General features: G+C 68.7%; 65 protein-coding genes (1 of these 65 running past the window's edge). 36 read left to right on the top strand and 29 right to left on the bottom strand.

Annotated features, from left to right (window positions below; translation table 11 throughout):
* Positions 1 to 266: 266 nt before the first annotated feature.
* Both E6C72_RS32505 and mtnA read left to right on the top strand, forming a co-directional pair.
* Positions 267 to 623, top strand: a complete 357-nt coding sequence (locus E6C72_RS32505; RefSeq protein WP_247882192.1) for a hypothetical protein — start codon at positions 267 to 269, stop codon at positions 621 to 623.
* A gap of 144 nt (positions 624 to 767) precedes the next feature.
* A complete protein-coding gene (gene mtnA, locus E6C72_RS31310) occupies positions 768 to 1,859 on the top strand; it encodes an S-methyl-5-thioribose-1-phosphate isomerase (RefSeq protein WP_109086689.1) in 1,092 nt (363 codons plus the stop codon).
* 26 nt (positions 1,860 to 1,885) lie between these two features.
* Here mtnA and E6C72_RS31305 read toward each other — a convergent pair whose 3' ends face one another.
* Genes E6C72_RS31305 through E6C72_RS31290 form a run of 4 tightly spaced genes read right to left on the bottom strand, consistent with a single transcriptional unit; the run spans position 1,886 to position 5,175 of the window.
* On the bottom strand, positions 1,886 to 2,137 hold the full coding sequence (locus E6C72_RS31305; protein WP_199228785.1) for a type II toxin-antitoxin system RelE/ParE family toxin: 252 nt from the start codon (positions 2,135 to 2,137) through the stop codon (positions 1,886 to 1,888).
* Between the two features lie 41 nt (positions 2,138 to 2,178).
* Positions 2,179 to 2,463 carry a ribbon-helix-helix protein, CopG family gene (locus E6C72_RS31300; RefSeq protein WP_109086688.1) on the bottom strand — a complete coding sequence of 95 codons (285 nt, stop codon included), beginning with the start codon at positions 2,461 to 2,463 and terminating at the stop codon, positions 2,179 to 2,181.
* A gap of 52 nt (positions 2,464 to 2,515) precedes the next feature.
* Complete coding sequence (locus E6C72_RS31295) at positions 2,516 to 3,934, bottom strand: UdgX family uracil-DNA binding protein (protein WP_109086687.1); 1,419 nt, start codon at positions 3,932 to 3,934, stop codon at positions 2,516 to 2,518.
* An 11-nt stretch (positions 3,935 to 3,945) separates the two neighbouring features.
* Positions 3,946 to 5,175, bottom strand: a complete 1,230-nt coding sequence (locus E6C72_RS31290; RefSeq protein ID WP_199228781.1) for a putative DNA modification/repair radical SAM protein — start codon at positions 5,173 to 5,175, stop codon at positions 3,946 to 3,948.
* Between the two features lie 278 nt (positions 5,176 to 5,453).
* Between E6C72_RS31290 and metK the strand changes: the two genes are divergently transcribed.
* Together metK and E6C72_RS31280 are read left to right on the top strand one after the other, a co-directional pair.
* The gene (gene metK, locus E6C72_RS31285) at positions 5,454 to 6,620 is read left to right on the top strand and encodes a methionine adenosyltransferase (protein WP_109865438.1); all 1,167 of its coding nucleotides are present in this window, start codon (positions 5,454 to 5,456) and stop codon (positions 6,618 to 6,620) included.
* Positions 6,621 to 7,064: 444 nt separating this feature from the next.
* Positions 7,065 to 7,751, top strand: a complete 687-nt coding sequence (locus tag E6C72_RS31280; protein WP_247876087.1) for a DUF2076 domain-containing protein — start codon at positions 7,065 to 7,067, stop codon at positions 7,749 to 7,751.
* A 230-nt stretch (positions 7,752 to 7,981) separates the two neighbouring features.
* On the opposite strand, the gene E6C72_RS31275 is transcribed toward E6C72_RS31280, so the two are convergent.
* Positions 7,982 to 9,331, bottom strand: a complete 1,350-nt coding sequence (locus E6C72_RS31275; protein ID WP_109444192.1) for a nucleotide sugar dehydrogenase — start codon at positions 9,329 to 9,331, stop codon at positions 7,982 to 7,984.
* 167 nt (positions 9,332 to 9,498) lie between these two features.
* Positions 9,499 to 10,407 carry a neutral zinc metallopeptidase gene (locus E6C72_RS31270; protein ID WP_109444193.1) on the bottom strand — a complete coding sequence of 303 codons (909 nt, stop codon included), beginning with the start codon at positions 10,405 to 10,407 and terminating at the stop codon, positions 9,499 to 9,501.
* Positions 10,408 to 10,825: 418 nt separating this feature from the next.
* Between E6C72_RS31270 and E6C72_RS31265 the strand changes: the two genes are divergently transcribed.
* From E6C72_RS31265 to E6C72_RS31245, 5 genes are all read left to right on the top strand, one after another.
* Positions 10,826 to 11,038: a hypothetical protein gene (locus tag E6C72_RS31265; protein WP_109444194.1), complete on the top strand. Its 213-nt coding sequence runs from the start codon at positions 10,826 to 10,828 to the stop codon at positions 11,036 to 11,038.
* Between the two features lie 124 nt (positions 11,039 to 11,162).
* Positions 11,163 to 11,627 carry a translation initiation factor IF-3 gene (gene infC, locus E6C72_RS31260; protein WP_211099110.1) on the top strand — a complete coding sequence of 155 codons (465 nt, stop codon included), beginning with the start codon at positions 11,163 to 11,165 and terminating at the stop codon, positions 11,625 to 11,627.
* A gap of 83 nt (positions 11,628 to 11,710) precedes the next feature.
* Positions 11,711 to 11,923: a hypothetical protein gene (locus tag E6C72_RS31255; RefSeq protein ID WP_109444195.1), complete on the top strand. Its 213-nt coding sequence runs from the start codon at positions 11,711 to 11,713 to the stop codon at positions 11,921 to 11,923.
* A gap of 40 nt (positions 11,924 to 11,963) precedes the next feature.
* Positions 11,964 to 13,205 carry a D-alanyl-D-alanine carboxypeptidase family protein gene (locus tag E6C72_RS31250; RefSeq protein ID WP_109444196.1) on the top strand — a complete coding sequence of 414 codons (1,242 nt, stop codon included), beginning with the start codon at positions 11,964 to 11,966 and terminating at the stop codon, positions 13,203 to 13,205.
* Positions 13,206 to 13,257: 52 nt separating this feature from the next.
* Positions 13,258 to 14,703, top strand: a complete 1,446-nt coding sequence (locus E6C72_RS31245; RefSeq protein ID WP_109444197.1) for a tetratricopeptide repeat protein — start codon at positions 13,258 to 13,260, stop codon at positions 14,701 to 14,703.
* A 34-nt stretch (positions 14,704 to 14,737) separates the two neighbouring features.
* Here E6C72_RS31245 and E6C72_RS31240 read toward each other — a convergent pair whose 3' ends face one another.
* Together E6C72_RS31240 and E6C72_RS31235 are read right to left on the bottom strand one after the other, a co-directional pair.
* Positions 14,738 to 17,002 carry a hybrid sensor histidine kinase/response regulator gene (locus tag E6C72_RS31240; protein ID WP_109444198.1) on the bottom strand — a complete coding sequence of 755 codons (2,265 nt, stop codon included), beginning with the start codon at positions 17,000 to 17,002 and terminating at the stop codon, positions 14,738 to 14,740.
* 227 nt (positions 17,003 to 17,229) lie between these two features.
* The gene (locus E6C72_RS31235) at positions 17,230 to 17,664 is read right to left on the bottom strand and encodes a helix-turn-helix domain-containing protein (RefSeq protein ID WP_247876088.1); all 435 of its coding nucleotides are present in this window, start codon (positions 17,662 to 17,664) and stop codon (positions 17,230 to 17,232) included.
* A 195-nt stretch (positions 17,665 to 17,859) separates the two neighbouring features.
* On the opposite strand from E6C72_RS31235, the gene E6C72_RS31230 reads away from it, so the two are divergent.
* The 6 genes from E6C72_RS31230 to E6C72_RS31205 all read left to right on the top strand — a co-directional run bounded on the left by E6C72_RS31230 (position 17,860) and on the right by E6C72_RS31205 (position 23,376).
* Positions 17,860 to 18,843, top strand: coding sequence for a hypothetical protein (locus E6C72_RS31230; protein WP_136700900.1), 984 nt, complete (start codon positions 17,860 to 17,862; stop codon positions 18,841 to 18,843).
* Positions 18,844 to 18,986: 143 nt separating this feature from the next.
* Positions 18,987 to 21,200 (top strand): heavy metal translocating P-type ATPase, encoded by a 2,214-nt coding sequence (locus tag E6C72_RS31225; protein ID WP_136700899.1) that lies wholly within the window; start codon positions 18,987 to 18,989, stop codon positions 21,198 to 21,200.
* A 53-nt stretch (positions 21,201 to 21,253) separates the two neighbouring features.
* Positions 21,254 to 21,733, top strand: coding sequence for a DUF411 domain-containing protein (locus E6C72_RS31220; protein WP_136700898.1), 480 nt, complete (start codon positions 21,254 to 21,256; stop codon positions 21,731 to 21,733).
* 80 nt (positions 21,734 to 21,813) lie between these two features.
* The gene (locus tag E6C72_RS31215) at positions 21,814 to 22,083 is read left to right on the top strand and encodes a metal-sensing transcriptional repressor (protein WP_109085463.1); all 270 of its coding nucleotides are present in this window, start codon (positions 21,814 to 21,816) and stop codon (positions 22,081 to 22,083) included.
* Positions 22,084 to 22,093: 10 nt separating this feature from the next.
* Entirely contained in the window at positions 22,094 to 22,990 is an 897-nt protein-coding gene (locus tag E6C72_RS31210; protein WP_109085462.1) for a nickel/cobalt efflux transporter, read from the top strand.
* A gap of 8 nt (positions 22,991 to 22,998) precedes the next feature.
* Entirely contained in the window at positions 22,999 to 23,376 is a 378-nt protein-coding gene (locus E6C72_RS31205; RefSeq protein ID WP_109085461.1) for a YkvA family protein, read from the top strand.
* Between the two features lie 3 nt (positions 23,377 to 23,379).
* On the opposite strand, the gene E6C72_RS31200 is transcribed toward E6C72_RS31205, so the two are convergent.
* The 3 genes from E6C72_RS31200 to E6C72_RS31190 form a co-directional block, all read right to left on the bottom strand.
* Positions 23,380 to 23,934: an HAD-IIIA family hydrolase gene (locus E6C72_RS31200; RefSeq protein WP_169055340.1), complete on the bottom strand. Its 555-nt coding sequence runs from the start codon at positions 23,932 to 23,934 to the stop codon at positions 23,380 to 23,382.
* Positions 23,935 to 24,454: 520 nt separating this feature from the next.
* Positions 24,455 to 25,189, bottom strand: coding sequence for an aquaporin Z (gene aqpZ, locus E6C72_RS31195; protein WP_305764662.1), 735 nt, complete (start codon positions 25,187 to 25,189; stop codon positions 24,455 to 24,457).
* A 165-nt stretch (positions 25,190 to 25,354) separates the two neighbouring features.
* Complete coding sequence (locus E6C72_RS31190; protein ID WP_109085459.1) at positions 25,355 to 26,614, bottom strand: hypothetical protein; 1,260 nt, start codon at positions 26,612 to 26,614, stop codon at positions 25,355 to 25,357.
* Between the two features lie 169 nt (positions 26,615 to 26,783).
* On the opposite strand from E6C72_RS31190, the gene E6C72_RS31185 reads away from it, so the two are divergent.
* Entirely contained in the window at positions 26,784 to 27,899 is a 1,116-nt protein-coding gene (locus E6C72_RS31185) for a hypothetical protein (protein WP_136700897.1), read from the top strand.
* Positions 27,900 to 27,911: 12 nt separating this feature from the next.
* On the opposite strand, the gene E6C72_RS31180 is transcribed toward E6C72_RS31185, so the two are convergent.
* From E6C72_RS31180 to E6C72_RS31170, 3 genes are all read right to left on the bottom strand, one after another.
* A complete protein-coding gene (locus tag E6C72_RS31180) occupies positions 27,912 to 29,372 on the bottom strand; it encodes a tetratricopeptide repeat protein (RefSeq protein ID WP_109085457.1) in 1,461 nt (486 codons plus the stop codon).
* A gap of 127 nt (positions 29,373 to 29,499) precedes the next feature.
* A complete protein-coding gene (locus E6C72_RS31175; protein WP_109085456.1) occupies positions 29,500 to 29,916 on the bottom strand; it encodes a hypothetical protein in 417 nt (138 codons plus the stop codon).
* A gap of 788 nt (positions 29,917 to 30,704) precedes the next feature.
* On the bottom strand, positions 30,705 to 31,382 hold the full coding sequence (locus E6C72_RS31170; protein WP_109046996.1) for a ParA family protein: 678 nt from the start codon (positions 31,380 to 31,382) through the stop codon (positions 30,705 to 30,707).
* A gap of 101 nt (positions 31,383 to 31,483) precedes the next feature.
* Between E6C72_RS31170 and E6C72_RS32585 the strand changes: the two genes are divergently transcribed.
* The gene (locus E6C72_RS32585; RefSeq protein ID WP_256379138.1) at positions 31,484 to 31,609 is read left to right on the top strand and encodes a hypothetical protein; all 126 of its coding nucleotides are present in this window, start codon (positions 31,484 to 31,486) and stop codon (positions 31,607 to 31,609) included.
* Between the two features lie 153 nt (positions 31,610 to 31,762).
* A complete protein-coding gene (locus E6C72_RS31165; protein ID WP_109085455.1) occupies positions 31,763 to 33,682 on the top strand; it encodes a hypothetical protein in 1,920 nt (639 codons plus the stop codon).
* Positions 33,683 to 33,707: 25 nt separating this feature from the next.
* Here the strand turns inward: E6C72_RS31165 and E6C72_RS31160 are convergent, their stop codons facing one another.
* The gene (locus E6C72_RS31160; RefSeq protein WP_109085454.1) at positions 33,708 to 35,099 is read right to left on the bottom strand and encodes a lipopolysaccharide assembly protein LapB; all 1,392 of its coding nucleotides are present in this window, start codon (positions 35,097 to 35,099) and stop codon (positions 33,708 to 33,710) included.
* Between the two features lie 407 nt (positions 35,100 to 35,506).
* Here E6C72_RS31160 and E6C72_RS31155 point away from each other — a divergent pair, with 407 nt between their 5' ends.
* Positions 35,507 to 36,307, top strand: a complete 801-nt coding sequence (locus tag E6C72_RS31155; protein ID WP_109085453.1) for an FkbM family methyltransferase — start codon at positions 35,507 to 35,509, stop codon at positions 36,305 to 36,307.
* Positions 36,308 to 36,310: 3 nt separating this feature from the next.
* Here the strand turns inward: E6C72_RS31155 and E6C72_RS31150 are convergent, their stop codons facing one another.
* On the bottom strand, positions 36,311 to 37,894 hold the full coding sequence (locus tag E6C72_RS31150) for a tetratricopeptide repeat protein (RefSeq protein WP_136700896.1): 1,584 nt from the start codon (positions 37,892 to 37,894) through the stop codon (positions 36,311 to 36,313).
* Between the two features lie 218 nt (positions 37,895 to 38,112).
* Between E6C72_RS31150 and E6C72_RS31145 the strand changes: the two genes are divergently transcribed.
* Complete coding sequence (locus tag E6C72_RS31145) at positions 38,113 to 39,297, top strand: glycosyltransferase family 4 protein (RefSeq protein ID WP_109865094.1); 1,185 nt, start codon at positions 38,113 to 38,115, stop codon at positions 39,295 to 39,297.
* Between the two features lie 85 nt (positions 39,298 to 39,382).
* Here the strand turns inward: E6C72_RS31145 and E6C72_RS31140 are convergent, their stop codons facing one another.
* Entirely contained in the window at positions 39,383 to 41,554 is a 2,172-nt protein-coding gene (locus E6C72_RS31140; protein WP_109865093.1) for a tetratricopeptide repeat protein, read from the bottom strand.
* Positions 41,555 to 41,645: 91 nt separating this feature from the next.
* Positions 41,646 to 43,076, bottom strand: coding sequence for a tetratricopeptide repeat protein (locus E6C72_RS31135; RefSeq protein WP_169055339.1), 1,431 nt, complete (start codon positions 43,074 to 43,076; stop codon positions 41,646 to 41,648).
* Between the two features lie 308 nt (positions 43,077 to 43,384).
* On the opposite strand from E6C72_RS31135, the gene E6C72_RS31130 reads away from it, so the two are divergent.
* The 5 genes from E6C72_RS31130 (at position 43,385) to E6C72_RS31110 (ending at position 67,144) form a co-directional block, all read left to right on the top strand.
* Complete coding sequence (locus E6C72_RS31130; RefSeq protein WP_109865091.1) at positions 43,385 to 44,650, top strand: glycosyltransferase family 2 protein; 1,266 nt, start codon at positions 43,385 to 43,387, stop codon at positions 44,648 to 44,650.
* A 125-nt stretch (positions 44,651 to 44,775) separates the two neighbouring features.
* A complete protein-coding gene (locus E6C72_RS31125; RefSeq protein ID WP_136700894.1) occupies positions 44,776 to 45,078 on the top strand; it encodes a hypothetical protein in 303 nt (100 codons plus the stop codon).
* Positions 45,079 to 45,508: 430 nt separating this feature from the next.
* Positions 45,509 to 65,377: an Ig-like domain-containing protein gene (locus E6C72_RS31120; RefSeq protein ID WP_136700893.1), complete on the top strand. Its 19,869-nt coding sequence runs from the start codon at positions 45,509 to 45,511 to the stop codon at positions 65,375 to 65,377.
* A gap of 115 nt (positions 65,378 to 65,492) precedes the next feature.
* Positions 65,493 to 66,377, top strand: coding sequence for a bifunctional 2-polyprenyl-6-hydroxyphenol methylase/3-demethylubiquinol 3-O-methyltransferase UbiG (locus E6C72_RS31115; protein WP_109864961.1), 885 nt, complete (start codon positions 65,493 to 65,495; stop codon positions 66,375 to 66,377).
* On the top strand, positions 66,374 to 67,144 hold the full coding sequence (locus E6C72_RS31110; RefSeq protein ID WP_109864960.1) for a trans-aconitate 2-methyltransferase: 771 nt from the start codon (positions 66,374 to 66,376) through the stop codon (positions 67,142 to 67,144). The genes E6C72_RS31115 and E6C72_RS31110 overlap by 4 nt, the downstream gene beginning before the upstream one ends.
* Positions 67,145 to 67,235: 91 nt before the next feature.
* On the opposite strand, the gene E6C72_RS31105 is transcribed toward E6C72_RS31110, so the two are convergent.
* Genes E6C72_RS31105 through E6C72_RS31085 form a run of 5 tightly spaced genes read right to left on the bottom strand, consistent with a single transcriptional unit; the run spans position 67,236 to position 72,239 of the window.
* Positions 67,236 to 68,444 carry a hypothetical protein gene (locus E6C72_RS31105; RefSeq protein WP_109864959.1) on the bottom strand — a complete coding sequence of 403 codons (1,209 nt, stop codon included), beginning with the start codon at positions 68,442 to 68,444 and terminating at the stop codon, positions 67,236 to 67,238.
* Positions 68,445 to 68,490: 46 nt separating this feature from the next.
* Positions 68,491 to 69,837, bottom strand: a complete 1,347-nt coding sequence (locus E6C72_RS31100) for a DUF6844 domain-containing protein (RefSeq protein ID WP_109864958.1) — start codon at positions 69,835 to 69,837, stop codon at positions 68,491 to 68,493.
* Entirely contained in the window at positions 69,837 to 70,469 is a 633-nt protein-coding gene (lpoB, locus tag E6C72_RS31095; protein ID WP_199228961.1) for a penicillin-binding protein activator LpoB, read from the bottom strand. Before lpoB ends, E6C72_RS31100 begins: the two co-directional genes overlap by 1 nt.
* 40 nt (positions 70,470 to 70,509) lie before the next feature.
* Positions 70,510 to 70,917, bottom strand: coding sequence for a YcfL family protein (locus E6C72_RS31090; protein WP_109864957.1), 408 nt, complete (start codon positions 70,915 to 70,917; stop codon positions 70,510 to 70,512).
* Positions 70,914 to 72,239 carry a hypothetical protein gene (locus tag E6C72_RS31085; RefSeq protein WP_109864956.1) on the bottom strand — a complete coding sequence of 442 codons (1,326 nt, stop codon included), beginning with the start codon at positions 72,237 to 72,239 and terminating at the stop codon, positions 70,914 to 70,916. The genes E6C72_RS31090 and E6C72_RS31085 overlap by 4 nt, the downstream gene beginning before the upstream one ends.
* Positions 72,240 to 72,694: 455 nt before the next feature.
* On the opposite strand from E6C72_RS31085, the gene E6C72_RS31080 reads away from it, so the two are divergent.
* Together E6C72_RS31080 and E6C72_RS31075 are read left to right on the top strand one after the other, a co-directional pair.
* Positions 72,695 to 73,642 carry a lysylphosphatidylglycerol synthase transmembrane domain-containing protein gene (locus E6C72_RS31080; RefSeq protein ID WP_109864955.1) on the top strand — a complete coding sequence of 316 codons (948 nt, stop codon included), beginning with the start codon at positions 72,695 to 72,697 and terminating at the stop codon, positions 73,640 to 73,642.
* Positions 73,643 to 73,740: 98 nt separating this feature from the next.
* Entirely contained in the window at positions 73,741 to 74,763 is a 1,023-nt protein-coding gene (locus E6C72_RS31075; RefSeq protein WP_247876108.1) for a glycosyltransferase family 2 protein, read from the top strand.
* A 68-nt stretch (positions 74,764 to 74,831) separates the two neighbouring features.
* Here E6C72_RS31075 and E6C72_RS31070 read toward each other — a convergent pair whose 3' ends face one another.
* A complete protein-coding gene (locus tag E6C72_RS31070; protein WP_109864953.1) occupies positions 74,832 to 76,739 on the bottom strand; it encodes a hypothetical protein in 1,908 nt (635 codons plus the stop codon).
* Complete coding sequence (gene asnB / locus E6C72_RS31065) at positions 76,736 to 78,673, bottom strand: asparagine synthase (glutamine-hydrolyzing) (protein WP_109864952.1); 1,938 nt, start codon at positions 78,671 to 78,673, stop codon at positions 76,736 to 76,738. The genes E6C72_RS31070 and asnB overlap by 4 nt, the downstream gene beginning before the upstream one ends.
* A gap of 220 nt (positions 78,674 to 78,893) precedes the next feature.
* Between asnB and E6C72_RS31060 the strand changes: the two genes are divergently transcribed.
* The 9 genes from E6C72_RS31060 to E6C72_RS31020 all read left to right on the top strand — a co-directional run bounded on the left by E6C72_RS31060 (position 78,894) and on the right by E6C72_RS31020 (position 89,028).
* Entirely contained in the window at positions 78,894 to 79,703 is an 810-nt protein-coding gene (locus E6C72_RS31060) for an FkbM family methyltransferase (RefSeq protein ID WP_109864951.1), read from the top strand.
* A gap of 124 nt (positions 79,704 to 79,827) precedes the next feature.
* Complete coding sequence (gene rfbF, locus E6C72_RS31055) at positions 79,828 to 80,598, top strand: glucose-1-phosphate cytidylyltransferase (protein ID WP_109864950.1); 771 nt, start codon at positions 79,828 to 79,830, stop codon at positions 80,596 to 80,598.
* 18 nt (positions 80,599 to 80,616) lie between these two features.
* On the top strand, positions 80,617 to 81,714 hold the full coding sequence (gene rfbG / locus E6C72_RS31050; protein WP_109864949.1) for a CDP-glucose 4,6-dehydratase: 1,098 nt from the start codon (positions 80,617 to 80,619) through the stop codon (positions 81,712 to 81,714).
* Positions 81,715 to 81,763: 49 nt separating this feature from the next.
* Complete coding sequence (gene rfbH, locus E6C72_RS31045; protein WP_109864948.1) at positions 81,764 to 83,134, top strand: lipopolysaccharide biosynthesis protein RfbH; 1,371 nt, start codon at positions 81,764 to 81,766, stop codon at positions 83,132 to 83,134.
* Between the two features lie 13 nt (positions 83,135 to 83,147).
* Complete coding sequence (locus tag E6C72_RS31040) at positions 83,148 to 84,116, top strand: NAD(P)-dependent oxidoreductase (protein ID WP_109864947.1); 969 nt, start codon at positions 83,148 to 83,150, stop codon at positions 84,114 to 84,116.
* Complete coding sequence (locus tag E6C72_RS31035; RefSeq protein ID WP_109864946.1) at positions 84,104 to 85,123, top strand: GDP-mannose 4,6-dehydratase; 1,020 nt, start codon at positions 84,104 to 84,106, stop codon at positions 85,121 to 85,123. The genes E6C72_RS31040 and E6C72_RS31035 overlap by 13 nt, the downstream gene beginning before the upstream one ends.
* A 32-nt stretch (positions 85,124 to 85,155) precedes the next feature.
* Positions 85,156 to 86,202 (top strand): hypothetical protein, encoded by a 1,047-nt coding sequence (locus E6C72_RS31030; RefSeq protein ID WP_109864945.1) that lies wholly within the window; start codon positions 85,156 to 85,158, stop codon positions 86,200 to 86,202.
* Positions 86,203 to 86,225: 23 nt separating this feature from the next.
* Positions 86,226 to 88,079: a glycosyltransferase gene (locus E6C72_RS31025; protein ID WP_109864944.1), complete on the top strand. Its 1,854-nt coding sequence runs from the start codon at positions 86,226 to 86,228 to the stop codon at positions 88,077 to 88,079.
* A 46-nt stretch (positions 88,080 to 88,125) separates the two neighbouring features.
* Positions 88,126 to 89,028: an NAD(P)-dependent oxidoreductase gene (locus E6C72_RS31020; protein ID WP_109864943.1), complete on the top strand. Its 903-nt coding sequence runs from the start codon at positions 88,126 to 88,128 to the stop codon at positions 89,026 to 89,028.
* Between the two features lie 13 nt (positions 89,029 to 89,041).
* Here E6C72_RS31020 and E6C72_RS31015 read toward each other — a convergent pair whose 3' ends face one another.
* The 4 genes from E6C72_RS31015 to E6C72_RS31000 form a co-directional block, all read right to left on the bottom strand.
* Complete coding sequence (locus E6C72_RS31015; protein WP_109864942.1) at positions 89,042 to 89,938, bottom strand: glycosyltransferase family 2 protein; 897 nt, start codon at positions 89,936 to 89,938, stop codon at positions 89,042 to 89,044.
* Complete coding sequence (locus tag E6C72_RS31010; RefSeq protein WP_158280240.1) at positions 89,935 to 90,903, bottom strand: glycosyltransferase family 2 protein; 969 nt, start codon at positions 90,901 to 90,903, stop codon at positions 89,935 to 89,937. Before E6C72_RS31010 ends, E6C72_RS31015 begins: the two co-directional genes overlap by 4 nt.
* Before the next feature lie 122 nt (positions 90,904 to 91,025).
* Complete coding sequence (locus E6C72_RS31005; protein WP_109864940.1) at positions 91,026 to 94,016, bottom strand: class I SAM-dependent methyltransferase; 2,991 nt, start codon at positions 94,014 to 94,016, stop codon at positions 91,026 to 91,028.
* 41 nt (positions 94,017 to 94,057) lie between these two features.
* Positions 94,058 to 95,238, bottom strand: partial view of a DUF6165 family protein gene (locus E6C72_RS31000; protein ID WP_247882191.1) — the 3' portion only. The gene runs 1,018 nt beyond the window's last position; 1,181 of the gene's 2,199 nt are visible here — the last part of the coding sequence; its start codon lies beyond the right edge, outside the window; it ends in the stop codon at positions 94,058 to 94,060.

The raw sequence follows: 95,238 nt of genomic DNA, 5'->3' as shown, positions 1-95,238 counted from the left end.
CCTCGCGGGCGAGCTTGGCCTCCGGCATGTTGGTCATGCCGATGACGTCGCAGCCCCAGCTGCGGTACAGATTGGACTCGGCGACGGTGGAGAATTGCGGCCCTTCCATCACCATGTAGGTGCCGCGCCGCTGGTGCGGGACGTCCAGTTCGACCAGCGCCTCCTCGATCAGGTCGCCCAGCCGGCCGCAGACCGGATGGCCCAGCCCGACATGGGCGACCAGCCCGCTGCCGAAGAAGGTCTTGTCGCGGGCGAAGGTGCGGTCGATGAACTGGTCGATTACCACGAAGGTGCCGGGCGGCAGATGCTCCTTCAGCGAGCCGACCGCCGACACCGACAGGATCTCGGTCACGCCCAGCTGCTTCAGCGCATGGATGTTGGCGCGGAAATTCAGCTCCGACGGCGGGATGCGGTGGCCGCGGCCGTGGCGCGGCAGGAAAACCAGCTTCTGGCTTGCCAGCTCGCCGGTCAGCAGCTCGTCCGACGGGTCGCCGAAGGGCGTGGTCACCGTGACCCAGCGGGTGTTCTCCAGCCCGTCGATGTCGTACAGGCCGCTGCCGCCGATCACGCCCAGAACCGTTTCGCCAACTGCGCCGTTGCTCATGTCCCGCTCTCTCCGCTGAAGCTGGTGCGACTATTCCGGGCAGACCGGGAGAAGGCAACAGCGGACTTCCTCCACAAGCGGCCAGAAGCGGCCAGAAGCGGATTGATGCCGGGCCATCCGCCCCCTACCCTCGCCAGTCCTGTTCTCGACGGAGTGTCATGTCATGCGGATCGACGGGACGGCCTATCGCACCATCTGGCCGGACGGCGACGGCGTCGTCGCCATCATCGACCAGACCCGGCTGCCCCACGACTTCGCCGTCGTCCGCCTGACCAGCCTGGAGGAGGCCGCCCACGCCATCCGCGCCATGCTGGTGCGCGGCGCCCCGCTGATCGGTGCGGCGGCGGCCTATGGCGTGGCGCTCGCCCTGCGCGCCGATGCCAGCGACCACGGGCTGGAGCGGGCCTGCGCCACCCTGCTGGCGACCCGCCCGACCGCGGTCAACCTGCGCTGGGCGCTGGAGCGCATGCGCGGCCTGCTGGCCCCGCTGCCGGAGGACCGGCGCGTCGGGGCCGCCGAGGCGGAGGCCGCCGCCATCGCCGACGAGGATGTCGGGATCAACCGCTCCATCGGCCTGCACGGCGCCGCCTTGATCCGCGCCGCGGCGGCGTGCAAAGCGCCGGGCGAGCCAGTGAATGTGCTGACCCACTGCAACGCCGGCTGGCTCGCCACCGTCGACTGGGGCACGGCGCTCGCCCCCGTCTATGCCGCCTTCGAGCAGGGCATCCCGCTGCATGTCTGGGTGGACGAGACGCGGCCGCGCAACCAGGGCGCCAGCCTGACCGCCTGGGAGCTGAAGCACCACGGCGTCCCCCATACCGTCATCGCCGACAATGTCGGCGGCCACCTGATGCAGCATGGCAAGGTCGACCTGTGCATCGTCGGCACCGACCGCACCACCGCGACCGGCGACGTCTGCAACAAGATCGGCACCTATCTGAAGGCATTGGCCGCGCACGACAACGGCGTGCCCTTCTATGTCGGGCTACCCTCGCCGACCATCGACTGGATCATCGCCGACGGCGTGCGCGACATCCCCATCGAGGAGCGCGACGGCCGCGAGGTGAGCGAGCTGACCGGCCGCACCGCCGACGGCCGGATCGAGACGGTGCGCGTCACCCCGGACGGCAGCCCGGTCGCCAATTACGCCTTCGACGTCACGCCGGCGCGGCTGGTGACCGGCCTGATCACCGAGCGCGGCGTCTGCGCCGCCACGCGCGACGGGCTGCTGGGGCTGTTTCCCGAGCGGGGGTGAGGGGGGTGCCGGCAGGATCTCCCACGCTATTCCTCGAACTCGCCACGGGCGGCGAGTGCGGCGGCGTCACGCGCGCCATGAAGGACGCGGACAATCGCCACCGCATCCGGCAATGGCCGATAGTAGATCGCATAGGCGCGGTGGAAGGTCACCCGCAGGCCGGCGGACAGCGCGTCGCGCTCTGCTCCCGACAAAGGAAAGTGGCGCAAAGGTTGAAGCGCGGCTTCGAGGGCCCGGATAAAGCCGGTCGCCACCGCTTCCGAGGACTCCGCCGCCAAGTGAGCCCAGAGTTCCGCAAGGTCGGCTTCCGCCGCCTCGGTCAGGCGGAGCGGAAGCGGGCGGATAATGCCTTCCCCCGTTCGGCAATCCGGTCGGCATCGAAGTCCGTCAGTCGCCCTTCGGCCAGATCGGTCATGCCCCGGTCGATGTCCGCCTTCAGAGATGCGAACTCCTGGCGCTGCAAGGCGCGTTTCGCGGCCCAGTCCCGCAGAGCCTCGCGGATGACCTCGCTGCTCGACGCATAGTCGCCACCGGCAACGGCGCCCTTCACAGCCGCCGCCATGGCCGCCGGCAAGGTGATGGTCAGACGCTCGATCTCGGCCATGATGGCTCTCCCCGGAATACTTGATCATACTTGATCATACTGGCGGAGGTGGTCAACCCGTCCTCTTCGCCATCCCCCGCGCCTGCCGCAGGTCGGCGACGAAGTCGCGATAGGCCTGCTCCGCCCCTTTTCCCGCCGGCAGGCGCAGCAGGTGGGATGGGTGGACGGTGACAAAGCCGTTCCAATCGCCGAAATCCATCGGCCCGCGCTCCCGCAGGACCGGGACGCTGCGCCCGGTCAGCGCCAGGGCCGCCGTGGCGCCCAGAGTCACCACCAGACGCGGCCGGACGAAGGACAGCTCCTTCATCAGCCACCAGCGGTAATGCTTCACTTCGCCGGCGGTCGGCGACTGGTGCAGGCGGCGCTTGCCGCGGGCGACGAACTTGAAATGCTTGACCGCGTTGGTCAGGTAGACGGCGTCGCGCTCGATCCCGGCCTCCTCCAGCGCGCGGGTCAGCAGCTGCCCGGCGGGACCGACGAAGGGGCGGCCCTCCATGTCCTCCTGGTCGCCCGGCTGCTCGCCGACGATGGCGATGGCGGCGCCCGCCGGCCCCTCGCCCAGCACCGCCTGGGTGGCGCCCGGCACCAGCGGATCCGCCGCCAGGATGATGCGGTTCAGCTCGGCCAGCGTCGCCGGCTCCTGCCGCGCCATGGCGGCGACGGCCTTGTCGGGGGTGCGGTGGCGGGGGGCGGCGGCCTCCGCCTCGATCATCGCCTGCACCCGCGCAGGCGCGGAGCGGATCATGGCTGGGATCGCCGCCGCTTCCGGCAAATTGGCCCAGTATTTCCGCGGCATCTCCGCCCGCATCGCGGTGGGGTTCACCCGCGCCGGGTTGAAGGTGCTTTCGTAATAGCGCTGCCAGCCCTCGGCGAAGCGGTCGTCGCGGTCGAGCCCCTCCGGTCTCAAGGCCGCCGGCCCGACGGTCAGCGACCGCCGGTCCCACTGCAGCGATCCGACCGGTGTCAGAATGGTCCAGACCAGGCTTTCGAACCGCTCGACGAAGAAGGGAGCGGTGGCCTCGACGATGAAATGGTCGGGCTCGAACCAGGCCAGATAGTGTTCGGCTCCATCGGGGTCGCGCACCTCATGGAAGCGCAGGAAGGCGTGCATCTTGTGCAGGTCGCGCCGCACCGCCTTGTCCAGCAGCGCCAGCCGGTGGACCAGCGGATCGGCATGGTGGTCGAGCATGTCGCGCTCTCCCCGCAGCACCCGCCGGACCAGCCGGTGCAGCAGGGCGTAGCGTTCCGGGTCGCGGTGGCAGACCACGCTTTCGATCAGCGCCCCCACCGGCCGCGGCAGCGAGACCGGCGGCGCGTCCGCCGGCAGCGGAGCCGCATCCCCGAATAGCGACGGTGCCGCCCCGACGCTCCACACCACCTCGTCCGGCCCGACGCCGAGCGCGACCAGCCCGCGCAGCGCGCGGCGGAAGCCGTCGAGATCGGCGCCGTCCTTCAACTCCACCCGCCGCATGACCGGGCCCCTCAGAACAGGCTGAGCTGCTTGGGCGGCGCCACCAGCCGCTGCCGCAGGTCGGCGCGGTCGGTCAGCCCGCCCGGATGGTGGTCGGCGGCGATCAGGAAGGCGCGCGCCCGCTTCAGCCCCGACGACAGCCGGGCGACATCCTCCAGCCGCAGGGTGGTGTGGCGCCGCGCCTCGACGATCCTGTCGACCGCCCGCGCCCCCAGCCCAGGCACGCGCAGCAGCATCTCGCGATCGGCGCTGTTCACGTCCACCGGGAAGCGCTCGCGGTTCTTCAGGGCCCAGGCCAGCTTGGGATCGATGCCGAGGTCCAGCATCCCGCCCTCGCCCCCGGCGGCGATCTCCTTCACCGTGAAGCCGTAATAGCGCAGCAGCCAGTCGGCCTGATACAGCCGGTTCTCGCGCTGGAGCGGCGGCGGCTTGGCCGGCAGGGCGGAGCTGGCCTCCGGGATCGGGCTGAAGGCCGAATAATAGACCCGGCGCAGCCCATAGCGGCGATAGAGCGTGTCGCTGGTCTCCAGCACCGACAGGTCGGTGGAGGCGTCGGCGCCGACGATCATCTGGGTGCTCTGCCCGGCGGGGGAGAAGCGGCGTTTTTCCTCCTTGGCCTCGATGATGCGTTCGCCGACCTGCCCCATCACCGCCTTGATCGCGGTGCCGTCCTTCTCCGGCGCGAACTCCTTCAAACTGCGGTCGGAGGCGAGTTCGAGATTGATCGACAGCCGGTCGGCCCACAGCCCGGCCTGCTCGATCAGCCAGGGGCTGGCTTCCGGGATCGTCTTCAGGTGGATGTAGCCGGCGAAGCCATGGTCGCGCCGCAGCGTGCGCGCCACCAGCATCAGCTGCTCCATCGTGTAGTCGGGCGAGCGGATGATGCCGGAGGACAGGAACAGCCCCTCGATGCAATTGCGCTTGTAGAAGCCCAGCGTCAGCCGCACCACCTCGTCGACGCTGAACCGCGCCCGCCGCACGTTGGAGGAGCGGCGGTTGATGCAGTAGGCGCAGTCGAACAGGCAGTAATTGGTCAGCAGGATCTTGAGCAGCGAGACGCAGCGCCCGTCCGGCGTATAGGCGTGGCAGATCCCGGCCCCGGTGGTCGAACCGATGCCGTCCGGCCCGCCGGTCCGGCGCTTTGCGCCCGACGACGCGCAGGAGGCGTCGTATTTCGCCGCATCGGCCAGAATTTCGAGCTTGTCGAGCAGCGCGTCATCCACCGCGGAGGTCCTCCCCATCCTGATGTTCCTAATATGTTCCTATTCTGGAAAAGGCAAGTGCCGGACCCATCCGTCCAATGCGCCCCGCGTCACGGTCGAAATCCGGAAAGATGAAGTCATTAAACGGTTTCTCGCCCTGCCGATGATTTTGCTGCTCTTTGCGGTATCAACGGCAGTGTTCTTGACGGCGCATGAGTTCCTTGCGAGAAACGCCCCCGGACCGGTGTCTGCGGCCGCTGTACCGGTCTGCCGTTTCGGCTCATGAAATAGCGTGCCGCCGAATGCCGAGGTTTCCCGTGGCAAAGCTGAACTACGTGTTCACCAGCGAGTCCGTGTCGGAGGGTCATCCCGACAAGGTCTGCGACCGCATCTCCGACGCCATCGTCGATCTTTATCTTTCGCACGACCCGCAGGCCCGCGTGGCCGTGGAGACGCTGGCGACCACCAACCAGGTTGTTCTGGCCGGCGAGGTTCGCGGCCCCGAGAGCATCAAGGCCGACCAGCTGGTCGAGGTCGCCCGTGCCGCGGTGAAGGACATCGGCTACGAGCAGGACGGCTTCCATTGGGAGAAGATGGACGTCAAGTGCTTCGTCCATTCCCAGTCGGCCGACATCGCGGTCGGCGTCGACGCCGCGGGCAACAAGGACGAGGGTGCCGGCGACCAGGGCATCATGTTCGGCTATGCCTGCCGCGAGACCCCGGCGCTGATGCCGGCGCCGATCTACTACAGCCACGCCATCCTGAAGTCGCTGGCCGAGGCGCGCCATTCCGGCGCCGCCCCGCAGCTGGGCCCGGACGCCAAGAGCCAGGTCACCCTTCAGTACATCGACGGCCGCCCGGTCCGTGCCACCGCCATCGTGCTGTCGACGCAGCATGCCGAGGGACTGGACCAGGAGGCCGTTCGCGAGATCGTCCTGCCGCACATCGTCAACTGCCTGCCGGACGGCTGGATGTGCGATCCGAAGAACCTGTACGTCAACCCGACCGGCCGCTTCGTCATCGGCGGCCCGGACGGTGACGCCGGCCTGACCGGCCGCAAGATCATCGTCGACACCTATGGCGGTGCGGCCCCGCACGGCGGTGGCGCCTTCTCGGGCAAGGACCCGACGAAGGTCGACCGCTCGGCCGCCTACGCCGCCCGCTATCTGGCCAAGAACGTCGTCGCGGCGGAGCTGGCGGAGAAGTGCACGATCCAGGTGTCCTACGCGATCGGCGTGTCGAAGCCGCTGTCGGTCTATGTCGACACCCACGGCACCGGCACTGTCGACGAGGACCGTCTGTCGGACATCCTCCAGCAGCTGGTGGACCTCAGCCCGCGCGGCATCCGCACGCATCTGGGCCTGAACAAGCCGATCTACGCCCGCACCGCCGCCTACGGCCATTTCGGTCGCGAGCCGGAGGTGGACGGCGGCTTCTCGTGGGAGAGGACCGATCTGGTCGACGCCCTGCGCGGCGCCTTCTGATCGCCCGGACCGGCCGATCACCAACATAAAAAGGGCGGCGGAGGCTGGAAACGGCCTCCGCCGTCTTTTTTTGTGCCGCCCTTTTTTGTGGATCGGGCATTGCCAGCCCGGCACCGTCCGGTGCGCAAATTGTGCGGGCGCCGTCTTGACAGGATAGTGGGGCGGGACCACGTGCTCATCACCTGGATCCGGGCCCCTCTGGCGACTTAGACGTGGTCGCGATGTCGGATCTCTTCACCTGCTTTTGCGCCGACGGGCGTGACCGCACTTGGAGGGACCGATGTCCTTTTCCCAGACCCTCTCGCCAAAAAGCCCGCCCCGGATCCCGCATCTTCCCGCTTCCGACGCCTCCCCGACGCGCCCCGCCCTTCCGGCGCGCGGCCGCAGCCTTGCGCCTTTTCGCAGTGGTGGCGCCGGAAGCAGGGCTTTTCCCGCAACCTCTTCATGAGAACGAGCATCGCCATGGACCAGACCGAACGCCAGATCATCGACGACCTGTTCGCCAAGCTGCATCAGGCAGAGGCGCAATCCGGCCCGCGCGATCCCGAGGCCGAGGCGCTGATCCGCGAGCGGATCGCCCGCCAGCCCGCCTCTCCCTATCTGATGGCCCAGGCCATCGTGATGATGGAGCAGGCGCTCGCCGCCTCCCAGGGCCGCAACGAGGAGCTGGAGCGCCAGCTGCGCGAGCGTCCCGCCGCCCCCGCCCCGGCCCAGTCCGGTGGCGGCGGTCTGTTCGGCAGCCTGTTCGGCGGCAACAGCCGGCCGGCCCCGCAGCCGTCCTATGCTGCTGCCGCTCCCGCCCCCTCGGCCGCCATGCCGGCCGGCTCGCCCTGGGGCCGTCCGCCGGCTGCTGCTGGCACGCCCGCTTATGGCGACCCGCGCGTCGCCGCCTATGCCCAGCAGCCGCGCGCCGGCGGCGGCTTCATGGCCGGCGCCATGCAGACGGCGGCCGGCGTGGCCGGCGGCATGCTGATCGGCAGCGCGCTCTCCAGTATGTTCTCCGGCGGCGAGGCCATGGCCAGCGAAGCCGCCGGTGCCGCCACCGAGGCGGCCACCGCCGCCACCGACCATGTCGAGCAGACGGTCGAGGACAGCGGTTGGGGCGATTTCGGTGGCGAAGAGGAGCTGTGACCCTGCTTCCGGGCGGCGGCGCTCCGTTGAATTGAGCGCCGCCCTTGGGGAGGAAATTCCTATAGACTGGCTTCGGACTCACCGTTGCGGAGCCGACGCCATGCCTCCCCCCTTCCACCTGTTCAGGATCGCCTGCGCCAGGGCATGGAAGGGGGATGCCCGCGGCCGATGGAACGTCACCGCCCGGTGTGTTTCACGCTGTTCCAGCCGTCGGCCGCTCCGTCCCGCCCTCAGGCCTTGACGATGCGGTCTGCGAAGCCCTCGACATCCCGCATCGCGTTGCGGGTGTCGACCACCAGCGGGCACTGGGTGGCGAGGCTCTGCCAGTCGATGCCGTCATGGTCGGTGACGATCACCGCGGCGTCGAACTCCGAAAGCCGCTCCGCCGTCCAGTCGATCGAACGCCGGCCGGCGAGGGCGGCATGCTCGCGGGTGACCGGCAGCACCGGGATGAAGGGGTCGTGGTAGTCGACCGCCGCCCCGCGCTCCAGCAACATCTCCATCAGCCGCAGCCCCGGCGATTCCCGGCTGTCGTCGACATTCTTCTTATAGGCCATGCCGACCAGCAGGATGCGCGACCGGCTGAGCCCGATCCCGGACCGGCGGTCGAGCGCCAGGGCGAGGCGATCGACGACATGGCGCGGCATCATCGTGTTGACCTCGCCCGCCAGCTCGATGAAGCGGGTGGAGATCTGGTGCTCGCGCGCCTTCCAGGTCAGATAGAAGGGGTCGATCGGGATGCAGTGGCCGCCCAGCCCGGGGCCGGGATAGAAGGGCATGAAGCCGAAGGGCTTGGTCTTCGCCGCTTCGATCACCTCCCAGATGTCGATCCCCATCGGCTCGAAGACGATCTTCAGCTCGTTCACCAAGGCGATGTTGACGGAGCGGAAGATGTTCTCGGTCAGCTTGGTCGCCTCCGCCGTCCGCGTGCCGGACACCGGCACCACCTGCGGCACCACCTGCTCGTAGAGCGCCACCGCCAGCCGCCGCGCTCCCTCGTCGTCGCCTCCGACCACCTTGGGGATGGTGCTGGTGGTGAAGGTGATGTTGCCGGGATCCTCGCGTTCGGGCGAATAGGCCAGGAAGAAGTCGCGGCCGCTGACCAGCCCGGTCTCCTCCAGGATCGGTCGCATCACCTCGTCGGTGGTGCCGGGCCAGGTGGTCGATTCCAGAACCACCAGCTGGCCGCGGCGCAGCCGGTCGCGGATCAGGCGGGTGGAGGCCTCGACGAAGCTCAGGTCCGGCTCGCGCTGCGGCGACAGCGGGGTGGGGACGCAGACGATCACGGCATCGCAGGCGGCGAATTCATCGGCGTCGGTCGTCGCCCGGAACCGCCCGGTCGCCACCGCCTCGGCGACACGCCCGCCGGCGATCTGCCGGATGTAGGAGCGTCCCTCGTTCAGCGCCGTCGCCTTGGCCGGGTCGATGTCGAAGCCGGTGACCGTGAAGCCGGCCCCGGTCAGCGCCAGGGCCAGCGGCAGCCCGACATAGCCGAGCCCGATCACCGCCACCCGCGCGCTGCGGCCGCGATAGGCGTTTTCCAGGGACTGGATGTCGGGTGAAGTGTCCGCTGTGCTCATCATGCCGTTCCGTATCGACGCCTTGCAGGACTGGGCCGCCTGAACGGGCAACCCGCCTGCGGTCATCGAATGTGTGACGGCCGGCACGGCTTTGCGCAACCCCCGTTCCGTATGCCTCCGTGCCTTGCGACTGTCGGGGGCCGGTCCCGCGGCCCTCCGAGCCTCCCTTACAGCCGGTCCGTGCCGAAGGTGTCGCAGGCCTCCAGGCGGCCGCTTTCCAGTCCGGTGCGGAACCAGCGGACGCGCTGGGCGGAGCTGCCGTGGGTGAAGCTGTCGGGGCTGACGGTGCCGTGCGCCTGACGTTGCAGGCGGTCGTCGCCAATGGCACTGGCGGCGGTCAGCGCCTCCTCCACGTCGCCGGGCTCCAGCATGCGGCGGTCGCGGCTGGCGTGGTTGCCCCAGATGCCGGCGAAGCAGTCGGCCTGCAATTCCAGCCGCACCGACAGGGCGTTGGCCTCGGCCTGGCCGCGCGCCCGCTGCTGGGCCGCCTGCACCTTGTCGGAGATGCCCAGCAGGGTCTGCACGTGGTGGCCGACCTCATGGGCGATGACATAGGCCTGGGCGAAGTCGCCGGGCGCCCGGAAGCGGTCGCGCAGCTCGCGGTAGAAGCCGAGGTCGATGTAGAGCTTGTGGTCCGTCGGGCAGTAGAAGGGCCCCATCGCCGCCTGCGCCCGGCCGCAGCCCGACGACACCGTGCCGGTGAACAGCACCAGCGTCGGATCCTGATACTGGCGCCCCATCTGCTGGAACAGGCCCTGCCAGGTGTCCTCGGTGTCGGCCAGCACGACGGAGACGAAGCGCTTCAGTTCGTCGTCGGCCTGACTGCGCGGGGCGGCATCGCCGACCTGCGTGCGGCCCGCCGCGCTTCCATCCGTCTGCTCGCCGCCGCCCAGCAGCACCGTCGGGTCGATCCCCAGCACCATCGACACCAGCAGCACCACGATGGCGCCGCCGACGCCCAGCCCGCCCGGGCCGATGCGGATGCCGCCGCCCCCGCTGCCGAATCCTCCGCTCAAGCCGCCTTGCCCGCGGCGGTCCTCGACATTCTCGCTTTCCCGTCCGCCCTGCCACCGCATCGCCACCCTCCTTCGTCAAGGGGCCGGTCCCATCGGCCAGTGGAGACGAAACCGCCAGGGGCTTCCCGCGTTCCCCGCGAGGACGGCGGTGGGACGGCGATGGGACGGGGGCAGACCGGCGGTCTGGTGCGGAGCGCTTGAAAATCCCAACCTGGTCCCCATCTGGGGAAAGGCCGAAGACCGCCGCCGAAAACCGTTTGGGCGGTGCCGTCCCCCACCTTTCCCGCCCGGGCGGGAGGGAGCCTTCACCGGGGACGCCGGCCTTTTGGAACATGCCCCTACCCGGGCCTGTTTCGCTTTGCCGGAGCCTCAAGCGGCGGTGTGCGCCGCGCCGGCTCCCGTTTCACGATTCCACACACAAGCAAGAGCCGGCCGGCACCGATCCCTTCGGTCCGCCCAGCCGGCCTGGAGGATTTTCATGACGACCCCGATCGTTTCCGCCCTTTCGCAGACCGCCGGCCATTTTGCCGCCCAGCCCACGCTTGCGCCGGCCCAGCGGGCCTCCACCCGCTCCCCCGCCGGCCAATTCGCCGCAGTTGAGGGCAAAAAGCCCGATTTTCGTGCCGATCTGCAGCCGTCCGGCTTGACCCGGGGCGAACTGCGGCAGATTGTGCTCGACATCCTGGGCTGAGCCTCTTGTCCCGGGCTCGCTCCTTTCTACCCATCCACGACCACAGGAGATCACCATAGCCAAGCTCTACGACGCGGACCCCGTCCGCGAAGGCCCGCGCCTCAACCGTGAAATCACCGCCCGTATGGTCCGCCTCGTCGGCGCCGACGGCGAGATGGTCGGCGTGGTGCCGCTCCGCCAAGCGCTGGAAGCCGCCGCGGATGCCGACCTCGACCTCGTCGAAGTGGCGCCCCAGGCGGATCCGCCTGTCTGCAAGATCCTCGATTACGGCAAGTTCCGCTTCGAGGAGCAGAAGAAGGCCAACGAGGCGCGGAAGAAGCAGAAGATCATCGAGCTGAAGGAAATCAAACTTCGGCCGAACATCGACGATCACGACTACGACGTGAAGATGCGTTCCGCCGTCCGCTTCATCGAGGAAGGCGACAAGGTCAAGATGACCATGCGCTTCCGCGGCCGCGAGATGGCGCACCAGGATCTCGGTCTGAACGTGCTCGTCCGTGTGCGCGACCAGCTCCAGGACATCGCCAAGGTCGAGCAGATGCCCCGGGTCGAAGGCCGCATGATGGTCATGGTTCTGGCCCCGCGCTGAGCCTGGACCAAAGGGATCCTGCGGGGCGGTCCGCCGCCCCGCCCCTTTTCCCGAATGGTTCTACGGCTTCGCCCGCCAGTCCGGTGGTTTCGTTCGCATCGACAGCGCAGGCGCGGTATCCCGGCCTGGAGGTGCTGTTCCTGACCGGCTATGCCTTTCAGGCCCTGGACGACCGGCCCGGCGACGGCGAGGATGGGCTTGGCTGCAATATGCGCATGCGGGCCAGGCCGGTGGCTGTCGATGGCTTCCGCACCATGTTGCGGAAGATCCTGTCTGGCCGCCTGTCCGACGGATGACGCCCTGTCCATCCTCCGGCCTCCAGGGAGACCTGAGACGATGCACCCGCTCGCCCGCGGCTCGACGCTGCCGTTCTCCCGGACCACTCTCGTGGCTTTTCTCGTCGCTTTGGCCGCTGTCCTGCTGCCGCCCCTGCCGGCCCTGGCCAAAAGCTCCGCCAAGAAGGCCTCGGCACCGGTCGCCGCTGAGATCCTGATGGATGCCGCCAGCGGCAAGGTTCTCCAGGCGCGCAATGCCGACACCCTGACCTATCCGGCGTCGCTGACCAAGATGATGACGCTGATGCTGACCTTCGAGGCGCTGGACCGCGGCACGCTGCGGCTGGACCAGAGCCTCGTGGTGTCGCAGCATGCCGCGTCGATGCCGCCGTCGCGGCTGTGGCTGGCGTCCGGCAGCACCATCACGGTGGAGCAGGCGATCCTGGCGCTGGTCACCCGCTCGGCCAACGATGTGGCGGTGGTGCTGGGCGAGGCGCTGGGCGGCAGCGAGACGGCTTTCGCCGCGAAGATGACCGCCCGCGCCCGGGCGATCGGCATGCGCCGCACCATCTTCCGCAACGCATCGGGCCTGCCCGACCGGTCGCAGCGGACGACGGCGCGCGACATGGCGATCCTGTCCCGCGCACTGATCCGCGGCCATGCCGGGTATTACGCCTATTTCCAGCGCCGCAGCTTCGACTGGCAGGGCGATACGGTCTATGGGCACAACCGTCTGATGGCGCGTTATCCCGGCATGGACGGCATCAAGACCGGCTACATCGCCGCCTCCGGCTTCAACCTCGCCGCCTCGGCGGTGCGGGACGGCCGCCGCCTGATCGCCGTGGTGCTGGGCGGCCACAGCGCCAACAGCCGCGACGACCGCGTCGCCGACCTGCTGGATGCCGGCTTCAGGCACCCGACCAGCCCGGCCAAGCCGGCACCGGTCCAACCGGATCTGCTGATCACCAAGAACAGCGCCTCGATCACCCAGCGCAACACGGCGGTGAGCGTGGGCGTACCCACGGCCAAGCCGTCTGCGGCCGTGAAGTCCACTGACGACCCCATTGGTGGCCCCTGGTCCATCCAGGTCGGCGCCTTCGCCAGCCATGCCGCGGCACAGCGCAGCGCCCGCGCCATGGCCAAGCACCTGGGCGCCCTCGCCGATGGCGCCAGCCCGTCGGTCGTCCGTTCCGGCGGTCTCTACAAGGCCCGCCTGACCGGCTTCGCCGCCGCGAAGGCCGATGCCGCCTGCGCCACCCTGAAGACGGCCGGAAAGGGCTGCTTCGCGCTTCAGGACCGGTGACGGCTTTTGGGATTTCTGGATCGGGGTCCTGTTCTCGGTTATGTAGGGGAGGATGGCTACCCTTTCCGAAGCGACTCTTCTGGCGTTTGATCTGCACGCCGCAGGACGGTTTGCCGAGGCGGAAACCCTCTATGCCCGTGTGCTGGAGGCCGAGCCGGGATATCCGGACGCGCTTCATCTGTCCGGCATCCTGCTGGGCCAGACCGGCCGCCTGGAGGAGGGGCTGGCCCGGATCGCCGAAGCCGTGACTCTGCGACCGGACTCCGCGGAATATCCGCTGAATTACGGCAATCTGCTGCGTGCCGCCGGCAGGACCGCGGAGGCGATGGAGGCCTACCGGCGGGCGCATGCCCTGGGCGCGCCGCAGGCCGGCGACGGGCTGGCCGACCTGCTGCTGGATCACGGCACCCGTTGCCTGGACGCCCGGGATCCGGCAGCCGCCGAGGCGGCCTTCGCGGAGGCGTCGCGTCTGCGTCCCGGCGACCTCCGCATCCGCACCGGTCTGGCCGATGCCCGGTTCGACCGGCAGGACTGGGAGGCCGCCGTTGCGGCGTATCGCGCCGTGCTGGCGCTGTCCCCATCCTCGCACCTCGTCTGGTACAATGCCGGGGTGGCCGCCTGCAATGCCGGGCGGATGGTGGAGGCCGCCGCCGCCTTCCGGTGCGCCGGCACCCTCGCCCCGGATCATCTGGATACGCGGGAATATCTGGTCGCGACGCTTTTCCATTGCGGCAAGCGGGCGGAGGCGGCAAGCGAAGCCGCTGCGATCCTGGCGCGAAAGGCGGAAGCGGCGCGTCAGGGGCGGCCGGATGGCGGACCGGCGCCCGTCCCCGCATCCCTGCCGACATCTTCCCAGGACGGCCGGACGCGGCGGATCATCAGCTTCAGCCTGTGGGGCTCCGCATCCCTGTACACCCAGGGCCTGCTGGAGAATGTCCGGCTTGCGGCGGAGTTCTATCCGGGCTGGATCTGCCGCATCTATCACGACGACTCCGTGCCGGCGCCCGCTCTCGGCGAACTGGTCGGGGCGGGGGCGGAACTGGTCGCCATGGAACCCGGCAGCGGGCCGGTGCATGGCCTGTTCTGGCGTTTCCTCGTCTCGGACGATCCGACCGTCAGCCATTTCCTGTGCCGCGACGCCGACTCCCGCCTGAACAGCCGGGAGCGGGCCGCGGTGGAGGCCTGGCTGGCCTCCGGTCTCCCCTTCCATGTCATGCGCGACCACATCATGCACACCGACCTGATGCTGGCCGGCATGTGGGGCGGGCGGGCGGGCCTCCTGCCGCCGATGGCTCCGCTGGTGGCCGCCACCGCCCGCGCCGATGGCGGGCGTCTGCAGGACCAGCGCTTCCTTGGGCGCGTGGTCTGGCCGCTGATCGAGGATTGCTGCCTCGTCCATGACAGCGCCCATGCGGGCCACGGGCAGCCGTTTCCCGACGTGCCGATCGATGCGCGGTTCCGCTTCACCCATGTCGGGGCCTGCGTGAAGGACGCCTGATGCCGGCGTCCGATGACGGCCTGCCGGCGCGTCGCTACAACGCCGCCATGATATGCCCGATCAGGGCTGATGGCGGGATGGGTTTGGACAGGATGCGGATGCCGGGCTCGCGCCCCAGATCCTGCAACACCGCCTTCTCGGCATAACCGGTGACGATCAGGACCGGCAGGCCGGGCCGGTGGTGGCGGACGATGCGGGTCAGGTCGGCGCCGGTCATGCCGGGCATGGCGAAATCGGTGATCAGCATGCGGATGCCGACCTGACCCGCATCGTCCGCCGCCAGCAGGGCCAGGGCCTCCTCGCCGCTGGCGGCCTCCGACACCATGATGCCGGCCTCGTCCAGCACCGCGGCGTTCGCCATGCGGACCAGGACGTCGTCTTCGACCAGCAGGACGCGCACGGCGCCGGCTGATGGGGTGCCTGACGGGACGGATGACGGGGGGGCGGATGGCACCGGCGGTGGTTCGCTGCCGGGCCCTCCCGCCCCGTCTCCGGCCAAGCTTTCCGCCCGGCTCTCCCCCCGGCTCTCCCCTTGGTTCCGCATTGGGGCATGGGGCAGATACAGCGTCACCGCGGTGCCGAGGCCGGGATGGCTTTCCAGGCGCATGCCGCCGCCGGACTGGGCGGTCAGGCCATGCACCATGCTCAGCCCCAGCCCGCTGCCCTGCCCGACCGGCTTGGTGGTGAAGAATGGCTCGCAGGCCCGCGCCAGCACGTCGGGCGCCATGCCGGCTCCGCTGTCGCGCACGGTCACGGCGACATAGCCGCCAGGCGCCAGGGTGGGGAAAACCCCTTCCGCCGCCGGCCCTGTCGGCAGGCCGGTGACGGTGATGGTCAGGGTGCCGCCCTCCGGCATGGCGTCGCGGGCGTTGATGGCGAGGTTCAGCAGGGCGATGTCGAACTGGTGGGGATCGACCAGTGCCGGCGGCACATCGGCGTCGCTGTCGATGCGGATGCGGATGGCGCCGCCCAGCGTGCGTTCCAGCAGTGCCGCCATCCCCACCACCTGGGCGCCGAGATCGACCGGCGCCGGAGCCAATCGCTGGCGGCGGGCGAAGGCCAGCAGATGCTGGGTCAGGGTGGCACCGCGGTCGACTGCCTGGCCCGCCACCTCCAGTGCCCGGCGGCTTTCCGCCCCGCGCAGTTCGCCGCCGGCCTCCAGCATGTGCAGGCTGGAGCGTATCGCCTGAAGCAGGTTGTTGAAGTCGTGGGCGACGCCGCCGGTCAGCTGGCCGAGCGCCTCCATCTTCTGCAACTGGCGGACATGCTCCTCCGCCTCGTCGCGGGCCTCCACCGCCTGACGGCGCTCGCTGAGCGCGCGGTTGGCGGTCTCGTAGGCCAGGAACTGGCGGGCCATCGCCCACAGCATCAGGGCGAGCGCCACCGCGCTGACCAGCCCGGCGGCGGCGATGACGATCGCCTGACTTTCCCAGCGGGCCAGGATCTCCCCTCGCGTCCGGCTGACCGCGACGGCCAGCGGATAGTTCCGCAGGAGCTGGACGGACAGGATGCGCTCCTCCCCGTCGACCGAGCGTTGCAGGGTCGAGGTGCCGGTCCCGCTTTGGGCGAGCTGCCTGTCGATGACGGGGTGGGGGGCGATGGTGCCGATCTTGTCCGGCACCGGCGGGAAGCGGGCCAGCAGCATGCCGTCGCGCCACCACAGGCTGAAGCCGCTGCCCGGAGCCACATGGAGGCTGCGGTAGAACTCCTCGAAATAGGACAGGCGGATTGCCCCGATGACCAATCCGACCAGTCCGCCTTCCGCATCGTTCACGCGCCGCGCGATGTAGAGGGTCCATTCCCCGGTGACCAGGCTCCTGGTCGGCCGGCTGAGATAGGCGTGCCCGGGATCGGCGTCCTTGAGGGCGCGGTAATAGTCGCGCAGGGACAGGTCGAGCGCCGGGGCCGGGAACTGGCGGGTGAAGTTCACCAGGGTGCCGTCGGCACCGATCAGGCTCAGCGCCTCCAACTGCGGCAGGCCGGAGGCCTTGGCCTTCAGGATCTCGTGGACCTGCCGGTCCGTCCGCAGCCGGCTGAAGGCCTCCGGGCTGCGCCGGCTCTCAGGCGGGATCTGCTCGGCGACCCCGCTGACGGCCAGATCGATCCCTTCGATGGTGCGCGTCGTCTGTTCGGTCAGCGAGGCGTTGAGCGTGCGCAAGCCCAGCAGAGCTTCGGCCACCGTCTCGTCATGCAACCGGTTCAGGATCATCGCGGTGCCGCCGCACAGCACCGCCAGCAGGCCGATGCCGAGCGCCCCGATGCGCTGGAGCGGACGGTTCTCCCTCAGAAGCCGCCGCATGACGCCCGCGTCCGGTCCGCCTTCGCCGCCGCTTCCCCACCCCCACCCATCTCCGCCTCTATTCCCTTTAGCGTCGCCATGGCGATCCGCCGCTGCTTCGCAGGCCCCGTGTGGCGCCCACCGGAGGTGCGGAAGATTTCGACACTGCATTATCGACTATAAGCAGCTTCGTCCGCGGGGCAAACCGGTTCCAGGTCATAGGGTGGCGCCTCGGCTCGGCCGAACCCTCAATGACTGTCGTGCAGGCAGTGGGCATGGTCGGCCAGCACCTCGATCACGTGGCAGCTGCGCACCTGATCCTGGGCGCAGCCCTCCACCATCCGCCGGACCTCGTCGCGCAGGGCCTCCAGCCGGGCGATCCTGGACTCGATCCCGGCCAGATGGGTGCGTGCCAGCAGGTCGGCCTCCCGGCAGGGCCGGCCCGGATCGTCGGCCATCGCCAGCAACTGGCGGATCGCCTCCACCTCGAAGCCAAGTTCGCGGGCATGGCGGATGAAGCGCAGGCGGCGGACCGACCCGTTGTCGTAGGTGCGCCGGTTGCTGCCGGTCCGCGGCGCCTCCGGCAGCAGGCCGATTGTCTCGTAATAGCGGATGGTCGGGATCTTCACCCCGGTCCGCTTGGCGAGCGCGCCGATCGTCAGTGTCGCGTCTGGCATGGTCATCGCCTTTTCCTGAATCCTCCAGTCTTTGGAGAATCTGAGTTCTGAGGCGGCCGCCGGCAATATGTCATTTCCGGGAATGGCTGCCCCTGCAACGCTTCGGGCGGGAGATGCCGATGCGACACAACCATAAGGTTTTGTTTCTCCCCTTTCCGCTTGTTCGTTCCGTCGGCACCGGCTATCACCCGGCATCAGGGCTTGGACCAGTTCAGCAAGGGCGCCGTTGTGAAGATCCTGTGCGTGATCCCGCATTTCTACCGCCCCAAGGCCGACCATGCCGCTGGCGGAAACAATTCCAGCGACATCAATCGGAAAGCGGAACGCATCGCGGTCCTCGGCGAAACCATCTCTGCCTTCCACCAGCTTTATGGAAGCCGGGTGGCCGGGCTCGACCATTGGCGCAAGGTCGCGTGGCAGACCGCTTCGCCCCACCGTGCCGAGATCGACGTGATGGTCTGCACCATCGGCGACGACCATCTGCTCGACGAATTGCGGATCAGCCCGGTCCTCTACCGCCGGGCCAAGATCAATGCAGACGTCCTGCCGACACGGCTGGGCTTCGGCGCCCATATGGTGATGCGGGAACTGGCGGGGCAGTATGACTGGTACTGCTATGTCGAAGACGACATCATCATGACCGACCCGCTGTTCTTCCGCAAACGGGCGCTGTTTGACGCCCGGTTCGGGCCGGAGGCGCTGTTGCAGCCCAACCGGTTCGAAAACGCCTCGGCCTTCGGTTACAAGGTCTATCCGGATTACATCCTCGGCCGGCCCTGGACGGCCGAGCATCAGGATCTGTCCGACCACCCGGAATTGGCCATGGAGTTCATGGGGGAGGCCGTCCGTTTCGAACGGAGCTCCTATCCGGCGGCCGGCAGCTTCTTTCTCAATGCGGCACAGCTGGAACGCTGGATTTCGCATCCGTCCTTCCTCGATTTGGACGAATCCTTTCTGGGGCCGCTCGATTCCGCGGGCATCCTGTCGATCATGAAGGCCTTCCGGGTCTACAAGCCGGCCCTGGACCATGCCTCCTTCCTGGAGGTGAAACACGGCTCACCCCGCTGGTCGCCCATCGTCGGGCAGGAACAGCATCCCATCATTCCCAGGACCGAGCCCTTCGCTGGGCTTCCGGAGCATTCGCCCGGGAATGACGAAACGGACGCCGGCGACGCGGGCCGCTGAAACCGGAGACCCAAGCCGGAAATCTTCCAAGCATCCCGCCGGGCTGTGCATGGACGGCGCTTTTCCCCCTTGATCCTCCAGCCGCTGGAGAATTTAGGCTCCCTGGGAACTGCCGAAGATGCGCGCCCGGAAGGAGCTTTCCCATGCACGACACGCAGGATGAGATCGGGAGCGGCGGAACCGCCTTGCGCACCAGCCGCTACCGGGTTTCCGGCATGGATTGCGGATCCTGTGCTGCCAAGATCGAGACGGCGCTGCGCCGGGTGCCGGGGATCCGCGAGGTGCGGGTGTCCGTGCCCGCCGGCACGGTGACTGTCTCGCACGACGATACACTGGGCACCGAAACGGTGGTCCGTCCGCTTGCCGCACTCGGCTATGGCGCCGTCCCCGCCGATCCGGTGGCGGAGGCTGGGCCGTCGGCTTGCGGCGGGGGCTGCTGCGGAACTGCCGCCCATTCGCACCCGCATCCCCACGGGCACTCCCAGTCTCACGACGATGCGTCCGAAGCACCCTGGTGGCGGGGGCGCAAGGCTCTGCTGACCATGACGGCCGGTGCCGCCCTGGCCGCCGCGACTGCGCTCGGCCTGCTGGTGCCGGCGGCGGAGCCCTGGGCCTTTCCGCTGGCGCTGATGGTCGGGCTGGTCCCGGTGGCGCGCCGTGCCTTGGCGGCAGCGCGGGCCGGAACGCCCTTCTCCATCGAGATGCTGATGACGGTCGCCGCCATCGGCGCGCTGCTGATCGGCGCGGTGGAGGAGGCGGCGACGGTTCTGGTCCTCTTCCTGGTCGGCGAACTGCTGGAAGGGGTGGCGGCCGGCCGGGCGCGGGCCGGCATCCGCGGTCTGACCGCGTTGGTCCCCGACACGGCATTGCTGGAGCGGGACGGCGGCGCCCCGCAACCCGTTCCCGCCGCCGGGCTGGCCGTCGGCTCCATCATCCTGGTGCGGCCGGGCGACCGGGTGGCGGCCGATGGCATCGTGCTGTCCGGCCGCAGCGCCGTCGACGACTCCCCCGTCACCGGCGAGAGCCTGCCGAAGCCCAAGGCCGAGGGCGATGCGGTCTTCGCCGGCACCATCAATGCCGACGGGGCGCTGCGCGTCCGCGTCACCGCCACGGCGCGCGACAACACCATCGCCCGCATCGTCCGGCTGGTGGAGGAGGCGCAGGCCGGCAAGGCGCCGACCGAACGGCTGATCGATCGCTTCGCCCGCTTCTACACGCCGGGCATCGTCGGCGTGGCGGCCCTGGTCGCCGTGGTGCCGCCGCTGGCCTTCGGCGGCGGCTGGACGGAGTGGATCTACCGCGCCCTGGCGGTGCTGCTGATCGGCTGCCCCTGTGCGCTGGTGATCTCCACCCCGGCGGCCATCGCCGCCGGCCTGTCGAACGGCGCCCGGCGCGGGCTGCTGCTGAAGGGCGGTGCCGTGCTGGAGGCGCTGGGCCGCATCACCAGCGTCGCCTTCGACAAGACCGGCACCCTGACGGAAGGCAAGCCCCGCGTCACCGATCTGATCCCCTTTGGCGGAAGCGAGGCGGATCTGCTGGCCGATGCGGCAGCGCTGGAGGCCGGGTCGAGCCACCCGCTGGCCCGCGCCATCCTGGCCGCGGCGGCGGAGCGCGGCATCGCCCCGCCGGTCGCCGATGATGTGACGGCACTCCCAGGCGCCGGCCTGACCGGCAAGGTGGGCGCCCGTACGGTGGCGCTGCTGTCGCCCCAGGCCGCCACCCTGACCACGGCGCAGGCCGGTCAGGCTGCGGTCTTTGCCGAGGCGGGGAAGACGGTCTCGGTCCTGCTGGTGGACGGCAGCCCGGCCGGGCTGATCGCCATGCGCGACGAGCCGCGCCCCGATGCCCGCAGCGGGATCGCCGCGCTGGAGCGTGCCGGCATCCGCTCGCTGATGGTGACGGGCGACAACGCCCGGACTGCCGGGGCGGTCGCCGGGATGCTGGGCATGGCGGCGCATGCCGAACTGCTGCCGGACGACAAGCTGCGCATCGTCCGCGACCTCCAGGCCAAGGGACAGCGGGTGGCGAAGGTCGGCGACGGCATCAACGACGCCCCGGCGCTCGCCGCCGCCGATGTCGGCATCGCGATGGGCGGCGGCACCGATGTGGCGCTGGAGACCGCCGACGCCGCCATCCTGCACGGCCGGGTCGGCGACGTGGCGGCGATGGTGGCGTTGTCACGCCGCACCATGGCCACCATACGGCAAAACATCGCATTGGCTTTGGGCTTGAAGGCGGTCTTCCTGCTCACCACCGTGCTGGGGGTCACCGGGCTGTGGCCGGCGATCCTGGCGGACACCGGCGCCACCGTGCTGGTCACCGCCAATGCCCTGCGCCTCCTGTCCGCCCGACCGTGATCGGCGCCGGTGAGCGTCCTGGGCAAGGCACTGATTTCTTTAGGAGAGCTTCTATGAGCATGACGCGGCGGACGATGATGCGGGGGGCCGCAATGGCTGTTCTGGCCCTCGGCCTCGGGTCGATGGGGCTGCCGGGTATGGTCCGTGCCGCCGTTCCCGCCACTGGTGCGGCGGTGGAGGTCTGGAAGGCCGCGAGCTGTGAATGCTGCGAGGGCTGGGTGCGGCACATGCGCGCGGCCGGCTTCGACGTCACCGTCCATGTCGTCGACGACGTGACGCCGATGAAGCGGATGGCCGGCGTGCCGGACGATCTCGCTTCCTGCCACACGGCGCGGGTCGGCGGCTATGTGCTGGAAGGCCATGTGCCGGCAGACGACGTGAAGCGGCTGCTGGCCGAGCGGCCGCAGGCCCGCGGACTGGCGGTTCCCGGCATGCCGCAGGACGCCCCCGGCATGGACATGGCCAGCGGCCAGCCCTATCAGGTCGTGCTGTTCGGCGCAGCCGGCGGTCCGCAGGTCTACGCCCGGCACTGATTTCCCTTCCCGGCCGGGCTTCCCCGGCCGGGAAACCCTTGTCTTTGACTCTATCCCCTCCCGGAGGATAGGATCAGGACATGAGCACGCACCATTCCCATCCCGAGATCGTCAAGCGGCTGAAGCGCGCCGACGGCCATCTGCGCGGCATCATCGAGATGATCGAGGCCGAACGCCCCTGTCTGGACATCGCGCAGCAACTCCACGCGGTGGAGAGCGCCGTGCGCGAGGCCAAGAAGCTGCTGATCCACGACCATCTCGACCATTGCCTGGACGCGGCGGTCGATGCCGGGCCGGAGGAGTCCCGCCGCTCCGTCGCCGAATTCAAGGCGATCACCAAATACCTGTAAGGGGGCAGAGATGCCGGATTTCGCCGCCCTGTTGCAGCAGGGAGCCGGGCAGGCCTGGCTGTTCGTCCCCAGCGCCATCCTGCTGGGCGCCCTGCATGGGCTGGAGCCCGGCCATTCCAAGACCATGATGGCCGCCTTCATCGTCGCCATCCGTGGCACGGTGATGCAGGCGGTCCTGCTGGGGCTGGCGGCGACGGTGTCGCACACGCTGGTGGTGTGGGTGGTGGCCCTGGCCGGCCTGCGGCTGGGCCAGGGCTGGGACGCCGCGACGACCGAGCCCTATTTCCAGGTCGCCTCGGCGGTGCTGATCGTCGGCGTGGCGCTGTGGATGATGGCGCGGACCTGGCGGGAGCAGCACCCGCATTCTCATCGCCATCACAATCACCACGACCATGGTCATGACCATGACCACCACCATGACCACAGTCATCATCATGATCATCGTCATGACCACCACCATGACGATGAGCCGGAGGATGCGCACGCCCGGGCGCATGCCGATGAGATCCGGCGCCGTTTCGACGGCCGGCCGGTCACCACCGGCCAGATCCTGCTGTTCGGTCTGACCGGCGGCCTGATCCCCTGCCCCGCCGCCATCACCGTCCTGCTGCTGTGCCTGCAATTGAAGGAGGTCGCCCTGGGTGGCGTGCTGGTGCTGTGCTTCAGCATCGGGCTGGCCCTGACCCTGATGTCGGCCGGGGTGGTCGCGGCACTGGGGATGCGCCATGCCGAACGTCGCTGGTCCGGAGCCTTCGGCCGCATCGCCCGGCGGGCACCCTATGTTTCCGGCGCCCTGATCCTGGCGGTCGGGCTGTATGTCGGGTTCCACGGGCTGTCGGGGCTGGGCTACCACCTCGCCGGTTTGGCCTCTCCGTCCCCTGCCGCCCTCTTCCAGCAGATCGGCTGACCCGGTCCGTGCTGCAAACCGCGAAGACATGGGCACGCGCGGTCAAGCGCGACGTGCTCGCCGTCTATCTGGCGGCACGCGACCCGCGCACCCCCTTGCCCATCCGCCTGCTGGCGATGGCGGTCGCCGCCTATGCGCTGAGCCCGATCGATCTGATTCCCGACTTCATCCCGGTGCTGGGCTATCTGGACGATCTGCTGATCGTGCCGCTCGGCATCCTGCTGGTCGTCCGCCTGATCCCGCCGGAGCTTCTGGCCGAACACCGCGCCGCCGCGGCGCGCCGGTCCGCCCGGCCGGTCAGCGTCGCCGCCGCCGTGCTGATGATCGTGCTGTGGCTGGCGGCGGCCGTCCTGCTGTGGCGATGGCTTGAGGGTTGGCTGTCCTAGCCGTCAGGCCATCCGCGCCAGGATGCCGGCGACGACGGCGTCGAGGTCGCCGCCGCGGTAGAGCGTTCCCTCGATGCCTGCCCGCTGCGCCGCCTGCAGGTCGGTGTCGCGGTCGCCGATCAGGAAGCTGCCCTTCGGCTCCACCGGCCATTCGGTCATCGCCTGCAACAGCATTCCCGGCTCCGGCTTGCGGCAGGCGCAGTCGGTGCGGTAGGGCGGCTCGCCATGCTCGGGATGGTGCGGGCAGTGATAGAAAGCGTCGACATGGGCGCCGACGGCGTTCAGCTCCTGCTGCATCCAGCGATGCAGGGTGCGGACATGGTCCTCGCTGTAGAGTCCGCGGGCGACGCCGGCCTGGTTGGTCACGACGAAGACCAGGAAGCCGGCATCGTTCAGCCGCTTCACCGCCTCCCTGGCCCCTGGCATCCAGGTGATCTGGTCCGGGCGATGGGCGAAGCCGATGTCCTCGTTCAGCACGCCGTCGCGGTCGAAGAAGGCGGCCCTGCGGCGGCCGGCGTTCCGGGGAGAGGATATGTCGTCGGAGATGATGGCGGGCATGATGGCAGCGGCAGCCTTTTCGAGGGGGGCCCCTTGCGGGTCCGTCCTGTTGAAAAGCCGCCCGGGCGGCACTCTTGTCAACCCGGCTGCCGGTTTCCCCAAATCAGGTCACTTGAAGACGATATAACATGTTTTCATGAAAACATATGGTGGAACCATATCGCTGCCTCATCCCCGTTCTATGTGGATGGCTTCGAGGACGCGGTTCCACGCCCGGACCATCAGGTCATGGTTGGCCACAGCGATGGTCGGGCAACGGGATCAGGGGAGTGCAGACACCACCAGCAGGCCGAAATAGATCCCGATGAATAGGCCGAGCACGATGCCGTAGTCGGCTTCGGTCATCGGGTTGGAGTCAGGGTCGAACTGCCGCATGGATACGCCTTCTGCGCCGTTTGTCCTGCCTGAATAACAGTGGACGGTGGCGAGGCGTTGCGACATCGGCGGGCTATTCGGGGGCAAGTCATCCGGGACCGGCCCTTTGCGGACCGATCCCGTCGATGAGGAAACCGGGCCTGCTTCAGGTGGAGCTTTCCGCCTGCCCGGTGATGGCGGGCTTCGCCGGCATCTCCTCGGCAAGCGCGCGATAGGCCAGCCCGCCCGCCAATCCCCCGGCCAGCGGGGCGAGCCAGAACAGCCAGAGCTGCTGCAACGCCCATCCGCCGACAACCAGTGCCGGACCGGTGCTGCGTGCCGGGTTCACCGACGTGTTGGTGACCGGGATGCTGATCAGGTGGATGAGGACGAGCGCCATGCCGATGGCCAGCGGGGCAAAGCCGGCCGGCGCCCGCCGGTCGGTGGAACCCAGGATGATCAACACGAAGAAGAAGGTCAGCACCAGTTCGATCACCAGGGCGGAGGCGATGCCATACTGGCCGGGTGAATGGGTCTCGTACCCGTTGGCGGCAAGACCGTTGACGGCCAGGCTGTAGTCGGCCTTTCCGGTGGCGATGACAGAGAGGACCAGGGCCGCCGCGAAGGCCCCCACCAGCTGGGCCAGCACATAGGGCAGGATGTCCTTGGCCGGGAACCGTCCGCCGGCCCACAGCCCGACGGTGACCGCCGGGTTCAGGTGGCAGCCGGAGATGTGGCCGATGGAATAGGCCATGGTCAGGACGGTGAGGCCGAAGGCGAGGGAGACGCCAAGCAATCCGATTCCGACCTGCGGAAAGGCGGCGGCGAGCACGGCACTGCCGCAGCCGCCGAAGACCAGCCAGAATGTCCCGAGAAACTCAGCGGAGCTGCGCCTTATCATACTCATGCCAACCTCCCACTGCTGTCAGGGTTGCCGAAGGCCGGCGGACGCCGGTACGGCAACGAGCATAAATCCACCCCTATAGGGCGGAGTTCGCGCGTTCGGACAGGGGGATGGGCCAGAAGAACAGGGCAGGTGGAGGAACGGGATCGTGCCGGTGCCGGGTCAGGCTTTGCCCCCGCTCCGGCCCTGCTTCTCGGCGAGTTGCGCCATGGCCCCGGTTCCGGCGGCGATGCGTTCGCCGTAGCGGGCGGGCATGGCGGGAGAGGTCCAGTCACCGGCCTGTTGGATGGCGGGCAGCCCGAAGCCGGCGGCCAGCAGGTCCTGGGCGCCGCCGACCCGCAGGCTGTGGCCCGATACCGCTCCCTCGCCCGGTACGCCGCTGCCCTCCAGTCCGACGGCTTTGGCGCGTGCCTTGAAGATCTCGCCCACCCGCTTGCCAGGGTCCGGCCCCGCCACCGCCAGCGGGCCCAGCACCGCACCTGTCCTGCGGGCCAGCCGGTCGGTGCCGATCTGCAGCCACAGCACCTCGCGACAAGCCTCCAGCCGCGCCTGCCGCCGCAGCAACCGGTCGTGCCGGGCCGTATTTTCGAAGCGATTGCTTGAACCTTGGCTTGGAGCACAGCGGCGCATCAGCCGCTCCCCCTCAGCCAGGGCTTCATCGAGCAGGAGGGCGCGCAGCCGCAGCCACCGTTGCAGCCGGACCATGCTGTCTGGCCCCAGCCAGCACCAGCGGCCCTGCCCGGCCTGATCGGTCTTGGAGCGGGCGACGAACAGCCGGCCGCTGCCGTCCCGCTCCGTCTGTATGTCGGCGATGGTCAGCCGTACCAGTTCTGCCCGGCGGCGCAGGGTGTCGTAGCCGACGGCGATCAGCGCCGCATCGCGCACCGCCGCCGGTTCGTCCGCTCTGTCCCCAGAGCCGTCGGCGATGCGATCGAGGGCGGTCAGCATCTCCTGCACGTCGTCGCGGCGCAGCCCGACCGCCTGCGCCGGCCGGCGGCCGAGACGGACGGCCAACCCCTTCATCTCCAGACGCACCAGACGATCCCGGCACGGGTCGGGCTGGCCTGCGGCCTCATGCAGGGCGGCGATGGTCGATTTGCGCCGCGCCACGGTCCCATAGGCGGCCGGCTGGCCATCCCGCCCGCCATCGTTGGCGAGTACAGTCAGATAGGCGATCACCGTCTCCGGTCCTGCCGGCACCGCCACCCGGCCTTGGTTGGCGCACCAGCGGATGTAGTGGCGGGCATCGGCCCACAGAGCACGTGTGGTGTTGGCCGGTGCATTGCGCTGAAGCGCCCGCCACCAGGGCACCAGCCGCCGTGCCACCGCAAGAGCAATCGGGGGATGGGGCAAGAAGGTGGCGTCGAGCGCGTCGGCATCCCTGGTGGCGGGAAGGATGGGCAGATGTGGTGGAGCGGTCATCCGATAAGCCGTAGGGGCTGGGGAGAAGGGCGCCGCGCCAGGATATGATGGCCTGCCTTTCTGGCGATAGCGGAAATTATCACCAGAAATGCAACGGTGAGATCGAGTAAACTGGACAGGTTCATGAAATATGGATAGGTATATAAACTAACTAGTTGATATATAATAGATGATTAGATCCCTTTCCGATCCACACTCCCTCCTCCCCCCTCTGGAGCGGGCCTCCATCGCGGTCGGCCGATTGGCGCAGGCGATGGCTGGAACGCCGGTGCTCGCGGCTTGGCTGCACCGGTCGCGGGCCGAGGCTGCGGCATCGATCGCCGACGCCCAGGGACGCCGTGTCGATCCCAACCGTCTGCGCACCCTGCTGGCCCGCGTGCCGGCACGGGCGTCGCGTGATTGGGGAGCGACCATGCTGGCGCTCGACCTGATGCGGCAGATGCTTGCCGATGACGCCGATGACGGTGGCGCGGCTGGCGACGCCCCTCCCCTTGTTCCGACCGGGGCTGACGATGCAATGGCGCGGATGGAAGCGGCGCTGGAGCCGACGAAGGGAGCGGTGCTGATCGCCTGCGGGCTTGGTTTCCTTGCGCATCTGGAAGCCGGCGGCGACCGTGGCGGCGCCTGTCTGGCGGTGTCCCGTTTTCTTGCCGTTCGGGGGATGACGCCGCTGCCGGTGCCCTGCCTGAACGGGGTCGAGGCGATCCGCCGTGCCGACCCGAGTGGAACCCGGCCGGGCGGGGGCTGGCCAAGCGGGAACTGGCCAAGTGGGAACTGGCTGGTGACTTTTCTCGACGGTATGGCGCGGCAGGCGGAGGAAGGGGAGGAAAGCCTGATCGCCCTGTTGCACCGCTGGCGCGGCTGGCGCCGGCGGGTTGGCGACCGGCGCAGCGATGCGCGCATCCGCCGTGCCGTCGATGCGGTGGCGGCGGAAGGCGTGATGAGCCCGGCCCGGCTGGCCGCCCGGCTGCGCTGCGCCACCAGTGCGGCCACCGACCTGCTGGAGGAATTGCAGCGGCTGGAGATCGCCGTGGAGATCACGCGCAGGCGCACCCACCGCGTCTTCGTAGCCGAGGATCTGGCATCGATGCTGGGGGAGGTGGCGCCACGATCTGCGGCCGCGGAGACCGTCGGAGCCATTCCCGCGGCCCCGCTCGCCATGCTGCCGGAACCCGACCGCTGGGTGGAGCCGGCCGAGGGGGTGGATGATGCGCTCGCCAACCTGGAGCGTATCCTGAAACGGCAGGACCCGCTGCTGGCCCGTTATGGCCGAACCGGTGGCTGAGAAAGCCTGCCCTCAGGTCCTGAGCGCCACCACCTGACGCAGGGCCTTCTCTGCGGCGGCGAACACGCCGTCCCAGTCCCCGGGCGTGGTCTGGCGGAACAGACGCATCGACGGGTACCAGGGGGTGGTGTCGCCCTTGTCGCAATAGACCCAGTAGGGCATGAACTGCAGCAGGTTCCACACCGGGCGGCCCAGCGAGCCGGCCAGATGCGCCACCGAACTGTCGGTCATGATCACCAGATCGAGCCGTTCCAGCACCGCCGCGGTATCGGCGAAGTCGTTGAAATGCGGTCCCAGCGGCGTGATCAGGGTGGAGGTGCCGAGCGTCTCCAGTTCCGCCTCCGGCGGCCCCTTCTGGATGCTGTAGAGCCGTACCTTCGGCACGTCGAGGAAGCGCAGGAAGCGGCTGAGCGTGGTGGCGCGCCGCGCGTTGTCCTTGAAGGTGACGCGACCGGACCAGATGATGCCGACCTTGATCGTGCCGTCCGGGCCGGGAATCAGCCGGGCGGCCTTCTCGCGCGCTTCGGCCGGAACGCTCGGGCGGAATGGCGGCGGCACCGTCTCGATGGTCGTGCCCAGCCGGTGTGGCAGGCTCATCAGCGGGCAATGGACGTCGTAGGCCGGATAGGCGGTGCCGGCGCGCACGAAACCGTCGAGGCCCTCCAGCCCGGACAGCAGGCGCTGAAGCTCCGGATGGCATTCCAGCAGGACCCGTCCGCCGCGCGCCTTGACCAGCGGCACATAGCGCGCGGTCAGCAGCACATCGCCGAAGCCCTGTTCGGTGGTCAGCAGGATGGTCTTGCCGTTCAGCGGCCCGCCGTCCCACATCGGCCCTTCGGCGATGCGATTCTGATAGCTGGGCAGTGACAGGCGGGAGTCGTAGTCGCGGAAGCCCTCGGCATAGCGCCCGACCTGGAGCAGGGTCAGGGCGCGGTCCCACAGCAGGCCCGCGTCGCCGGGCCGGGCACGCAGGGCGACGTCCAGGATCTCCAGCGCGCGGTCGAACCGGCAGCCGTGCCGCAGAGCCACCACCAGGTTGGACAGCAGGTTGGCGTTGCCGCCCGACAGCACCACCGCATGCTCCTGCGCGGCGATGGCCTCGTCATAGCGCTCCACGTCGCCCAGGACGTTGCCGAGATTGGTCCAGGCGCCGACATGACGCAGGTCGATCTCCAGTGCGCGCCGCTGGCAGGCGATCGCCGCCTCCGGCTTGCCGGCCTGCCGCAGCAGGGCGCCGAGCGCGCTCCATACATTGGGGTCGTTGGGCTGCTGTTTCAGCATCCCTTCCAGCATGTCGATGCTGAGGCCGTGCGAGCCGGACTGGGCGGGTGCCGGAGCGGGGGGTGAAACCGAGGGCGGGATTGGGGCCGGAAGCGGGATTGGGGCGGGCGACACCGGACGGGGCGAGGCCTGAAGGGGCGAGGCTGCCTGGGAGGACGGCGCCGGGGCGGCCTGTGTGATGTTTGCCTTCATCTCTCGTCGTCGCTGGTGGTCTGCAGTCGGTTTGGAGCAGGAGCAGAGCGCGGGTAGGGCATAGACGGCTCCTTAAGGAGAGTCAAACCGTCCCTTTGGCCGTCCTTGTGTGCTTCTTGGGGCTGGCTCAGCGCCGCCGCAGGTCCTGTAGGTCGATCTCGTCGATCCGGAAGCCGGCCTGCCGGAGGGCCTTCAGCACGATCACCTTCTGGGCGGTGCCTTCGCGTGCGGCGGCCTGCCGCAGTTCCTCCACCAGATAGTCCGGCAGCATCGCCTGCCATGGCCGGGTCGGTGCCGGACGGACGATGGTTGGCGCCGGTGTCGGTATCGGCTGGGGCTGGGGAGTGGGGGCCTGCGGATGGGAGTGGGCGAGCGCCGCGGAGTGCTCCGTCTCGGTCGGCAGGAAGCCCTTGCTCAACCCATATTGGCGGATCGGGTCGACGTCGTCCGCCCCCAGCCCGCCGATCCCGATCCCGCCCAGCGGAGGGCGGGCCGGCTTGGCGGCAGGCTTCAAGGGGGGCTTGGCGGGGCTGTCGGTCGACATGGGCACTCCGGTCAGGGCGATGCCGGCATGGGCCGGCTGGATAAGCCATGAAGCATTATCATGACTTGCTGTCCTGTCTTCACGGCATGTGTCGGGTGCGAGGGGCATCTTGGCGGAAAGCCTGCCGGCGTGGCACCGGAAGCACAGGGGGCGGCGGAAGGGGGCCTCACCATGAAAAGACATGAAGACAGATCATGAAATCATATGCTGATGCTGCCGGCGGCGTAGGGTGTCCTGGCTTCCGGTTGGACTGTGTGTTCTGGCAGCGGGGAAGGAGTTTACCGCTCCCTCATCGGGGCCTCCGTTGTGAGGGGGGCTGCGCTGCTTCAGGTCTCGCCAATGGGATCGGCGGACCGGATCGAGGCCCCTGCCGGCTTGGTGGGGGGAGAGTAAAATCATGATATCGTGGCATGATAAATTGTCGGGAAGCATCGGCTGATGGTGCGGTCTTGCGCTTCCGGTTCTCCTCTCAGCTGCTTTCCGAGGATTCCCGGTCCATGAAAACATAATGCCAATAAATCATGACATGAAATATTGAATTGTCACCCACGCTTCGGTGCGGCCGGTGTCTGCTCACGGCACCCCTTGCCGGGATCGGTTCTGATGCTCCGCCCCCAGATGCGCAGCCTGCCGCACTCCGTAGGCTGCGCATTCGCAGGGCTATAAAATCATTTCATGAAGACATGCCACCATGCCATGTGCCCGTCTCATGGCATGGCATGGCATGGCATGGCATGGCATGGCGCAGTCGCAAAGCCTTCCGGGTGTCCTACGGAAGGCTCCTCTCCTCATCCCCGCGGGATCAGCGGGTTGGCCGGGGAGCTTTCCAGAAAGGCGACGAACTCGTCGGTCAGGGCGCGGACGTTCAGGTCGGCGTTGCTGTCGGGATTGACCTCGCCCGGGCCGTGGCCGGTGTAGGTCATCTCCTTCAGCAGGGATCGCTCGATCAGTTCGGTGCGGAAGGCCGGGACGCCATGTTCGTCCAGCAGGCCGCGGGCATGGCGGTCCACGCGGGATTCGATGGCGGCCTGGGTGCGGACGATCACCACGCTGGAGGCCGGGGTGTGCTTCAGCACGCCGACGGAATCCGCCACCACCTTGAAGGTGCGCACCGTCTCCTTCACGTCCATGAAGGACTGCTGGGTCGGGATCAGCACCCCGTCGCTGACCGAGAAGGCGTAGAGCATGGTCAAATTGCCGAAGCCGGCAAGGTCGATCAGCGTGTAGTCGAAGCTCGGCGCATTCTCCTGAACCGTCTGGCGGACGTTCGATTCCGTGATCTCGTCCAGCACCCGCACGCCGGCATCGTTGCGCCGCCGCGCCCACTCGGCCAGATGCCGGTTGGGATCGCAGTCGAGCAGAAGCACGCTCGCCTCGCGCCGGCGCAGTTCGGAGGTGAGCGCCATGACCAGACTGGTCTTGCCGACGCCGCCCTTGGTGGAGGCGAAACTGATGATCCGAGCCATGCGGTGGTTCCCGGTAGCAAAGGATGGAGAGCGGGCTGACCCGAGCGGGAGCTTCGCGGATTTACACGCAAGATCAGGAAAGATGGAAGTGGTTTCACGTCATGAAGAAGAAGCATGAAATCATGATATATAAATGCGCCGAGGTCGCCGGAGCTGAAGCCCGGCCCGAAACCTGGGGCAAAGCCCAGGCCGAAGCCGGAGTTGAGGAGTGGGGCGGATGGCGGTGATCGACGGCTCCGGCGCTTGTCAGCCCCTGCATCGCCATGGCATAGGCACCGGACCGGGCTGCTCTCCGACCTGATTGCTGCAAGCGCCACGGTGGCCGAAGCCGGCCGGATTCCTGATCGCCCGTCCCAGCCATTCCGTTCAGGACCCGCCGCATGACAGTTCCCAGCCTCCTTCAGGCCCGTGCTGATGCCGAAGCGGGACGTCCCTGGCATGCCATGGAAGGAGCGCTGCGTATCCTGCGGCGGGACCCGGCGAATGCCGATGCGCGCGCCTTGTCGGCGGCGGTGCTGACCGGCATCTTCGTGACGGGAAGCAAAGCCTACGGGGCCGGCCGGTTCCTGGAAGCGCTCTGGTGCTTTGTTCTTCTGGCGGAATACGGCGCGCCGCGCGAAGTGTTCCGCACCAACTGCCACATCCTGGTTTCCATGATCCTCCAGCGCGCGGTGGAGGATGCGAATGGCGGCCGCACCGGCGACGCCAGACAAGCCTGCCGCATGATGCTGGTCCTCGATCCGGCACTTCCCCAGGTGCTTCTTCTCGCCGGACAGATCGAATGCAGTGCCGGTGGCGACGGGGCGGCGGCGGCCATGTTGATTGCCCGCGGCCTGCTGCTCGCTCCGGGAACGGCAAGGGCCGACCTGTTGCGCGGCACCGCTTTGCAGGCGGGCATCCGCGCGCTTGCCGAGCGGCTCGCTCGGGACCAGCCGGCCGGTCTTCTTCTCGGCGTGCTCGACTGGCTGTGCCCGTCCGGTCGGGCGGAGGCTCTGGCCCATTGCCGCAGGCTGGCGCTTCGGGCGGAAAATTCGCAGGGCGACCGCCGGTCGGACGCGCGTCGGCAGGCGGCCTCGGCCGCGATGCATTGGCTGGGAACGCTGCTGCAGGAGGAGCATCTCTACCGCGAGGCCCTGGAGGCCCACAGCCGGGGGTTCGAGCTGTGGAACAGCCTTGCCGGTCTGGAGCACAAGGCGCAGGCACAGCAGCATCTCGCGATCGAGCCGCTTCTGGAGAGCCTGAGGGGCTTCGGCTACGCTTATGTCTACGACATGAACGCCCATGCCGGGGCGCATGCCGCGTTCGACAGCCTGTCGGCGACGATGGAGCGCCTGCTGGAGGCGCCCGGCATCGACCATTGGACGCGCACCCAGCGGTGGACCACCCTGCTCGGCCTGCGCGCCCTCGTCCGCTATACGGAGGTCCTCGGCCGCAGCCCCCTGTCGCCCCCTCCCGACAACCCCTTCGCCGAAACGGCGCCGGTCGTTCCGGCAATACCGGCGGCGCGGCGGATCTTCGACTGCTGCACCTACTTCAAAGAGGCCGAGATCCTGGAGATCCGCCTTGCCGAATTGCATGACGTGGTTGATGGCTTCGTGGTGGTGGAGGCGACCCGCACCCATTCCGGCGAGCCGAAGGCGCTGACCTTCGGCGAGCATCGCGAGCGGTTCCGGCCCTATATGGACAAGATCCGCTACGTCGTGGTGGATGAACTCGTCGGCACCTTCTCCTGGCAGCGGGAGGCCTACCAGCGCGACGCCATCCTGCGCGGGCTGGATGGCTGCCGCGACGATGACATGGTCATCGTCTCCGACGTCGACGAGATCCTGCGGCGCGAGGTCGTGGAGCGGTTGCGCGGCGGCGGCCCGGCTTTCGACACCGTCTTCACCGCCGAACTCGACCTGTTCTTCTATCGCCTGAACTGCCGTTTCGCCCGCGACTGGCGTGCGGCCGGGGCCGCTCCCTTCCGCGTCATCCGCCAGACCGGGCCCAATGCCGTGCGCTATCTCGCCAAGCAGGGCATCGGCCACGTCATCCGCGACGCCGGCTGGCATTTCAGCTGGATGGGCGGCCTGGAGCGTTTCTCGGCCAAGCTCAACGCCTACGCCCACCAGGAACAAGTCCGGTCTTTCGACGAGCGGAAGATGGCCGATGTCGCCGGTTTCCTGAGCAGCGGCAGCGCCATCCCCGAAGGCGCGCCCGGCGCCGGCGAGGATTACGAGATCGTCCCGGTCGACCGCCATCCCCGCCTGGTGCGCGACAGGCTCGACCAGTTCCGGACCATGGGCTGGATCCGGTGAAGGAATTCGGAGGCGGCGGCGGACCTCACCCCTGCTTCACGTCCGCCGTGGTCCCGGCCCGGCGCTTCAGCCGGTGCACCGCGTGCTGGCCGCCGCCGGTGGCGCGGACCGAATAGAAATAGGCGCTCTCGTCGGTCCAGTAACGGCCCTCGGCGTCGACCATCACCGTGCTGCTGTGGATGTCCGCCGGATAGATCGTCAGGCGTGGTGCCGTCTCCGCCGTGAAGCCGGCCAGATGCACGGCGGCAAGCGCCGCCTGGTCGAGGAACCAGACGGGCAGGCCGCGGTCCAGGAAATGACGGATATAGCGCCGGGTCAGGTCGAGGAAGCGCAGCGCCCCCGTGGTCGGCCGGATGTGCAGCACGTCGGCGTAGAGCAGGCTCCAGATGTCCAGGCGCTTCAGAGCATGGCTCATCATGCCGAGGTCGGACCGGGCGGAGGTCGCCAGCAGCGGGTTCAGGTCGCGGATCGCCAGCAAGTCGACGTCCAGCATCAGCACCGGCCGCTGCCAGCGGATCAGCAGGTCGGGCAGCACCAGGAAGCGGCTGCACGCATAATAGGTCTTGGCATTGTCGCCCAGCGGCGACAGGTCGATGGTCTCGCGCAGGATGATGAAGCGGTCGGCGCCATGGGCTGCGGCCAGGGCCGCCACCATCGCTTCCGCCTCCGCGTCGGGATTGACCAGATGCAGGGCGATGGCGCAGTCCAGCCCGCTGTCCTCGGCGATGGAGCGCACCATGGTCGGCAGGAACTTCCGCGCATAGACCGCGTCGCAGCAGGCATAGACCACCAGCGGCCGTGCGGCGGCTCCGGCGCCCTCCTGGATGGTGGCGCGGATGCCGGCAGGATGCTGCGCTTCGCGCAGGGACTGCAAAAAGGCAGGGTCGGTGCGGGTGACGGCGTCGCGTCCGCCATGGCGTTCCGCCGCTTGGGCGAACAGGGCGTCGGCCTCCTCCAACCGGTGTTGCTCGGCGCACAGGCAGGCCAGCCGGCTCAGCGTGAAGGACACCTCCGGATAGAGATCCAGCGCCCTGCGATAGGCCCGCTCCGCCCGCAACGCCTGCCCGTCGCGGCGTAGCGCGTTGCCCAGCGCCACCAGCCCGACGCAGTCCTCGCGCCCCTTGAAACGGGCGACGTCGCCGGCCTCGCCCAGATGGGTCAGCAACTGCCACAGGTTGGACCGGCGGGTCGGATCAGAGGGCGTCAGTCTCCAGGCGGCGAGCGCATGGTCGGCCGCCTTCGCCATGTCCTGACCGACCATGATCCTGGCGAGCGCGTCATGCGCTGCCGGCGCCTGCCGGCCGGTGGGGGCCAGCTCCAGCAACTGGAGGCAGAGTGTCCTGGTGGTCTCGCGATTCCCCGCCCGTTCGGCGTCGAGTGCGGCCTGAAGGGTGGCGTCGGGTGTGGGGCGTGGCATGGCGCGGACCGGTCGGCGGAAGGGGGCGGCGCTTCATCCCATGGCATCCCCGCCGCTGGCAAGCGGAGCCTTCCGCCCCTCCTGCCGGCCTTCCCGAGTCGGGATCATTGCCTGCGCGCATCCCCGCTTTTGGACGGGGGCGGCGTCCGGAAAAAGCGTGCAGGCACCGGCTTGCGGAAAATGCATGGCCGGCGAAGCGGAAACCTGGCCGTTTTGCAAGAACGCGCTTGAACAAACGGGTAAATATCATCAACTGTTGCTATGGACCCGGGAAAGGGTTCCAGCCGAAACTGTGCCGCGCCGGTCCGTCCGGCGCGGCACTTTTATAATCAGCCATCCAGTCGCATCGTACGCAAATCACCGTACGCCAATCCTGGACGGTCGCCAGTTCGGGAGCCCAATACGCCGTGAGCATCGTCGACGGCCTCAAGATCGCGTTCGATGTCCATCTCTCCGGCGACCTGGAACGGGCGGAGGAGTTCTACCGCGCCATCCTGCGCGTCAGTCCTACGGATCCGATGGCAGTGACCCTGCTGGCGCTGATCCGGTCGCAACGGACGGCGATCCGCCAGAGCAAGCACAAGACGCTGTTGCTGTTGCGCGGTCGGGGCTTTCGGCCCGCCACGGTGATCGATGTCGGCGCCCAGACCGGCACCCCGCCGCTTTACGAGGCTTTTCCTGAAGCCCACCATGTGCTGATCGAGCCGGTGGCCGAGAATGAACCGGCCTTGCAGGCCCTGTGCGGGCAACTGCGCAGTGCCGAATACCGCATCGCCGCCGTCGCCCGCCGGGATGGCACGGTTCCGCTGGCGGTGTCCGAGGACCGGCTCTATTCCTCCGTCATTCTGGAGGGGGCGGAGCCGGACAGCACCCTGCCCGCCCTGCGCACGGTCCCCGCCATCTCGCTGGACGGCCTGTGTGCCGAGCGCGGCTACGCCCGGCCGATGCTGGTGAAGATCGACGTCGACGGTCTGGAACTGGAGGTTCTGGCTGGGGCCACCACCCTGATGCAGCCGGACGCCGTCTTCGTGATCGAGGCGACCGTCGCCGGCGCGGATGCCCGCCTGCCCCGCATCATCGCCGCCATGGCACCCTACGGCTTCCAGGTCTGGGACATCGTCGATCCGCTTTACCGTCCCGATGACGAGCGGATGTGGCAGGTCGATCTGGTGATGGTCCACCGTGACGGCCCCTACGCGGCTCTTTGACCCTTATCCGGATGCGCGCTCGCGCAGGGCGCGCTCCAGCCGGTCCATGGCATTGTCCCAGGATCCTGGCCGGTCCTGTCGGAACAGGCGCATTGTCGGATACCAGGGGCTGTCGTCGCGGTCGAGCATCCAGCGCCAGTCCGGTGCGAAGGGGACCAGCACCCAGACGGGGACGCCCAGCGCGCCTGCGAGATGGGCGACGGAGGTGTCGACGCAGACGACGAGGTCGAGGCCGGCCATGATGGCGGCGGTGTCGGCGAAGTCCCTGATGTCGGGCGACAGGTTCAGCAGGGGGAAGCCGCCGGGCGGGTTTGCCGCCTGTTCCTCGGTCGGTCCCTTCTGGATGGAGACGAGGCTGACGCCGGGGATGGCGGCCAGCCGGGCGAAGGGGGCAAGGCCGATGGAGCGGTTCCTGTCGTTGCCGTGGGTCGGCGACCCGGCCCAGACGATACCGACCTTCAGGCCGACCTTCAGGCCGCCCCCATCCCTTGCCAGCCCCGCCAGCCGCTCGCCCCAGCGCGCCGCCAGATCGGGTTCCGCCGACAGGTAGGGAACGCGGGACGGTACGGTTTCCAGCCGGGTGCCGAACAGGGCCGGCAGGCTCAGCACCGGGATCTGCACGTCGAAGTCGGGCAGCGGCCCGCCGGTTTCCACCGCGATGGTGCCGGGCAGGCGGCGCAGCACCGGCAGCAATGCCGTCTGGCATTCCAGATAGACCGGCTGTCCGCCGGTTGCCTGGGCGAGCAGCGGCAGGTAGCGCACGAATTGCAGCACGTCGCCGAAGCCCTGCTCCCAATAGACCAGCAGCCGACGGCCGTTCAGCGGCGACCCGTCCCAGCGCGGCTGGACGAAGCTGCGCTGTGGCGAGGGCAGGCGGCCGTGCTTCCAGCGCCATTCATAGCCGCGCCAGCCCCGGACGAAATCGCCCAGCAGCAGCCTGACCAGGCTTTCGTTCCAATGGGCGCCGGCGAAGTCCGGGTCCAGCCGGGTGGCCCGCCGGAAGGCCAGCAGCGCCTCCCAGAAGGCGCCCTTGTCCTTCACCGTGGAGCCCAGGTTGCTGTAGGCCCCGGCATAGTGAGGGTTCAGCGCGATGGCGCGGCGGAAGCGCACCGCCGCCTCGTCCAGCCGGTGGGCCATGCGCAGCATGGCGCCGTGGTTGTTGGCGATCTCGGCATCGCCGGGCGCCAGGGCCGCCGCGCGGGCGAAGGCGTCGCACGCCTCCTCGGGCCGTTTCAGCCGTTCCAGCTGGATCCCCATCTCATTGAGGGCGGCAGGCTGGTCGGGCTTCAGCCGGACCGAAGCGCGGTAGGCCCGCACCGCCTCCTCCATCCGGCCAAGCCGGGTCAGCAGCGCACCCATGTTGTTCCAGCCATTCAGCGAGTCCGGCGACAGGCTCAGGGCACGGCGGAACAGCGCCACCGCTTCCGCGTCGTGGCCGGCATCGGCGCGCAGCAGACCCAGATTGTTGGCGGCGGGGGCGAACTGTGGATCGGCGGCGATGATCTCGCCATACAGCCGGGCGGCCTCCCCGGCCTTGCCGCTCTGCTGGAACCCGAGAGCCGTGGCGAAGGCTTGCTGGATGTTCATGAAGGACCGCATCGCGCCGGTTGAGGAACTGGTTTCGGACAGCATCGGGAAACGGTGCGATCAGTAGCAGAGATGGCCGGTGCTGCATAGAACCGGCGCCGGCCGGACGGCGGTGTGGCGGCAGGTGGAGCCACCCAATGGAGCTGCTTCACCGCTTGCATCACCGCCGTTCACCGCCCATCAATGGCGCTCGTCGAACGGGGAATGTGGCGCGCGGCATGGCACGGCTTCTGCTGATCAATTACGAATTTCCGCCGTTGGGCGGCGGGGCGGCCAACGCCACCGACAACACCGCCCGCGAACTGGCGGCATTGGGCGAGGACGTGCTGGTGCTGACCTCCGCCTTCGGCGATCTGCCGCGATCGGAGCGCCGGGCCGACGGGGTTGAGATCCGCCGCATCCCGACCCTGCGCCGTCGCCGCGACCGCAGTTCCGTGGCGGAGATGCTGGCCTTCCTCGCCAGTTCGCTGGTGATGGCACCCTGGATTGCCGCCCGCTGGCGTCCGGATGCCACCATCGCCTATTTCGGCCTGCCCTGCGGCCCTGCGGCCTGGATGGTGAAGGCGCTGTCCGGCGTACCCTATGCGGTCAGCCTGCGCGGCGGCGACGTGCCGGGTTTCCAGTATGACGGCATCTCGCTCTACCACCGGCTGGCCGGGCCGGTGATCGGCTGGCTGTGGCGCCGGTCCTCGGCCGTCGTCGCCAACAGTGAAGGGTTGGCCGACCTCGCCCGCCGCTTCGCCCCGGACCAGGCGATCGCCATCATCCCCAACGGCGTCGATGCCGCCCGCTTCTCGCCCGCCGACACCAGGAATGACGGCGACCGCCTGTCGCTTCTGTTCGTCGGCCGGGTGGTGCGGCAGAAGGGGCTGGACGTGCTGTTCGAGGCGCTCGCCTCCCTGCCCTCCGCGACGCGCGACCGCATCAGCCTGACCATCGTCGGCGACGGCCCCGCCCGGCCGGAGCTGGAGGCGCAGGCCGTCCGGCTCGGGCTGTCAAGGCAGGTGATGTTCCGCGGCTGGCTCGGTCGGGATGAACTCCCGGCCGCCTACCGCGCTGCCGACGCTTTCGTCTTCCCCTCGCGCGACGAGGGCATGCCCAACGTGGTGCTGGAGGCTATGGCAGCCGGCCTGCCCGTGGTGGCGACGCGCATCGCCGGCAACCGCGATCTGGTGGTGGAGGAGGAGACCGGCTTGATGCTGGATGCCGACGACACTCCGGCGCTTGCCGCCGCACTCGCCCGTCTGGCCGAAGATGCGCCCCTGCGCCGCCGTTTGGGCGAGGGCGGTCGCCGGCGGGTGGTCGAGCATTTCTCCTGGCGTGCCGTCGCAGCCGCCTATCGCGACCTGACGCTTGCCGGCCGCGCCTCGGCAGGGCGGGTCCCGTCGGCGCAGGCGGACTGACGGGCGTCGCCTGGCCCGGAGGATGCAGCAGGGCGGCCGGTGGTCAGGCCGAGCCAAGGCTTCAGCCGGGCCATCTGCGGGAACCTCAGCGAGTGCTCGCTCCAAGCCGTTCGTCGACGAACCCCCGCAGGGCGCCGGCGACGGCCTCGACCACCGGCGCCCAGTCGCCCGGTGTGGTCTGGTGGAACAGGCGCATGGTCGGATACCAGGGGGTGGTCTGGCGCCCGGTCAACCAGCGCCAGCATCCGTCGAAACGCGACAGGACCCACACCGGTTTGCCCAGCGCTCCCGCCAGATGGGCGACCGACGTGTCGACGCAGATGACGAGGTCCAGGGTGGAGATCAGGGCCGCCGTATCGGCGAAATCAGTCACCTCATCCATCAGGTCGACCATCGCCATCCCCCGGGGCGGTGTGCGCGACTGCGTTCCGGCCGCTCCCTTCTGCAGGCTGAAGAAGACCGCGCCGGGTACGGTGGCCAGAGGAGCCAACTGGGACAGGGGCATGCTGCGCCGCTGGTCCGTCGCATTGGCGTGAAGCATATGCGGACGCGGATCGCCGGCCCACACCAGCCCGATCCGCACCCCGCCATGGACCGGAATCCGCCGTCTCCACGTCTCCACGTCCGCCGGATCGGGAGAAAGATAGGGAATCCGCGCCGGGATGCTGTCCAGCGTCGTGCCGAAGAAACCGGGCAGGCTCAGCAGCGGAGTGTGGACGTCGAACTCCGGAACCGGGTCGTTGACGGCGTGCACCGAAGCGATTCCCGGCATGCCTTTCAGCAGCCGCACCAGCCCCGGCTGGGCGACCAGCATCACCCGCCCGGCGCGCTCCGCCCCTGTCCGCTCCGCAAGAAGCGGGACATAGCGTGCGAAATGCAGCGTGTCGCCATGCCCCTGCTCGGCATAGACGAGGATGTTGCGGCCATCCAACGGCTCTCCCTGCCAGCGTGGCTGGGACAGCTTCGGCAACGGAAGCTGTCCGGTCCGCCACCGCCACTCGTAATGCCTCCACCCTTCCTCGAGAGCGCCGGCCTTCAGCAGGGTCAGCGAGAGGTTGAAATGGGCGTCCGCATTCTCCGCGCTGCGGGCCAGAACCTGACGGAAGCACTGCTCCGCCGCCTTCAGCTCGTTGAGGGACAGATGCACGATGCCGAGATTGTTGCCGGCCGCAAGGTTGCCCGGATCGAGACGCAGGGCGCGCCGGCACTCCTTTTCGGCTTCGTGGTAGTCGGCGAACCGCTTGGCCCGGGTGCGGAGCGCATGGCCGAGATTGGCGTAGGCGTCGGGGTGGTCCGGCTTCAGCGCAATGGCCTGACGATAGCGGGTGCGGGCGGCGCCGGCTTCGCCCAGTTCCCACAGCGCATTGGCCATGTTGTTGTGGGGGCTCGGATAATCGGGCCGCAGCAGCATGGCCCGGCGGTAATGCGGCTTGGCCGCCGCATAGCGCTTCTGCATCAGGCAGGCGCTGCCCAGCCCGTTCAGCGCCTCCGGATGATCGGGCTTGAGTGCGATGACGCGCCGGTAGGCATGCTCCGCCGCGCCAAGCTCCTGGCGCTGGATGAACAGGTCGCCCAGTGCCTGGGGGTGGTCGATGGCGAGCGGCTCCACCCGCATGGCGCGGCGCAGGGCCGTTTCCATCCTGCAGGGATCGCCGGACCCGCGGGCGACGCGGCTGAGATGACCGATGGCTTCCGCATGGTCGGGCTGAAGCGACAGCACCCGATGATAGAAGGCCTGCGCCTCGCTGAAGCGCCCGAGGTCGAGCAGGGCATGGGCCAGATTGATCGCGCCTTCGGTCCGTTCCGGTGCCAGGGAAATGGCCCGGCGACCGCTGGCACGGGCCCGATCCGGCCGGCCGAGGAGCTGGAGGGCGCGGGTGAGGTTGATGACGGGTTCGGCGTAGTCCGGGCGCAGCGCGACGGCCCTGCGATACGCGGCGGCGGCGGCGGCCATGCCGCCTTGCGTCCGAAGCCCTTCGCCGACGCTGTTGTGGTACTCGGCACGGTCGCGGGTGATGAGCAAGGCACGGTCGAACAGCGTCAGGGCCCCGGCTTCCCGCCGGGATTGCAGCTCGGTCAGCCCCAGCAGGTGCCAGGCATCGCCATGGGCCGGTTCCAATGCGAGCAGGGCATGATAGATCCCGGCCGCCTCGCTCAGGCGGCCGGCACGGTGGGCGGCGATCGCTCTGTTCAGAAGGATGCCGGCCGGCTCCCTCCGAGTGTGGCCGGTTCCTCTGATCTCGCTGCTCGCGTCCAAGGCGGTGTGTCCCCAATCAACCCGAATGACGCCGATGACGGCGGCCGGCCGTGGCGCGAAGGCTAGCCGGACAGGCTTAACCGTTGGCTAATCAAGACCGGCGGCTGTTCCGATCATGCCAGTCCCTCCAGGAGGCGGCGACCGGCGACCACCGCCTGCAGTTCGGCGGAGATCGCCGCGACGACGCTGGTCCAGTCCCCGGGCGTCGGCTGGCGGAACAGCCTTGCGGTCGGATACCAGGGGCTGTCGGCCCTCCCCTCCATCCAGCGCCAGTCGGGGGCGAATGGCAGCATGATCCAGACCGGCCGGCCCAGGGCGCCTGCAAGATGCGCCGGCGCCGTGCAGGAGGTGATGACGAGGTCGAGTCCGGCCATGATCGCCGCCGTGTCCGCGAAGTCGCGGATCCTGCCGCCCAGATCGGTGACGGTCGGGGCAGGGCATGTCCGGCCAGGTCGCGCCGTCCATCCCCCACCTGCAGCAGGACCATGTGCAGGCCGGGCAGCGCCAGCAGGGGGGCAACGGCCGCGAAGCGCGGAGAGCGGTGGCGATCGCCGCCGAACGCCGGGTTTCCCGCCCACACCAGCCCGACCTTCAGCCCGGCGACGCCCGACAGCTGCGTGCGCCACGCCGCCGCATCCTCCGGCGCCGGATGCAGATAGGGCACCCCACCGGGAATGCTGCCGTGGTCGGTGCCCAGCAGGTGCGGCAGGCTCAGCAGGGGAGCCCATGCGTCGACCCGCGGCATCGGATCTCCGGTCGCCACCATGTGGCGCACCCCGTCGGCGCGTGCCATCAGGCGCTTCAGCGCATGCGAGCAGGTGATGGTCAGCGTCCCGCCGCCGCGCTCCACCAGCTTGGCGTAGCGCACGAACTGGATGGTGTCGCCTTCGCCCTGCTCCGCCACCGCCAGCAGGGAGAGCCCCTTCAGCGTCCCGCCGCGCCAGCGGGGAACCGGCGGGTCGAACACGGGCGCAGGCAGTGGTGCCGCGGCGTAGCGATGCTCGTACCAACTGAAGCCGATCCGCAGGTCGCCGCGGCGCAACAATGCGAAGCCCAGATTCTTCGCCGCCTCATGATGGTTGGGGGCCAGTGCAAGCGCCTGTCGGAAACAGGCTTCCGCCCTGGCGGTCTGGCCGGCATCGAACAGGATCGCACCGAGGTTGCACAGGGCGTTCGCATGCTTGGGCTCCAGGCTCAACGCGCGCTTGAGGGCCATGACGGCGGCGTCTTCGCGATCGGTTCGGCGCAGCTGGCTGGAGAAGTTGGACCAGACCTCCGCATGGCCGGGGTCGACCGCGATCGCCCGTTGGAAGCAGCGCATGGCCAGGGCGCTGTGGCCGAGCTGGCCGGCCAGGGTGCCGATGTTGGCATGAACGGGGCCGTACATCGGGAACCTGCCGGCCGCCCAGGTGAAGGCTGCGATCGCCGCTTCCCGGTCGTTCTGCTGCAATGCGAGCAAACCGGCCTGGAACTCCGGGCTGTGCAGGGGATCGGTCGCGGAGCTGTCGGGGAGGGCGGGCATGGGGGTCCATCGTGGCGCCGCGGCCGGCTGGTGGCTGACCGCCATCCTATCCGCGATCGGCACGTCTGCAAGGCCGTCCCATCCGGAACCGCCCTGCTGTAGAGTGGAGGTTCTCCACCCTGTGCCGCCTTTCCGAACCGCCGAGTTCCCGCGTGACCCCATACGCTCAAGGTCCGGATATTCAGGGCCTGAATGTTCAAGGCCAAAATGTTCAGGCAAGAGCCCAGGCTGCCCTTCGCCATGCGATCGATGCCCATCGCGACGGGCGCCTTGCCGATGCGAAGCGGTGCTACGCCGAATTGCTGTGCATGGCCCCAGCCGATTCCGGACTGGTCCTGCTGATGGCGCTGGTCGAGGTGAAGGAGGGGGGAGCCGCTGGCTGGCTGTCCAGGGTTGCGTCGCTGTCCGCCAGCGATCCCGCCTTCGAACGGCTGCGCGAGGTCATGCTTTCGATCACCGCGCATCGCCTGTCCGTCCAGCTTGAGGAGGGGGCGGTCGATCGGGCCGGCGTCGCACTGGTGCGGCTGGTGGAGGCGCTGCCGCCGCATCGTGCCCTGCTGCGCCTCCTGTCTATGGTCCGTTTCATCCAGGGGGCCGCCGGCGAGGCCGGCGGGCTGCTCGCCCGGGTGTCGCGCCTTGCCGCCGATGAAGCCTCCGGGCGGGGTGCCGCCGCCATGCCGGTGACGGTGCCCGAGGCCGGGCTGGAACGGGCGCTGCACGCGCTTGAACGGCGGCGCAGGGACCATCAAGCGGTGGGCAGCGTGGTGATTCCGGCTCACCGGGTGGAGGGGTGCATCGGGCGTGCCCTGGACAGCGTGGACCGGGCCGTTCGCTATTACCGGCAGGCGGCCGGCGATCCGGACGCGCGCGTCCATATCTGCGTGGTGGACGATGCGTCGCCCGACGGCACCGTGGAGGCGGTCCGTGGGTGGTCACGGGCGCATCCCGAACACAGCCTGTCGCTGATCGCCAACAGCCGCAACGGTGGGGCGGGGCGTTCGCGCAACCTTGGGGCGGCCATGGCGATGGGGCCTTACCTGTGGTTTCTCGATGCCGACGATTGGTTTCTCGACCGCCATCTCTGGGTGACGGCCACGGCGCTCGACCGCCATCCGGAGATCGGCTTCGTGCGCACCGGCATCCGGTTCGACAGGATCGACCGTGACATCACCCCGGTCTGGCGCTCGGCTTCCGAAGCGACCTATCCCTGCAATCTGGCTGTGCGTCGCGTCTGCCACGACCTGGTCGGTGGCTTTCCCGACGAGGAGCCGTTCAATCCGGCCGGTCCTGAGGATGTCTGCTACAGCAGATCGTTGCGGTCGCTGTTCGCCGGTGCGAAGACCGCGGAACCGACGGTCTGCTATACGCTCAGCGATGGGAATGTGTTCGACAGGTTGAGGGCGGACATGCTGAGCGGCAGGCCGCCGGGGCAGGGGGCGCCGCCGGAACCGGTCCATCTGGCGGCGGAGCTTCTGATCCGCCGCCGGCTCTACGCCTTGGAGGCCAAGCGTGGAATGGACTGGGACGGGCCACCCATTCTTCCCGACGGGAGCGGGCGGATGATCGTCCTGTGATGGATTCCTGACGGCTCTGCGCCAATCTGTGCGTCCGTGACGGTCGGCCGGACCGTGCCGCCATCGCGGTGCGCGCGGCGTTGGCGCTTGATCCCCGCAGCGTCGAGGGGTGGAGCGCGCTTGCCATGGCGATCCATGCGGCGCAGGGGCCGGCGGCTTCGGCGGCAGCCTTCCGCCGGGTGGCGCGTCTGCTGCCGGCGGCGGCGTCCGCCCGGACCATCATCGGCGCATGCTGGTGCCATACGATCCCTGAAACGCCGAAGTCCTGCTTTGAACCGACGCTGAACCGGCTGGCGCGGCCACTATCCCGGATAAGTTGTCCGTTTGGGTGGCCCGAGCAATCGGTCGCCACAGCCCGCCTATTGGAATGCGGCATAAGGGAACTCCCGAAAAGCCGTTTGCTCGCTTTCGTGATAATTTTCTATTAACTTCGGCAGTAATACTTCTGTTGTATCATCTTTCTTAAGATGGTCAGAAATCAAAGCGATGAAATTATCATGGAATAATCGCGCAATTCGGAGAGTTTTTATGATTGTAGCGCAATTTTATTTGCAACTTTGGAAATTTATTTCTAATAACGGCGGAGGTTTTTGCCGGATTTCATCGATATATTCTGGCGTCATTTCATTCAATATTATTTACAAGCTTGAAAATTGTTCATCTTTTGTTCAATTTATACATACAACAATATGTCACTCAGAAAAATTGATTAGCTCTCTAAGTTTAATACTGACGTATGCGCGCGGTTCGGCTCCTGCACCCGTCGACTAATGCCGGCTCCGGGAGCGGGCATCGTCTGCCAGACCCCTCCGACCTCGTCCTTCCCGACTCCTTCAAGCTGCCGCGTGTGAGGAAATTATGGCCGGAACCGCCACCGTCACAGGAACCACCACCACGACCTCGTCGCCGAGCACCATCATCGGCAGCACGGGGTCGGACATCGTTACCCTGGGCAACACCGGCAACACCACCACGGTGAGGGCGCTCGAGACGCTCATCGGCAACGGCGGCCTCGACCTCATTACTTTCGGCAGCAGCGGCAACACCACCACGGTAAGTTTTCTGGACACGCTGATCGGTGGTGCCGGCACCGATGTGATCTACGGTTCGACCAACGGGACGACGATGTCGGTCTCGCTGATCGAGACGCTGACCGGAACCACGAAGTCGGCGGTCGAAGACATCATTCTGGTGGGGACCAGCGGCAACACGGTCCGGGTGGACTGGATCGACACGCTTGTCGGCAGCACGGCGAAGGACGTGGTCTATTTCGGCAGCGGCTACATCAGCAGCGCCCCCTACAACGCTTCGACCAACACCACCACCGGCAGCACCATGCTGGTGTCGCTGGTGGAGACGCTCGTCGGCGGTGCCGGAACGGAGGCGGTCTTCCTCGGCTCCCCCAGCAACACGATCTCCGTCCAGGATCTCTCCACGCTGATTGGCAACACAGGCGTGGATGTCGCCCAAATCTCATCGACCGTTGGCACGACGATGCTCGTGTCCCAGATCGAGACGGTGATCGGCAACGTCGGCTTCGACCTGATCTCCGGACAGAGTGCGCCAAGTCCGCTCAACCTGGCCGTCCTGGGGGTGAATGCCATCCTTGGCGGCACCACCAGCAATCAGGATTACGTCAAGCTGCTGGAGACGAACGGCGCCACCGTCATCGTCGGTGCGATCGATACGCTTGTCGGCACGGCCGGTAACGATGTTCTCGATATGAGCAAAGATATCGGAAACATAAAATTCGGCACCACCATATCCAGCACCATGCACGTCACCGGGGTGGAAACCCTGATAGGTGGATCTTCAGCCAACACAATCTACATCGATGATACGGGAGGCACGACTATTACAGTGTCCTTGCTTGACACTGTGTTCGGCACCACCGGTAGCGATGTTATGATCTTTACCGGTACTGTCGGAAACTCTATTCGCATTGATCTCTACGAAACGATCATTGGCAGCACTGCTTCCGATATGATCGTCCAGGTCAAAGGCTACGGCTCGACGGTCATGGTTTCGGGCGTGGAGCGGTTGGCCGGCGGCATCGGCAAGGACGTCTACATCCTCGCCGACGTCGGTGGCGCCACGGTCAGCGCCATGGGCGTGGATACCCTGATCGGGACGTCCGGAAACGACGTCATGGCGGGGGAAAACTTCGGCCACTATGAGCAGGCCGTGGGCAGCCCGGAAAAGCCCGGGGGCTCCAATCTGTTCGGTTTGCCCCTGACGCTGGCGGTCTCGCACGTCGAGACCATTTACGGCGCCCAATATTTACCGTCGCCGGGCTCCACAGCCGATTTTCTTGTGCTGCTCGATCCGGAAGGCTCGACCGTGCAGATCAGCGGCATCGAGACGCTCGTCGGTTCCGCTGGGCAAGACATCGTTACGATGTTTACCAGTTCCCACAGCTACACCACCGGACAAAATATGCTGGTGGCGGCGGTTGAGACGCTGACCGGCTCTGTCGACCGGGATATCATCTACACGGCGGCCGATGGCAGCACCATCCAGGTGAGCGCTATCGAATCCGTCGTCGGCGGCGCCGGTCTGGACCTGATTGTGCTGGGCAGCGCCGGCGCCACGATGCAGGTCAGCGGCCTGGAGACGATCGTCGGCGGCGCCGGAAGGGAGCTGCTGACGGTCAACGGCGGGATCACCGCAGCCATCGGTGCCGTCGAGACGCTGACGGGCAGCGCGGGCGTCGATGTGGTCAGCCTGCTGGGTGGCGGGAACACGACGACGCTGTCGCTGATCGAGACGATCCAGGGACTGGGCAGCGGCACCGACGTCATCATCCTGACGGAAGCCTACAACACGGTGTTCGCCTCGTGGCTGGAGACGCTGTTCGGCGGCACCGGCACGGATGTCGTCACGCTGGGCAGCGGCGGCAACACCATGCTGGCAGCCGGTCTCGAGACGCTGTTCGGCGGCACCGGCACCGATGCGCTCCTTCTCCAGGGGGGGGCGGGCAACACCGTATCGGTTTCCAATCTCGAAACCGTCGTCGGCGGCGGCAGCTCCGACCTGCTGGTGCTCGGCCCCACGGGTGGAACGCTGTCGGTCAGCGCCATCGAGACGGTGGCGGGCTCCGCCGCCATCGATGTGCTGACGCTTGGCGGGACGGCGGGCAACAGCATCGCTGTCAGCGGTGCCGAAACCCTGATCGGCAGCACGGGCCGCGACGTGGTGGTGCTGTCGTTGGGCGGGAACACGGTCCGGGCCGCCGGGCTGGAGACGCTGACGGGTGGTGCCGGCATCGACGTCGTGACGCTGGGCAGTGCCGGCAACACCATGCTGGTCGGTGGTCTGGAAACGCTGGTCGGCGACATCGGCGTCGACCTCGTCACATTGGCCAGCGGCGGCAACACCATCGCCGCGTCCGGGCTGGAAACCCTGGTCGGCGGAGCGGGCGTGGACGTCGTGATGCTGGGCACCACCGGCAACACGATTCTCGCCACGGGCATTGAAACGCTGGCCGGCGCCGCCGGGCGGGATGTGTTCGCCTTCGATTCCACTGTCGTCGGCACCAGCGCGGTCAACGGCTTCAGCAAGGACGACGTCCTCCGCGTCATCGGCGCCACGCTGACCGGTCCGGTCACCACCGGCAACGGAACCTCCGTTGCCGCCGGGTCGATTCAGCTCTCCTCCTCCGGAGGGGCGACGACGCTCTACATCAACACCGGGGGCACCACCGGTGCGGCCACCCGCATCATCACGCTGGACGGACTTTACACGCCGGGCAATTTCTCGATTTCCGGCGACAGCATCACGCTGACCCAAAGCTCCCTGACCGGCCCGTTCCTCGATGCCGCGTCCGATGGAGGCACCGTCGGCGACGGGATCACCAACGTCACGGCGCCGACCTTCACGGGCGCGGCCGAGGCCGACAGCGTCGTTACGCTGTATGAAGGGGGGACGGCGCTTGCCACCGGCACGGCGGCGTCGAACGGCAGCTGGGCGATCTCCAGCACGCTGAGCGAGGGGACGCACACCCTGACCGCGGTCGCCGTGACCACCGCAAGCAACACGGCCACCTCGTCCACGGCATTGACCGTCACCATCGACAGCACGATCGTCGCCCCGACCGGTCTGGCGCTGGCCTCCGGGTCGGACAGCGGATCGAGCAGCAGCGACCGCATCACCAGCATCGTCGCGCCGACGGTGACCGGGACGGCGGAGGCGAACAGCGTCGTCACGCTGTATGACGGGACGGCGGTTGCCGGCATCGGCACGGCGAACGGCAGCGGCGTCTGGTCGATCACCAGTTCCACACTGAGCAGCGGCGCCCACACGCTCACCGCCCGGGCGGTGGATGTGGCCGGCAACAGCTCCACGGCGTCCAGCGGACTGACGGTCACCATCGACAGCACGACCGCGGCGCCGACCGCTCTTGCACTGGCCGCGGGGTCGGACAGCGGGTCGAGCGGCAGCGACCGCATCACCAACGTGGTTGCCCCGACCATCAGCGGGACAGCGGAGGCCAGCAGCGTCATCACGCTCTATGACGGGACTGCCGTTGCGGGCACCGGCACGGCCGACGGCAGCGGCGTGTGGTCGATCACCAGCGCCACGCTCGGCAGCGGCGGGCATACGCTGACCGCGACCGCGGTGGATCTGGCGGGGAACACATCCACGGCGTCCACCGGCCTGACCGTCACCATCGACACAATCGTACCGGGTATTCCGACCGGTCTTGCGCTGGCGGCCGGTTCGGACAGCGGGTCGAGCAACAGCGACCGCCTGACCAACGTGGTGGCGCCTACGGTGACCGGGACGGCGGAGGCCAGCAGCGTCGTCACGCTGTATGACGGGACTGCCGTCGCCGGCACCGGCACGGCCGACGGCAGCGGCGTGTGGTCGATCACCAGTTCTACGCTGAGCAGCGGCGCCCACACGTTGACCGCCCGGGCGGTGGATGCGGCAGGGAACACCTCCACCGCCTCCAGCGGCCTGACGGTCACCATCGACAGCACAACCGCGGTCCCGACCGGTCTTGCGCTGGCCTCCGGTTCGGACAGCGGATCGAGCGGCACGGACCGCATCACCAACGTCGCCGCGCCGACGGTGACCGGGACGGCGGAGGCGAACAGCGTCGTCACGCTGTATGACGGGACTGCGGTCGCCGGCACCGGCACTGCCGACGGCAGCGGCGTGTGGTCGATCACCAGCGCCACGCTCGGCAGCGGCGGGCATACGCTGACCGCGATCGCGGTGGATGTGGCGGGGAACACCTCCACCGCCTCCAGCGGCCTGACGGTCACCATCGACAGCACGACCGCCGCGCCGACCGGTCTTGCGCTGGCGGCCGGCTCGGACAGCGGGTCGAGCAGCAGCGACGGCGTCACCAACGCCATCACTCCGACCATCACCGGCACGGCGGAGGCGAACAGCGTCGTCACGCTCTATGACGGGACTGCGGTCGCCGGCACCGGCACTGCCGACGGCAGCGGCGTGTGGTCGATCACCAGCGCCACGCTCGGCAGCGGCGGGCATACGCTGACCGCGACCGCGGTGGATCTGGCGGGGAACACATCCACGGCGTCCACCGGCCTGACCGTCACCATCGACACAATCGTACCGGGTATTCCGACCGGTCTTGCGCTGGCGGCCGGTTCGGACAGCGGGTCGAGCAACAGCGACCGCCTGACCAACGTGGTGGCGCCTACGGTGACCGGGACGGCGGAGGCCAGCAGCGTCGTCACGCTGTATGACGGGACTGCCGTCGCCGGCACCGGCACGGCGAACGGCAGCGGTGTCTGGTCGATCACCAGTTCTACGCTGAGCAGCGGCGCCCACACGTTGACCGCCCGGGCGGTGGATGCGGCAGGGAACACCTCCACCGCCTCCAGCGGCCTGACGGTCACCATCGACAGCACAACCGCGGTCCCGACCGGTCTTGCGCTGGCCTCCGGTTCGGACAGCGGATCGAGCGGCACGGACCGCATCACCAACGTCGCCGCGCCGACGGTGACCGGGACGGCGGAGGCGAACAGCGTCGTCACGCTGTATGACGGGACTGCGGTCGCCGGCACCGGCACTGCCGACGGCAGCGGCGTGTGGTCGATCACCAGCGCCACGCTCGGCAGCGGCGGGCATACGCTGACCGCGATCGCGGTGGATGTGGCGGGGAACACCTCCACCGCCTCCAGCGGCCTGACGGTCACCATCGACAGCACGACCGCCGCGCCGACCGGTCTTGCGCTGGCGGCCGGCTCGGACAGCGGGTCGAGCAGCAGCGACGGCGTCACCAACGCCATCACTCCGACCATCACCGGCACGGCGGAGGCGAACAGTGTCGTCACCCTCTATGACGGGACGGCGGTCGCCGGCACCGGCACGGCGAACGGCAGCGGCGTCTGGTCGATCACCAGCGCATCCCTGAGCAACGGCACCCACACGCTGAGCGCCCGGGCGGTTGACGTTGCAGGGAACACCTCCACCGCTTCCAGCGGGCTGACGGTCACCATCGACAGCACGACTGCCGCGCCGACCGGTCTTGCGTTGGCCTCCGGGTCGGACAGCGGGTCGAGCGGCAACGACCGCATCACCAACGTCGTTGCCCCAACGGTGACCGGCACGGCGGAGGCCGGCAGCGTCGTCACGCTGTATGACGGGACTGCCGTTGCCGGCACCGGCACGGCGAACGGCAGCGGTGTCTGGTCGATCACCAGTTCCACGCTGGGCAGCGGCGCCCACACGCTCACCGCCCGGGCGGTGGATGTGGCCGGCAACAGCTCCACGGCGTCCAGCGGACTGACGGTCACTATCGACAGCACGATTGCGGCTCCGACGGACTTGGCGCTGGCCGCCGGATCGGACAGCGGATCGAGCAGCAGCGACGGCATCACCAACATCGTCGCTCCCACCGTCACCGGCGCCGCCGAAGCGAATTCGGTCGTCACCCTCTACGACAACGGCACGGCTGTCGGCACCGGCACGGCCAACGCCAGCGGAAGCTGGAGCATCACCAGCGCCACGCTTGCCAGTGGCGGGCATACGCTGACCGCGACCGCGGTGGATCTGGCGGGGAACAGCTCCACCGCCTCCAGCGGGCTGACCGTCACCATCGACAGCACGACCACCGCGCCGACCGGCCTTGCGTTGGCCTCCGGGTCGGACAGTGGGTCGAGCAGCACGGACCGCATCACCAACGCCATCGCGCCGACCGTCACCGGCACGGCGGAGGCGAACAGCGTCGTCACGCTCTATGACGGCACGCTCGTCGTCGGCTCCGGCACGGCGAACGGCAGCGGCGTGTGGTCGATCACCAGCGCCGCACTCGGCAGCGGCGGGCACACGCTGACCGCGACCGCGGTGGATGTGGCGGGGAACAGTTCCACGGCGTCGGCCGGGCTGACCATCACCATCGACACCACCGCATCCGGCGCCCCGACCGGCCTGGCGCTGGCCTCCGGGTCGGACAGCGGGTCGAGCGGCAGCGACGGCATCACCAACGTCGCCGCGCCGACGGTGACCGGGACGGCGGAGGCGAACAGCGTCGTCACGCTCTATGACGGCACGGCGGTCGCCGGCACCGGCACGGCGAACGGCAGCGGCATCTGGTCGATCACCAGTTCCACCTTCGGCAACGGCTCCCACACGCTGAGCGCTGTCGCGGTGGATGTGGCGGGGAACACCTCGACGGCGTCCACAGGTCTGGCGATCACCATCGACACGACGTCGGCCACGCCCGGCGGGCTGGCGCTGGCGCTTGGCTCTGACAGCGGCTCGAGCGCCAGCGACCGGAACACGAAGGTCACCATCCCCACGGTCAACGGCACGGCCGAGGCGAACAGTGTGGTGATGCTGTATGACGGCGCCACCGCCGTCGGCACGGTGACGGCGGATGCCGCGGGGCTGTGGTCGCTCTCCACTCCCTCCCTGGCCGACGGTGTCCATACCCTGACCGCGCAGGCGGTCGACGTGGCCGGCAACACCTCGACGGCGTCCTCGGCGCTGACGGTGACGGTGGATGCGACGGCTCCGGTCGCGCCCACTGGCCTGACATTGGATCCGGCGTCCGACAGCGACACGCAGGGGGACAACACCACCACGGTGCGGACGCCGGCGATCACCGGTACGGCCGAGGCGAACTCGGTGCTGTCGCTGTATGACGGAAGCAATCTGCTCGGCACCACGACCGTCGACAATGCGGGCAACTGGTCGATCACCTCGTCGGAGTTGGGTGTGGGGGCCCATACCCTCACCGCGCTGAGCGTCGATCTGGCCGGCAACACCAGCACCGTATCCGGCAATCTGGTGATCACCATCGGCAATCCGCTGCAAGGCGCCCCCTCCACGCCGCAGCTGGACGCCGGATCCGACAGCGGTACCGTGGGCGACCGCCTCACCAACGTGGTGACGCCGACGCTCACCGGGACGGCCGAAGCGGGCAGCACGGTCTCGATCTACGAAAGCGGCACGCTGGTCGGATCCGCCACTGCGGATTCCGCGGGAGCGTGGTCGGTGACCACGACGACGCTGACCAACGGCGCGCATAATCTCTACGCGAGCGCCGTTTCGGGCGGCACGCTCCTCGGTTCCTCCTCGGCGCTGACGGTCACCATCGATGCGTCGGTGCCCACCACCCCCTCGATCCCGGAGCTGGCGGTGGCGGCCGACAGCGGCGTGGTGGGTGACGGGATCACACGCGTCACCACGCCGACGCTGTCGGGCACCGCGCAAGCCAACGGCGTCGTCACGCTCTTCGACGGAAGCACCGCCATCGGCACGGTGACGGCGGATGCGTCCGGCTTGTGGTCGGTCACCACCGGCACGCTGTCGGAAGGCGCGCACACCCTGACCGCGCGCACGATCAATGCGGCCGGCAGCACCAGCCAGGCGTCCTCCGCACTGGTTCTGACCATCGACACCACCTCCGCCACTCCCTCCGGGGTTGCCCTGGCGGCGGCCTCCGACAGCGGCACGTCGGGAGACGGCATCACCAACGTGGTGGCGCCGACCGTGACCGGCACGGCGGAGGCCGGAAGCACGGTCCTGCTCTATGAAGGAACCAACCTGATCGGTCAGGCCACGGCCGATTCGGGTGGTGCGTGGACCGTCACGGCTTCCGCCCGTGGCGACGGCTCCCACAGCCTGTCGGCTCTGGCGATCGATGTGGCCGGCAACACGTCGCAGGCATTCACCGGGCTGACGATCACCATCGATGTCACCGCACCGGGCGCACCGGACACCCCGGCGCTGGCGACCGGGTCGGACAGCGGGTCGAGCAACAGCGACCGCCTGACCAACGTCGCCGCGCCGACCGTGACCGGTACGGCGGAGGCGAACAGCGTCGTCACGCTGTATGACGGCACGGCGGTCGCCGGCACCGGTACTGCCGACGGCAGCGGCGTGTGGTCGATCACCAGCGCCACGCTCGGCAGCGGCGGGCATACGCTGACCGCTGTCGCGGTGGATGTTGCGGGCAACAGCTCCACCGCCTCCACCGGGCTGGCGATCACCATCGACACCACCGCACCGGGGGCCCCGACCGGCTTGGCGCTGGCCTCCGGGTCGGACAGCGGGTCGAGCAGCAGCGACGGCATCACCAACGTCGTCGCTCCGACCGTCAACGGCACGGCGGAGGCGAACAGCGTCGTCACCCTCTATGATGGGACTGCCGTTGCGGGCACCGGCACGGCGAGCGCCCGCGGCATCTGGTCGATCACCAGTACCACTCTGACCAGCGGCGATCACACGCTGACCGCTGTCGCGGTGGATGTTGCGGGCAACAGCTCCACCGCCTCCAGTGGCCTGACCGTGACCGTCGACAGCACTAGTGCCACCCCGACCGGCCTGGCGCTGGCCTCCGGGTCGGACAGCGGGTCGAGCGGCAGCGACGGCATTACCAAAATCGTCACTCCGACCGTCAGCGGGACGGCGGAGGCCAGCAGCGTCGTCACCCTCTATGACGGCACGGTCGTCGTCGGCACCGGCACTGCCGACGGCAGTGGCGTGTGGTCGATCACCAGCGCCACGCTCGGCAGCGGCGATCACACGCTGACCGCGACCGCGGTGGACGTGGCGGGCAACAGCTCCACAGCCTCCAGCGGCCTGATGGTCACCATCGACAGCACAACCGCGGCGCCGACCGGTCTTGCGCTGACCTCCGGGTCGGACAGCGGGTCGAGCAACAGCGACCGCATCACCAACGTCGTCGCCCCAACGGTGACCGGCACGGCGGAGGCCAGCAGCGTCGTCACCCTCTATGACGGCACGGCCGTTGCCGGCACCGCCACCGCCGACGGCAGCGGTGTCTGGTCGATCACCAGTTCCACGCTGAGCAGCGGCGATCACACGTTGACCGCCGTCGCGGTGGATGTTGCGGGCAACAGCTCCACCGCCTCCACCGCCCTGACCGTGACCGTCGACACCACGAGTGCCGCGCCGACCGGCTTGGCGCTGGCTTCCGGGTCGGACAGCGGGTCGAGCGGCAGCGACCGCATCACCAACGTGGTTGCCCCGACCGTCAGCGGGACGGCGGAGGCCAGCAGCGTCGTCACGCTGTATGACGGAACTGCCGTTGCGGGCACCGGCACGGCCGACGGCAGCGGCGTGTGGTCGATCACCAGCGCCACCCTCGGCAGCGGCGATCACACGCTGACTGCGATCGCGGTGGATGTTGCGGGCAACAGCTCCACCGCCTCCAGCGGGCTGACCGTCACCATCGACAGCACGAGTGCCGCTCCGACCGGCTTGGCGCTGGCTTCCGGGTCGGACAGCGGGTCGAGCAGCAGCGATCGCATCACCAACATCGTCGCCCCAACGGTGACTGGCACGGCGGAGGTCAGCAGCGTCGTCACGCTGTATGACGGAACTGCCGTTGCCGGCACCGCCACCGCCGACGGCAGCGGCATCTGGTCGATCACCAGCGCCACCTTGAGCACCGGCGATCACACGCTGACCGCGACCGCGGTGGACGTGGCGGGCAACAGCTCCACGGCGTCCACCGGCCTGACCGTCACCATCGACAGCACAACCGCGGCACCGACCGGTCTGGCGCTGGCCTCCGGGTCGGACAGCGGGTCGAGCAGCAGCGACCGCATCACCAACATCGTCGCCCCAACGGTGACTGGCACGGCGGAGGTCAGCAGCGTCGTCACGCTGTATGACGGAACTGCCGTTGCCGGCACCGCCACCGCCGACGGCAGCGGCATCTGGTCGATCACCAGCGCGACGCTGAGCAGCGGCGCCCATACGTTGACCGCCCGGGCTGTGGATGCGGCAGGCAACACCTCCACCGCCTCCACCGGTCTGACGGTCACCATCGACAGCACGAGTGCCGCGCCGACCGGTCTTGCGCTGGCATCCGGGTCGGACAGCGGATCGAGCGGCAGCGACCGTATCACCAACATCGTCGCCCCGACCGTCAGCGGCACGGCTGGAGCCAGCAGCATCGTCACGCTCTATGACGGCGCCACCGCTGTCGGCACCGCCACTGCCGACGGCAGCGGCATCTGGTCGATCACCAGTTCTACGCTGAGCAGCGGCGATCACACGCTGACCGCGACCGCGGTGGATCTGGCGGGCAACAGCTCCACGGCCTCCAGCGGTCTGACGGTCACCATCGACAGCACGAATGCCGCGCCGACCGGTCTTGCGCTGGCCTCCGGGTCGGACAGCGGATCGAGCAGCAGCGACCGCATCACCAGCATCGTCGCGCCGACGGTGACCGGGACGGCGGAGGCCAGCAGTGTCGTCACGCTCTATGACGGGACTGCTCTTGCCGGCACCGGCACGGCGAACGGCAGCGGCGTCTGGTCGATCACCAGCGCCACGCTGAGCAGCGGCGTCCATACGCTCACCGCCCGGGCGGTGGATGTGGCCGGCAACACCTCCACGGCGTCCAGCGGCCTGACGGTCACCATCGACAGCACGACCGCAGCGCCGACCGGTCTTGCACTGGCCGCCGGATCGGACAGTGGGCCGAGCAGTAGCGACGGCATCACCAACATCGTCACTCCGACCATCAGCGGGACAGCGGAGGCCAGCGGCGTCATCACGCTCTATGACGGGACTGCCGTTGCGGGCACCGGCACGGCCGACGGCAGCGGCGTCTGGTCGATCACCAGTGCCACGCTCGGCAGCGGCGGGCATACGCTGAGCGCTGTCGCGGTGGATGTGGCGGGCAACAGCTCCACGGCGTCCACCGGCCTGACCGTCACCATCGACACAACCGCACCGAATGCTCCGACCGGTCTTGCGCTGGCCTCCGGGTCGGACAGCGGATCGAGCAACAGCGACCGCATCACCAGCATCGTCGCCCCGACGGTGACCGGGACGGCGGAGGCGAACAGCGTCGTCACGCTGTATGACGGGACTACCGTTGCCGGCACCGGCACGGCGAACGGCAGCGGTGTCTGGTCGATCACCAGTTCTACGCTGAGCAGCGGCGGGCATACGCTGAGCGCTGTCGCGGTGGATGCGGCAGGGAACACCTCCACCGCCTCCAGCGGCCTGACGGTCACCATCGACACCACGACCGCGGTGCCGACCGGTCTTGCGCTGGCGGCCGGGTCGGACAGCGGGTCGAGCAACAGCGACCGCATCACCAACGTCGTCGCCCCAACGGTGACCGGGACGGCGGAGGCCAGCAGTGTCGTCACGCTCTACGACGGGACTGCCGTTGCGGGCACCGGCACGGCGAACGGCAGCGGCGTCTGGTCGATCACCAGTGCCACCTTGAGCAATGGCGATCACACGTTGACCGCTGTCGCAGTGGATGTTGCAGGCAACACCTCCACCACCTCCACCGGCCTGACTGTCACCATCGACACCACCGCACCCGGCGCACCGACCGGTCTTGCGCTCACCCCGGACTCCGACAGCGGGCTGAGCAACACCGACCGGATCACCGGCGTGAGGCAGCCGGCGCTGGTCGGTACGGCCGGTGCCGGTGCCACCGTGGTGCTGTATGACGCCACGACCGCGCTGGGCACCGCCACCGCCGACAGCAACGGGTTGTGGACCATAACCGCGGGAGCGTCGCTGTCCGACGGCGACCACACCTTGGTCGCCACGCAGATCAACAGCGTCGGCAACACCTCCGTCGCCTCCTCGGGGTTGGTGGTCACCATCAGCGCGACGCCGCCGACGGTGACCGGCGTTGTCATCAGCGACGGGCCATACGCGCTGGGGGCCGAGATCTCGATCGAGGTCACCTTCAGCGACGTCGTCGTCTACACCGGGACCGATTCCACTCTGGCCCTGACCGTTGGGTCCACCACGCGTCAGGCCACCTTCGCGGAGAATTTCGGGTCCTACACGATCTACCGCTATACGGTGCAGCCGGGCGACGTGGATGCCGACGGCGTGACGGCCGTCGCCAACGGCCTGACGCTGAACACCAGCACGATTCGCGACACCAACGCCAACAACGCGGTGTTGACCTATGCCGCGGTGACCAACGCGAATGCGCCGTCGCTGGTTTATCCGGTCGCCAGCACCGGCGGCACGACGATCACGCTGGCCCAGTACAGCACCATCCTCGGCAATGCCGGTACCGACGTCATCACGTTGGGCACACCCGGCAACACTGTCGAGCTCTCCGCGCTGGAGACCCTGGTCGCCTCGGACGGCACGGACGTCATCAGCATCGGCGCGACCGTGGGCACGACGCTGTTGCTGTCCAATGTCGAAACGCTTCTGGGCGGCACCGGCAAAGAGTGGATCACGCTCGGCACGGCCGGCGGAACGCTGATGGTGAGCGGCGTGGAGACGCTTCTGGGCGGCGTCGGCACCGATGTGGTGACGCTCCTGGATGCCGGCAGCACCGTCTACACCGCCGGAATCGAGACGCTGACCGGCGGGACCGGCACCGATGTGGTGATGTTCGCCAACACCCGGGGCAACACCCTGATGCAGCGGTCGGTCGAAACGCTGATCGGCGATGCCGGGAGCGACGTCCTGCTCCTGGAATCCACCGGCGGCACCGTCGCGGTCGGCCTGTTCGAAACCATCACCGGCGACATGGCGGTCGATCTGGTTTCACTGGTTGGCGGCTTCGGCAGCACCCTGCTCGTGAACGGGCTGGAAACGCTGCTGGGCGGGGCCGGCACCGATATCATCACCGTCGGGACCGCCGGCGGCACCATGCTGGTTTCGGCGCTGGAGTCTCTGACCGGCAGCAGCCTCAGCGACCTTGTGTCGCTCGGCACCGCCGGCAACACCCTGACCGTCACCCTGGTCGAAACCCTGCTCGGCGGAGGCGGCACCGACGCGATCATGCTGGGTGGGGCTGCCGGCTCGACGCTGCTCCTCTCTTCGATCGAGAGCATCGTCGGAACCGTGGGCATCGACCTGCTGACGCTGGGCACTGTCGGAAGCACGCTGTTCGTCTCCGCCATCGAAACCGTTGTCGGCGGGCAGGGGTCGGACGTTCTGGTGCTGGCGGGTGCCGGTTCCACGATGTTCGTCTCGGCCATCGACACCCTCACCGGCACCGCCGGTACGGATGTGGTGACGCTGGCCGGCAACGGCACCACCATGAAGGTCGAGTTGCTGGAGACGCTGACCGGCAGGGCCGGCACCGATGTCATCAGCTTCGGGACAGCGGGCATCACGCTGCTGGTCAATGCCGTCGAGACATTGACCGGCGGTGCCGGCACCGATGTCGTCACGGTGGCGCAGACCGGCAGCACGATGGCTGTTTCGAGCCTGGAAACCCTTCTGGGCGGCCAGGGCACCGATGTCGCCGCGTTGGGGAGCGTCGGCAACACGCTGTTCGTGTCCTCCATCGAGACGCTGACGGGCGGTGCCGGGACTGACTCCCTCTTCTTCGCCTCCGGTGGCAACACGCTGGCTCTCCGCAACATCGAGACGCTGACCGGCAACAGCGGCACCGATGTGGCGACGCTGCTGAATGACGGCGGCCCGATGCAGATCGGCCTGTTCGAAACCATCATCGGCAGCGCAGACAACGATCTCGTCACCCTGGGCAACTCCGGCAACACGCTGGTGGTGTCGCAGCTCGAGACGCTGGTCGGCGGCTCCGGCCTGGACGTGGTGACGCTGCTGGGGTCCGGCGGCGGCACGCTGCTGGCGACCGGCATCGAGACGCTGATCGGCGGTTCCGGCCTGGACGTGGTGACGCTGGGGACCGGCGGGACGACGGTGCGGATCATCGGCATCGAATCCGTCACCGGCAACAGCGGGCGTGACGTCGTCCACCTGTCGGAGGGTGGCGGCACCTTCGTCGTCAACCTGCTGGAGACGCTGGTCGGCAGTTCCGGCTCCGACGTGGCGGTGGTCGGCGAGCTTGGCGGCGGCTCGACCCTGCTGATCGCCGGGCTGGAGATCCTGGTCGGCAGTTCCGGCTCGGACGTGGTGACGCTCAGCGACGACGGCAACACCACGCTGCTGCGCATGCTGGAGACGCTGACCGGCGGGACCGGTCTGGATGCCATCACCATCGGCAACCGCGGCTCGACCATGGTGGCGTCGAAGCTGGAGACGCTGGTCGGCGGCTTCGCGCTCGACATCATCACGCTGGGCACCGGGGGCAACACGCTGCTGGTGTCGCAGCTGGAGACGCTGACCGGCGGGGCGGGGCTGGACATCGTGACGCTCGCCACCGCCGGCTTCGACAATGCTGCGGACATGAACCGGCTGTCGGGCACCAGCGGCAACACGCTGCTGGTCTCCGGGCTGGAGACGCTGATCGGGTCGAGCGGGACGGACGTGGTCTATCTCGGCTCTGCCGGCACCACGCTGCTGGTGTCCGGGCTGGAGATCCTGGTCGGCGGGGCCGGCAACGACGCGGTGACGCTGGGCGACGGCGGCAACACCGTCCTGCTGCGCGGCATCGAGACGCTGACCGGCAGTGCCGGCACCGACCTGCTGCTGCTGGGCGACACCGGCAACACGGCGATGGTGTCGCTGTTCGAGACGATCGTCGGCGGCACCGGCATCGACGCCATCCTGTTCGGCAACGCCGGGAACACGCTCGCGACGTCGGGCCTGGAGACGCTGGTCGGCGGCTCCGGTCTGGACGTGGTGACGCTGCTGGGGTCCGGTGGCGGCACGCTGCTGGCGAGCGGCATCGAGACGCTGATCGGCGGTTCCGGCCTGGACGTGGTGACGCTGGGGACCGGCGGGACGACGGTGCGGATCATCGGCATCGAGTCCGTCACCGGCAACAGCGGGCGTGACGTCGTCCACCTCTCGGAAGGCGGCGGCACCTTCGTCGTCAACCTGCTGGAGACGCTGGTCGGCAGTTCCGGCTCCGACGTGGCGGTGGTCGGCGAGCTTGGCGGCGGCTCGACCCTGCTGATCGCCGGGTTGGAGATCCTGGTCGGCAGTTCCGGCTCGGATGTGGTGACGCTCAGCGACGACGGCAACACCACGCTGCTGCGCATGCTGGAGACGCTGACCGGAGGGACCGGTCTGGATGCCATCACCATCGGCAACCGCGGCTCGACCATGGTGGCGTCGAAGCTGGAGACGCTGGTCGGCGGCTTCGCGCTCGACATCATCACGCTGGGCACCGGGGGCAACACGCTGCTGGTGTCGCAGCTGGAGACGCTGACCGGCGGGGCGGGGCTGGACATCGTGACGCTCGCCACCGCCGGCTTCGACAATGCTGCGGACATGAACCGGCTGTCGGGCACCAGCGGCAACACGCTGCTGGTCTCCGGGCTGGAGACGCTGATCGGGTCGAGCGGGACGGACGTGGTCTATCTCGGCTCTGCCGGCACCACGCTGCTGGTGTCCGGGCTGGAGATCCTGGTCGGCGGGGCCGGCAACGACGCGGTGACGCTGGGCGACGGCGGCAACACCGTCCTGCTGCGCGGCATCGAGACGCTGACCGGCAACAGCGGCATCGATGTTCTGACGCTGGGCGACACCGGCAACACGGCGATGGTGTCGCTGTTCGAGACGATCGTCGGCGGCACCGGCATCGACGCCATCCTGCTCGGCAACGCCGGGAACACGCTCGCGACGTCGGGCCTGGAGACGCTGGTCGGCGGCTCCGGTCTGGATGTGGTGACGCTGCTGGGGTCCGGTGGCGGCACGCTGCTGGCGAGCGGCATCGAGACGCTGATCGGCGGTTCCGGCCTGGACGTGGTGACGCTGGGGACCGGCGGGACGACGGTGCGGATCATCGGCATCGAATCCGTCACCGGCAACAGCGGGCGTGACGTCGTCCACCTCTCGGAAGGCGGCGGCACCTTCGTCGTCAACCTGCTGGAGACGCTGGTCGGCAGTTCCGGCTCCGACGTGGCGGTGGTCGGCGAGCTTGGCGGCGGCTCGACCCTGCTGATCGCCGGGTTGGAGATCCTGGTCGGCAGTTCCGGCTCGGACGTGGTGACGCTCAGCGACGACGGCAACACCACGCTGCTGCGCATGCTGGAGACGCTGACCGGAGGGACCGGTCTGGATGCCATCACCATCGGCAACCGCGGCTCGACCATGGTGGCGTCGAAGCTGGAGACGCTGGTCGGCGGCTTCGCGCTCGACATCATCACGCTGGGCACCGGGGGCAACACGCTGCTGGTGTCGCAGCTGGAGACGCTGACCGGCGGGGCGGGGCTGGACATCGTGACGCTCGCCACCGCCGGCTTCGACAATGCTGCGGACATGAACCGGCTGTCGGGCACCAGCGGCAACACGCTGCTGGTCTCCGGGCTGGAGACGCTGATCGGGTCGAGCGGGACGGACGTGGTCTATCTCGGCTCTGCCGGCACCACGCTGCTGGTGTCCGGGCTGGAGATCCTGGTCGGCGGGGCCGGCAACGACGCGGTGACGCTGGGCGACGGCGGCAACACCGTCCTGCTGCGCGGCATCGAGACGCTGACCGGCAACAGCGGCATCGATGTTCTGACGCTGGGCGACACCGGCAACACGGCGATGGTGTCGCTGTTCGAGACGATCGTCGGCGGCACCGGCATCGACGCCATCCTGCTCGGCAACGCCGGGAACACGCTCGCGACGTCGGGCCTGGAGACGCTGGTCGGCGGCTCCGGTCTGGACGTGGTGACGCTGCTGGGGTCCGGTGGCGGCACGCTGCTGACGAGCGGCATCGAGACGCTGATCGGCGGTTCCGGCCTGGACGTGGTGACGCTGGGGACCGGCGGCACGACGGTGCGGATCATCGGCATCGAAACCATCATTGGCGGTACTGCAAGCGATGTCATCACCGTGGGGTCTGGAGGCATCACGGTACAGGCCAATGCCCTTGAAACCATTGCCGGCGGCGAAGGCTTCGATCTGGTCTTCCTGGGTAGCGCCGGCAGCACGCTGCTGGCCTCGGCTCTCGATATTCTGGTCGGCGGCGCCGGTCGGGATGTCGTCGCGCTGGGGTCGGACGGCAACACGCTGCTGCTGCGCAGCATCGAAACACTGACCGGCGGAGCGGGCAGCGATACCGTCACCATCGGCGATACAGGCACCACCATGCTGGTGAGCGCGATGGAGACGCTGACCGGCGGGGCCGGTCTGGATGTCATCACATTGGGCTCGGGCGGGAGCACGCTGGTTGCGTCGCTTCTCGAAACGCTGACCGGCGGAGCGGGCAGTGACGTGATCACGGTCGGTACCCTGGGTGCAACCCTGGTGGCGAACGCGCTTGAAACCCTGCTGGGCGGCACTGCATCCGAGCTCGTATTCCTTGGTTCTGGCGGCTCGACGATCACGGTGGCGGGCATCGATACGCTGATCGGCGGCACCGGCACGGATGTCGTGACGTTGGGTTCGTCGGGTAACACGGTGCTGTTGCGCGGCATTGAAACGCTGACCGGCAACAGCGGTGTCGATGTTCTGACGCTGGGCAATACGGGCAACACGGCGACGGTATCGCTGTTCGAGACGTTGATCGGTGGGCTGGGCAGCGATCTGGTCACCCTCGGTTCGGTGGGCAACACGCTGGTGGTGTCGGGCATCGAGACGCTGATCGGCGGCACGGGCACCGACATCGTGACCATCGGCACCGCCGGCGGCACGCTGCTGGCTCTCGGCATCGAGACGCTGATCGGCGGCACGGGCCTTGAGGTGATCTTCACCGGTTCGGCGGGTGCGACCCTGACCGTCTCGGGCGCGGACTTCGTGGTCGGCAACACCGGCACCGACGTCCTGACCCTGGGGGCGACCGGCAACACCACCACGATCCGCGGCATCGAGACGCTGATCGGCGGTGCGGGCACCGACGTCGTGTTCCTGGGCGACACCGGCAACACGATGACGCTCGGCACCGACATCGAGGTCCTGGTCGGGGGCGCCGCGACCGATGTGCTGAGCATCGGCGTGGCGGGCGCCACCCTGCTGACCCGCGGTGTCGAGACCCTGATCGGCGCGGCCGGTACCGACGTGGTCACGCTGGGCGACACGGCGAACACGATCACCGTGTCGGGCATCGACACCCTGACCGGCGGTGCGAGCACCGACATCGTCTTCACCGGCTCGGCCGGCGTGACGATGACGGCTTCGGGCGTCGAGTTCCTGGTCGGCGGCACCGGCACCGACGTCGTCACCCTGGGCTCCTCGGGCAACACCGTCATCACCCGCGGCATCGAGACGCTGTCGGGCGGTGCGGGCGGCGACGTGGTGATCCTGGGGGACACCGGGGACACGATGACGCTGGGCACCGGCGTCGAGATCCTGGTCGGCGGCACCGGCATCGACGTGCTGACCATCAGCGCGTCGGGCGCCACCCTGCTGACCCGCGCGGTCGAGACGCTGGTCGGCGCGGCCGGCACCGACGTGGTCACGCTGGGCGACACGGCGAACACGATCACCGTGTCGGGCATCGACACCCTGACCGGCGGTGCCGGCACCGACATCGTCTTCACCGGCTCTGCCGGCGTGACGATGCTGGCGTCTGGCGTCGAGTTCCTGGTCGGCGGCACCGGTTCGGACGTCGTGACCCTGGGTGCGTCGGGCAACACCGTCATCACCCGCGGCATCGACACCATGATCGGTGGTGCGGGCAGCGATCTGGTCCTGCTGGGTGACACCGGCGTGACCATGCGTGCGGAGAGCGGCATCGAGATCATCGTCGGCGGCGCGGCCACGGATGTGGTCAGCCTCGGCGACGGCGGCTCGACGGTCCTGCTGCGCGGCATCGAGACGCTGGTCGGCGGCACGGGCAACGACGTGATCACCACCGGCAACACCGGCGTGACCATGTCGGTCTCGGGCGTCGAGACGCTGATCGGCGGCCTGGGCACCGATGCGATCACGGTGACCGGCGGGTCGATCCGCTTCCAGGGTGGTACTGGCGACAGCATCAGCCTGGCGTCGGGCAATGGGGGTTCCGGTGGCGGCACCGATACGGTGGTGTACTCGTCCTTCAGCGACATCGCTGCACTGGGCGCGAACACCGGCTTCCTCTCGGTGTCGAACTTCCAGTCGGGCACCGACAAGGTGCAGCTGACGGATGCCGCCCGGACGACGGCGGACAAGAATGGCGACGCTTCGCTGACCACGGCGACCGCGGCGACCAACGGGGTGAGCATGACCGACGAACTGGTCAGCCTGTCCTCGGCGGTCAGCGGCAGCCTGACGGATGCGAACCTGGCCAACTTCCGTACGGCTCTGGGTACGCTGACGAACGCGTCGGCTGGTGCGGGCACGCTGGTTCTGGCCAACAACGGCACCAGCTCCGCTCTCTACCAGGTGGTCGACACCAACGGCGACGGCCAGGTGGCCGCGTCCGAGGTGCGTCTGCTCGGCGTCTACAACAGCACGGTGCTCTCGCTCTCCGACATCAACCTCGGTTGATGCCGGGTCGAGGACAGGGCCGGCGCGAGGGCGCCGGCCCATCTCCCCTGAACCTCCCGGCTTTAGCCGTGTGGCAGTTCAGGTTCTGTTGACATCCGGTGGCTTTCGGGAGCGTATGGCGGCGCGGCAGAGCGGATCGGACAGCAAGGGATCGGACAGCGTGGCGGAACCGGTGAAGACGGCGGAAGGCGGGGGCGGAGCTCCTGCCGGGACACCCGCCCTGGCCTTCGATTTCGGCGAGAACTGGGACCATTACTCGCGCACCGTGCTGGACGAGCCGCGGCTGGTGGCGGCCATCGACAGCCTGAAGGGGCTGGTCGGGACCGACCGGCTCAAGGACGCCAGCTTCTGCGACGTCGGCTCCGGCTCCGGCCTGTTCACCATCGCCGCCGGCAAGCTGGGCGTCTCCCGCGCGCTGGGCTTCGACGTCAACCCGACCGGAGTCGAGGTCGCCCGCCGCAACCTGGGCCGCTTCGCGCCCGAGTTGGCCGAGCGCATCGAGTTCCGCCGCGGCTCCGCGCTCGACAGCGGCTTCGTCGGCTCGCTCGGCCGCTTCGACGTGGTCTATGCCTGGGGCTCGCTGCACCACACCGGTTCGATGTGGCCGGCGATCGAGACGGTGGCGCCGCTGGTGGCGCCGGGCGGCACCTTCGTGCTGGCGCTCTACAACCGCCACTGGACCTCGCCGATCTGGACCCTGATCAAGATCGTCTACAATCTGTCGCCGGGCTTCCTTCGGAAGGTCTGGGACTGGACCCTGGGCTCGCTGATGTTCCTGGCGACCTGGGCGATCACCGGGTCCAACCCGCTGCGCAAGGAGCGCGGCATGGAGTTCTGGGTGGACGTGACCGACTGGCTCGGCGGCTACCCCTACGAATATGCCAGTGCCGATGAGGTGCGGGCGCGGATGGACGCGCTCGGCTTCGACATGCTGGAGGTCCGTCCGCCGCGCGTGCCGACGGGCTGCAACGAATTCATCCTGCGCCGGAGGCCTGCATGAGCGACGACGCATTCAAGTCCGCCACCCCTCCCCTCGCTGCCGCTGCGGCCGATCACCCGGGTGGCGTCGATTACGACGACAGCTGGGAGCGGCGCTGGAACGACATGCGCAAATACGGCCCGACCGGCCGGCATCTGCGCCGCATCGTCACCGAGATGGTGCGCCCGCTGAACTACGACAGCTTGGCTGACGTCGGCTGCGGCCAGGGCTCGCTGCTCGCCACGCTGATGCCGCTGAAGCCGCAGGCCAGCTACACCGGCCTCGACTTCGCCGCCAAGGCGATTGACGTCGCCCGCCGCCGCGCGCCGAACGCCGAGTTCGGCCTGCTCGACGTCGCCGCCGGCCATCTCGACCGCCGTTTCGATCTGGTGGTCTGCACCGACGTGGTCGAGCATATCGAGGACGATGTCGCCGCCCTGCGCAACCTCGCCGCCATGACCGGCCGCTATCTGCTGGTTTCCACCCTGCAGGGGCGGATGCGCGATTTCGAGCGCACGGTCGGCCACCACCGCAACTATGCCCGCGGTGAGCTGCAGGCCAAGATCAAGTCGGTCGGGCTGGAGATCGAGCGGGTGGTGGAATGGGGCTTCCCCTTCTTCTCGCCGCTCTACCGCAACGTCCTCGGCGCCGCCAGCGGCCAGGGCACGGAAGGCGATTACGGCCCCGGCCGGCGCTTCCTTGCCGAGGCGCTGTACCACCTGTTCCGCCTGAACTCCTGGTCGCACGGCGACTACATCTACGTGCTGGCGCGCCGTCCGGGGTCGTAACGCCTGGATATCCGCCAATGAAAAAGCCGTGGCCCCGACCATCCGGTCGAGGCCACGGCTGCTAGAGGGTCGCCGTTCGGCGATTGCCGGCTCAGGGGTCGCCCGGCAGCTTCACCACCGGCGGCGGTCCTTTCTTGACGGAGGCCTTCTGCTTCTGTGGCTGATCGCCGGGCGCGGACCGCAGGACGACCTCCGCATCGGCACCGGGAAGCTGGCCGGACACCACCCGCGCGTAGGACACCTTGCTGTCGACCCGGTCGATCTCGACGACCGCCACCTCGCGTTCCGTCTGCCCCAACGGTTCCTTGGTGTAGGGATCGAACAGCTGCTTGCCGAGCAGCATCGCGCGGAAACGCTCGCCGCGATGCAGCGTATTGCCGCCCTGGTTGATGATCAGGGCGTTGGGATCGCTCAGGTCGATCAGGCGCATCGGGTAAATGGCCTGGGTGATTTCGTCGCCGATGCGGGCCGCCGCACGGTCGACGAGCGAGCCCAACGCGTCGCCGCCGGCATTGAGACGGACGGTGCCGGTCCATTTCACTTGGCGTGTGGCGATTTCCAGGACCTGCCAGTCAATGGAGATCAGGGACGAGGCGGAAATGATGCGTTCGCCGGTCAGTTCGACCTCACGGTCGCTGCGCGCGACGCCCGCCTGGTTGACGGTGCCGACCACGACATAGTCGGCACCGATCACCTGCCCCGCGCGCACACGTTCGGTAACCGGCGACTGGGTCTCGATCGTCGCCATTTCCTGCGCGTAGACGGTCGTGTTGGCCCGGTCGAGCACGGCGAACCGCCTGGCCTGGGTGAGGTAGGAGATCACGCGGTCGCGCAGCATCTCGCGCAGCCGGCCCTGGCTGACGGCGCCGCCGAAGGTCGCCACGGCGATCCGCCGCCGGCTGTCGTTGCCAAGCCCCTTCGCCTCGAATTTTTCGACCGCGACGGCAAGAGTCAGCACGACGTGGCCGGGCTCGTTCGCCTCCGTCTCGATCACGCGATAGGAGCGGACGATGCCGTTCGCCGTACGGCGGATCGCCGATTGCGACGCCTCGGCGATGGCGACGCTCTGGCTGTCCGTCCCGTTCACCGTGACGGCGGCGGAGGCCATGGCGCTGTTCATCACCTCGTCGATCGCGACGGCGACGCCGGTGGCCTGCTGGATCGCTTCGGACAGCCCGCGGGCGATCGCCTCGCTCCGGCTGCCGCCGATGCCGACCACGGTCACCTCCACCGGTTCGGCGAAAGCGGGCGGCGCGACGAGGAGGAAGCCGAGCGCCGCCAGCAGATGCAGAACCGGCATCCTTCGGAAAGACACTCCTTTCGGTCTTGCGGACATGGGGGCCTCCTCAGAAGTCGTCGGCGTTCATGAGCTTGCGGCCCTGGGTTTCACCCGACGCCCCGCCGGGAACGGAGGAGGAGGCCGCCGCCGGCTTCGGGGCCACGCGGTTGCGCATCGCCTGCTCCCCGGCAGCCGACCACATCCTCACCACCCCGACGATGGTCTGGTCGGGTGCGGCGGGATGCTGCCCGGTCCAGACCTTCAGCGTGCGCAGCCCGGTCAGGTTGACGTTGGCCGTACGCTTGATCGCTTTGTGCATCTCGTCGATCAGACGCTTGGTGTCCTCGACGGAGGAACTGTCGGGCAGGCTCACGGCGATGCGGTCGATCTCCTGACCGGTCGTCGAGTTGCGGTCATAGCTGATGCTGCCCTTCAGGAAGTCGGCGAGCTGACCGTCGGCGATCGCTTCCGCCTGATGGGCGGCGGCATCGCGGTAGTTGGCGGCCATTGCCGGGTCGGTTCCGCGGTAAGCCGACGCCCACTGCGCGAAGGACACGACGACCGGCAGTCCCTGGCTGTCGAACATGCGGCGGACGCCGAAATCGCTGATCAGCTTGGTCTTGTCGCCCGTCAGCTTCGACAGGTCCTGGGCACGCGCCGGATTGGCGGGAAACTCGCCACGCAGCCGCAGCACCTGCTGGGCGAAGTCGCGCATCATCGCGGAGGAGACGGCGACCACCCCGATGCGGCCGGCGCCGTTGTTCCACTCCTCGAAGGTCATCACCGGACACAGTCCGACGGTATCGCCGAAGGAATGCTCGATGGTGGAGGTCTTCAGATGGTTCGTGAGCATGGCCGAGCGCTGGGCTTCCGGCATGCTCTCGAACTGCCTGGGGTCGATGCCGAGATTCTGCAGTTCCTTGTCGAGCGTCCCGTTGGCGACGGCCAGCAGCTTGCGCAGCACGTCGGCCACCTGTCCCGGCGTCTTCATGTCGACATAGGGTGGTGGCGTCTCGTTCGCCGACTTGAAGAAGTCGAGCGTGGTCTTCGTCAGGATCTGGGTGTTCTGCTCGGCGACGAACTTGGCCTGGGCGTCCAGCAACGCGCTGGTGTAGGCGTTCTGGCGGAAGCGTATCCAGTCGGGATTCGTCGAAGGCACCTGAACCGGCGCGGTTCCCTGGAGGATGAACAGCTCGTTGCGCGCGGCGCGGGCACCGAAACCGCTTTCCTCGATGAAGGCCTCCATCCGCTCCTCGAGCGTGCCGTCGGGTGGCGGTGCGATGACGGATGCCCGGGCCGCAACCGTGATCTGGTCGCCGGCCTCCGTGGGAATGTCTGCCGGGCCGGCGGCAAAGGCGGTCCGCCAGGCCGCGAACGCGGCCGGCAGAGCCAGGACCATACGGCGGCCGATCATCACCAGGACACCGTGCGGGAGGAGGACAGCTTGGAGATCGGCGTTTCGCCTTCCCAGATGGCGAGGCCGGTGTTGATGTCGGTGAGCGACAGCTGGAAGGCGTAATCGATGCGCTGAGTCCCGTCGCCCAGCCGGTTGTCGTGCTGGATGATCTTTCCGGACAGGCTGAGGTCGGGGGCGATCATCTGTCCTTTGCGGGCGACGTGGGACTGGTTGAACTCGCCCGAGCCGCGGAGCTGGCGCGTCTTCATCGCCATGGGATCTTCCGGCCCCGCCAGCCCGACCGCGGTGGTGACGACCACCTTGCCGGAGTTGAGCAGGTCGACGCGGACCTTCTTGACCAGCAGGTCGGTGTCGATCCGCTGCATGGTGTCGTTTGTCACGCGGGAGACGGCCAGGACATAGCGGCCGCCGCCCGGCTTGGTGAGCGCCGGCGACGACAGCATGGACTGCACGGTGTCGCTGGCCGCGGTCTCGAAGTCCCGCATGTCCAGCCCGGCACCGATGGCGCTGCGGTCGGCGCGTGGATCGATCATCGTCGTTTGGGTGGTGGTCTGGACGCAGGCGGTGAGACCGACAAGCGCGGTGACGGCGAACAGCCGGGCCATGCGGCCGCGGAAGGAGTGGGGCATGCTGTGTCTCATTCTGAAGAAGTCTCTGGCGGAAGAAGTCTCAGGGCGCCGCCGGGTCGAATTCGACCCGGACACGGAAAGCGGCTGCGGTGGCGCGGGGAGCGACACTGTCGACGACGGCATCGCCAAAGCGCGGAACGGTCAGCCGGCGCGGGGCCGAGACCGTGCTGCGGATCGGCCGCCCTTGCGCGTCGGCCCAGTCGGTGGTGGCGACGACGGGAATGTCCATCGGCGTGCGGTTCACCAGACGCACCGTCACGCGCAGCAGGCCGGCTTGCGTCGAAACGGCCGGGGCGTCGGCGGTGATCGGCACGTCGGGCAGGATGAACACGCGCGGATCGGTGGGGGGCGGTGCCGGCGGCGGCGGAACCGGAGCACAGGCAGTGAGCCCCAGCCCCAGTCCGATGGCGATCATCGCCGCTGCGGCCAGCGAGGATGGCATCCTCATAGCGGGAAGACCTGGATGGACGGGCTGGAACCCGGAGCCACTTCCTTGACGTAGACGATGGAGGACTGGTCGGCCGGCACCTCGACGGTTCCGATGGGGGAGCCGGCCTGGGTGCGGAGCGTCAGACGCCCATCCTTCGGCGCATCGAGACGGGCCGCTTCAAAGAGCTTGGGAAGCGATGTCCAGGACCGGGTGTCCGCCGTGGAGATCTGGGACCCCACGATGGCGGCGATCTTCAGGAACTGGTTGTCGGTCTGGTTCGCCGCCGATTGCAGCCCGATCTTCACCATCGCCTCGGCGACCGCGCGGGCCATGACTGCATCCTGGCGGCGCTGGAACTCGCTGGCCATCACGCGGTCGAAGTCGCCGATGGGCGAGGTCTGCGTTTCCGCCTTGCCGGCGGCAATGGACAGATGCCCGTCGGCCTGGGGGTGGAAGTCCATGCGGGGCAGGGCGATGGTGACCGCGCTGACGCCGATGTGACCCTTCTTCTGCAGGACCGGCACCGGGAAGGTGATCCTGTATTCGGCGAAGGTCGGGGCCTGACCGTTCTCGAACACCACCCAGGTCTTGGCGGTGGCTTTCTTACGGTTCTGGGTCAGAAGGGCGAGGTCCTCCTTGATCAACTGGCTCGGCCCGACCATGTCGCGTACCCGGATAAGCTCGGAACGGGCCATTTCCAGATCGCTTGCGCCTTCCGCACTGCTCATCAGATAAAGAGCCCGCAAGTAGCTGGCAGCCGGATTGATGAACGGCCGATAATTCGCGTACTTTCCGAGTTCCTTCTGGAAATCCTTGTAGGAGTTGTCTTCCTGGGCGCGCTGCATCGCTGTGGCAATATCGAAGGAGCCATCGGACTTGTTTTTTATTTCGTCGTCCAGCTTTTGCTTCTTTTTGGCGAATTCCTCTTCTGCGCGGGACTGCCGGTCGCCTACGCGGTTGAACTCGACACGGGCGCTTGCCTTGTCTCCGGCTCCCAGGAAGGCCAACCCTTTGTAGACGTTGACCATGATGCCGTCATAGGTGGCGTACTCGTACTGGGTGTTGCCGAAGTTGCTGAGATCCTGCTCCTTCATCAGGGTTTCCGCGCCGTCGAGAACCTTCACGGCTTGCGCCGGTTGTCCGGCATAGACGAGTGTCGAACCGGCGTTCAGCGACCAGGCAAGGTTCTTCGATTTCCCGTCAGGTTCGATCGCGCCTGATGCCAGGGCCACCTTGGCGGCGGAGGAGTAATCTCCCTGGGCAAGAGTGGTGTTGAAGGTCATTGCGTCCTGGCGCGAGACCCCACCGGCGCAGCCGGCAAGCAGCAGCAGGCCGAACATGCCGGCAACCACCCGGAGGCGGCGCCCCGTTTTGCCACCCCATGGTTGAGCAACGTTAACGATATCGAGAAAAGCCAATGCAACCCCCATAAACCCACATAAAAATTGTATAGAAATTAGGTCATATATAATTATTTCAGGTCAATCTTTGCGGGTAACGTTTGCGCGGTATCCACACTGAATTGATAGGGATGCGACCCAATATCGCAGTTGGATTTGTGATGGGTCTGTAACTTTAAATTGTCGAAATTGACGATATCAAAGAAATAGGTGGTGGCAATGGGGTTCCGGTTCTGATTGGGGCGTCCGTTGGATATGACTTGCGCGTCTGTGGGGTGAGGCTCTGCTCTTCGTTGAGTTATCCTGTGGACTCGGATAAGGCCCACATGCATCTCTGACCGAGCGGTTTGACGGAACCGCATTGCTTTAATGACTTCATGAAAAGGCATCTTTAAATGAGTTCCCGCCTGAAAGCCCTGGTCAGCGCACTGCTGGTTGTCCTGCTGCTGTGGCGGGTCGATGTGGCGGAGGTTGGGCGGGTGCTGGCGGTGGTCTCGCCGGGGCTGATGGGGCTCGCCGGGCTGCTGTTCTTCCTGATGCATGTGCTGAACGCGCTGAAGTTGCGGGTGCTGCTGCCGGAACTGCGGGCAGGACGGCTGCTCGCCTACACGCTGGTGGCGCAGCTCTATGCGCTGGTGCTGCCCGGCCAGTTGGCGGGGGAGGCGGTGAAGGCCTACCGGCTCAGCCGGGACGAAGGGCAGGGCCAGGAGGGTGGCGGCCGCATCGTCTCGGCGGTTGCCTTCGACAAGGTGACGGGGATCGTCGGGTTGCTTCTGCTGACCGGCGGCGGGCTGGCGGTGCAGTCGGCCCGCTTCGGCGGCGGGCTGCTGGCGGCGGTCGGGCTGGTGCTGACCGGGCTGGTCGTGGCGACCGTGCTGATGGCCTGGGCGCCGGCGCGCGCCCTGCTGCTGGCCCTGCTGGGCTGGCGCGCCGGGCCGAAGCGCGAGGCCCTGCTGCTCGGCCCCCTGCGCCGCTTCCTGGAGGCTTGGCGCGACCAGACGCGCCGGCCGGGGCGGGCCTTGCTGTCGGTCGTCGTCGGGATCGCGGTGCAGGTGGCGGCGGTTGCCGGCAGCCAGTCCCTGGGGCTGGCGGTCGGCATCGATCAGCCCTTTTCGGTGTGGAGTGCCGTGATCGGACTGATGTCGGTGATCGTGCTGATGCCGGTCACCGTCGCCGGCATCGGCCTGCGCGAGGCGTCGCTGGTCGGCCTGCTCGATCTGGTCGGCGTGCCGCATGCCCAGTCGCTGGCGTTGGGCTTCGGCATCCTCGCCTTCCAGGTGATGGTGGCCCTGCTGGGCGCCGTCATCGACCTGACGATTCTGCGCGAACGCCGCACCGCCTGATTCACCGCCCAATTAGCCGTTGCGCTTGCCGGATCCAGCGGCCATACCATGGCCCGGCATCGCACCCACAGATGACCAGCAGCCTCCGGACCCGTTCGATGACCCTCCTGCTTACCCCCGGATCCGCCAGCATGGACGCCGGCACGGTTTCCGTCTCGGTCCTGATCCCGGTCTATAACGAGGAGGACAACATCGCCCCCCTGTGCGGCCGGCTGATCCCGGCGCTCGACGGGCTGGGCCGGAGCTTCGAGGTCATCTTCGTCAATGACGGCTCCACCGACGGGACGGAGGCGGAGTTGCAGCGGGTGGCGTCCGACCGCCGCATCCGCGTCATCAATTTCCGCCGCAACGTCGGCCAGACCGCGGCGATGATGGCCGGCATCGACCATGCCCGCGGCGACGTCATCGTGCCGATGGACGGCGACCTCCAGAACGACCCGCAGGACATCGCCGGCCTGCTCGCCAAGCTGGACGAGGGGTACGACGTGGTGTCGGGCTGGCGCGCCGACCGGCAGGACGGCTTCCTGCTGCGCACGCTGCCCAGCCGGATGGCCAACAAGCTGATCTCCACCATCTCCGGAGTGAAGCTGAACGACTATGGCTGCACGCTGAAGGCCTACCGGCGCCAGATGCTCCAGGGCTACCGGCTCTATGGCGAGATGCACCGCTTCGTGCCGATCTACGCCCGCTGGCAGGGGGCCAAGCTGACCGAGATGCCGGTGCGCCATCACCCGCGCCGCCACGGCCAGTCGAAATACGGGCTGGAGCGGGTGCTGAAGGTCGTGCTCGACCTCGTCGTCGTGAAGTTCCTGACCCAGTACGAGACCAAGCCGATCTACATCTTCGGCTTCGCCGGCCTGATGTTCATGGGGCTGTCGGTGCTGGCCGGCATCTATGCCATCTACCTGAAACTGGTCGACGGCATCTCCTTCATCCTGACGCCGCTGCCGCTCCTGGTGACGATGGGGCTGGTCACCGGGGTGATGTGCATCCTGATGGGCCTGCTGGCCGAGCTGCTGGTCCGCATCTATTTCGAGAGCCAGGGCAAGAGCCACTATTCGATCAAGACCATGTTGAACTTCGACGAACCGCCGCCGCCGGACCGCAGCCTCCGCGACTAAGGGCGCCTACGGAAAAGACAGGCCAGGGAAAAGGCCCCGTACCGTTCCCGGTGCGGGGCCTTTCTGTATCAGGGTGTCGCCGCCACCCCGCCGGGCGGCGTCAGTTCCTTCAGTCCGCCGTCATGGCCCAGAACGAACAGCCGCACCCGCTGGCCGGCCAGCTCGGGCGGAACCGCCAGGCTGAAGCCGCTGTCGGTCATCCGCCCATCCTTCAGCACGGCGGCGACGTCGGGCCGCGCACCGCCGGTCGGGGCGGTCGCGACGATGCGGTCGCCCACCCCCAGCAGGACGAAGGAAGCGGGCGCCGGCACCGCCGCGTCGACCGCCCAGCCGAGTGCCGCCAGCGAACCGGAGGGAAGCTGCGTGAAGCGGTCGAGCGAGCCGAGCAGTCCGCTGTCGCGCGGCGATGCTTCCAGCCGCAGCCGTGCCGACGCCTCATCCAGCTTGCCCGCTTGCAGCAGCGTCGCCAGCGTCCCCCGCTCCGGCCGGCTCGCGGCGTCGGCCAGGATCGTCTGCACGAAGTCGGCCTTCAGCTCGTAGGCGGCCTGGAGGAAGGGCGCGATGTTGCGTGGCGAGGCGGAGGGACAGACCAGAGGCTGGCTCCAATCCATCCCAACAGGCGTGCGGATGGCGTGCAGATAGGTGGCGACGCAGCGTTCCGCCGCCGCGTCGCGCTCCGCCACCATGCGGTTGAGGCCGGCGACGCTCCAGTGCCGCCAGAAGGCGTCCGTCCCGGCGCCATGGCCGACGGCGAGCGCCGCCGCCAGCACCACACCGGCAAACGTCCCCACTCCGGCCCCCACCCCCGTCCGGCGGCCGAGCAGCAGCGTCCAGCCGGCCACCGCGGCGGGGAAGGCCAGCAGCACCGGATAGGCGTAGCGCGGGATGGTGCCGCAGCGCATGGCGTTGGCGATGCCCTCGCCGCACAGCCCGGCCCGGCCCAGCGCGGTGGTCATGGTGACGATCACCGCCCCGGCGATCAGCCCGGCAATGGCGAGGGCGGCGTTGCGGTTCTCCCGCCCGATGCGGCCCAGCAGCAGGCCCGCCGCCGGGATCAGGCAGAGCGCCAGGGCCGCCGCTCCCGCCGCCAGCGACAGCGGTGCCCCCACCGCCTCCACCGGCAGGCCGGCGGCGGTGGCGAAGGCCCCCAGCTGGAAGGCCCAGAAGCCGGCATGCCAGGGCAGCACCAGCGGCTGGCCGGTGTGGTTGGCGTAGGAGCCGTGGAAGGTCATCCACAGCATCGCCACGGTCAGCAGCAGCCCGCCGCCGACCGCCACCAGCGTCCGGCCGTCTTTCAGTTCGCTGGCCCGCTCCCCATCCCGGCGCAGGGCCAGCACCGCCCCGGCCCCGGCCGCCCCAAGGGCATAGCTGGCGCCGAACACCCCGGTGGAGCCGAAGGCCAGCAGGAACAGCGTCGCCAGCAGCAGCCGGCCGCGGGCCAGCGTGTGCAGGAACAGGAACAGGCAGGTGAAGAAGATCGGCTGGGCCAGACCCATGTGCTGGTAATAGAAATACTCGTTGTTCAGCGTGCCGGTCAGGAACAGCCCGGCCGCCACGACCGGCACCCCATCCCAGGCCGAGCGCACGCAATCGCGCAGCAGCACCAGGGCGTAAGAGGCGAGCATGGCGGCGAAGGCCAGCCAGCCGAGAAGCCGGAAGGCGAGGAAATCGACGCCGACGGCCTGCCACAGCCCGTGTGTCAGCAGCTTGAAGAAGGGCGCGACATGGTCGCTGTCCTTGGCGAAGATCGAGTGGACGGTCAGCGGCTGCTGCACGCCCTGGGCGGTGCCGAAGAAATAGCCCCAGTCGTCCCAATAGGGCAGGCCGGTGCTGGCATGCATGTTCATGCCGAACTGATAGGCGACGATCAGCGTCCCCAGCCCCAGCAGCAGCCCGACCAGGATGCGGGCAATGGCATGCCCGCCCGCTCCCCCGCGTGTCTGGGGACGCGGGCGATCCAGACTGTCTAAGCTCATGCTGCGTTTTCCATCGGTGCCGGGGTCGGTGCCGGAGTCTGGGCCGGGCGGTCCAGCGCGGTGGCGAGCGCGGTCCAGGCCCACAGCAGGCCGCGGTGATCGGCCTGTCCGCTGCGGTGCTCGTCCCAGCGCGCAGCCAGCCACTTGCCGTCCACCCCGATGCGCGCCGCGGTGTCAAGCGGCGGCTGGGGCAGGTGGCGCAGCCAGCGGCTCAAGGGGATGCCGAAGCCCTTCTTGGGCCGCGACAGGATCGCCGGCGGCAGCAGCGGCGCCATCGCCTTCTTGAGGATCCATTTGCGGGTGCCGCCGCGAAGCCCATTCGGCTGAAGCTTCACCCCGGCCGGCAGTCGGCTGACGAAGGCGACAAGGTCGCGGTCGAGGAAGGGCGAGCGCGTCTCCAGCGAGCAGAACATGCTGGCGCGGTCGGCCTTGATGAGAAGGTTCTCGCCCAGATAGAAGCGGCCGTAGAACTCGATGGAGCGGTCGACGTCGTGCCGGCTGGCGCCGGAGCGCCACAGCGCGTCGGCCTCGTCATACAGCTCGTCGGCGCTCAGCTCGACGCCGAACAGCCGCGACACCTCCTCCACCGAGGCCGGACCCAGCCAGGCCGGCATCCAGTGCGCCGGCCGGTGACCCAGCCCGCGCAGCGCCCGGCGCAGCTTGAAGTCGAAGCTCATGTTGCGATCCGAGCGCGGCAGCCGGTGGGCCACCGCCTCGGCCAGCCGGTGCAGCGGGCGGGGGACGGTATGGTGGTAGAGCCGCGCCGTCCTGAGCGCGTCGAAGGTGTCGTACCCCGCGAACAGCTCGTCGCCGCCATCGCCGGTCAGCGCCACCGTCACCCGTTCGCGGGCGAAGCGCGACAGCAGATGCGTCGGCAGGATGGAGGGATCGGCGATGGGGTCGTCCAGCCGGCCCAGCAGCTCCGGCAGCATCCCCGCCGCGGTGTCGAGGTTCAGCGTGCGGCAGGCATGGTCGGTGCCGTAATGGCGCGCGGCATCGGCGGCATAGCCGCTCTCGTCGAAGCTCGGCTCGTCGAAGCCGATGGTGAAGGTCTTCATCGACGCCGGGTCGCGGTGCCGGGCCGCGAGCGCCACGATGGCGGCGCTGTCGATGCCGCCGGACAGGAAGAAGCCGACCGGCACGTCGCTCAGCATGCGGCGTTCCACCGCACGGTCCAGCAGCTCGCGCAGCTCCTCCGCCCACTGGTCGGGACCGCCCGGCGGCTGGTCGTCCACCACCATCCGGTATTCCCAGTAGCGGCTGACCGACAGCCGGCGGCTGCTCAGGTCGTAGACCATGCTGCAGCCGCCCGGCAGCTTGCGCACCGCGGCATGGGCGGTCAGCGGCGCCGGGATGAAGCCGTAGGCGAAATATTTGACCAGCGCGGTGCGGTCCAGCGTGTCCGGCACCGACGGGTGCGACAGCACGGCGGTGGCCTCCGACGCGAAGACCAGCCCGTCCGGCGTCTCGGCGTAGAACAGCGGCTTCTTGCCGAAACGGTCGCGGCCGAACACCAGCCGGCCGCCACGGCGGTCGTAGAGGCAGAAGGCGAACATGCCGTTCAGCCGCTCCAGCATGTCCAGGCCCCATTCCCGGTAGCCGTGCAGTAGCACCTCGGTGTCGGAATGGTCGGTGACGAACCGGTGGCCGGCCTGCTCCAGCGCGCGGCGCAACTCTGGCGCGTTGTAGATCTCGCCATTGTAGACGATGACCAGATCGCCCTCCGCCGTCGCCATCGGCTGGTGGCCGCCCTCGATGTCGATGATGGCGAGGCGGCGGAAGCCCAGATGGACGGCCAAGGCGCCGCTGGTGTCGACCCCGGCCTTGTCGGCATAGACGCCGTCGTCGTCGGGACCGCGGTGACGGATGATGCTGGTCATGACGGCGAGGTCGCGCTCGCCGCCGGGTCCGGCGAAGCCGGCGAAACCGCACATGGGGCTGCTCTCCCGAAGGGACTGCCGAAGGTGGCGACGGAGGCTAGGTGTAGCGTCTCGTCCTGCCGGGTGCCATGGCGAAATGCCGGGAATGCGATGATGCGCCACCAGGGCGGAAAGTCGCGCGGGTGGAAAGTCGTGGCTTCCGGTTCCGGCTTTGGATTACAGCAATTGGCATGGGGCCGTGGGGCCAGGGTCGGGCAGGACGGAGACGGGGCGGATGATCGGCGGGCCGGTGGATCTGGAAGGCGGCTTCAACCGCATGCGGCCCTGTCGCCATGGGCTGATGGTCTACAACCGCAACGACCGCTATGTCGGCCGCTCCCTCGACCTCTATGGCGAATATGCCGAACATGAGGTGGCGGTGTTCCGTTCGATCCTGCGTTCCGGCGACGTGGCGGTGGAGGTCGGGGCCAACATCGGCGCCCAGACCCTGCCGCTGGCCCGCATGGTCGGGCCGTCGGGCTCCGTCGTCGCCTTTGAACCGCAGGAGATGCTGTTCAACCTGCTGTCCGCCAATCTGGCGCTGAACGGCATCACCAATGTGCGGGCCCGGCGCATGGCGGTGGGGAGCGAGGCCGGCAGCATCCGGGTGCCGGCGCTCGACCCCAGCCGCTCCAACAATTTCGGCGCCCTCGGCCTTGGAGGCTGGGACCATGGCGAACTGGTTCCGCTGGTGACGCTGGACAGCCTCGACCTGCCGTCCTGCCGCCTGCTGAAGGCCGATGTGGAGGGCATGGAGGCGGCGGTGCTGCGCGGGGCGTGCCAGCTGATCGCGCAGCACCGGCCGGTGCTGTATGTGGAGAACGACCGGCGCGACCTCTCGCCCGCCCTGATCGGGCTGATCCGGTCGATGGGCTACCGGGTGTGGTGGCACACGGCCCGCCTGTTCGACCCCGGCAATTTCGCCGGCAACCCAAACGACGTCTTCGACGGGATCGGTGCCGTCAACCTCGTCGCCCTGCCGCCGGGCAGCGACATCCACATCCCCGATCCCGAGATCACCGACGATCGGGACTGGTGGCGGTGAGGCAACTCTCCGCCGTGACCTTTGGAGTCGACGGAGGCTCCCGAGCGCCTGTGCTTGACCGTTTTTTCATAAATTGATTAATAGTCTGCCCTGGTCCACTCCTGAATTGGAAGAGCTGCGGGAAATGAAAGCTGTAATACTTGCCGGCGGCCTTGGAACGCGGCTCTCCGAGGAAACGGACCTGCGGCCCAAGCCGATGGTGGAGATCGGCGGCAAGCCGATCCTCTGGCACATCATGAAGATCTATTCTTCGCATGGCATCAATGACTTCGTCATTTGCCTGGGCTACAAGGGCTATGCGATCAAGGAATATTTCTCCAGCTACTCTCTTCACAATTCGGATGTGACCATCGACTTGCGGACCAACACGGTCGAGGTCCATCGCCGCCTTGCCGAACCCTGGCGGATCACCCTGGTCGAGACCGGCGAGTCCACCCTGACCGGCGGGCGCATCAAGCGCGTGCTGCCCTATCTGGAGGGGGAGGAGGCTTTCTGCCTCACCTACGGCGACGGCGTCGGCAACGTGGACATCTCCGCTTCGGTCGCCTTCCACAAGGCGCATGGCCGCGCCGCCACCATGACCGTGGTGCATCCGCCCGGCCGCTACGGCGTGGTCGAGCTGGAGGGCGACCGCATCTCCGCCTTCCAGGAAAAGCTGCCGGGCGACGGCGCCCGCATCAATGGCGGCTTCTTCGTTCTGTCGCCGACGGTCGGCCGCTACATCGACGGCGACGACACCATGTGGGAGCAGGAGCCGCTGCGCGGCCTGGTCGAGGACGGCCAGCTGCACGCCTGGAAGCATGACGGCTTCTGGCAGTGCATGGACACCATCCGCGACAAGCGCCTGCTGGAGGATTTGTGGGCCGCCGGCAACCCGCCCTGGAAAAGCTGGTAAGAGTTGGTGAGTGCCCCGATGTCCACCCCTCCGCTTTCCACCAATGCGTCGTTCTGGTCCGGCAAGTCGGTCTTCCTGACCGGCCACACCGGCTTCAAGGGAAGCTGGCTCGGCTTCTGGCTCTCCGCCATGGGCGCGCGCGTCACCGGCTACGCGCTGGAGCCGCCGACCACCCCCAGCCTGTTCGAGGCGGCGGGGCTGCGCGACCGGCTGCACCGCAGCGAGATCGCCGACATCCGCGACCGCGACCGGCTGGAGGCGGCGCTGTCCGCCGCCCGTCCCGACATCGTCATCCACATGGCGGCGCAGCCGCTGGTGCTGCGCTCCTACCGCGACCCGGTGGAGACCTACGCCACCAACGTCATGGGTACGGTGCATCTGCTCGATGCGGTGCGCCGGGTCGACAGCGTGCGGGTGGTGGTCAACGTCACCAGCGACAAGTGCTACGAGAACCGCGAGTGGGTGTGGGGCTATCGCGAGAACGAGCCGATGGGCGGCCGCGACCCCTACAGCAACAGCAAAGGCTGTGCCGAGCTGGTGACCGCCGCCTTCCGCCAGTCCTTCTTCCCGCCGGGGGAAAGCCCGGTCGCCCTGGTGTCGGGCCGCGCCGGCAACGTTGTGGGCGGTGGCGACTGGGCGGAGGACCGACTGGTCCCCGACCTGATCCGCGCCTTCCTGGACGGCCGTCCGGCGGTGGTGCGCAACCGCCATTCCACCCGGCCCTGGCAGCATGTGCTGGACCCGCTGCACGGCTATCTGATGCTGGCGGAAGCCGCCTGGACCGAACCGGCGACCCATGCCGAGGGCTGGAACTTCGGCCCGGCCGAGGGCAGCGCCCGCCCGGTCCACTGGGTGGCCGACCGGCTGGCCGCGCTGTGGGGCGACGGCGCCGCCTGGATCGACAACAGCGGCCCGGCCGGCCCGCATGAGAACCGCTTCCTGGCGCTCGACTGCGCCAAGGCGCGGCAGCGGCTGGGCTGGGCGCCGCGCTGGGATCTGGCGGAGACGCTGGCGCGCACCGTCGAGTGGTATCGCGCCTATGGCCGGGGCCAGGACATCCCCGCCCTTATGTCGGCCCAGCTTCTTGCGTATAACGAGGCCCGTCCGGCCGCCTGAGGCGGCCGGCGTCCTTTTTTCGCATCACCGTTTCTTCCGTGAGACCGTCATGACCTCCTCTTCCTCCTCGCCGGCCCCCTCGTCGTCAGCCGGTTCCGCGGATCGCCGGGAAGACCTGCGCCGCCGGATCCTCGATCTGGTGGCCGAATATGCGGAGGTCGCCCATGCCGACCGGCCCTTCGACCCGGAACGCTCGCCGGTTCCGGTCAGCGGCAAGGTCTATGGCGGCGAGGAGATGGCGCTGCTGGTGGACTCCGCCCTCGATTTCTGGCTGACCACCGGCCGTTTCAACGACGCCTTCGAGAAGCGGCTGGCCGAGTTCCTGGGTGCGCGCAACGTGCTGACGGTCAATTCCGGCTCGTCCGCCAACCTGCTGGCGCTGACCGCGCTGACCTCGCCGCTGCTGGGCGACCGCGCGTTGCAGCCGGGCGACGAGATCATCACCTGCGCCACCGGCTTCCCGACCACGGTGAACCCGATCCTGCAGAACGGGATGGTCCCTGTCTTCCTCGACGTCGACATCCCGACCTACAACATGGACATGCGGCTGCTGGAAGAAGCGGTCGGGCCGCGCACCCGCGGCATCATGCTGGCCCATACGCTGGGCAATCCCTTCGACCTCGCCGCCGTCACCCGCGTCGCCGAGAAGCACGGGCTGTGGGTGGTCGAGGACTGCTGCGACGCGCTGGGCGCGCGCTATGACGGCAAGCTGGTCGGCAGCTTCGGCGACATCGGCACCCTCAGCTTCTACCCGGCCCACCACATCACGATGGGCGAGGGCGGAGCGGTCTTCACCAGCAACGCCAAGCTGAAGCGCTCGCTGGAATCCTTCCGCGACTGGGGCCGCGACTGCTGGTGCCAGCCGGGCCAGGACAACACCTGCAAGCAGCGCTTCAACTGGCAGCTCGGCGACCTGCCGCACGGCTACGACCACAAGTACATTTACTCCCATCTCGGCTACAACCTGAAGATCACCGACATGCAGGCCGCGGTCGGGCTGGGCCAGATGGATCGGCTGGACGGCTTCATCGAGGCGCGCAAGGCTAACTTCGCCCGCCTGAAGGCCGGAATGGCCGAACTGGCCGACATGCTGGTCCTGCCGGAGGCGACGCCGAACAGCGACCCGTCCTGGTTCGGCTTCCCGCTGACCGTGGCGGCCGACGCCCCCTTCAGCCGCGATGAGCTGACCCGCGAACTGACCCGCGCCCGCATCGGCACGCGCCAGCTGTTCGGCGGCAACCTGCTGCGCCAGCCCTACATGAAGGGCCGCCCGCACCGCGTCGTCGGCGAACTGACCAACAGCGACATCGTCACCGCCCGCACCCTGTGGATCGGCGTCTATCCGGGCCTGACCGCCGCCCACATCGACTACATGCTGGACGTCATCCGCAGCTTCGTCCGGGCGCGGACGGCCGGCTGAGGACCGCCGGGCGATGCGCGTCCTCGTTACCGGCTCCGGCGGCTTCCTCGGCGCCCATGTCGCCGCCCGCTTCGGCCATGCCGGCTGGACGGTGCTGGCCGCCGGCCGGGAGGGCGGCGACGGCTGGCGTCTCGCCCGCCTCGGCGTGGCGGCGGAGCCGGTGCGGCTCGACCTGACGGCATCGGGGGAGGAGATCGCGGCGGCGGTGGCCGACGCGCGCCCCGACCTGATCGTCCATTGTGCCGCCTACGGCGTCGATTACCGGTTCCAGGACGTGGCGGCTTCGGCCCGCACCAATCTGGAAGGCACGCTGCACCTCGTGCGCGCGGCGGCCCAGGCGCGTGTGGGCCGCTTCGTCCATGTCGGCACCTGCTACGAATACGGCCCCTCCGACCGTCCGATCGCCGAGGACGCGCCGCCGGCGCCGCGCAGCCTCTACGGCATCACCAAGGCGGCGGCGACGCTCGCCGCACTCGGCACCGCCGCGTCGCACGGGCTGGCGCTCGCCGTGGTCCGGCCCTTCGGCATGTATGGCCCGCTGGAGAACGACACGAAATTCGTGCCGATGATCCTGCGCGCCTGCCGCGACGGCCGGCGGACCGAGCTGACCGGCGGCGGCCAGCTGCGCGACTATGTCTATGTCGGCGACGTGGCCGAGGCCTGCCTGCGGCTGGCCGGGCTGGCGGACTTCCCGGCCGGCGAGATCGTCAATCTCGGCTCCGGCGCGCCTATCACCATCCGCGCCCTGGGCGAGGCCGCCGCAAGTGCCGTCGGCCATGGCGGCGACGCCCTGCTGTGGGGTGCCTTGCCCTACCGCCCGGACGAGGTGATGAGCATCGTCGCCGAGGCCGGCAAGGCCGCCGCACTGCTCGGCTGGCGGGCCTCGACCCCGCTGGACGCGGGGATGCGGCAGACCCTGGCCTTCCTCGATCCGCCCGAAAACCCACCTGAAAGTTCCGGAGCTTCCCCGTGCGCTACCTGATCACCGGAGGCTGCGGCTTCCTCGGCAGCAACCTCGCCGCCGCCGTTCTGGAGCGTGGCGAGGATCTCTGCGTCTTCGACAACCTGTCCCGCCGGGGCAGCACGCTGAACCTCGACTGGCTGCGCGGCCAAGGGGAGTTCGAGTTCCGCCACGGCGACATCCGCAATCCCAACGATGTGCAGCGCGCGGTGGCGGAACTGCGGCCGGACGTGGTCTTCCATCTGGCGGGGCAGGTGGCGATGACCACCTCGCTGGCCGACCCGCGGCTGGATTTCGAGGTCAACGCGCTGGGCAGCTTCAACCTGCTGGACGCGGTGCGCCGCTCGGCGCCTGAAGCCCTGGTGCTCTACAGCTCGACCAACAAGGTCTATGGCGACCTGGAATGGACGCCCTACGAGGAGACGGAGACCCGCTACGTCGCCCCGGCCTTCCCGAACGGCTTCGACGAGACCGCCCCGCTCGACTTCCATTCGCCCTACGGCACCTCGAAGGGCGCGGCCGACCAGATGATGCTGGACCATCACCGGGTGTTCGGGCTGCGCACCGTGGTGTTCCGCCATTCCTCCATGTATGGCGGCCGGCAATACGCCACCGCCGACCAGGGCTGGGTCGGCTGGTTCTGCGGTCTGGCGGTGCAGGCCGGGCTCGGCCAACTCAAAGCACCCTTCACCATCAGCGGCACCGGCAAGCAGGTGCGCGACGTGCTGCATGCCGAGGACATGAAGACCCTCTATTTCAGCGCGGTGGAGCGGGCCGACGCGGTGGGGGGCCAAGTGTTCAACATCGGCGGCGGCATGGCCAACAGCCTGTCCCTGCTGGAGCTGTTCCGCTTGCTGGAGGAGCTGCATGGGGTGGAGATGCGGTTCGAGCGGCTGCCGCCGCGCATCAGCGACCAGCGTATCTTCGTCGCCGACATCGCCAAGGCCCGCCGCCTGCTGGGCTGGGAGCCGAAAGTCGACGCCCGCCGCGGCGTTTCCGACATGCTGGCCTGGATCGCCCAGCAATAGATCGCCCGGCAATAGATCGACAGAGACCGAGCATGCTGCATTTCTTCTGGACGCCCTACACCTTCCGCCGCGATAGCTACGACAAGTACGAGGCGAACAACGCGGAGATCTGCAAGCATGCGCGCCGCGTGCTCGGCCGCTTCACCGATGTCCATCTCGACAGCTTCAACGCCTCGCGCGTCACGCGGAACCCGGCGGACATCCTGCTGGGCCACACCAGTTTCGATTCCGCCGGCGGGCTCGCCGACGACTGGGTGCGCGACAACGCGCTGGAACCCGGCCAGCCGGCCCATCCCAACACCTACCTGATGCTGCCGCTGCTGCCCGAACCGGTGGAGGAGCACAGGAACTGGAGCCCCTTCATGGACAGCCAGCTCCAGGGGGCGCGGCTGATCTTCGGCATCTGCGGCGATTACTGGTACGAGCGCATCCAGGCCCTGCCGGCCGACGATATGCTGGGCCGGGTCAAGGACCGCATCGTCCGCATCGACATGGGTTGCGAAGGCCACCGCTTCGCCCCGCCGCGCGGCTATTCGCAAGCCAGCATGCGCGGCCTGCTGCACATGAGCGACCTCGCCCCGCACAAGGGCTTCGACCTGCTGCTGAACAGCGTCGCCGGCACCGGCGCTGTGCTGCATGCCGGCAGCAGCGCGCTGCGCCCCCACCCCTACCAGCGTGTCCGCCTGAACGGGCACGAGTTCGTCTCGCTCGGCTGGGTGGACAACAGCTCGGCCCAGCAGGACCGCTTCATCAAGGACAACTGCGCCTTCTACATCCACGCCAGCTCGCGCGATGCCCAGGCCACCGCCATCCTGGAGAATTGCGCCCGCGGCCTGGTGCCGATGGTCACGCCGGAAAGCGGCTTCCGCTCTCCCTACGCCATCGAGCTGACCCAGGACGCCGAGGCCAACCGCGCCATCATCGCCCGCGCCCTGGCGATGCCGCAGGAGGAGTATGAGCGGCGCAGCGCCGGCGTCGTCCGGCAGGTGCTGGACCAGCATTCCTGGGACCGCATCTTCACCGGCATCTGGGACCGCATCCAGCAGGACATCGCCGGCCGCGCCGCGCGGGCCGGCTGATCCGCCCGGCCCCCACCCCTGCCATGCCGATGATGAGCGCCGACGACTTCGTTTCCCAAGGGATGGAACGCTACCGTGGCGGCGACATTGCCGCGGCTGCGGCCGCCTACCGGCGTGCGCTGTGCATGGACCCGGCAAGTGCCAATGCCTTCCATCTTCTGTCGATCTGCGAAATCCAGCTCGACCGGATCGAGCCGGCGCTGTCCTGCTTCCGCCGGCTGGAGGCGATCGGCCTGCGCCACGAGGCGATAGAGGCCAACCGCCGGGTCGCGGTCCAGAAGGCGTCGGCGCTTCTTGCCACCTTCTCTTCCGGCAAGGCCCTGGCCGAGGCCGCATCGCTGGCCGGTGCCGTTCTGGCGCTCGATCCCGGCAATCCCGTCCTGGCTTTCCTGTTCGGCGGCGACGACATCGACCGTGGCTTCGTGCCGCGCGGGCTGCATCGGATCGCGGCGGTGCCCGCCGACCAACGTCGCCGGCCGCCCCTGCTCGACGCTTACAACCGGATCATCGTCGCGGCCTTCGAGCATGGCGCCGCCCTGCTGAACGGCGGGAAGCCGGTGGAGGCGCTGCTGACCTTCGCCGCCCTGGCGGCCCTGGAGCCGGGCCATGGGCAGATCGCCTCGACCCTCGCCTCCGCCATCCGCCGGACCCTGCGCGAGGCGGTCGAACGGCACCAGTCGGCCGACCTGACGGGGGCCGTCGCGCTCTACGACGCCATCCTGGCGGCCGTTCCCGGCCATCCCGAGGCTTCGCACCTGCGCCGGCTGGCCGAGTGGCGGCGCGGCTCCCGGCTTCCGGCGGGCGGTCCCGAACGGCTGCCCCTGTCCCCGGCTCATCCGCCGGAACCCTCCCCGCCGGTCCTGACCATCTGCATCCCCACCTACAACCGGCCGGACGAGCTGGTCTTCCAGGTCGAGAACCTGATGGTGCAGGTCCTGGAGACCGGACGGCGGGACATCCGCATCCTGGTCTCGGACAATTGCTCCGACGAGCGGGTGGAGCGCTCCGTCCGGATCTTCGAACGCTGGAACCGTGCCGGGGCGGTCCTGTTCGAGTACCACCGCAACCCCCGCAATCTCGGCTATGACGGGAACGTCATGGCCTGCTTCGACCGCTGTGTCTCCGGCCATGTCTGGATCCTGTCCGACGACGACTATGTCCTGCCGGGAACGGTCGCCCGGCTGTGCGCGGTGATCGACGCCCACAGCCCGACCCTGATCTTCCTGAACGAGCCGGGGGACACGGGCGGGGTGGCGGGCGGGGTGGCGGTCGACGGAACCCTGACCACGCCGGCGGGAACAAGGTTCAGGCTTCCGCTGGGCCGGCCACTGTCCCTTGATGCCGGGGACGAGCAGCTGAGGGCCGCAGTGGTGTCGCATTCCTTCTGGCTGTCGCGCTCGGTCTTCCGCAAGAGCTTCCGCGACTACGACGCGGCCGACCTGTCCGGCACCTCCGTCGCCCATATCGGTCTGGTCAACCTGTCGCTGGTCGGCGATCGGCAGCCGACGCTGTACATGACGGACCAGCCGATGGTGATGAACATGCCGCACAGCGTGTTCTCCCACAATTTCATCGAGGTCTTCGTCTCGGGCATGCACCGGCTCTACGGCTCGCCGACGATGAACTTCTCGCCCGGCGTCGTGCGGGCGGTGGCGCGCGAGAATTTCCGCTTCCTGGAACGCTTCATCGACGGCACCCACCCGCCCCACATGACGATGCGCTACCGCCCGCGCTTCTTCCGGCTGGTGCGGAAGAAGCTGGAATATGGCGCCGGCATCGGCGAAACCCTGCGCTTCGCACGCGACCTGCTGAAATACCGGGCGTCCTTCCGTATAAGGGCCGGAACCGGTCAGCCGGCGAAGTCGACCAGCATATGAGCGCTGCCCGGCCGCCGGGCGCCGCCAGTCGGGGAAGTGAAGATCCATGGCCGTTCTTGTGACCGGAGGCACCGGCTTCGTCGGCAGCCATCTTCTGAAGGGGCTGCTCGCCGACGGGCACGATGTCGTCGTCCTGAAAAGGAGCACATCCGACCTGACGCGCGTCCGGCCGCTGCTCGGCGAGCCCGGCTTGTCCTTCGTCGACATCGACCGTGACGGCATCGCCGGCGCCTTCGCCGGGGCACCGGTCGAGGCGGCGGTGCATGTCGCCACCTCCTACGGCCGCGGTGGCGAGACGCTGGCGAGCATCCTGGAAGCGAACCTGATCTTCCCGGTTGAACTGATCGAGTTGTGCGTCCAGCACAAGGTCCGTGCCTTCGTCAACACGGACTCCTATTTCTGCAAGGAGAAGAAGTCCTATTCGGCCTTGCCGAACTATTCGCTGTCCAAGCAGAATCTGCTGCCCTGGCTGAAGAAGTTCTCCGACCGTATCATGCTGGTCAACGCCTGCCTGGAGCATGTCTATGGCGCCCATGACAGCCCTACCAAATTCTGCGAGGACCTGATCCGCAAGGTGGCCCTGCAGCGCGTCGATTCCCATCCGCTGACCCACGGCCACCAGAAGCGCGACTTCGTGCATGTCGATGACGTGGTCCGCGCCTATGTCGGCATCGTCCGCCGGGCGGTGGAAAAGGAGAGCGGCTATGCCGAGGTCAATGTCGGTACCGGGCGCAGCGTGGAGATCCGCGCCTTCGCCGAGACGGTGAAGCGGCTGTCGGGCAGCCCGACCGACCTGCGCTTCGGCGCCATCCCTTACCGGGACGACGAGATCATGAACTCCGTCGCCGATACCCGGGCGCTGTCGGCGATGGGGGTCGAACTGGGCATCGGCATCGAGGAGGGGATTGCCGACGTCCTGTCCCGCTACGGCGTCTCCCCCACCTGCTGACGGGGCGGCCCCCTCAGGGCTCCACCCCATAGGCCCGCAGATGGTCCTCATAGGGAATAACCCGGCGGGCGTTACGCACCTCCTGCCGCCACAGGGCGGCGGCGGCCAGCCGGGCGGGCGGCGGGGCCATCGGCGACTTCATGAACCACATCAGCGCATGGTGGTAGCAGGTGAAGAAGCGCCCGCTGGCGACAAGGTCGGAGGTGATGCCGCCGCGCCGGAAGGTGACCAGCGGCTCGCCGACATAGGCGACATAGGGATAGCGGCTGGCGGCGATCAGATAGATCAGGCAGTCGGGGCCGGCGCCGTGCGCCTCGAAATCGGCGGCCGAACTTCCCCCCGGGCCGGGACCCAGGTCGCTGACGATGCCGTCGCGCAGGTCGGCGGTGCGGAACAGGGCGGCGCAGGGCGACACCGGCAGGCCGCCGAAGTTCGACAGGTATTCGAAGACGAAGGTGTCGGACGGGAAGGTGTCGACGAAATACTGATGGATGACGCCGTGCGACGCCCCCGCCTCGTCCACCAGCTTGGCCGGGGTGAAGACGAAGGCGACCCGCCCCTGCAGGCGGGGCAGGGTGCGCTCCAGATAGGCCGGCTCCAGCCGGTCGTCGGAGAACAGGATCTTGGAAACCGGAGCCCGCGCCTCGGCGACGCAGCGGCGCCAGTTGTTGACCGGGCCGATGTTGGCGTCGTTGCGGAACAGGCGCAGCCGCCCGTCCTCCGCCGCCAGCCGCTGGCAGATCGCCCAGGTGCCGTCGGTGCTGGCGTTGTCCACCACCACCACCTCGATGTCCCGCACCGTCTGGGCAAGCGCGGAGCGGATCGTCTCCTCGATCTCGCGCTCCCGGTTGTAGACCGGGATCAGGATGCTGACGAGCGGGGCGGGGCCGGGCGGGGCGGCGCTGCTCATGACTGTGCCGTTCGGGTTTGGACCGCCTGACGCCGGTTGCGCTCCTGGATGTAGGCGTTGAAGTCGGCCACGGTGATCAGCGGGAAGCTGCCGATATACTGGACCGCCGCCTGCCCGATCTGCTCGACCAGGAAGGTGAAGACCGCCAGCTCGACCTGCCGGTCGATCTTCGTCAGCTCATCCCCGCGCCTGGCGCGCAGCGTGGTGTAGATGCGGTTCAGCTGAGCGGCGCGGGTTTCCGGCGACTTGCGGTAATTGGTCACAGCACCGTTGCCGGTCTGGATCTCCCAATTGTGCTCGCCATCGCGGATGGTGATGAGCGGATCGAACAGGTAGCCCAGCCGCTGGCCCGACAGGCCGAGATACCAGTGGGCGTATTCCTCCGACCCGCATTCCCAGGATTCCACCATCGGCGCCAGGAACTGGGCGGTGCGGTAGAGGCCGGTCAGGGTGTTGACGAACAGCGGCGGGGACGGCGGGACATGCAGCGACACCGGGTTCAGGTAATAGCCGTCGATCACCGCCTCCATCCCCGGCCGCAGCGTGCTGTGGAAGGGCTGCGGGTGGGGGCGCCCATCCATCAGGATGTGGTGGGCGTTGGAGAAGCAGGCGTTGACCTCCGGCACCCGGCGCAGCAGATCGACCTTGCGGCGCAGGTTGTCGGCGTCCCAGAAATCATCGTCGGCGGTGAAGGTGAAGAACTCGCCGGTGATGAAGCTGAAGGCGCGGCGCGCGTTGCCGTCCATCCCCAGATTGGTCTCGTTCTTGTGATAGCGGACGCGCGGATCGGCATAGCGGCCGGCGACGAGATCGCGCGTCTCGTCATTGTCCGAATTGTCGGTGATGATGACTTCGTAATTGCCGTAGGTCTGGGCGAAGACCGTGTCCAGCAGCTCGCGCAGCAGGGCCGGGCGGTTGCGGGTCGGGATGCAGATCGAGACCCTGTCTGTTACGCGCTGTTCCATGACGTCTTTCTCTGCCGCGTCCATCTTCGCCACGTCTTCTTCCGGGCGGCGAAGCGATATCACCGGGAAACCGGCAGGGTCAACCGGACCCGGCTTCCCGCTCCCGTCCTCATGCCGGCCCCTTATTCCCGCGCCCGCACCCAGGCCTGGTACAGCCCGCCGAAGATCATCGGATGCTCCGCCTCCAGCCGGTCCCAGCGGGCGAGCGAGGTCATCGCCGGATCCTCGGGGAAGCGCTTGCGGTAGAGCGCCGCCACGGCGGGATCGGCCAGCCGGAAGCCCAGGAACTCCAGCCCGAGCGTTTCCAGCGCGCCGGCCAGCCAGGGCAGGGTGACGTGCAGCTCGTGGACATGCATCAGCAGGTCGCGGCAGGCGCTGGTGCCGTAGAAGTCCGGGGAATGGACGACGGCGCGGGCCGGATGACCGTCCGGCAGATCCTGGATGTCGCGGCGGACGTGGCGGATGCCGTCCAGGGTCGGCGGGTGGCCGCGCTCGGCGATGAAGTGACGGGCGGCCAGGATCGGCCGGCGGGCGGCGGCGCTGTAGAAGCCCACCTCCATCACGCCGTGCGGGCGCATCAGCCCGCGCAGCACGCGCAGGCCGGCCATCGGGTCCTCCATGTGGTGCAGCACGCCGACGCTGTGCACCACGTCGAAGCGGCGGCCCAGCGATCCCAGCTCCAGCAGGTCGGCCTGGGCGAATTCGATGCCCGTCAGGCCAAGCCGCCGGCTCTGCCGGGTGGCGTAGGCGAGGCTGCGGCGGCTGAGGTCGACCGCCAGCACCTTGGCGTTCTTCAGGGTGGAGGCGGCCCACACCGCCTCGCGCCCGGTGCCGCAGCCGGCGACCAGAACCTCCGGCGCCTCCCAGCCCGGGGTTTCCCAAGCGGGGGAGGCGGGCAGGGCGGCATGGGGGAAGAGCGCGTGCAGGAAGCGGGGCAGCGCCACCGGCTCCGGCAGCAGGCCGGTGGTCATCCAGCGCGGATAGGGGTTCTCCTCGTACTGGGCGCGCACGCCGACCGACACCGGGTGGCTGATCTGGGTCAGCGCCGGCAGCTCCGCCTGGATCGCCGCCTCGGTCAGCGGTTCGGCTACCTGCCGGTTCAGCAGCCGGGCGATCTCTTCGGGCCAGGACATGGCCTGCAGGGCGGCCGCCCGTTCCCAGCGGTAGAGCGGACGGTAGGCGCCGAGCAGCGCGACCAGCACCGCCGGGGGCTGTTCGCTGCGATCCAGCGCCGCTTCCGCCGCGCGGAGCAGCACCGCCAGGACCTGGAACTCGCCATCGGTCTCGGCGAAGACATACTCGTTGAGGAAGCACTGTTCGGCGATGGCGGCGCACAGGGCACGCCAGGACGGCCGGTCGGGCAGGCCGGGGCCGGTCAGCGCCAGCATCAGCACCCGCCGCAGCCGGGTCAGCGCCCGCTCCAGCGCGGGATCGCAGACCGGCACGGCGCGCAGATGGGCCAGCAGCAGCGGATCCTCCGCCAGCCCGGCGAGCGACCCGTCGGCCAGCAGGGCCCGGCTGGCGTCGTCCAGGGCCGGGCCGCCAGTCTCCGGCAGGGCGGCGAGGGTCCGGATGACGGGCGATGCCATCAGCATGCCGGCAATGGCGCGCGCCAGCCCGGCGCCCTCCACCTCCGGCCGGCCGAGAGCCGCCAGCAGGTCGGCGCGCAGGCCCTCGTCGGGGGCCGGTGGGACGGCGTCGCGCAGCGCCTCGGCAAAGGCGATCCAGTTGCGCGGCACGTCGGGGGCGAGGCGGATCGCCTTGCGCACATAGGGCAGGGCCTGGTCGCGCCAGCCGCCTTGCAGGAACAAGGCGGCGATGCCGAAGCACAGCTCCGCGTCCTCCGGAGCGGTGCGGGCGATGCCGAAGGCCTCCGCCTCCGCCTCGGCGGTGCGGCCGGCGGCGATCAGCAGCGACAGCAGGGCGCGGCGCAGCGGCAGGGGAAGCGGCTGGTTGGCCGGCCGGCCGGCGGTGGCGCGGTGCAGTTCCTCGATGGCGGCCTCTGGATTGCCGGTCTCCTGATGCAGGCGGGCGAGGTTGTTGTGGACCTCCGGCAGGTCGGGGGCGAGGCGCAGCGCGTCACGGTAGGCCTCCAGCGCGCCCGCGGCGTCGCCGCCCGATTGCAGGGCGGCGCCGAGGTTTGCCAGCAGCGGCGTCCGGTTGGGATCGTCCGGATTGGCGATGCGGGCCAGCCCGTCGCGGCAGACGGCGGCTGCTTCCTCCCAATGGCCGGCGACGCGCAGGCTGTCGGCCAGCCGCAGCCGCGCGTCGAGGTGGCCCGGATCGACCGCCAGCACCCGGTGGAACGCGGCGATGGCCGATTCCGGCTGGCCGGCGCGGTGGTGCAGGGTGCCGATCAGGTGCAGGGTTCCCGTCAGGCGCGGACGCAACGCCACCGCCTGTTCGGCCTGTTCCAGCGCCTCCTCGTCGCGGCCCAGCCGGGCCAGCAGCGAGGCATGGTTGCCCAGGATCTCCGGCAGGACCGGCCGGTGGGACAATGCCCGGCGGAACAGCGCCTCGGCCTCATCGGCCCGCCCTTCCAGCATGCGGACCAGCGCCAGGGTGCCCAGCGTTTCGGCCTGCGCCTGACGCAGTCCCTGGACCGGTTGGATGGCGCCGTCGGCAAGACGCAGGGCCGCGTCGCAGGCCGCTGCCGCCTCGGCCAGATGGCCCAGGCGCAGGCGGGCGAGCGCCTGCGCGCGGTGGGCCTGAACCGCAGCCTGGAGCGCCGCCGTGTCGCCTGCCGCCCCGCTTCCCACCCGCCGCAGCGCCTCGGCAGCCGCGGCATAGCCGTCGTCGAGGCGGCCGGCGGCGACGAATGCCAGGGCCAGCACGCTCCAGCCGTCGGCCCGCTCCGATTGCGACCGGACCATTGCCTCGGCCCAGGCAACGGCTTCGGCCGGCCGGCCCAGGATGCGGGCGGCTTCGGCCAGCGACAGCAGCCCGGCGGCATCCCGTGGCGGGTTGCCGCACAGCTCGCGGTAGGGGGCTTCCGCCTCATCCGGCCGGCCTGTCCGGCACAGCTCCAGCACCCGACGTTCCAGGGCCTGCTGCTCCGGGGTGCTCTGGCCGGTCGGAAGGCTGGCGGTCCCGGTTGCGGTGTCGGTGGTCATGGAGCAGGACCCTTGGGTTGGAGAGGGAGGGCTGTCGGGTCTCAATAGGCCTGGTAGGACTTTTCCTCGACCAGTTCGGAGCCGAGCAGCTGGTTCAGGTCGCGCTTCAGCGCCGCGCGCTGGTCGTTGGTGCGGTAGACCCGCCGCGCCAACTCGACGAAGCGCGGGCCGAAATCCTTCGCGCGCTCGCAGTCGCGGATTTCGTCCTCGATCTCCCACAGGGTGGTGTTGACCGCCCGCAGATCGCCGATCACCGCGGCGACGTCCGGCCGGGCGGTGTCGGCCTGCGCCGCGACGGCTTCCAGCGCCTCGCGCTCGCGCCGGACATTGGCCAGCTTTTCGGCGTCGGCGATGCGCTCGGCCTTGATGTCGAGGATGGTGATCTTGTCCAGCAGTTCGCCCCAGGATACGGGCGCGAGGATCGGCATGTCGGAAGCTCCGGTTCGGGTGTGGCTGACGTGTGTGGCCAGTTCGCGCAGGGCGCGCTCCAGCCGGTCCATGGCATTGTCCCAGGATCCTGGCTGGTCCTGTCGGAACAGGCGCATTGTCGGATACCAGGGGCTGTCGTCGCGGTCGAGCATCCAGCGCCAGTCCGGTGCGAAGGGGACCAGCACCCAGACGGGGACGCCCAGCGCGCCTGCGAGATGGGCGACGGAGGTGTCGACGCAGACGACGAGGTCGAGGCCGGCCATGATGGCGGCGGTGTCGGCGAAGTCCCTGATGTCGGGCGACAGGTTCAGCAGGGGGAAGCCGCCGGGCGGGTTTGCCGCCTGTCCCTCGGTCGGTCCCTTCTGGATGGAGACGAGGCTGACGCCGGGGATGGCGGCCAGCCGGGCGAAGGGGGCAAGGCCGATGGAGCGGTTCCTGTCGTTGCCGTGGGTCGGCGACCCGGCCCAGACAATGCCGACCTTCAGGCCGACCTTCAGGCCGCCCCCATCCCTTGCCAGCCCCGCCAGCCGCTCGCCCCAGCGCGCCGCCAGATCGGGTTCCGCCGACAGGTAGGGAACGCGGTGCGGGATGGTGTCCATCTGGGTCCCGAACACCTCGCCCAGGCTCAGCATCGGCAGATGCAGGTCGAAGGCATCGGTGGGAAGTTGGCCGCTGACGAAGCGCTCCACGCCGGGCAGCCCGGCCATCACCCGTTCCAGCGGGGCCGGCAGTCCCAGGATCACCCGGCCGCCGCGCGCCGCCACCAGGGGGACATAGCGGCAGAATTGCAGGG

Source organism: Azospirillum sp. TSH100, assembly GCF_004923295.1.
Taxonomy (GTDB): domain Bacteria; phylum Pseudomonadota; class Alphaproteobacteria; order Azospirillales; family Azospirillaceae; genus Azospirillum.
This window is presented reverse-complemented; position numbering and strand designations above follow the sequence as displayed.

Coding starts and splice junctions, on each gene's coding strand:
- E6C72_RS32505 (WP_247882192.1), top strand. CDS start 267: ATGAACTGGTCGATTACCACGAAGGTGCCGGGCGGCAGATGCTCCTTC.
- mtnA (WP_109086689.1), top strand. CDS start 768: ATGCGGATCGACGGGACGGCCTATCGCACCATCTGGCCGGACGGCGAC.
- E6C72_RS31300 (WP_109086688.1), bottom strand. CDS start 2,463: ATGGCCGAGATCGAGCGTCTGACCATCACCTTGCCGGCGGCCATGGCG.
- E6C72_RS31295 (WP_109086687.1), bottom strand. CDS start 3,934: ATGCGGCGGGTGGAGTTGAAGGACGGCGCCGATCTCGACGGCTTCCGC.
- E6C72_RS31290 (WP_199228781.1), bottom strand. CDS start 5,175: ATGGGGAGGACCTCCGCGGTGGATGACGCGCTGCTCGACAAGCTCGAA.
- E6C72_RS31280 (WP_247876087.1), top strand. CDS start 7,065: ATGAGAACGAGCATCGCCATGGACCAGACCGAACGCCAGATCATCGAC.
- E6C72_RS31275 (WP_109444192.1), bottom strand. CDS start 9,331: ATGAGCACAGCGGACACTTCACCCGACATCCAGTCCCTGGAAAACGCC.
- E6C72_RS31270 (WP_109444193.1), bottom strand. CDS start 10,407: ATGCGGTGGCAGGGCGGACGGGAAAGCGAGAATGTCGAGGACCGCCGC.
- E6C72_RS31265 (WP_109444194.1), top strand. CDS start 10,826: ATGACGACCCCGATCGTTTCCGCCCTTTCGCAGACCGCCGGCCATTTT.
- infC (WP_211099110.1), top strand. CDS start 11,163: ATGGTCCGCCTCGTCGGCGCCGACGGCGAGATGGTCGGCGTGGTGCCG.
- E6C72_RS31250 (WP_109444196.1), top strand. CDS start 11,964: ATGCACCCGCTCGCCCGCGGCTCGACGCTGCCGTTCTCCCGGACCACT.
- E6C72_RS31245 (WP_109444197.1), top strand. CDS start 13,258: ATGGCTACCCTTTCCGAAGCGACTCTTCTGGCGTTTGATCTGCACGCC.
- E6C72_RS31240 (WP_109444198.1), bottom strand. CDS start 17,002: ATGCGGCGGCTTCTGAGGGAGAACCGTCCGCTCCAGCGCATCGGGGCG.
- E6C72_RS31235 (WP_247876088.1), bottom strand. CDS start 17,664: ATGACCATGCCAGACGCGACACTGACGATCGGCGCGCTCGCCAAGCGG.
- E6C72_RS31225 (WP_136700899.1), top strand. CDS start 18,987: ATGCACGACACGCAGGATGAGATCGGGAGCGGCGGAACCGCCTTGCGC.
- E6C72_RS31220 (WP_136700898.1), top strand. CDS start 21,254: ATGAGCATGACGCGGCGGACGATGATGCGGGGGGCCGCAATGGCTGTT.
- E6C72_RS31215 (WP_109085463.1), top strand. CDS start 21,814: ATGAGCACGCACCATTCCCATCCCGAGATCGTCAAGCGGCTGAAGCGC.
- E6C72_RS31210 (WP_109085462.1), top strand. CDS start 22,094: ATGCCGGATTTCGCCGCCCTGTTGCAGCAGGGAGCCGGGCAGGCCTGG.
- E6C72_RS31200 (WP_169055340.1), bottom strand. CDS start 23,934: ATGCCCGCCATCATCTCCGACGACATATCCTCTCCCCGGAACGCCGGC.
- aqpZ (WP_305764662.1), bottom strand. CDS start 25,189: ATGATAAGGCGCAGCTCCGCTGAGTTTCTCGGGACATTCTGGCTGGTC.
- E6C72_RS31190 (WP_109085459.1), bottom strand. CDS start 26,614: ATGACCGCTCCACCACATCTGCCCATCCTTCCCGCCACCAGGGATGCC.
- E6C72_RS31185 (WP_136700897.1), top strand. CDS start 26,784: ATGATTAGATCCCTTTCCGATCCACACTCCCTCCTCCCCCCTCTGGAG.
- E6C72_RS31180 (WP_109085457.1), bottom strand. CDS start 29,372: ATGAAGGCAAACATCACACAGGCCGCCCCGGCGCCGTCCTCCCAGGCA.
- E6C72_RS31175 (WP_109085456.1), bottom strand. CDS start 29,916: ATGTCGACCGACAGCCCCGCCAAGCCCCCCTTGAAGCCTGCCGCCAAG.
- E6C72_RS31170 (WP_109046996.1), bottom strand. CDS start 31,382: ATGGCTCGGATCATCAGTTTCGCCTCCACCAAGGGCGGCGTCGGCAAG.
- E6C72_RS32585 (WP_256379138.1), top strand. CDS start 31,484: ATGAAGAAGAAGCATGAAATCATGATATATAAATGCGCCGAGGTCGCC.
- E6C72_RS31165 (WP_109085455.1), top strand. CDS start 31,763: ATGACAGTTCCCAGCCTCCTTCAGGCCCGTGCTGATGCCGAAGCGGGA.
- E6C72_RS31160 (WP_109085454.1), bottom strand. CDS start 35,099: ATGCCACGCCCCACACCCGACGCCACCCTTCAGGCCGCACTCGACGCC.
- E6C72_RS31150 (WP_136700896.1), bottom strand. CDS start 37,894: ATGAACATCCAGCAAGCCTTCGCCACGGCTCTCGGGTTCCAGCAGAGC.
- E6C72_RS31145 (WP_109865094.1), top strand. CDS start 38,113: ATGGCACGGCTTCTGCTGATCAATTACGAATTTCCGCCGTTGGGCGGC.
- E6C72_RS31135 (WP_169055339.1), bottom strand. CDS start 43,076: ATGCCCGCCCTCCCCGACAGCTCCGCGACCGATCCCCTGCACAGCCCG.
- E6C72_RS31130 (WP_109865091.1), top strand. CDS start 43,385: ATGGCCCCAGCCGATTCCGGACTGGTCCTGCTGATGGCGCTGGTCGAG.
- E6C72_RS31125 (WP_136700894.1), top strand. CDS start 44,776: ATGGCGATCCATGCGGCGCAGGGGCCGGCGGCTTCGGCGGCAGCCTTC.
- E6C72_RS31120 (WP_136700893.1), top strand. CDS start 45,509: ATGGCCGGAACCGCCACCGTCACAGGAACCACCACCACGACCTCGTCG.
- E6C72_RS31115 (WP_109864961.1), top strand. CDS start 65,493: ATGGCGGCGCGGCAGAGCGGATCGGACAGCAAGGGATCGGACAGCGTG.
- E6C72_RS31110 (WP_109864960.1), top strand. CDS start 66,374: ATGAGCGACGACGCATTCAAGTCCGCCACCCCTCCCCTCGCTGCCGCT.
- E6C72_RS31105 (WP_109864959.1), bottom strand. CDS start 68,444: ATGCCGGTTCTGCATCTGCTGGCGGCGCTCGGCTTCCTCCTCGTCGCG.
- E6C72_RS31100 (WP_109864958.1), bottom strand. CDS start 69,837: ATGATCGGCCGCCGTATGGTCCTGGCTCTGCCGGCCGCGTTCGCGGCC.
- lpoB (WP_199228961.1), bottom strand. CDS start 70,469: ATGCCCCACTCCTTCCGCGGCCGCATGGCCCGGCTGTTCGCCGTCACC.
- E6C72_RS31090 (WP_109864957.1), bottom strand. CDS start 70,917: ATGAGGATGCCATCCTCGCTGGCCGCAGCGGCGATGATCGCCATCGGA.
- E6C72_RS31085 (WP_109864956.1), bottom strand. CDS start 72,239: ATGTTCGGCCTGCTGCTGCTTGCCGGCTGCGCCGGTGGGGTCTCGCGC.
- E6C72_RS31080 (WP_109864955.1), top strand. CDS start 72,695: ATGAGTTCCCGCCTGAAAGCCCTGGTCAGCGCACTGCTGGTTGTCCTG.
- E6C72_RS31075 (WP_247876108.1), top strand. CDS start 73,741: ATGACCCTCCTGCTTACCCCCGGATCCGCCAGCATGGACGCCGGCACG.
- E6C72_RS31070 (WP_109864953.1), bottom strand. CDS start 76,739: ATGAGCTTAGACAGTCTGGATCGCCCGCGTCCCCAGACACGCGGGGGA.
- asnB (WP_109864952.1), bottom strand. CDS start 78,673: ATGTGCGGTTTCGCCGGCTTCGCCGGACCCGGCGGCGAGCGCGACCTC.
- E6C72_RS31060 (WP_109864951.1), top strand. CDS start 78,894: ATGATCGGCGGGCCGGTGGATCTGGAAGGCGGCTTCAACCGCATGCGG.
- rfbF (WP_109864950.1), top strand. CDS start 79,828: ATGAAAGCTGTAATACTTGCCGGCGGCCTTGGAACGCGGCTCTCCGAG.
- rfbG (WP_109864949.1), top strand. CDS start 80,617: ATGTCCACCCCTCCGCTTTCCACCAATGCGTCGTTCTGGTCCGGCAAG.
- rfbH (WP_109864948.1), top strand. CDS start 81,764: ATGACCTCCTCTTCCTCCTCGCCGGCCCCCTCGTCGTCAGCCGGTTCC.
- E6C72_RS31040 (WP_109864947.1), top strand. CDS start 83,148: ATGCGCGTCCTCGTTACCGGCTCCGGCGGCTTCCTCGGCGCCCATGTC.
- E6C72_RS31030 (WP_109864945.1), top strand. CDS start 85,156: ATGCTGCATTTCTTCTGGACGCCCTACACCTTCCGCCGCGATAGCTAC.
- E6C72_RS31025 (WP_109864944.1), top strand. CDS start 86,226: ATGCCGATGATGAGCGCCGACGACTTCGTTTCCCAAGGGATGGAACGC.
- E6C72_RS31020 (WP_109864943.1), top strand. CDS start 88,126: ATGGCCGTTCTTGTGACCGGAGGCACCGGCTTCGTCGGCAGCCATCTT.
- E6C72_RS31015 (WP_109864942.1), bottom strand. CDS start 89,938: ATGAGCAGCGCCGCCCCGCCCGGCCCCGCCCCGCTCGTCAGCATCCTG.
- E6C72_RS31010 (WP_158280240.1), bottom strand. CDS start 90,903: ATGGAACAGCGCGTAACAGACAGGGTCTCGATCTGCATCCCGACCCGC.
- E6C72_RS31005 (WP_109864940.1), bottom strand. CDS start 94,016: ATGACCACCGACACCGCAACCGGGACCGCCAGCCTTCCGACCGGCCAG.